Raw genomic sequence first — 111020 nt, forward strand, 5'->3', positions numbered from 1 at the left:
CAGAGTTGACCCGTCTCGTCACCGACTACGAAACAGCTATTTCCGATCTACTGAACGGCGCCAATGCAGACGAAGTGAACCAGCGTCTCGCAGCCATCCGTGCAGAAATCTCCGACCTCTGCGCCGCTCAGGGCAATGGTGATGTCACCTCCTGCCTCGCCGCCTTTGGCTTGGCACTGCCAGAAGTGCCTGGAATTGCCGCTCAACCTCCAGTGGAACAGCCTGTCGAACAGCCTGTAGTCGCGCCAGAAGTGCCAGTTGAACAGCCTACGCCTGTCGAGGAAACCACCTCTGATGGTCAGACTGCAGAACCGATCACGGAACTGCCAGCTGGCATCGAAGCCGAGCAAATCGCTCCGCTGCTCGATAGTGCCAAGGATGAGCCAATGGTGGCAGCGCCAGCCCCTGTTGACGGCCAACCAGCTGTGATTGCACCAGTCGAAATTGCTCCGGCAATCGTGACGGTCGAAACCCTGCCACAGACGGATGAAGCGGCACAGTCCGAAGAAATCCGCGCCATGGTCGAGGCGCCTCTCGCGAACGCAGAGGCAGGCACCGAAGTCGCTGCGACGAACAACACAACGGTCAACCAGACCGTGGTCAACAACTACGTGACCAATATCGTCAACAACGTCTCGAACGTCAACAACAGCGTCACCAACAACACCACCGTGAACGACACGGTGACGAATAACAACACCAACATCACGAACAATCAGAACACCACCAATATCGGGCAGCAGAACAACTACGTTCAGATAATTGAGGCCCCGGTACTGCAGCAAACCTCAACTGGCGATGCCATCGCACAGGTGATCCTGCAGGTTGGTACACAGCTGATTGTGAACTCCATCGGTCAGGACACCAACCGCTTCTACAATCCGCAGCAGGACGAGATTTACTACGAAAATCTCTCCAACGGCCGCACGCGTGAAGTGATTGTCCGTCCTGATGGCACGCAGGTCATCACCGTGCGCAACCGCAATGGCGACATCCTGCGTCGCACGCGCATCACCCCAGATGGTCAGGAATATATCCTCGCCTATTTCGATGATCGCTATGAGGAAAACCTCAACAACTGGCGCGATCCGGGTCTGGACCTGCCTCCGCTGCAGCTCAACATTCCAGCACGCGACTACGTTCTGGATGCCCGTTACGCCGATGACCGTCAGCTGACGACCTTCTTTGCTCAGCCTCCGGTTGAACAGGTTGCCCGTCTCTATTCGATCGACGAAGTGAAGCGCTCGGCTCGTGTTCGTGACAGTGTGCGTAAGCTCGAAGTGGGTAACCTCACTTTCGATACGGGTGCTGCCACCATCGGCCGTGATCAGGTCGGTTCGCTCCAGAGCGTTGCCAACGCAATGCTGGCTCTGCTGCGCACCAATCCGAATGAAACCTTCCTTATCGAAGGTCACACGGACGCGGTCGGTTCGGACATTTCCAATCTCCGCCTCTCGGATTCTCGTGCCGCCACAGTCGCCCGCGTTCTCTCGGACTTCTATGGCGTACCGCCTGAAAACCTTGCCACCCAGGGTTACGGCGAACGCTATCTCAAGATCCGCACCGAAGCTGGCGAACGTGAAAATCGTCGCGTCACCATCCGCCGCATTACGCCGCTGGTAACAGTGGCAAACCGCTAAAACCACCCTCAAGGTCGGCCTTCGGGCCGACCTTACTTTTTACCCTGCGGCGCAGAGACACTTGCGCGCCACAATCGTCTTGATAAGCCGGAGGCAATTGCCTTGGAGTTATCATGAAAAAACTCGAACTCTTTGTTGAAAGCATTATCCTGGCGTCGCGCTGGCTGCTGGTCGCTTTCTACATCGGCCTGGCCGCCGCGCTTGGCCTCTACGCCCTCTCCTTCTTCGGCAAGCTCTTTGACTTTGCCACGAAGTTCATGGAGCTGAGCGAAAACGATACCATCCTCAAGCTGCTCAGCCTGATTGATGCAGCCCTCATCGCCAGCCTAGTGGTTATGGTGATCATCTCGGGCTACGAAAACTTTGTCTCGCGTTTTGACGACGACAAGGACGTTCACTGGCTCGGCAAAATCGACGCAGGCTCGCTAAAAGTTAAGGTCGCTTCGACCATTGTCGCGATCTCTTCAATTCACTTGCTGCAGATTTTCCTCAACATCCCGAAGTACGAAAACAACGAGATCATGTGGTACACAATTCTGCATGTGACCTTCATTTTCTCGGCGCTCTTCTTGGCCTACATCGATAAAATTACAAAAAAAACGGGCAAGGACGACACCCCGGGGCTCTAACCCACAGAGCAAACTACTGTCAGTAGGGCGGAAATCGGCAAGATTTCCGCCCTCTTCACGTCTTTCGTCGTTTTGGAACCAGCGAATTAAAAACGCGTTGAATCGGGGACGTTGAAACAAAGGAAACCTAAAATGGCGACCCCAGAACGTGATCCAGTCTACACCCGCGACGAAAGCCGCACCGTTTACACTCGTGAGAGCAATGGTACCGGTTGGTTCGTCGGCATCATCGTAGCCCTAGCACTCCTCGCAATTGGCTATCTGGTTTTCTCCGCCAATACCGGGCCAGCGACCGTTGATACCACTGCGCCAGCGCCAGCTATCGAAAGCACCGCTCCAATGACTGAAGCGCCTGCGACAGACGTTGCGCCTCCAGCTGCGCCAGCAGCACCAGAAGCGACTACCCCAGCTCCAGCAGCTCCGGCCGCTCCAGTGACCCCAGCTGCTCCGGCTACTCCGGCTACTCCGGTTGTGCCAGCCAACTAATTGATTGCACAGCCACATTAAGCGCGTTTAGCAGACCCCGGCTTGCCGGGGTCTTGCTATTTTGACTTCATAGGACCGCTCCTATTGTAATCCCCGACCGCGCGCACCATGTGCAGTTTTTCACGGAGACGACATGTTCAACATCGACCAAATTCTAAAGACGCTGCAGTCCGACCCGAACCTCAAGAGCAAGGCTCTGACCGGTGCGGCTGGCATGGCTGCTGGTATGTTGCTCTCTGGCGGTAAGCCGCACAAACTTTTGGAAACCGGCCTCAAGGCTGGGGCTATCGCAGCCGTTGGTGGCCTTGCGTATAAGGCTTGGCAGAACCATCAGGCCAATCAGGCCGGTCAGGCCGCGCCAGTGCGCGAAGATGCCTTCATCCCACAGCCGAACACGCCAGCGCAGGAAGATTTGGGCAAAACCCTCGTCCGCGCCATGATCGCCGCATCCAAGGCCGATGGTCGCATCGACGCCGACGAAAAAGAAGCAATCTTCGCCAAGCTCAACACCATGCAGCTGTCCGGCGAGGAAAAGGCTTGGGTGTTTGACGAGCTCTCGTCCCCACTCGATATCAATGCTGTTGTCGCCCGCGCGGACACGCCTGAGCACGCCGCCGAAATCTATGCGGCCTCACTCGTCGCGATCACCGCTGATACCGCCGCAGAACAGGCTTATCTCGAAGCGCTGGCGGTCAAACTCAAGCTTGACCCAGCCCTCGTTGCTGAAATCCATCGTCAGGCCGGCGAAAAGCTGCCTCAGCCGAGCCAGCAGCCAATCGCCCCGCTCGCCTACACCCCACAGTGGCAGCGCTAATATCTCCGATCCAAGAAGGCCCTCTTCCCGAGGGCCTTTTCATTTCTGGCAACAAAAACCTACCGTAGTTACATTCATGTGCGCTCTTGCGTCATGCACCGGCTGCCTCCACTTCACGCGCTAAGGAGATACACCCATGGAACTCGGCCTATATTCCTTCGCGGAAAACACCCCAGACTTGCTCAACAATGGGCATTTGCAATCCCCGGCAGAACGCTTGCGGGATTTGATTGAAGAGATTGAGCTTGCCGATCAGCTCGGCCTTGCGTTCTACGGCTTGGGCGAACATCACCGCTCCGACTATGTCGCCTCGTCTCCGGTCACCATTCTGGCCTCCGCCGCCGCGCGCACCAAACAGATCAAGCTTTCGACCGCCGTCACCGTCCTCTCCTCAGAAGACCCTGTGCGCGTCTGGCAGCAGTTTTCAACGCTCGATCTTCTGTCCAATGGCCGCGCCGAAATCATGGCCGGTCGCGGCTCCTTCATCGAAAGCTTCCCGCTCTTCGGGCTCGATCTCAACGACTATGATGATCTCTTCGAGGAAAAGCTCGACATGCTCCTCGCTATCCGCAAGGGCGGGAAGGTCGCTTGGCCGGGCAGCCAGCATACAACCCCCATTCCGGGTCTGGAAATCTACCCCAAGCCCGCTCAGGAGCAGTTGCCGCTCTGGATCGCCGTTGGCGGCACCCCCAATTCCGTCGCGCGCGCCGCCTATCACGGCCTCAACCTGATGATTGCGATCATTGGTGGTCGTCCCCGTCAGTTCCAGCCGCTGACCGAGCTCTATCGCCAGACCGCCGAAAAGGTTGGCCATGATGTGACCAAGCTCAAACTCGGGGTCTCCGGCCATGGCTTCATCGCTGAAAACAGCCAAGATGCCCGCGACATAGCGTACCCGGCCCATAGCGCTGCCATGAATAAGATCGGCGCCGAACGCGGCTGGGGCCCAAGTTCACGCGCCCAGTTTGATGCCAACACCACGCTTGAAGGGGCCTATTACATGGGCTCGCCGCAAGAAGTGATCGACAAGATTTTGGCTCAGCACGAATGGTTTAAACATGACCGTTTTGGTCTGCAGCTCAGCGTTGGTACGCTTCCTCATGACAAGGTCATGAAGGCAATTGAGCTTTACGGCACGGTCGTAAAACCGGCGATTGATAAGGCATTAGCATAAGTGAGTACGTCTTAAGCGCAGGCCCGACTTAACCATCGGTTAAGCGGGCCACGCCTAGCTCACGCGCATGTGTTTTTCTTATCTCGTGCCTGAAAACTCAGCGAGCCGATCCAAGACGTCTCTCCTGAAAAACGCTGTCACTTGGCTCCCCGCAGTCGCTTTTGCGCTAGTCGGCGCCGGACTTCTTGCTGCCCCACAAGCGGCAGCAGACACCGGCGAGATGGCGGTGATCTTCCCCCCCTTCACCTCAGAAGCCACTGCTTGGGAACGCATCCACGAGGCTGGCGGCTTTGTTGTCGGTCCGACCCGCTTTTCCAACATTGTCGTCGTCTACGCCGACGATCCAGATTTCAAGTACCGCGCCAGCCAATTTGGCGCCCTTTGGTTCACCGCTGCCACTGGCCTATGTGCCGAGGCCTAAAGCTAGTTCAATGACACTTAACAATATTCGTTCTGTCGCGACCATTATGGTCACGGCCCTGACCCTGTTTATGGCGGCGACTGCTATCGTCGTAGAGCTGCTCATGCAGGGCAATTTTGGCACCACAGCGCTCATCGGCGCTGCCGGCATCGCAACGGTAGTAACCGGATTCTTGACCACAAGATCGAGCGCCGGCTTCCGTTATCTGCTGGTGACAGTGCTGATGGTCTCCATCTCTGCCATCATCGCTGCAACCAAGGGCACGCCTTGGCAGACCGACTTGCACATGGCTTTCTTCGCCTCGCTCGCTTTGAGCTCTTTGCTCTACGACGCGCGCGTCATTCTGGTGGGCACCATCGTTATCGCCATCCACCACCTTCTTCTGGGCATGACCCTGCCCGATCTGGTGTTTTATGGCGGCGGCGGCTTCCCCCGCGTCGTACTGCACGCTGTCATTCTGCTGGTCGAGGCCGCAGGCCTGATTTGGCTGCTCCGCAATACTTTCGCTTTCGTCTCGCTCGCTGATCAGAACGCAAATGATGCAAACGCCAATGCCGAGCGTGCCATTTCGCTCGCTCGTGACGTCGAGGAAAGCGAAGAAACACGCGTTGAAGACCGTCAGCGCACCCTGCAAGAGCTGCGCGATCAGTTCGGCACAGTCATCACGGCTACGCTCAATGGCGAATTTGGCCGCCGTGTGCCCGAGACCTTTGCAGAGCCCGACCTCAACAATCTGGCGCATGCCGTCAACGATCTCATTGCCAACCTTGAGACCGGGCTTGCGGAAACGTCATCCGTCATGGCGGCACTGTCGCAGAAGGACTTGAGCGCGCGCGTTACCGGCACCTATGCCCCCGTGTTTTCCGGCCTCAAGACCGACACAAACCTCGTTGCCGACCGCATGAGTGACGTCATCACCACGATCCGGACCGCCACAACCACGCTGGCGCACGCAACGGGCGAACTCCTCGACGGCGCGGAAGCGCTCGCCCGCCGCACCAACGAGCAGTCAGAGGCCGTGCGTGAAACCGCCGTCGCCCTGGAGCAGCTGAGCCGCAATGTGGACGAGACCGCCGAGCGTGCTTCCAAAGCCCGCGCAGCCACGGAGTCCGTTGCCACCACGGCCGATCGCGGTACCACGGTCATGACCAATGCAACCGCCGCCATGGAGCGGATTGCCGCCTCCTCCCAGCAGATCGCTGGCATTATCACCATGATCGACGACATCGCCTTCCAGACCAACCTGCTGGCGCTCAACGCCTCAGTTGAAGCGGCCCGTGCAGGCGATGCCGGTCGCGGCTTTGCTGTGGTCGCGGTCGAAGTGCGCCGTCTGGCGCAATCTGCCGCCTCCTCATCCGCTCAGATCAAAACCCTGATCGAACAGGCCACCAGCCAAGTTGGACAAGGTACGGTTCTGGTCAAGGATGCAGCGAGCGCCCTGAGCGAGATCACCCAGGCAGCCCATGTGAGCGACAGGCTCATGCATGACATTGCCGAGGCCACGTCCGAGCAGAACCACGCCTTGCGCGCGATCGACGAAGCAGTGCAGCACATCGACGTGCTCACCCAGCACAATGCGCAACTGGTTGAAACAACCCACAGTGCGGTTGCAGAAGCTCAGGGCGAAGCTGGAGCGCTCAATACGCTCGTCGGTGAGTTCCAGCTCGAAACCCGAGTTCCACTCGCCAAGAGCGCTTAAAAAAGAAATGGCGCCATCGCGGGATGGCGCCATTCATAGCAGCTTACGCTCGCACTGTTCCAAGATAGACCTTACTTACCCGAACGGCTCAGCGACTTGATAGCGAGTGGTGGCATGCCGGACTTTTCAGAAATCGCACGGTCCTGAGCTTCAATCTCAGCACGTGCAGGCTCATCGCCATCGAGGCCGCCGAGCAGGCCTGCATCAACCTTACGGTTCGAGCGCTGGGAGCCGTCTTCGTACACAACGTCAAACATCACGAATTCAGTGCGGGCAGTTGGCTTACGGGCCATCAGAGTTCTCCTTGCAAAAAACAACCGCGGGCCGATCGGCCCGCGGTCGTCAAAAAGTCAGTTATTCTGGGCTTAGCGGAAGATGTGCTCGCCCTGCTCATCGATGATCTGCCGACCCTTGCTCAGAGCTAGCATAACCAGATCTTCGCGCGAGCTCATGCGGTCGGCGCGAATAAAGCGGTAGGTTTTCACCTCGCCGCCAATTTCTTTTTCGATGGTGCCAGCGAGCTGGAGCTCTGAGCCGACCTTCATCTCAATGGCCTTGATCTTGAAGCCCTTGTAGTCTTCTTCGCCCAGCGACTTATCGCCAGCAGGCGCGGCTTCCGATTTCCCGCCACCAAATAGCTTCTTCAAGAACGACATGGGAGCTCCCCTCAATCTACCGTCGCCGCAGTGGTCTCGGATGTTCGAGTTCACCGCGTTTCTCCATCTCCTCCTGCAACCACGCAGGCGAGATATCAAAATAGTTGGGCCAGATCGGCTTGCCGTTGACCAGCTCGACCTTAGCGAAGAAATTCCGATCCCGCAGAGGCTCAGTCCCCTCCCCCCGCTCAGAGAGCATGGGGGCCGCGTTGAACGTACCATAAGTGGCGTCCGAGAACGTCACCACCAGCTTGAACGGCACAACGGCCTTCAAGCTGGTCACCTTCAGCCGAACCGGCTTTAGCGGAATGATCTCAGTTATCGAGGAAGCTCCGCAGCTTGCGCGAACGGCTCGGATGCTTGAGCTTACGCAGTGCCTTGGCCTCAATCTGACGAATACGTTCACGCGTAACCGAGAACTGCTGACCGACTTCTTCGAGCGTGTGGTCGGTGTTCATACCGATACCAAAACGCATACGCAGAACGCGTTCTTCACGCGGGGTGAGCGAAGCCAGAACGCGAGTGGTGGTTTCACGCAGGTTCGACTGGATCGCCGCATCAATCGGCTGGATCGCATTCGAGTCCTGGATGAAATCGCCCAGGTTCGAGTCTTCTTCGTCACCGATTGGCGTTTCGAGCGAGATTGGTTCCTTCGCGATCTTGAGGACCTTGCGGACCTTGTCGAGCGGCATCTGGAGCTTTTCGCTGAGCTCTTCCGGTGTCGGTTCGCGACCGATTTCGTGGAGCATCTGACGGCTGGTGCGAACGATCTTGTTGATCGTTTCGATCATGTGAACCGGAATACGGATCGTACGGGCCTGATCCGCGATCGAACGCGTGATCGCCTGACGGATCCACCAGGTCGCATAGGTCGAGAACTTGTAGCCGCGACGGTATTCGAACTTATCAACGGCCTTCATCAGACCGATGTTGCCTTCCTGAATAAGATCGAGGAACTGCAGACCGCGGTTGGTGTACTTCTTGGCAATCGAGATCACGAGGCGAAGGTTGGCTTCCACCATTTCCTTCTTGGCGATAGCCGCTTCGCGCTCACCCTTCTGAACCTTGTGCACGATACGGCGGTATTCAGCGATATCGAGACCGGTTTCAGTGGCCAGCGTAGCAATTTCCGTACGGATGTCGCCAATGGTACCAGCTTCACGGCGAGCGAACTCACCCCAGCCCTTACCGTCAAAGTTTTCGAGTTCCCATTCCCAGCTCGGATCGACTTCACGACCGTAGTACTTGTCGAGGAACTTCTCGCGCTTAACGCCATAGCTTTCAGCCAGACGCAGCAGGCGACCTTCCAAACGCACGAGACGCTTGTTGATGTCGTAAAGCTGTTCAACCAGGCTTTCGATACGGCTCGCGTTCAGCGACAGCGACTTAACGTCGGCAATCACTTCGCCGCGCAGCACGCCCAGCTTGGTGTTTTCGTCAGCGGAAACAGCAATGTTGCGGTCTTCGGCGTGCCGATCCTGCATCTCACGCATCGCGCCATAGGCTTCGGCGATACGGTTGAAGGTTTCCACGACCTGCGGCTTGAGTTCCGCTTCCATCGCCGAGAGCGACAGTGCGTTATCAAACTCATCGTCGTCGTCTTCGACTGGGTCCTGCGGAGCTTCTGGCTCTTCTGGCACGTAATCGTCGTCTTCGCCCGAACCGGCCGAGCGACGTGGCGCAGGCTTAGCAGCAGGCTTAGGAGCCTCAACCACAGGCTTAGCAACAATCTGCACTTCCGGTGCAGCCTGCTTGGCGTCTGGGCCAGCATAGGTGGCTTCCAGATCGATAATGTCGCGCAGCAGAATTTCGCCCTGAGCGAGCTGATCGCGCCAAATAATAATCGCCTGGAAAGTCAGCGGGCTTTCGCAAAGCCCTTCGATCATGGTTTCGCGGCCAGCTTCAATGCGCTTGGCGATGGCGATTTCGCCCTCGCGGCTCAGAAGCTCAACCGAACCCATTTCGCGCAGATACATACGCACCGGATCATCGGTGCGGTCAGAACCGGCCTTGGCGTTGGACGTGTTGGCAACAGCGGTGCCAGCAGATGTGGCGACTTCCGTGCCGGTGTCGTCTTCGTCCTTCTCCACCTCGGTTTCTTCAACTTCGTCTTCGTCGACGACGTTGATGCCCATTTCCGAGAACATGGACATGAAATCTTCGATCTGCTCCGAGCTGACTTCTTCCGAAGGCAGTACGGCATTCAGCTCTTCATACGTGACGTAGCCACGCTTCTTGGCGACCTTGATCAGCTTTTTAACAGCTGCATCGTTTTGATCGATTAGCGGGCTGTCGTTGGATGTTTCCGGAGCCGCGCCTTCGGGCTTCTCGGTATCCTTAGTATTTTTGTTCGCTGCCTTGGTGGCCATCTGCTACTCCTCGGGACCGTTGGGCACGGAGGTCCCGGCTTTGTCTTAGGTGGTGACAACTCAAGACAAGGTAAAGGTTTGGTCACCAGACCGTTAACGGGGTGCCATACGCTGGTCCGCTATGGAGCATAGCAACGAGTGATTCGCCACAACGCAAAATCGCGCAATTCGCCCGTAATTAGAGAATGACCTCTAAAAACTGCGACTTGCGCGTCCAGATAGCGAACCAAACCCTTCAATCAATGCTTCAGTGCCATCGACAGTGGTGATCTGGTTCTTGATGTCCCGCAGCCGTTCAAAGGTTTCTTCGCTCGGGTCTTCGCCCAGCGCCGCTTCTGCTGCTTTGAGCTCTCTATTTAGCTCAACTTTCTTTTTATGCAAGGCCAAGGCGTGACTCAAACCGATTTCCGCGTCCGTTGCCGCGACCTCGGTATCGACTTGCCAGACCCCCTGAATTTTTAAAATCTCATTCATCCGGTACAGTGCCGGACCATGACCACGCACACCCAAAGCGGCCCGCAAATCTTCTGCAGAAATGTCATGGTGGCGCACGACTAGCGCCAAAATGTCGCTCAAAACTTTCTGTGCAATAGTCGTCTCACAGTCGAATGCACCCAGCGCATCGAACTTATCCTCGACCAGCGAGGGGTGATTGACCAGCGTCAGAATAATAGTGGCTTCACGCGGAGTAGCATCGACAGCGGTCGCACCACTACGCACGAGGCGTGAATTGCGCAGCGTATCAGAGACCACGAGCTTAGGCGTACCGCGTGAGGGGAAACCATAGCCCCCGCTCTGACCATAGGCCGGCTTGCCACCGCCACTCCAATTTCCCTGCCGTCCCTGCTGCCGGATTGGCGCAAAGAACGCTTTCAGCTTTTCCTCAAACGCCTGCGCGTAGTGGAAGCTGACATTGGAGTCCTGAATGGATTTCGCCCGATCACGAAGTCGTGCCTGCAAGGCCGCGCGCTCTTCGGGCGCCTCTGGCACAATCCCGCCAGTCTCAATGCTCCAGATCGTGTCCGAAAGGCTGCGTGCCTTGTCGATCACATCAGCAAAAGCACCCCGCCCCTGCGCCTTGATCAAATCGTCCGGGTCTTGCCCTTCAGGCAAGGTCGCGATTTTGACCGTTTTTCCGGGCTGCAAATGCGGCAGAACGATTTCGGCAGCGCGCTGCGCCGCCTTTTGCCCAGCCTTATCGCCGTCAAAGCACAAAACCGGCGCATCGCTCATGCGCCAGAGCAATTGCACATGCTCTTCGGTCAGCGCCGTACCGAGCGGCGCAACCGTGCCCTCAAAACCCGCTGACACCGCTGCGATAACGTCGAGATACCCCTCAACCACCACGACCGTCGCGCCTTCATAGGCCGCGCGTTTTGCTGTCTGGCCGTTGTAGAGCGTTTGCCGCTTGGAAAAGAGCTGCGTCTCCGGCGAATTGAGATATTTCGCCGGCACATCTGCGCTCATCGCCCGGCCACCAAAGGCGATCACCCGCCCTTTGAAATCGGTGATTGGAAACATCACCCGGTTGCGAAACCGATCATAGGTCAGCGGGTCGCCGTCACGACTTGTCACGAGGCCAGTATCGATCATCGCCTGCGCCGAAACCCCGTTCGCCGCCAGATGTTCTTTCAAGCCATTGCGACTGTCGGGAGCAAAACCGATACGAAACCGGCTCTGGCTCGCGGCCGACACGCCGCGCTCAAACAGATACCCCCGCGCTCGCGCACCAATATTATGCGCCAGCGCCGCCTCGAAATACCGCGTCGCCAACTCCATCACATCGATCAACGAACGCTGTGCGGCCTCGCGACGCTCCGTGCGCTCGTCGCGCGCCGGCATCGCAACACCAGCCATGCTGGCCAGTTTTTCGACAGCCTCTGGGAAACTCATCCCTGTCTTTTCAGTGAGGAACCGGAAGTGGTCCCCACTCACGCCACAGCCAAAGCAGTGATAGATCCCGCGACGATCGTCCGCGTGAAAACTTGGGCTCTTTTCGCCGTGGAACGGACAACAGGCCCACATATCGCCCTTGCCGGGCTGCGATTTCCGCTTATCCCAAAGCACGTGCTCGCCCACCACCTGCGTTATCGGCAGGCGCTGACGAATTTCATCCAAGAAATGATCGGAAAAGCGCATATAGAGTACTTAGGGTCTAACCCTCCGAAAGTCACGGCTCAGGATTTTGATTATACATGCGACCAATCCGCAAAACGCCAAAGCCCATGCTTGCCGCTTTAATTATCGGCCCCGTGCTGTGTGTCGTGCTGACGCTGTGGTTCGTCTGGACGCTCATCCCGGCCTAGCAGGACAAGCGCCCATTGCTTCGCTTAAGCCTTGCTCGCCTTGTAGAGCCGCCAAGCCCAGCCAAATAGGCCAATAGCGAAGGCGATCAACAAGACACCGCCCAACATAACGCTCACCACCGCCGTCAGCATCGGGAACAGCAGGAAGACGAGCCCGAGAAGCACATAGGAAATCCCGGCCAACACCACAGGCCAAATTCGTGCGTAGCTATCGCGCTCGCGCACCACGACGACAATCTGCATCACCCCGACCACGATGGCGACCAAGCCCACCATGGTGGACATGAATGTCACGGTCAAAATCGTCGCCAACAGCGGGCTGATCAGAACGACAATACCCAGCACCAGCGACGCCGCATTGGCCACAACGTCAAACCAATAATTGCCGCTCTTGCCGCCCCCGAAGGTTAGGCTCCACAGGCCAAGCGCACCGTCGATCAACAACAGCGCCCCCCCAAACAGCACCAAAACAGTCAGCGCTTCGGCAGGCACCAGCAGGGCATAAACGCCCCCAACAAACATCAAGAGACCCCGCAGCGCTGTAATCAAAGCGAAGCGGCGTTTGGTTTCGGACGACACAGGCATCGACATTCCCCTCTTTGACGGCTCTCCTACCGTCACCCTAACTGCGTCGCCCACGTTACGCCCATTGTGCAAGGGCGCAAGTGCGCAAGCATCAGGGGTCACGGTCCACACCAGCGGCGATTTAGCCGTTGCCCTTTACCCCCGCACATGGGATGCAGCACCCCCCCCTCCCAAACCGGTCGCCCTTTTATGTCTGTGCCTCTCCTCGCGCTTTTCCTGACTGCTTTTGCTTTCGGCACAGCTGAATTCGTTATTGCCGGCCTTCTCCCCGAAGTCGCCCTCGGCCTGGATGTCTCCGTACCCGTCGCGGGCTATCTCATCTCCGGTTACGCCATCGGCATTGCCGTCCTTGGTCCGCTGCTGACGCTGGCGACCAAGAGGTTCAATCGCAAGACCACAGTTGTTGTGCTCGGCGCGCTCTTTGCCGTGGGTCAGGCGCTCTGCGCCATCGCGCCCAATTTTGAACTGCTCATGGCGGCCCGCGTCTTCGTCTCGGCGCTACACGGCGCATTCTTCGGCATGGCCTTCGTGATTTCTACCGGTCTGGTGCCGCCCGAGCGTCGCGGCTTCGCCGTTGCGCTTGTTCTCTCCGGCCTCACGGTGTCGAACGTCATCGGCGTGCCGCTGGGCACGGCCATTGGTCAGCTGTTCGATTGGCGCGCGACGTTCTGGGCTGTAGGTGCCCTCGGCCTTATCGCTTCAATCGTCATCGCCGTTTTCCTGCCCAAGACTGCGGGTTCTGAATCAACCCACTCTAGCTTTGCCCGCGAATTCAAGGCGCTCGGCCGTCAGCAGGTCTATCTGGGCCTCGCCATCGCGACCTTGGTGATGCTGGCCCAATACGCCGTCTTCACCTACATCGCTCCGCTTTATCTCGAAGTGACGCGCCTCGAGGAAGAAATGGTTCCGATCATGCTGCTGATCTACGGTGTCGGGGCCACCATCGGCGTGTTTCTGGGCGGGCGTTTGGCCGATTGGAACCTCGGCAAGTCCATTGTCCTCGTTCTTGCCGGCCAAGTGCTGCTGTTCGGGTCGCTCTATTTTGTGGCGCCCTACCCGCTCGCCATGGGCATCACCACCTTCATTTGGGGCGGCGTCAACTTTGCCTTTGGCTCGCCCTTGCAGTCGCGCATGCTCCTCTGGGCCAATGACGCGCCAAACCTGACCTCGTCGCTGATCCCAACGGGCTTTAACGTCGGCATTGCCGTGGGCGCGATCTTATCCGCCAATCTGCTTGAGCAAGGCATGGGCTATCACAACCTGCCTTGGGTCGGCACGGTCGTCATCACGATCGCGCTTCTGCTCGCCATCATTTCTGTGGTCTGGGAAGCCAAGAGCACCAATCGCCCCCCTACTGGCGATGCCGACACCATAATTGTTGCGCACTAACCACAAACACTGACGAGCAAACAATTTGTCAGTTTAAATTAACACATCGTACGGACTTCCTTCCTATCTAACTCCCCTAGGGGGGCCGTACGATGATCGACTTAGAGACGCTGCGCGTAGCGGTGGCCATTTCTAGCGCCTCATTGGCGATAGCTCTGGGAATTGGCTGGCACTACTCAAGAACGCAGACGTTCCTCGCCCATGGCGCACTCGGTGTCGCTGTCGTCGTCATCGGACTTACGGCTATGACGCTCATGGGTGGTCTCTACACCCCTTGGTACAATTTAACGCCCTTTTGCATCGTGCTTGTCGGCCTCAGCGGCATCTATTCGGCAACACGGCGTTTCCGCTCCGAGTCATCGAGCATCTTGCCACCCGTCGTAGCCGCAGTCAGCTCTGTGGCCCTCGCGCTTGCCCCTGCCATTGTGAACTTGTCAGGCGTCAGCGCCCTCATGCTCAACGGGGCTTCAGGGGTCATTCTTTTGCTCTGCGCATTTGAGAGTTGGCGCGCCCGCAAAGAATCAAGACTAGCGATCACCGCCAACGCCTTTATCTACACTCTCACCGGCATTTCGTTCCTCAGCTGCTCCTACGTAATTCTGATAGAGCAGAGCTGGTATCTAACCACTATCCCCAAAAACTGGGCAGAAGACTTCAACACGGTCATGTCGCTGATCGGGGCGACGACCATTGGCGCCCTTACTCTGACCCTGCACCATGCGCGTTCCGCTGCACTGCACAAGGACGAAGCGAATACCGATCCACTAACGGGTGTCCTCAATCGACGCGCCCTTTTTAGTCGCCTAGAGGCTGTGCCGTCCTGCGAAGGTCATGCGGTCATCATGTTTGACCTCGACCATTTTAAGCAGGTCAACGACCAATTCGGCCACGAATATGGTGACAGCGTCCTGCGCCAGTTCGCGCTCGTCCTCAAACAGCACCTTCGCAATGAAGACGCCATCGCGCGATTGGGTGGTGAAGAGTTCTGCGTCGTCGTCAAAATTGAGGGCAGAGATAACGTTCAGCAAATTGCCGACCGCATTCGGCGCGCATTCGTTGCGCTGCGCATTCCCGGTGGCCCACAAGGCAAATTCGCGACGGTCAGTATTGGCTTGGCGCTCGGTTCCCCAGAGGAAACTTTCCCTACCGCCCTCCGCCGCGCCGATGCAGCGCTATATGAAGCAAAGCGATCCGGACGCAATCAGGTCCAGATCGCTTCACTCAGATTGGTGGCGTGATTAAGCCGAAAGAGTCGAGCGAACCTGGCCGCTGACCTTACCAAAATCGATTCGGCCCGGATAATCGGCGCGCAACTGGGCGATAACTTTGCCCATGTCCTTTGGCCCTTCGGCCCCTACGGCAGAAATTGCTGCTGTAATTGCCGCAGCGACTTCTTCTTCTGTCAAAGGCTTAGGCAGGAACTCATTGAGAATATCAATTTCTTCCTTCTCCACGGTGGCGAGATCGGCGCGACCGGCGCCAACATAGATCGCGAAGCTCTCTTCGCGCTGCTTCACCATCTTCTGAATAATGCCCAAAACCTCGTCATTCGTGGCTGGACCCTTGCCATCACCGCGATTTGCAATGTCACGGTCTTGCACCGCCGCATTGATTGCGCGCAATGTTGCTGTGCGGCGCTGATCACGGGCTTTAAGAGCCTGTTTCAGACCCTCGCTGATGTCTTCGCGCATGTGGTTTTGGCTCCTTGCTATGCAAAATCTTGCCCCCATATAGGCATTAAAGCGCAGCTACGCCACTTGCGTTGATCGCTTTGGCCTTCTAAGGAAAGGCCTCAACCGACATCTTCACTGCGCGACCCGCTAGGCCCCAAGCTTAGGTCCTTGTCGCGCGACCGTATAAACCGAGCCTTGGAGACCCAAAGTGACCGGCTGGCAAAACACACCCGCGACCGCAGTTCTAATTCTGGCTGATGGCACGCGACTTGAAGGCCAGGGCATCGGCGCCGTCGGTCATTCGGCAGGCGAAGTTTGCTTCAACACCGCCATGACCGGCTATCAGGAAGTCCTCACCGACCCGTCCTACGCTGGCCAGATCATCACCTTCACCTTCCCGCACATCGGCAATGTCGGCACCAACGACGAAGACATTGAAACCGTTAACATGGCTGCCCTCTCCGGCATCCGTGGTGTCGTGCTCAAGGCTGACATCACCAATCCTTCGAACTATCGCGCAGCTGAAAAGCTCGACGCATGGCTCAAGAAGCGTAACATCGTCGGCATCACCGGCATCGACACCCGCGCCCTCACTGCGTTGATCCGTGAAAACGGCATGCCGAACGGCGTGATCGCGCACGAACCATCGGGCATTTTCGACGAAGCCTCGATCAAGGCTGAACTCAACGCCTTCCCGGGTCTTGAAGGTCTCGACCTTGCCAAGGAAGTCACCACGGCTCAGACCTATCATTGGGACGAAGCCAGCTGGGAATGGAATAAGGGCTACAGCGCCCTCGAAAACCCAGACTTCCACGTCGTCGCCATCGACTTCGGCGCCAAGCGCAATATCCTGCGCTGCCTCGTTGATCAGGGTGCCAAGGTCACTGTTGTTCCGGCCACTGCAACCGCAGCGGACGTGCTCGCCCACAATCCAGACGCAGTGTTCCTGTCGAACGGCCCCGGCGATCCGGCAGCGACTGGCGTTTACGCTGTTCCAACCATTCAGAAGCTGATGGAATCCGGCAAGCCAATGTTCGGCATCTGCCTGGGTCACCAGCTGCTCGGTCTGGCTCTTGGCGGCACCACCTCCAAGATGCATCAGGGCCACCACGGCGCGAACCATCCTGTGAAGGACCTCACCACTGGTAAGGTCGAAATCACCTCGATGAACCACGGCTTTGCTGTGGACGCCGAAAGCCTGCCTGCTGGCGTCACCCAGACCCACATCTCGCTGTTCGACAACACCAATGCTGGCCTTGCGGTTGATGGTAAGCCGATCTTCTCGGTTCAGTACCACCCAGAAGCCTCCCCAGGCCCACAGGACAGCCATTACCTCTTCACGCGCTTCCTCAACCATGTCCGCAAGCAAAAGGGCATGGCCGAGCTCCCTGAGCACCAAGCTCCTGGCGCAGCAGCGTAAGACACGAAAAAAGAAAAACCCGGCTCCGGCCGGGTTTTTTGTTTTTGGGCCTTTTGCATCCAGTTGAGCACAAAGCGCTGCTCTCACCTCTCCCCCACGGGGAGAGGTCGGCCTCCTTAGGCCGGGTGAGGGGGCCTTGGGTACCAGCACAAATCCCCCAAAAACTCGATCCAGTCCCTCCCCCTATCAGGGGTAGGTTAGGTGGGGGTATTTACGTAACCCTGATTACCGCCCCGTCACCGCAGTAACATTGGGCAGTGCTGCAACATCAAAGCCCGCATCACGCGCCGCAATCGCCAGCCCTGCCGCATCGCGATGGAACTTCACCGGCTCCACCGCAAACCGAACACCGGCTGCAATCACCTCGGCGCGCACGAACACGACATCAGCGCCAACAATCGTCACCGGCGCGATCTGGAGGGGACGCAAATCGACCAGCGGCAGACCTGAAGGTGAGGCCACGCGCGAGACGACGCCCCCCAATGCCCCGGCCCGATACAATCCCTTAAAGATCAAATCTGAATACAACAGCGTATCCTCATTGCGGCTCTCACCCGTCGGCGAAACCACATCGAGCGTCACAACGCCCTTATCCGCGCCCACAAGCGCCTCCACAGTGCCCGCAGCCAATTCCACCAGCCTGCCATCAAGGATCAGGCACTGCTTATTTCCCGCAGAGACCAACATCGCATTGTGCTGTTGAGCAGCGCCCTCGATTGCCGGGAACACTTCAAAGCCAAATCCGGCCGCTGCCAGCTTGGCGCTCACCGCGCCGATAACCTCTGGCGTGCCGCCAAACAGCCCAAAGCTCAGCTTTGCCCGATCATAAGTAATGGACGTCAAGACCGCCCCAATAGCGTCCCCGCCCTGCCCCAGATCGACCGCCACGAAAACCTCAGGCCAGTCGGTAAACCGAGCAAACTCTTGCTTATGGAAAATCCGACGCGCCGCCGTAAACTTCGTCTGTGCAATCTGCGGATTGGTCTGACGGCGCCACCACCATTGGATCTTGTTTGGCACCTTCCAGAATTCTGGGCCCTTATAGAAAAAGGGCATGAACCAGCTGTTGCGCCAGAGGTGCGAGACGAGCGTCGGCTTCCCCCGACCGATCACGGTGAACTCAGCTTCCACAGCGTCCGCATAAGCGTCCGACATTGGCGCGAACGTGCCATGCCCCGATTGGGGGCTCCACCGATCCGGCAGCAGCACATCTGGCCGCTCGTCCTTGGGCGCTCGCAGCGCCACCCCATTGACGAGACGCGGCCCCGTCGCATCCACCACGTCATTGCTGGCCGCACAGCGCGCCATCGCGTCCATGCAGCGTTCCCAGAACTTGTGCCCCGGCACCGAGCCCATAAACGCATTGCACAGCACAAACGGCATGCCGCGATACAGCCCGTCGTTCTCTTCGACATGGCGTTCTGGCTCCGCGCCGACGAAACACTCTGTCTCCTCGATCAGCTCATCAATCCGCGCCTTGGGCAGCACATCGAGATCGGCATAGATCCCGCCCTCATGATGCAGCACGAAAAAGCGCCACGCATCGGCGCGGAAAATCCCCGAGCGATAGCCATCATAAGTGGAGAGGTGTTCCGGATAATGCTCGGCAATCAGCGCCCGGCAATCCGCATCGTCCCAGAGCTTTAGCTCAAAATCGGGGTGCGTTCGCTGCCATTCATCCCAAGTGCGCTGCGCAAACTTCGTTAGAGTTTTGGTCTTCCACGTAAAGTGTACGACTTTAGGGATGCTCATAAGAAAAAGGCCCGGGCAAAAAACTATGCCCGGACCTATAAATCACAAACTTAGACGTTGCCAGTAAACGTATCGCAGGCGCCGGGATCGCCGGTTTCATATCCACGCTGGAACCAGTCTTTACGCTGCGCCGACGTGCCGTGGTTGAACGTCTTAGGCACGGCAAAGCCCTGCATCCGCTTTTGCAGCGTATCGTCGCCAATCTGATTGGCCGCGTTCAGTGCTTCGTCAATGTCCCCGCCCTCGAGCAGGTTTTGCTGCCCAGCGTGGTTCGCCCACACACCCGCATAGCAGTCTGCCTGCAACTCAACGCGCACCGAATAGGCATTGGCCTGTTCCTGGCTCATGCTGGCCCGGCGCTGGTTAAACTGAGGCAGAACGCCAGTTAGGTTCTGAACGTGGTGGCCCACTTCATGCGCCAACACATAGGCCTGCGCAAAGTCGCCGGGCGCACCGAACTTACGGTGCAGCTCGTCATAAAAACTGAGGTCAATGTAAACCTTGCTATCGGCGGGGCAATAAAACGGGCCAACCGAGGAGTCCGCTGCGCCACATCCCGTGCTCACCGCATTGGTGAACAGCACGACATTTGGCTCAGGATAGTCCTCGCCGATTTTGGCGAATTCAGCGTTCCAGAGGTCCTCGGTTTCCCGGACCACAACAGCGACGAAATCGGCAAGTTCATCTTCGCCCTCAGCCGGCAATTGGCGAGAACTCGATGCCGAAGGCGCGAAATTCGAACCTGCCCCGCTGCCGCCTGCGAGCATATCAAGCGGGTTCTGCCCCGTCGCAAACCAGATAATGCCCAGCACGACAACAATGCCGATCAGACCGGAAATCCCGCCTTTGCCACCGCCGCCGCCGCCGCCACCCATAGGGATGCGAAAGCCGCCACGCTGGCCTTGTCCAAAGCCACCGCCCAGTCCACCGCCGCCACGTTGACCGCGTAGGTCCTGCACATTGGAGCTGCGCTCCCTCCCACGCCACTTCATGTCGCGCCTCTCAAAAATTCTTTCAACACAGATGAAAAGTAAAAAAGCGCGGGTGAAGTTCCCGCGCCTTTCGCATTCGCTCTGCTTCTGTCGCTATTCCTGCGCCGACAGTTGATAATTGGCAACGGTTTCATGCGCCCCGTTTTGCCAGAAGCTCCACAATTGCTCGAGCACAGCGTTGCGGAACACCTCATTATCGATGAGATCAGTGCCGAAGATCGACTGGATGGACACCAGCCCGTTGAAATAGGCTTCCGGGTCCTCGCCCGCGTCTGCCGCAATGGCGAGCAGTTTCAGCGCCAACGGATCGCGCACGTCGATCTCATTGCCCTCTTCGTCGATCGCCATCACATAGCGCATCCACGCCGCGACGCCCAAAGCCAGACGATCAATGCTCTGCCCCGCCGCAAGGCGATCCCGGATCGTCCCCAGCAAGCGCTGCGGCAGCTTCTGCGAGCCGTCCATAGCAATCTGCCAAGTGCGATGCTTCAGCGCCGGATTGGCAAAACGCGCGAGCAACTGATCGCGATAGGCTTCCAGATCAACACCGGGCATGTCGAGGGTCGGTATGACTTCTTCCGTCATCAACCCATGCACCAGCTCACGGTAGTCTTCGTCGCCAACCACTTCAGCGATATACTCATACCCACCGAGATAACCGGCATAGGCCATGGTCGAGTGCGAGCCATTGAGCATGCGCAGTTTCATATGCTCGAACGGCTCAACGTCCTGCACCAGTTGCGCCCCGACCTCTTCAAACGCCGGACGGCCACTTGGGAAATTGTTTTCAATCACCCATTGGGTAAACGGCTCGGTCATGATCGGCCACGCGTCTTCCGCCCCGATCAGGCGCGCAACCTCTTCGCGATCCGCATCGGTGGTGGACGGCACAATGCGATCAACCATGGTCGATGGGAAAGCAACGCCCTTCACCCATTCGCCCAGTTCCGCATCGCGCTTGGCCGCAAATGCTGTGACGATGCGCTTGGCCGTCTGCCCATTGTTCGGCAGATTATCGCAGCTCATCACCGTAAAAGGCGCGATCCCTGCCGCCTTACGACGCGCCAGCGCTTCCACCAGCATCCCCGGCGCCGATTTCGGCACGCTCGGGTTGCTCAGATCGTGCTGGATATCGGCGTGATTCAGGTCCAGATCACCCGTCGAAGGCTCGTAGCAATAGCCCTTTTCTGTCACCGTCAGCGACACGATGCGAACCTCAGGGCTCGCCATCAGATCGAGCAGCGCGTCGCGCTCAGTATTGGCGTCCATCACCTTAAGAATCGAGCCGATCACGCGCGGATGTGTCCCCGAAGCATCGCGCACAGCAATCGTATAGAGCCCGTCTTGCGGCTCCAAAGCATCCTTGGTGTCAGGGCGACGCAAGCTCGCGCCGACAATGCCCCAACTCGGGTCCTTGCTCAGCAGATCGTCGACATAAACCGCCATATGCGCGCGATGGAACGCACCAATGCCCAGATGCACGATCCCAGCCGTCACCGCGCTGCGGTCATAATTCGGAACAGTAATGCCTGCCGCCAAAGTCGACACGGTCTTTAGATTGAGGCGTTGCTTGCTCAAATCGATCTCCTCATATCCATACCATCTTGTATGGAAGTTTGACGCAGGTTAGGAGCCTGTTTAATGATCCCATCTTGCTCGCGCAAGACCGCACCTGCATAAGCGAGCAAAGACATTTGGAGGGAATGGCAGTGTCGCAGCGTATCGTATCCATCGGTGAATGCATGATCGAGATGAGCGGCGGCGAAGATCGCAGCTATCGCCTTGGCTATGCAGGCGACACTCTCAACTCTGCTTGGTACCTGCGCGCCCTCCTCCCCGACGCTTGGAAGGTCGATTATGTCACCGCTCTGGGGGCAGACAAATACTCCGGCGACATTCGTAACTTCCTCCAAACCAACAACATCGGCACCGATCACATCCAGACCATCCCGGCCCGTCGCCCCGGTCTTTATATGATCCACCAGGAAGCAGGCGATCGTCACTTCACCTATTGGCGCGACATGTCTGCGGCCAAACTCCTTGCCGACGACAAATCCGCCCTCGCCGCTGCCGTTGAAGGCGCAGACCTCGTCTATTTCTCCGGCATCACCCTTGCCATTCTGGCCCCCAAGGCCCGCGGCCGCCTCCTCGGCGCTATCGTAAAAGCGCGCGACAATGGCGCCAAAATCGCTTTCGATACCAATCTGCGCCCCGCTCTCTGGTCGTCACCCCGCGTCATGGCCTCTGTGCTCACTGCTGCCGCCAGCCTTTGCGATATTGTCCTGCCCACCCACACCGACGAAGCCCCCCTCTTCGGCGACGCGACAGTGGACGACACCGCCAATCGCTATCTCGAGCTCGGCGTTGAAGAAGTCGTCGTCAAAGACGGCTCCAAAGAAGCCCTCATCGCCACCGCCACCGAACGCGTCCGCATGGCCCCGCCCCCTGCCGCATCCGTGGTCGACGCCACCGGCGCTGGCGACAGTTTTAACGGCGCCTATCTCGCCGCGCGCCTGCAAGGCAAATCCATCACCGAAGCCGCTCAGGCCGCCCACCGCACCGCAGGCATCGTCATCGGCCACAAAGGCGCCCTCGTCGATCCAGCTTTAGTGCGCTGACGAACCCATGCGGTCGCAACCTTGCAAAGGTAAGGAATTTCCATTACCTTTGCATTCCATGAAAGGTTGCGTGATGACATCGGTTCTTAAAGAAGAAAGCACCATCACCGCCAAGGGCCAAACCACGGTACCAAAATCGGTACGTCAGGCCTTGGGCGTCGATTACGGTGGCCGCATCACCTTCACCGTTGATGCGCAGCGCCGTGTCATTGTCGAAAAAGTTGAGGACGAAGCTGCAGACCCGGTCGTCGGCAGCTTCCTCAATTTCCTCGCTCAAGACATGGCGGCCAACCCCCAACGGTCCATCGTCCCACTGACGTCAGCATTGCTCTCTCGGGTTGCCGTGCTGGTCGAAGACCTTGAAAGCGATCCGGGCGAGACAATCGACGGCGAGACGGTGCTTTAGCATGCTCACCGTCAACGGTTGGACCCTGCTTGCCCATCCGCTGTTTCTTCAACAACTCGAAAAACTCACCGCGGCCGTTCAGGTCCTGAAGGCCAAAAAGTCCGACACCTACGCGCAAAACGCCAATACCAAGCTTCTCGCGGCGCTCAATCGGTTAGCCTTCGAAATCATTCCTTCTGATCCGACCGCCACCGTCTACAGGCAAGGGGCAACACAGGGACCGGACTACAAGCATTGGTTCCGCGCCAAGTTCGGTGGCGGACGGTTCCGACTGTTCTTCCGCTACGATACCGCGTCCAAGATAATCATCTACGCTTGGGTGAATGACGAGAATTCCTTGCGCACATACGGGTCCAAGACCGACGCCTATCACGTCTTTAAATCCATGCTAGACGGTGGCACCCCGCCCGATGATTGGCCCGCGCTTCTTTCTCAGGCGCAGCCAATCGACGTCGACGAAGCCTAGTCCAACTTTGCATTTCCGCGACAATTTCCGTTAGACTGACCAAGTACTATCCGAGGACCACCATGCTGCGCAGATTGACCACTCTTGCCTTTGCCTTGATCTGCGCTCCAGCCTACGCGGAAGTCCCTCTCTCGGGCACATTCACCGCCGCCGAAGCCTGCCCAGCATTGCAATCAATCAGCCGCGAAACCAATCCCGGCAACATCACCACTCAGGCTGGCACGCAGTATGAGCTGCTCGCAGGCAACCGCACCCCGCCGACCCATGTGCGTGTTCGCATTCCCGGAGCGCAGCCCGATTTGCGTTGGGTGAGCGTCGCATGCGGCTCCTCTCCTGCCCTCACTGGCGAAGCCCCCAGTCAGCCAACGCGCAATGCCGCATCAGCGCCCAAGCAACACTATATTCTCGCCGCCAACTGGCAGCCGGCCTTCTGCGAAACCGCACCGCGCAAAACCGAGTGCCGCAATCAGCGCCCCAATAGCTTTGAGGCGACAAATTTCACCCTGCACGGCCTCTGGCCACAGCCCAAAGATGCCGAATACTGCGACGTCTCCAATCGCGACCGCTACGCCAGCCAGGACGGTCGTTGGCGCGACTTGCCGCAACTTGACCTCACCATCGCCCAACGTCGGGAACTCGACGTCGTCATGCCCGGCAGTGCCTCAGGGCTTGATCGCCACGAATGGATCAAACACGGCACCTGCTATGATGGCAACCAGCGCGACTATATCGACGCTTCGCTCTTTCTTATGCAGGCCCTCAACGATTCCGAAGTCGCGCATCTCTTTTCGGAAAGCATTGGCCGCCGCGTCGCCATTGATCAGGTCCGTGCCACCTTCGACGCCAGCTTCGGCCGTGGTGCGGGCGACCGTGTCGCCATGGATTGCGAGACCGATGGCAACCGCACCATCATCACCGAACTGCGCATCGCGCTTGCGGGCGAGATCACCTCACCAGACGATTTCGCCGATCTCGTGCGCGCAGGTACGCCGCAACGCCACACCTGCCGCTCTGGCCACGTCGACGCGGTCGGACTGCAATAAGCACAGACCCGAGATTTGTGATCGCGCCGCCCCGTGGCGCGATCCAACCTGCTCTCCCGACGCCTCAACCCCCTGTCAGACCATAGTTTTTTCTCCATGGACGTGTATTAGGGCGTGTATTAGGCACACACTAAGGCATTGATTTTTCGCGCCAATTTTATCTCCTCATTTGCTTTGACCAAGCGATCAAAACCGTCCTACGCTCCTCACGTCGTCGTCATTGCCGTGTCACAGCACGCCGCCATGAAGAGACCACGCTAGGAAAACTGGCGCACAATGACCGGTCGAAAAGCCGGGTTCGGGAGCACGCCCCCGCACAAGCATTGGTCAGAGGAGAGGTAAGCATGAATTTCTTCCCGAGCATTTCCCGCCGTGCGTTTCTCGCCGGCTCCGCCAGTGTCGGGGCCGCAGTCGCCCTGCATCCCTTCGCGGTCTTTGCGCAGGCCAATCAGGCCCATCTGCGCATCATAGAAACCACCGATATTCACGTCGCCATCCTGCCCTATGACTATTACGCCGACGGCGCCAATGACACGATGGGCCTCGCCCGCACCGCGACAATCATCGAGAACATCCGCGCCGAAGCGGGCAATGCCGTGCTCTTTGACAATGGCGATCTGATCCAGGGCAATCCGATGGGCGATTACATGGCCTATGAAAAGGGCCTCAATCAGGGGGATATCCACCCCGCCATCAACGCCCTCAACACCTTAGGCTATGACGCTGCCACTCTGGGCAATCACGAATTCAATTACGGCCTCGAATACATGGACCGCGCTCTGGCGGGCGCAAAATTCCCCTTTGTTTCGGCCAATGTCGTGCGTGGCGTGGATCTGGGCGAAGACCCAACCGACGACGACACCTATATCGCGCCCTATAAAATCATCGAGAAAACCCTCCTTGATGGCTCGGGCGCTGAACACACGATCAAAATCGGCGTCATCGGTTTCGTCCCCCCGCAAATCCTCACTTGGGATTCAACCCATTTGACCGACAACGTTGTCGTCCGCGACATGGTCGAAACCGCCCAAGCTTGGGTGCCAAAAATCCGCGAAGAAGGCGCTGATATTGTCGTCGCCCTTGCGCACACCGGCATCGAATCTGGCCCCCATGTCCCCGGCATGGAAAACGCCGCGCTCCAACTGGCCGCTGTTGACGGCATCGACGTTGTCCTCACTGGCCACCACCACCGTGTCTTCCCCGGCAAGGACTATGAAGGCATCGACGGCGTCGACACCGTGGCAGGCACACTCAACGGCAAGCCCGCCGTCATGCCGGGCTTCTGGGGCAGCCACATGGGCCTTGTCGATCTGCTGCTCGAAGTGGATGCGAGTGGCAAATGGACCATCGCCTCGCACACGTCCGAAGCCCGTCCGATTGTCGAGCGCATCGACAATAAGAACGTCCCAACCGTCGTGTCTCTCCCGGCCGTTGAAGCTGCCGTCGCCACCGAACATCAGGAAACGCTGGACTATATCCGTCGTCCGGTTGGCGAAACCTCAGCCCCCCTCCATTCCTATTTCGCCCTCGTTGCCGACGATCCATCCATTCAAATCGTTACTCAGGCTCAGTCTTGGTATCTGACGCAAATGATGATCGGCACCGAATGGGAAATGCTGCCCATCCTCTCCGCCGGTGCGCCGTTCAAAGCCGGCGGCCGTGGCGGCCCCGACTACTACACCGACGTGCCCGTCGGCCCGGTGGCGATCAAAAACGTCGCCGACCTTTATCTCTATCCCAACACCATCCAAGCCGTTCTGATCACCGGTGCGGACGTAAAGAACTGGCTTGAACGCTCAGCGGGCATTTTCAACCAGATCGAGAAAGGCGCGACCGACGCCCAACTGATCAACCCCGCCTTCCCGTCCTATAATTATGACGTTATCGACGGGGTCACCTATAAGATTGATCTCACCCAGCCGTCGAAATATGCTGCTGATGGCGGTGCGCTCGAAAACCCCGACGCCAACCGTATCGTTGATCTGCAATTTGACGGTCAGCCCATCGATCCGGCGCAGCAATTCATCGTGGTCACCAATAACTATCGCGCTGGCGGCGGCGGCGGTTTCCCCGGCATTGGCCCGGACAAAATCATCTTCATCGGCCCCGATACCAATCGCGATATCATCGTGCGCTACATCATCGAGCAGGGCACCATCGACCCCAAGGCCGACAGCAATTGGTCCCTCGCCCCAATCGGCGACACCACCGTGCTCTTTGCCACTGGCCCAAAAGCCGCCGATAAAGTTGCCGATGTCACTGCCGTCAAAATCGAAGCGACCGGCGATACCGATGAGGCCGGTTTCGGCATCTATCGCATCGCGCTCTAAACGGTTCAGGGGGAGAGGTTCCGGCCTCTCTCCTACTTTTCTGCCAGCGCCGCATCCAAGCGCGCGCGCAAGGCCAGTAGCTCAGCGCGCATGGCCGAAATATCGTCCATCGCTAATCCTGTGCCCTTTGCCACGGCCAGCGGCACCACCAAAGCCTTAGCTTTCAGCCCCTGCCCCGCCTCGGTCAGCCCTATCCGCACCTGCCGCTCGTCGCCCGCATCACGCTTTCGCGTCACCAGCCCCCGCGCTTCGAGCCGCTTTAACAAGGGCGTTATTGTGCCACTATCGAGGAACAATCTCTCCCCGAGCGCTTTGACCGTGATGTCGTCCTTTTCCCAAAGCACCAGCAAAGCGAGGTACTGCGGATAGGTCAGTTCAAAGGCATCCAGCCGTGGCTTGTAAAACCGCGTAAAGGCATGCCCCGCCGCATAGACGGCGAAACACAGCATATTGTCGATCGTCGGCATGGTCTCGTCAGCCATCGCCCTACCCTCGCTAAGTTGCAAAAACAGCCTACATAAAAAATAGATTGCGCGCAATTTAATTGCGAACTATGAATTATCCATCTTCAAGGAGAACTGTCATGAGCATTAAATCTGCAGTCTACATCGCCCACGCCCACACCACTGGCGGCCGCACTGGCACCAGCAAGACCGACGATGGCCGCCTAGAAGTTACTCTCGACACGCCCAAGGCCATGGGCGGCAATGACGGCCCGGGCACCAATCCCGAACAGCTGTTCGCCGCTGGCTACTCCGCCTGCTTCCTCGGCGCGCTCAAGGCTGTTGCCCGCGCTGAAAAGGTGAAGATCCCAGACGAAACCACCATCGACGCGTCCGTCTCCTTCGGCGAAAATGCCAAGGGCATTGGCTACAATATCGCCGTCGCGCTCAAGGTCAGCATTCCCGGCTTTGATCACGCCGAGGCCGAAGCTCTCGTGGAAAAGGCCCACCAGGTCTGCCCTTATTCCAATGCCACCCGTGGCAATATCGACGTCACTCTGACGGTCGCCTAAAACAAAAAAGGCGGTGTCCACAGACACCGCCTTTTCTTTATGGCGTGAGGCCTACCGGAACCGGTGGCGCTTGGTGCAGTACGGTAATTCTCACCCGTTCATTGGCAGCCATATAAGGGTCATTGGGGAAGAATGGATCGTCCGTCGACCGGCCGATCACCGACTTCACCCGATCATCGCTCAAACCAAACTCGCTCAAGATCGAGCGCGTGACATTGGCGCGATCCGCCGACAATTCCCAAGGTCCATAGCGCGGGTTATCAAAACGACCACCAGCCGCCGTATGGCCGGACACAGACACCTGCGCATTGAGCCCCTGCAAAATCGGCGCCATCACCGAGATAGCCAGACGTGTTGGCTCCACCGGATACTTCGAGCCTTCCGGGAACATGCGCGCCCCCTGCTGCTCGACGATCTGGATGTCCAAGCCCTCTTCGGTCTCTTCAACCAGCAGATTGTCTGCAAATGGGGTCAGCTCCGGCAGAGACTGCCAGGCCTGCTTAATGCTCGCCGCAGCACTGTGGAACGAACGATCTTCCGTCGCCCGCATCGATTCCGCGCTTTCAGCAGTTTCGGCGTTTTCTTCGCCCTGGCTCCGATCGGGACCACCAGAATTCACGTCAGCGGTGTTCTGCGCCGAACCCGTTGGGCTCGACAGCGAACTCAGCGACACTTCTTCAACCGAACCCGACATCATATTGCCGTCGCGTGCCATCGCCGTGCCGCCCAGCACACCGCCGGCCCCGCTCATGGTTTCGCTGACAGAAGCGGGCGCGAAATAATTCGCCAGCCCTTCTTTCTGCTCAGGCGTAGTCATGCTGATCAGCCACATCAACAGGAAGAAGGCCATCATCGCCGTCACGAAGTCGGCATAAGCAATCTTCCAAGCGCCACCATGGTGGGCGTGTTTGTGTTTCTTGACCTTCTTAATGATGATCGGTCGTTCTAAGTCCGCCATTCTGGCTTCTCCTTTCCGCCGACCTTAGCTGGTCGCCGGCAGGTTAGCTGTGGACGCTTCAACTTCGTTGAAGGTCGGACGAACTTCACTCATCAGCGCCTTACGGGCAAATTCAATCGCCATCACTGGCGGCTGACCATTGATATGAGCCAGCATACCAACCTTGAGCGACAGGAAGTACTTGCCTTCCGACTCATAGGTCGCGCGCAGGGACTGGGTGAACGGTGCAAAGAAGCCATAAGCAACGAACACGCCGAAGAAGGTACCAACCAGCGCGCCGCCGATCAGGTGACCCAAAACTTCTGGCGGCTCGGTAATCGCGCCCATGGTCTTGATCACGCCCAAAACGGCCGCAACGATCCCGAGAGCTGGTGTACCATCGGCCAATGCCTGCATCGCAGTCACATTGCGCTCTTGTTCCTGATGGTGGGTTTCCAGTTCCTCATCCATCAACGCTTCAATTTCGTGCACATTGTTTGCGCCCATCGTCACCATGCGCATGTAGTCACACACGAACTGCACTGCGTGATGGTTCTTGGCAAAAGTTGGGAACGCGTTGAAAAGCGTGGAATTGTGCGGGTCTTCAATATGGGACTCGATACCCAAGATGCCCTTCTGCTGGACGATCTTAAACATGGCATACTGCATGCCGAGCAGTTCCAGATATGCGGTCTTGTCGTATTTTGGGCCCTTAAACAGCGAGCCAAACATGCCCGGCACGGCCTTCAATACAGGCGCGCCGTTAGCAATGATGAAGGCACCAAGCGCAGCACCCAGAATGATCACGAATTCCCAAGGTTGCCACAGAACCTCGACATGTCCACCCATCATATAATAGCTGCCCAAAACGCAGGCAAAAACGACGATGGTTCCCAAGATAAGACGCATGGAGGTGACCGACCTAATACATTACGACACGAGCGACAAAAAACGGCGCAACCGCTTAGCGCGTAAGGATATTGCCTCGTATTGACTTAACGGGGGGTGTACTTCTCGCCGCAACACGCCGCTAACGCCGCGGCAAATTGCAAAAAAATTGGTGCAAAAACACAAACTCGGCGTACTGCGTAAACGCTGTGCAAACAAAAACCCCCGCCGAAGCGAGGGTTCGATGACCTTGATATTCCAGTCGCGTTAGATTGTGCCGCGCTCTTTGCGGATAGCCAAAACGCGGTCAATGTCCGCTGCAGAGTGGCGCTCGGCCAGCATTTCATCTTCCGGACCCCAAGCAGTGTTCACGCAGCGCCCGCGCTTGACCGGCTCGCGTGCGTCGATCTCTTTGGCCCAGCGGATAACATTGGTGTAGATGCCCACATCCAAAAATTCGCCGGCATTGTAAGACCGGTTCAACACCATGCCGCCATACCAAGGGAAAATGGCGATGTCGGCGATCGAATAGTCCTCGCCCGCGATGAACTTGTTCTTGGCCAACTGCTTATCGAGCACGTCGAGCTGGCGCTTGGTTTCCATCGCATAGCGATTGATCGGATACTCAAGCTTTACCGGTGCATAGGCATAGAAATGCCCGAACCCGCCACCAACAAAAGGCGCACTGCCCATCTGCCACATCAGCCAGTTCATCACTTGCGCGCGTTTAGCTGGGTCCTTTGGGTAAAACGCCCCAAACTTTTCTGCCAGATGCACGAGGATAGACCCGCTCTCAAACAGAGCGATGGGCTCCGCGCCTGAGTAGTCCCACATCGCCGGGATCTTGCTGTTGGGGTTGACCTCAACAAAGCCCGAACCGAACTGATCACCCTTGCCGATATTAATCAGCCAGGCGTCATATTCCGCGTCATGCCCCGCCGCCAGCAGCTCTTCGAGCATGATAGAGACCTTCTGACCATTTGGCGTCGCGAGCGAGTGGAGCTGGAACTTGTGCTTCCCGCGCGGCAAGACAGCGTCATGGGTCGCGCCCGCCGTTGGGCGATTGGTGCTGGCAAAAGCCCCACCATTGCTTTGATCCCACTTCCAGACTTTTGGCGGCACATATTCTGCATCAGACATGGCGTAACTCGGCTAAAAGAACTGGCACAACTATATCGTCATTTGCCGATGAAGCAATGTCCCATTGCTCTTCGCCGCACTCCCCGGTAATTCACCAGCATGACCACCTCCCTCCTTGAAATCTATCTCGTCGCCACGCCGGGCCTTGAAGCCCCACTTGCTCAAGAAGCCGTGCAAGCGGGCTTTATTGACGCCAAAGTCACTGATGGCGGCGTTACTTTCATGGGGACGTGGGGCGATGTTTGGCGCGCCAATCTCACCCTGCGCGGCGCCACCCGCGTGCTGGTGCGCCTCACCAATTTCCGCGCCATGCACTTGGCGCAGCTCGATAAGCGTTCACGCAAACTCCCTTGGGCCGAATGGCTCCAGCCCAATGTTCCCATCACAGTTGAAGCCAGCTGCAAGCGTTCGCGGATTTATCACGCCGGGGCCGCCGCCCAACGCGTCGCCACCGCGATCACGGAAACCATCGGCACGCCCATCGCCGAAGAGGCAACTCTTCGCATCATGGTCCGCATCGAAGACGATCTTGTCACCATCAGCGTCGACACCACAGGCGAGTCCCTTCACAAGCGCGGCTTCAAGGAAGCGGTCAACAAAGCTCCTATGCGCGAAACCATGGCCGCCATGTTCCTGCGCCAATGTGGCTTCGACGGTTCCGAGCCAATCCTTGATCCCATGTGCGGCTCGGGCACCTTCCCGATTGAAGCCGCTGAAATCGCCGCTGGTCTCCTGCCCGGTCGCGCGCGTTCTTTCGCCTTCGAACAGCTCCCCGGTTTCAAGCCAAAGGCTTGGGCCGAGCTGCGCGCTGCCGTCCCGCCGAGCAAATCGACCGATATCCGCTTTTACGGCTCAGATCGTGATGCGGGCGCCATCCGTATGGCTGGGGAGAATGCGGAACGCTCCAGCGTTTCAGCCCTCACGATATTCGAGCAAAAGAACATCGAAGACCTCGCCCCACCGTGCGAGCAGCCAGGCCTCATCATCGTCAATCCGCCCTATGGCAGCCGCATTGGCCAAAAGGGCCCGCTGATCGCCGTCCACAAAACCCTCGGCACCGTGCTCAAGACCCGCTTCAAGGGCTGGCGCGTTGGCATTATCACCGCCGATAAGCAGCTCGCCCAGGCCACCGGTCTTAAATTTGAACCACAGTTGCCCACCGTGCTGCACGGCGGCATCCGCGTCGCCCTCTATCGCACCGCGCCACTAACATAAGCCAATACGCCGCCCCTACGGAACGCACGGCCCCCTCGTCCATTGGGCACCCATCGCAACTCTCTAAGGAGAATGAAGATGGACTGGAACCGTATCGAAGGTGGCTGGAAGCAGTTTGCTGGCAAGGCCAAGGAACAGTGGGGCAAGCTCACTGACGACGACATCGCCCAGATCAACGGCAACCGTGAACAGCTCGAAGGTAAGCTTCAAGAGCGTTACGGGAAAACCAAAGACGAACTCCGCAAGGAAGTCGATGATTGGTCCAGCCGCTTCTAAGCGCTCAAACCCCTCCCACCGGAGGGGTTTTCTTTTTGTGGGCAAGCACGGGGGTCAGCGAGCACCCCGCTCACTCCGTAAAATTTGAACCAAATGCTAACCATAATGGCAAGCTTGCCCGATCTCGGCGCAACCATCCTCCACCCAAGCCCTTGAATGCGCAGCGTCACCCTTCACCACCTAGGTCCTGACCCATGAGCCCACTCAAGCGCCTCCTCGTCGTCGAAGACGATGCCTTACTGCTTCTATTCCTGATCGACGATCTCGCCGAACGCGGCTTGGAAGCCGTTGCCGCCAGCAGTGCCCGCACGGGTGCCCGTCGCATGGCTGAAAACATCGACGCGCTCATCACTGATATCGAACTGGGCGATGGTCCCAATGGCTTGGCCTTGGCCCGCCTCGCGTCCCAATATCGCCCCGGCCTGCCCATCGTGATTGTCTCGGGTGGCGTCACGCCCAAGCCCGAGGACCTCCCCAAGGGCGCGATCTTTATTCCCAAACCCTACAGCATCGACCGGATACTCTCCGCTTTGGAAAAGCAGCGCGTCACCCGCGCCGCCTAAACACAGCAAAGTCAGAGCGCAGCACTATGGCCGCGCTCCGATCTGGCGGGCGTTAGTCGCCCTGGCTAATCCGCACGATTGTCGAGCCACCGCCCTCAGTCACTGCATAGATCGCCCCATCAGGCCCGACCTTCACATCGCGTACGCGCGCGCCGACAGGAATGCGCTCTTCGTGCTTCACCCGTTCGCCATCCATGTGCAGCACCACGACGGCCTTGCCCACAAGCCCGCCAACCAGAAATGCGCCATCCAGCTCGGGGAATTCATTGCCTTCATAATAGGCCATGCCTGAAGGCGCGATCACTGGGTCCCAATAGTAAACCGGCTGCTGGGTTTCCGCGTCCGCGGTCACACCCTGCCCAATGGCTTGCCCTGAATACTCGACGCCGTAAGCGACATCCGGCCAGCCGTAGTTAAGGCCAGCTTCGGGCAGGTTTAGCTCATCGCCACCGCGCGCGCCGTGCTCAACGACCCACAGCCGGCCCTCACCATCAAGCGTTGCCGCCTGCGCATTGCGATGCCCAAAGCTCCAGATTTCCGGCAATGCGCCCTCAACGTCAAGCAGCGGATTATCCGCCGCCGCCTTGCCCTCACCATCGATCTTGAACACCTTGCCCAGACCGCTGGCGAGTTCTTGCGCTTGCGGTCGCATCGGACGATCAGACCGCTCGCCAACCGTTACATAAAGCGCCCCATCAGCGGTTGGCACGATGCGCGAGCCGTAGTGCTTATCCCCGTCATAGCTTGGGGTTTGACGGAAGATAACGTTGACGTCTTCTAGCACTGCGCCGCCCTTGTCATCTGCCACCAAAACCGCCGAGGCGACACTGGTCCCGTTGCCATCGCTCCGCGGCTCGGCAAACGAGAAGAAAATCCGTCCCGAGGTTTCAAAGTCATAAGCCAGCGCCACGTCGAGCAATCCGCCCTGCCCGCGCGCATCAACCTCCGGCACGCCCGCAATCGGCGCGCTCACCGTCCCATCCGGCGCAACGATATGCATCGCGCCTTCTTTGGCCGTCACCAGCATGCGCCCATCGGGCAAAAATTCCATGGCCCAGAGATGCGGCAGCCCCTGCGCAATCACCGTGCTCTTGGTCTTGAGCAAGTTATCGGGTTGGGTCGCGCGCGTCTGGCCTTCAAACGCTGGCACCTGCCCGCGCCCATTTGCTTCACCGACCGGAACAGGTTCGCCCTGTGCCACCGCACCAGCAACCATCAAGGCCCAGACGGACGTTATCGCCACGATCTTCTGCACCATCTCGTACTCTCCTTAAGTGTTGTTCGATCAGTATAACTGATCTGTGCCCGCTTCGTTCAACCACGCGTCTGCAACGGGATCGCGACTGACGCGTTGACCTGCAAACACATTCGCCGAGAGCACGGGGCGCCCTTCTGCATGTCTGAAAATCGCTATCACGTCATTCTCAATGCCAATTCTGGCACCGCTCATTCCTTGGGTGTCACCAAGGAATCCCTCCAAGCCCTCTTTGAAAGCCACGGCCTCAACGCCGAAATCGACGCCGATTCCGACAAGGATTTTGACGATCGCATGAAAGCGGCTGTCGACAGCCCCGCCAATATTATCGTGGCCGCTGGCGGCGATGGCACCATCACCGGACTAGCAGACGTTATTATCGAGACCGACAAAGCGCTCGCCATTCTCCCGCTTGGCACCGTCAATGCCCTCGCCAAAGACCTCAATATTCCGCTCGATCTCGAGGAGGCCGTGGCCGCCCTGGCCACCGGCCATCCAATGCAAATCGACGTCGGCGAGGTGAATGGCAAAGCCTTCCTTCATAAGGTCGTTGTCGGCGTCATCCCCGGCATGGCCGCCGCGCGCGAGCACATCCGCGGCAGCGACGATCCAACCGCCAAAGTTGGCCTTATCCGCTATATGTTCCGCCGTATTCAGCGCGCCAAACGCATCGCTGTGGTCTTTGAACGCGCCGACGGCTCCCGCACGATCGAACGTTTGCACTCGCTGGCTGTCTCGTCCAACGCCTATGACCAGGGACTGGGACGCTTCTTCTCACGCTCCAAGCTCGATCAGGGTTTTTTGACCCTTTACACGCTGCGCCACTTCCGCACCTGGGACTTTTTCCGCCTCGTGTTCGGCATGATGTTTGGCAAGTGGCAGAGCGATCCGGAGCTAAATATCGAATCCATGCAATCGCTCACCGTCGACTTCCGTAAGCCGCAGATGCAGGTGATGTTTGATGGCGAAGTCATGCTGCTCGACACGCCCATGAAGTTCACCATCCGCCCCTTGGCCCTAACCGTCATCGTGCCTGAAACTGTATCGACTGAGATCGCCGCGTGAAAATCCTTCATATCTCTGACCTCCACTTCGGCAAGCATGACCCCGTTCTTGCCGAAGGCTTTGCCGACGACATCAACGCGCAAAACCCCGATCTGATTGTCGCCAGCGGTGACTTCACCCAGATCGGCACCAAAGAAGAATTCATTCAGGCGCGGGTCTTTCTCGACAAACTGAACGCGCCGATTTTCGCCGTTCCGGGCAATCATGACGTGCCCGCCGTCAATTTCGTGCGCCGCTTCCTTGATCCCTATGGCCTTTATAAGCGCTATATCTCGCGCCAGCTCGAGCCTTTCCTCGAAATGGATGGCGTCGCCATCCTTGGCATGCGCACCTCGCGCCGCTTCCGCCTCGAATGGAATTGGGGCCACGGCACCATCTCCCGAAACCAACTGGCAGATCTCGAAGCCCGCTTCTCCCGCGCGTCCCCGCATGCGGTCCGCGTGATTGTCGCCCACCACCCCCTGCTCTATCCCACCGAGCAAATGGCACAAAAAGAAGCGCGCACCGTCAAACGCGCCGACGACGCCCTCATGCGCTTTTCTGAGCTTGGGGTTCGCCTCGTCCTCTCCGGCCACTTTCATCTGTCGTATGTGCGCAAGCATGAACCAGCCTCGAAAAGCCGCGAAGGCGAACCGATCGGGGTCAGCAAATCCACCGCCGCGCCCATCCTAGTCGCGCAAGCGTCCTCGGCTATTTCCACCCGCCTGCGCGGTGAGCCCAACGCCTATAATCTGATCGACATCACACCCGATCAGATCACGGTCACCGTGCGTGAATGGCGCGACGGCTCCTGGATCACACGCGACAAGGCCTCCGAGCCTGTCTAGCCCGAACCAATATTGGTTCAATTTATAGAACTGAACTCATTTCAGTTCATTTTTCTATCTTGAACCATTTTAAGTTCACAGGCATGCTCCGCGGATGGATATTGCTCGCGCGCCAAATACCGCCGTTCTGATGGGCGACATCGTCAACAGCCGAGACCGGCACACACCGGCCCGGCTGCACGCCTTGTTCAATGATGCCGTCGCCGCTGCCAATCAAAACAATGGCGCCGACATTCTCTCCCCGCTTACCATCACCTTGGGGGATGAATTTCAGGGCATCACGACCTCATTGACGACAGCGGCCACCATCGCGCGCCAGCTGCGTCTGGACCTGCTCCAATCTGGGATCGATTGCCGCTTCGTCATCGGCCAGTTGCGGCTGCAAACCCCCATCAACACGAGCATAGCGTGGAACATGATGGGCGAAGGCTTGGCACGCGCCCGCTCCAAGCTGAACGACAAGCAAACTGGCCTCTTCTACCGCGTCGCCCTGTTCGATGATCCCACCCATGAGATCCTGTTCGACGCCCTATGCCTGAGCCTATCCACTATAGAAGAAGACTGGACCGACATTCAGGCCCAAACCGTCGCGCAAACTCTCGCGGGGAGCAGCGTTGAGGATATCGCCACACGTCGCGCGGTTACGTCACGCAACGTTTACAAGACCCTCAAAAGCGCTAAGCTCGACGTCTACACGACCCTATGGACCGCGCTACTGACCGGGTTCACCAAGATCGAGGAGCCATAATGGACACCACAAGGATTGCCATTTCGCTGGTTTCCCTCGGCACATTCCTTGTCATCCTCACCTTCTTCGGCAATCTCTTCTGCAAATGGGTGCTTGCCGTCACCCACGTTACGCCCCTCCCGCAGGGCGCTAGCGAGACTGGCGAGACCCAGCACAAGCGCAACACCGCCGGGCGGTGGATCGGCGCGGTTGAACGGCTAATCATTGCTTTTGGCATAGCGCTCTCAAGCACCGAGATCATTGCGGCCGTTGTCGCAATCAAGGCGATCTCGCGCTTTCAGCAAATGGACAATAAGGACTTCGCGGAATACGTCCTCTTGGGCAGCCTCTGCAGCGTTCTCTGGGCTATCGTCTGGACAGCCATCGTTCTGTCCATCGACGCAGCATGGGGCGCAAATCTGGTCGACCTCTGGCTCCACCAGATTACAGCGCCATAACGCCGCCGCATTGCGCCCCCAGCCTACCGCCTATGCGCCTACCGCTTACGCTCCTCGCCACGCTTCTGGTTCTGCCCATGCTCCCCGCATCAGCGCAGAGCCAAACCGAATCCATTGAAGCGCAGCTCTGCCGGAATCAGCTCGACCTCCTCCTCTCGCGTGAAAAGCTGACCCAAGATGAGGAGGCGGTGTTCAATGCCCAGTGCGATTGCCTTGAAGAGCAAGCAAAATCCAGTGATCCTGAGCGCCAAGCCTGCGCGCAGGCGCATGACTAGCCCTAGTGGCACCATCCTCCTGTCAGTCTTGATCTTTTTGCCCTTTACCCTCGTCCCCGGCGCGACATTTGCGCAGTCCGACTGGGGGAGGCAGAAATGCGAACTATACGAAAACGCTTGGGCCCGCGCCCTCTCCAGCACCCCCAACACCGACATCAATGACAGTTTCCGCGCGGCTAACGAGACCTTCATAGCCTCGGGCTGCACTGAGAAAATTGCCGCCTGCCCCCGCTCAAGCGATGAACGGGAACTGGCCAATATGCTCACCATCGCCATGCTCAATGAAGGCGCCGCCAGCACCTTCCTTCCCTTTGCCTGCGACGATGAATAAGTGCCGCTCCCTCTTCCCTTCTGCGCCCTCTTAAGTTAAACCGCCCACCTAACCACCATGTTCGGCCTTTATGCCCCGTGCCGCAGTGCTCAACTGCTGCGCGGGTTTCGCGCGGACGGGTGTGTCCGGGCGATTCTCCTCGCCCGCGTCCTGATAGAAACGACAGCAGAGCGAGTCCCATGCCGAAGCGTACCGACATTAAATCGATCCTCATCATCGGCGCGGGGCCAATCATCATCGGACAGGCGTGCGAGTTTGATTACTCCGGCACTCAGGCCTGTAAAGCGCTCAAGGAAGAGGGTTACCGGATTATTCTGGTCAACTCGAACCCAGCGACGATCATGACGGACCCAGATCTCGCCGACGCAACCTATGTTGAGCCGATCACCCCAGAAGTGGTCGCCAAAATCATCGAGAAAGAGCGCCCAGACGCGCTCCTGCCCACCATGGGCGGTCAGACAGCTCTGAACTGCGCACTCTCGCTGCGTAAGATGGGCGTTCTCGACAAGTACAATGTCGAAATGATTGGCGCGACTGCTGACGCCATCGACAAGGCAGAAGACCGCGAGCGTTTCCGCGATGCGATGAAGAAGATCGGGCTTGAAACCCCGCGCTCCATGCTCGCGCACAACACCATCGAAGCCCTTCAGGCTCTCGAAGTGATCGGCCTTCCAGCCATCATTCGTCCGTCCTTCACCATGGGCGGCACCGGCGGCGGCATTGCTTACAACCGCGAAGAATACCTCGCGATCTGCGAAAGCGGCATCGACGCTTCGCCGACCAACGAAGTTCTGGTTGAGGAAAGCGTCCTCGGCTGGAAGGAATACGAAATGGAAGTTGTCCGCGATAAGAAGGACAACTGCATCATCGTTTGCTCGATCGAAAACCTCGATCCAATGGGCGTGCACACCGGCGACTCCATCACCGTGGCTCCTGCCCTCACCCTCACCGACAAAGAATACCAGATCATGCGCGACGCCTCCTTGGCTGTTCTGCGCGAGATCGGTGTTGAAACCGGTGGTTCGAACGTTCAGTTCGGCGTGAACCCAGCTGATGGCCGTATGGTCGTCATCGAAATGAACCCACGCGTATCGCGTTCGTCTGCTCTGGCATCGAAGGCCACTGGCTTCCCGATTGCCAAGGTCGCAGCGCGCCTCGCCGTTGGCTACAGCCTCGACGAATTGGACAACGACATCACCGGCGGCATGACCCCGGCGTCGTTCGAACCAACCATCGACTACGTCGTCACCAAGATCCCACGCTTTGCCTTTGAAAAGTTCCCGGGCTCCGATCCACGCCTGACCACCGCGATGAAGTCGGTTGGTGAAGCCATGGCTATCGGCCGTACCTTCCAGGAATCGCTCCAGAAGGCTCTCCGTTCGCTCGAAACCGGTCTCACCGGTCTCAACGAAATCGGCATCCCAGGCATGGGTGAAGGCGAAGACAAGAACGCCATTAAGCAGGCGCTTGGCACCCCGACCCCAGATCGTCTCCTGCACGTGGCTGAAGCCATGCGCTTTGGCATGTCCAACGAAGACATCCATGAAGCGTGCAAGATCGATCCTTGGTTCCTCGAACAGATGCGCGGCATCGTCGATATGGAAAACAAGGTCCGTGAACTTGGCCTGCCATCGGACGCGGCAAACCTGCGCACCCTCAAGGGCATGGGCTTCTCGGACGCGCGCCTTGCCGAACTCGCAGGCACCAAGGCTGCCGACGTGCGCAAGCTCCGTCACGACCTTGCTGTTCGCCCGGCCTACAAGCGCATCGACACCTCGGCTGCCGAATTCGCTTCGCCAACCGCTTACATGTACTCGACCTACGAAACCCCGTTTAACGGCAAGGTCGAAGACGAAGCGCGTCCATCGGATCGCAAGAAGGTTGTCATCCTCGGCGGTGGCCCAAACCGTATCGGTCAGGGCATCGAGTTCGACTACTGCTGCTGCCATGCTGCCTTTGCGCTGGCTGACGCTGGCTATGAAACCATCATGGTCAACTGCAACCCAGAAACGGTTTCGACCGACTATGACACTTCGGACCGCCTCTACTTTGAGCCGCTGACCGAAGAAGACATCATCGAAATCCTGCTCACCGAAAAGCAGAACGGCACGCTGCACGGCGTTATCGTTCAGTTCGGTGGCCAGACCCCGCTGAACCTTGCAGAAGCCGTGAAGAAGGCCGGCGTTCCAATCTTGGGCACCCAGCCAGACGCGATCGACCTTGCCGAAGACCGCGATCTCTTCTCCAAGCTCCTCAACAAGCTTGAGCTGACCCAGCCAAAGAACGGCATTGCCTATAGCCTTGAGCAGTCCCGCCTCGTTGCGGAACGCCTTGGCTACCCACTGGTGATCCGCCCGTCCTACGTTCTCGGCGGCCGCGCTATGGCCATCGTCAACTCCTCGGCTGAGTTCGAACGCTACATTCAGGATACGCTCTCGGGCCTCGTCCCGCCTGACATCCTGCGCCGTTACCCGAACGACAAGACCGGCCAGATCAACTCTGTCCTCTCTGACAACCCACTGCTGTTCGACGCATACCTTCAGGGCGCGACCGAAATCGACGTGGATTGCCTCTGCGATGGCGAAGACGTCTTCGTCGCTGGCATCATGGAGCACATCGAGGAAGCCGGCATTCACTCCGGTGACAGTGCTTGCTCGCTGCCATCCCGCACGCTCTCGGAAGAAACCATTGCTGAACTCAAGCGCCAGACCCGCGCGCTCGCTCTTGAGCTCAAGGTCGGCGGCCTGATGAACGTTCAGTACGCCTACAAGGACGGCACGATCTATTTGATCGAAGTGAACCCACGCGCTTCGCGTACTGTTCCTTTCGTGGCCAAGGTCATCGGCGATCCAATCGTCAAGATCGCAGCCCGCATCATGGCTGGCGAAAAGCTTGCGTCCTTCGGCCTGCAAGAAAAGGTCCTCAAGCACGTCGCCGTTAAGGAAGCCGTGTTCCCGTTCAACCGCTTCGCTGGCGTTGACACGGTGCTTGGGCCTGAAATGAAGTCGACCGGTGAAGTAATCGGCCTCGACACCAACTTCGCGATGGCTTTTGCCAAGTCGCAGCTCGGTGCCGGCCAGAAGGTCCCAACCTCGGGCAAGGCGTTCATTTCGGTTCGCGATAGCGACAAGCAGTACATCGTTGATCTGGCCCGCCAGCTCGTCGAAAACGGCTTCGAAATCCTCGCCACCGGCGGCACGCAGTCCTACCTGGCTGAAAACAATGTTCCAGCCACCAAGGTCAACAAGGTCTTGGAAGGTCGCCCACACATCGTCGATGCGATGAAGAACGGTTCGGTTCATCTGGTGATCAACACCACCGATGGCGCCAAGGCAATCAGCGACGGCCGCGACATCCGCCGCACCGCGCTTCTGGCCAAGATCCCGTATTACACCACCATCGACGGCGCGATGGCCGCAGTTGAAGGCATCATCGCCTACTCCAAGGGCAACCTCACGGTCCGCCCACTGCAGGACTATTTCACCGCCTAATCCGCGCGAAACCCGAATCCGAAAAGGCCCGCCCCGCGCGGGCCTTTTTTTATGCTCTCAAAGACCACCGATACGCTCCCCAACACCGAACCAGCCTCCCTCCCCCTACCAGGGGGAGGCTTGGTGGGGGTCCCCATCCACAGTCCCCACAGCAACCCTCCCCCTCGTCTCCGCATTCATCTACGATACATCTTGGCTCCGCCATAAAGAGCGAAACCAAGCACACGAGGATTGCCCATGTTGCGTCGTACTGCCGTTACACTCAGCCTTCTTCTCGCCACCACGTCTCTTGCCGTCGCCCAATCGGACACCGACGAAGCCATCGCCCAGTTTACCGGGGCCAATGGCTTCTCGCTCGTCGACACCGAAACGCTTGAAGCAACTCTCGCCAGCTATTGGCTCGATACCAATGCCGCCACCCCAGACGGCACCGTCGGCCCTATCGAGAAAGCCCTGCTCATTGCCGATGACGCTATCGAGAGCACGCGCACCCGCACCGAGCTTTCTTATGGCGAAATGATCGACAGCGCAGAGGACGGATCTTCCGCCCCTGTGAGCTTTATCGAAGTCCGCCACTTCAACTTGGGCCCAACTATCCGCGCTGAACTGGCAGCGGACCTCGGGGAAGAAAACGTCGCCGACGCAGCCGAGTTCGGCACTGGCGAACACCGCGCTTGGCGCTTCGTCTTCACCCCGACCATGAACAATCAGGCGATCCTTCTCCAAGCCTCGACCAAGGAAATCTCGGCCAAAGAGGCGTCAAAGCAGGATTGCCAGGGCACCCCCTGCCTCGACAGCTATCGTGACTTCCAAGACATGGCGGATTGGACCGAAGTAGAGGGCGAGCAGCCCGATTGGCCCCTGCTCTATGCGGACGTCGCCGATGATGTGGCGATCCCTGCCTATGCCGCCGCGCGCCTCGCCACTCTGGGCTATTGGGCCAATGCCGAAAGCGGCGAGTATCAGTGGACCTATGGCGAGCACCCTGAAGGCGTGGAACGTTACGAAATGTACCGCTTCCTCTCCATGGACCGTAATCTCGGCAACGAAATCGGGCTGGACGCCGTCTGGCACGAAACCAAGCTCAACGACGATGCCGTCACCGATCTCTGGTATCGCTTCGCCGATGTCGCCGGCTTCCACACGGTCTTTACCGCCAGCGCAGGTCGCTAGAAACGCTGAAAAACCATCAATCCGGTCGCGCGCCAAAGGCCAATCGCCAGCGCGAGCGACCGGACTGCCATCGCAATTGCAGCCCCTGCCGCTGCGCCGATCAGCCCAAATTGAGGGGTGAGCGCCGCGATAAGCACCACGCTGGCCGTGACGCTGACAAGGTTGACGACGATCCCCGTCCTCTGTTTACCCAGCACGATCAGCGCCTCTTGGGCCTGACCGCTGAGCGATTTGGCCACCATGCCTGCCCCAAGCACCGCCACCAGCGGCCACCCGGCCTCATAGGCCTCGCCGAACGCGCGCAACAGCAGTGGCGCGGCGATAATCGTCACAGCGACGGCCGCCGTCGTAAGCCCCACCGTCAGCATTGTCCCGCGCGAAATACTGCGCTGAAGTTGGTCGTTCGATGCGCCAGCGAAATCGAGCGCATAGCGCCGCCCTGCAACCAGCGTCATCGCATAGGCGACAAATCCCCCCAGCGCCAAACACCGCGCCGCCGCAAAATAAACCGCCACCTCTTCCGGCCCAGCCAACAGCGCCAGCATCAGCACGTCGGCATAGCCGGTCAAATCCTCGAGCCCCGACAGAACCAACAGCGGCAACGAGGCCGTCAGCCAAACCCGCTTTTGTCGCGCGCTCACCGCGCCCGCCACGCCGAGCCTGCGCACCCGCTGTCCCACCACCAGCGCCAGCGAACCACTGATCACAGCCATAGCCGTGATGAAAACGCCGCCCACCACCGGCAGGGTCAATTCAACGCCGCGCCCGTGCAGCAGCAAAACCGCGCCTATAACCAGCAGTGGCCGAACCACATAAACAGGCACCGCTGCCAGGCGGAACCAGCCAAAGCTGCGCGCGACGCCTTCAATGAAATACTCAAGCGCAATAAAGGGCAGCCCCAACGCGACCAAGATTATGACGAGCCCAGCGCCCCCTTGCGGCCCCAAGCCCATGCCGAGGGCAACGCCGGCTACGCCGAGCGCCACGCTGACCCCGCCCACAAGGCGCAAGCCAAACCGCCAATAGCCGAACAGCTTCACCCGCTTATCGCGCAGCTGATACCGCGGCAAAAATCGCACACTGGATTCGGCAAAGCCCAGCGCCGCAAAGCTCCCGAGCGCGAGGATCCAGCTCCACAGCGTCACGAACCCGCCGTAGTAATCGGCGGGCATCAGCCGCGCTAAAACCACCTGCATGGCGAACACAAGGCCCGCCCCGGCAACGCGAATGGCTATGGCAATCGCCGCATCGGCAAAACTGCTTTGACCGTCAGACATACAGCAGCAAACACACGCTACCTTGTAGGAAGTTCGTCCATCTCTGCATCAGTACTGGCAGCCGTTCATAGTGCCGCTTCACAAACGGCCGAACGGTCGGCAACCAGTAACCGGTATAGACCCGGCCCTTCCACGATAGCGGCTTGGCCCGTGTCGCCACGGCATGCGCGCTATTGGTCCAGCTGTTTTTATAATCGGCCGGATTGACCAGCAGATCATATGCGCGCGCGCCCTGCTCGATCAGCCAGCCCACCGTCATTTCCATCTGCACCTTGCCCGGAGACAGCTCGCGCAAGCTCCAGTCAAAGCTGCCGATATAGGCGTAGTAATGCCGGTAATGCAGAAAACCGAGTTCAAGCGCCACGACCCTGTCGCCTACGCGCAGCACGGAAATACAGGCGCCAGAGCGCTGATCACTATCTCCAGGCAGTCGCTTGAGGAAGGCGGCATAGCCCTGGGCCGAAAACCCCACACTCCGCCGCCCTGTCTGCGCCAGCCATTCGCGCTTCCAGTTCACCGCCTGCTCAACGAGCCCATCAAAGCCCGCATCGTCTGGAAAGACCATCTCAAAAGACACGTCGCCCAATCGCGCCAGATGATTGCGCCGCCGATTGCGGTTCCGCTTCTGCAGTTTTCCCAAGCGCTCGAAGTAAGCATCAGCGCTCACATAGGGCGTCAGATCGAGGACCGAGCTCTGATTAGGTTCTTCGCGGACCCGAGCAATGGTTGCGATCATGCGATCAAGCGCCGACCCTTCGATGACACAACGCTGCACCCAAACGTCAGTCTTCGAGGCGCGCACGGCTAAGCGCAGCGCCTCAACGACCTCAGGGTCGCTCGTCGCGCCCGCCAAGGCCAGAGCACCACAATATTGCGCGTGTGCCTCGCCAAGCGTCACGAGCCGCGCGATCCCGCCCTTACGGGTCACCACCAGCGGCACGATGGCCAGCAAGACTTCGTCGCGCCACAGCGTAATCACATAGGGCTCGGTCGCTTCAGTGCAGAATTCCGCAACCCACGATCGGCACCAGTCAAACGATTGGAAATAGCTCATCGGGTCGGAGCATCGCAGCTCCAACGCCCGCCAGTGCTGTTCATTCGCATCAATATCGTGGAGCGACGCAAGAATTCGCGTTGTCACCCCGGATGTTACCGCCCGCAAAATGTGATCTCCCATCGTCACATTCGAACACAATGAAACGACCGACCGAATATGGAAACAGTAAAGTATTCTTACGGTAAATACTTATTAGTCTTTGAAAAACGTATCGACCGCCGAGATGGCATTTTCAATGTCATCATCGCCGATATCAATATGGGTGACCCAGCGATGCTCCCCATAGCCGCCGCCGAATGCAATACCCATGCTTTCCAGATGCTCTGTCAGCGCTCCAGAGACTTCACGCTCTGCCTTTGCCCAGACGATATTGGTGTCCGGCATGGTCACACTCAATTGCGGGTGCCGCGCCAGACCCTCGGCCAAACGCTTGGCGCGCTTATGATCGTCGGCAAGCCGTTCAACATTATGGTCCAGCGCATAGAGTGCCGCGGCCGCCAGAATGCCCGACTGACGCAATCCGCCACCCACCATTTTGCGATAGCGCCGGGCTTTGCCAATCAGCTCCCCGCGCCCAACAAGCACCGAGCCCACGGGCGCACCCAAGCCCTTAGAGAGGCAGATCGAAACCGTATCAAACCGTTTCCCCAGCGTCGCAATATCGATGCTCAATGCCAGCGCCGCGTTGAACCCGCGCGCCCCATCCAGATGCAGCCCCAGCCCATGGCGATCCGCCACATCAGCAACGGCATCCATATAGCCCATCGGCAGCGCCCGCCCGCCAAAAGTGTTTTCGAGCGCGATTAGCCGCGTCCGCGCATAATGACTGTCGTCAGGCTTAATGGCGTTTTCAATGTCATCGATGGCCATCGTTCCATCGGCCTGATGCGCAATAGGCTGCGGCTGGATCGACCCGAGCACTGCCGCGCCACCGGCCTCATGCGCATAGCAATGCGCGTCCTGCCCCGCGATATATTCGTCGCCACGCTCACAATGGGCTAGGAGAGCCAGAAGGTTAGACATTGTGCCGGAAGGCACAAACATCGCCGCCTCTTTGTCCATCATGCCGGCTATGCGCTGTTCCAGCAGGTTGACCGTCGGATCGTCGCCGTAAACATCGTCCCCCACCTCCGCCTCTGCCATTGCTGCCCGCATCCCATCGCTGGGACGCGTGACAGTGTCAGAGCGAAAATCGTGGCGGATGGTATTCATGGTCATCTCCAGAGCTATCGCACCTTTATGGCCAAGTTCGGCGAGCGCCGCTAGGCAGCGACGTCACCATCCATGCCGACATCATTGGCGGCCGTCATACTATGCTGCGGCTTTTGCGCCACCACCAAGATCCCGGTAATCGGAGCGCCGCGATCCATACGTAACTCGGCGGTTTCATAGCGCAAAATGCTGAACCCAGCGGCCACCAGCGCCGTGCGCGTCGCCTCAATGCCATGGGCATAGCGCAGGCTTGGGCGTAAAAACACCGCTTCAGGGCCGTCATGCGCTTCCAGCGAAAAGGCGACGAGCCCCCCCGGCTGCAAAGCGGGCATCATCGCGCTCAGAACTGGCTCTATTGCGCCGCAATAAATCAACACGTCTGCTGCCGTCAGCAGGTCCGTGTCGCGGTCGCACCGATTGAGTGCTTCAACCAGCTCGGCCTTTTCCAGTTTATCGTAAATGCCCTTGCGGGCCGTCTCTGCAATCATCGCGGCGGAAATATCAACGCCCTCAAGATGATCAACCTTGCCGCGCAAGCGCTGGCCCATCAAGCCTGTGCCACAGCCCAGATCAATCGCGCGGCCAAACCGCTCAATGCCAAGGCGTGCCATCTCTTGATTGACAATTTCGTCGAGCAGTTCAGGCACTTTATAGCCCAGTTTACCGACCAGCGATTGCTCGAACTTGGCAGCATATTGGTCAAAAAGGGCTTCGACATAGCCCACTGCCGTCCCCTGACCTGCAGCACCGGCATTATGCGCTGCCAGTTTTAATCTAGCCCCGAAAACACCGTGGTCATCGAGAGCTTCAAGCCGCCGCCAAGCGCCTATGGCCGCGGAAATATTGCCGGCTTTTTCGTGGTAGTTGCCGAGCAGGTCCCAACCGGCAGCCCATTCGGGGGCCAATTCCAGAGCCTGCTCCATCAGCTCTGAGGCTGCAGCGGGATCACCACTTTGGTCCAGCTGCCGCGCATAGTCGGCACGCCGATCGGCGAATACATCGCCGGAAGAATAAATCGCCTTGCTCAAGACGGTACGCTTTCGAGAGGACACGGCCATGCTGACCGCGACTGCGAATTAGCCGGAAAAACCGTACACGCGCAAGGAGAATACAGGGCACGATTGAGGCACCGACCCGCGTGAAAATTTCGCCCCAGATTCCGCCGAAATCGGCACGAATTTTCACGATAATGCACGCGAAGGGCAATTGCCTTTTCAGAAATTGCTTCCGGCAAACAACTGACCACTCACGAGAACTGTCGCTATTTATCGAAAGCACCCCCATCAACACACGAGATATTGATGCAATCGTTTTTTCAGGTTAGGTTCCGCCCATCGAATACTGCGGCCGACTGACCTAAAGACGCGAATTGCCATTCGCCATTGCTGTCATCATCTTCCGATAGTTCGATATCAACTAGGGGGCCTGATCAGGTGCATGATCAGAACCTCATTTAGCAGAGACGTCACGAGGGATAGCGCATTATGGCAACGGGCACCGTTAAGTGGTTCAACGGCCAAAAAGGTTATGGTTTCATCCAGCCAGACGAGGGTGGCGCAGATGTGTTCGTTCACATTTCTGCTGTCCAGCGTTCGGGCCTGAACGGCTTGGATGAAGGCCAAAAGGTGAACTACGAAATCGTCAAGGACAAGCGCACGGGTAAGTCCGCCGCTGACAATTTGACGACGTCGTAATCACGAACCTGGCTTAATGGATTGGGGCGTGCCCTAGGCGCGCCCTTTTCTCTTGCCCACGCTCTTTGCTACTTTTCAAGTGTCCTTGGGTGTGCGCTGCGCGGTTTGGCCTAGTTTCAACGGCTTGACCGCGAGCGAACCTCCGGGCAAGGTCAAATCTTCCCCAGATCCTTATTCGCGACGCATGAGCCGACCGACCGGCTGGGGTAAACTATTTGGGGCCAAGCTGGCTTCAAACCAGATCAACGACTAAGCAGCGCGGCCGGCAAATGTTGGCGGCGCGCTCATTACTATTTTGCCGAGCCGATTGGAGGCAGCAGGAATGGACAAGATCCCAATGACGGTGCAGGGCCAAAAGGCCCTTGCCGCAGAATTCGAGCACCGCACAAGCAATGAGCGCCGTCGTATCATCGACGCCATCGCGGAAGCGCGCGCTCACGGCGATCTGTCTGAAAATGCAGAATATTCCGCTGCCAAAGAACAACAGGCACTGAACGAGGGCCGGATCAAGGAACTCGAGACCATTCTCGCCTTGGCCGATGTCATCGACGTCAGCAAGCTCTCCGGCACGACGGTAAAGTTTGGCGCGACCGTCACCTTCATTGATGACGACACAGAAGTCGAAAAGACCTACCAGATCGTTGGCGATCCAGAAGCTGACGCTTCGGGCGGTCGCATCTCGATTTCGTCCCCGATTGCCCGCGCCATGATTGGCAAGGAAGAAGGCGATTCGTTCGAAGTCGCTGCTCCGGGCGGTTCGCGTGGCTACGAAATTCTCAAGATTCGCTATGTGTAATCCGCAAGTCTGCGGATAAATCCACAATAGCTGTGGTTTTCTGTATACTCCCGCGTGGTTTCACTGCGCGGGAGTTTCTTTGCCTTGAAACCACCCCGGTTCGCACCTTAACTAGGGGAAGAGGGAGCATTCCGTCTTTTAGGAGCGACATCGCGATGCACGCAAAAGTCATCATCATTGGCTCGGGTCCAGCTGGCTACAGCGCCGCGATCTATGCTGCACGCGCAATGCTCGAACCGGTCATGATCCAGGGCCTTCAGCCCGGCGGCCAGCTCACCATCACCACCGATGTGGAAAACTATCCCGGCTTTGCTGATGTCATTCAGGGTCCATGGCTCATGGACCAGATGAAGGCGCAGGCCGAGCACGTCGGCACGCGCATGGTCAACGACATCATCACCGATGTGAATTTTGACGTGCGCCCCTTCGTCCTCACCGGCGATAGCGGCGACGTCTACACCGCCGATTCCATCATCATCGCCACCGGTGCTCAGGCCAAATGGCTTGGCCTGCCGTCCGAGCAGAAGTTCCAAGGCTTTGGTGTCTCCGCTTGCGCCACCTGCGATGGCTTCTTCTATCGCGGCAAGGAAGTGCTCGTTGTCGGCGGCGGCAATACCGCTGTTGAAGAAGCCCTGTTCCTCACCAACTTCGCCGAAAAGGTGATCGTTATTCACCGCCGCGACGAATTCCGCGCCGAACGCATTCTTCAGGATCGCCTGTTCAAGAACCAGAAGATTGAAGTGCGCTGGAACACCGAAATTGTCGAAGTTGCTGGCTCCGAAATGCCACCTTCGGTCAATGCCGTCATGCTGCGCAATCGCGCCACCAACGAAGTTTATGAGCAGAAGATCGACGGCGTTTTCGTCGCCATTGGTCACGCTCCAGCCACCTCCATCTTCTCGGGCAAGCTCGACATGAAGGCTGGTGGCTATCTGCAAGTTAAGCCAGGCACCACGCAAACCAATGTTCCGGGCGTCTTCGCTGCGGGCGACGTCACCGACGACGTCTACCGTCAGGCGATCACTGCTGCTGGCATGGGCTGCATGGCCGCGCTCGATGCCGAGCGCTTCCTGGCAGAACACGAATTGGCCGAAGCGGCGGAATGAGGGTGACTGCCGTGAAACTCTTGCCTCACGCTAGAAGGAGCCGCCTCTGTCGGCTTTTCTGCAGCAGCAAGACAAGCGTTCGCCCCGGCTGATCAACATAGAAGGCGTCACGAGAAATGCTCGACTGGGACAAGCTCCGGATATTCCATACCGCCGCAGAGTCGGGCAGCTTCACGCATGCCGCCGAAAAACTAGGGATGAGCCAGTCGGCCGTGAGTCGGCAGATCTCCGCCCTAGAAGATGATCTGGGCTTTAAGCTCTTCATCCGCCACGCTCGTGGCCTCGTGCTCACCGAAGTCGGCGAGCAGCTCTTCCGCACAGCGCACCGCATGCATTGGGAACTCCAGCAAGTGGAGACCCAGATGTCGGAAAGCCAAGACGTGCCAACCGGCCCGCTGGTGGTCACCACCACCGTGGGCATTGGCTCCACCTGGCTCTCCTCGCGCCTCGACGAGTTCCTCAAACTCTATCCGCTGATCCAGCTCGAAATCCGCCTCAACGACGCTGAGCTCGATCTGGCCATGCGCGAAGCCGACGTCGCCATCCGTCTGCACCGCCCTAACCAGTCGGAAATGATCCAGCGCAAGCTGTTCACGGTGCACAACCACTTCTATGCCTCGGATGCCTACATCTCCGAATACGGCATGCCCAAGTCGCCCGAAGATTTGGACAATCACCGCATTATCAGCTTCGGCGAACCTGTCCCCTCCTATCTTGGCGACATCAACTATCTCGAACGCATGGGCCGCCCAGACTCCAGCCCGCGCCGCGCCGTACTCAAGGTCAACGCCATCTATGGCATGATGAACGCGGCCCGCGCTGGCATCGGCATCGCCATGCTCCCCGCCTATGTGGTCGAGAAGGCCGACGGCCTGGTGCAGGTGCTGCCCGAAGTCGAGCTGCCAGCCTATGAGGCCTACTTCGTTTATCCACCCGCTCTGAAGAATTCAAAGCGCGTTGGCGTCTTCCGTGACTTCCTCGTCTCCAAAGCCCGCGAGTGGAGTTTTTAGGCGCCTAACCGACCGAAGGCCAATCGCCCCTATTCTTTCTTACCTCGCCCCTACGGGGAGAGGTCGGCACGCAGTGCCGGGTAAGGGGGCCCTACTTGCAATAGGCACATCCGCAGCCCCTGCTCGGCCACGCTCAAAAGCCCCCAAATGCCCCTCGTGCGCCCTTGCTGCGGCCCATAAGTGCCAGCAAGATGCCACATAAATGCCCCTGAACGCCCCGCCGAGGTGAACCATGGCTCGCATCACCACCATCGCCCTCGATGCTGACGATACCCTCTGGGAGAACGAGCAGTTTTTCCGCCTCACAGAGGAGCGTTTCACCACGCTTTTACGCGACCACACCGATAGCGCAGATCTCAACGATCGCCTGATCAGCGCCACCATGCGCAATTTGGCTTTCTATGGTTTTGGCGCCAAAGGCTTCACCCTCTCGATGATTGAAACGGCCCTCGAGCTCACCGAACACCGCGTTCCCGGCCCCGTCATCGCTGAAATTTTGGCCGCCGGTCGCGAGCTACTCACCTATCCGGTCGAGACCCTGCCCTATGTTGATGAAGCGCTCCAAGCGCTTGAAAAGAAATATCGTTTGATCCTCATCACCAAGGGCGATGTGATCGACCAAGAGCGCAAGCTTGCCGCCTCGGGCCTCGCTGAATATTTTGCGGCTGTGGAAATCGTCCAGGATAAAACCACTGCGGTCTACGAGCGCATTTTCGCTCAGCACACCGAAGGCGCGGGCCACACGGTCATGGTCGGCAACTCAATGAAGTCTGATATCTTGCCCGCGCTTGAGGCCGGAGCCTTCGCCGTCTACGTCCCCCATCGCTTAACATGGGTTTATGAACAGGCTGATGAGCCAATAAATCATCCACGATGGGCAAAAATAGAGCATCTCGGTCAGCTCCTGCCCGTCCTCGACACCTTCGCCACCCAGGCATCCCACCCGTAAAAAACCGAACGTTTCCGGGCGATTCCGTACGGGGACTTCTGCGCCAACCGTTGATGTGAACGTTTTTTGGCGACTACATGCGTACGGCGCATGGCTGACATGCCCATTAACCAGTTCCTCATCTTCGAGGATCACCCTATATACCGCGACATCACAGCGGGTGTTTCTCCTCCCTCCCTTGCGCCCGCTGCGTTCCCTCCTTAGTGAGCCGTCAGGCTTACTACTCCTTAGGCTCCGCTCTCCCCTCGAGCGGGGCCTTTCTTTTGTCTGCAATTCTGTGGACCGATGCATAAATGCATGGCTGACATGTGTTTTCCGGGATTGCCTACTAAACCAGTAGAGTACATAAAGGCCTCGTTGCTGAGGCGCGCTCCGATCTCCTCCTCCCTTCGGACCGTGTATCGCAACACTGAGCTGCGGATCGTAACCTCCTCCCTCGATCCAATGTTCTGGCAGAGCAGCATACTCCTCCTCCCTTGCTCCTCTGCCTTTCACTTTCGATTTGGCCTCAGGCCCAGTCATCGGCCCCATCTTCGGATGGGGCCTTTTTTTTCTGCCCACTGCAACCCGGTGAGCCACCCTCCCCACGCACGCAGTTCGACCTCCCTCACCTTGAAGGGGAGGGATTGAGGATGGGGGGACGAAGCGCAGAACCAGCAATCCTCTCACGCCAGCCCGCCGGCCATCTCCCACTGAAACACAAGCCCCACCAGCCACTTGCCACGCTGCCGCGCCGCTTCATCCATACAAGCTGCACATTAAATGGACAGTTTGTCGCTGTGCCTAATGCATAGCTGGCATGACGAAGCATGCATTGTTGTGGGGGCCAGAAACGCCTAGGTTGTGTGTGTCGACGGGACGCCGCTCCGTATCCTCCTCCCACGGACCCGCGTTGTCGACACCCGGATTGGAACCGTTTCCTCCTCCCTCGGTTCTGGTCCACATGGTCTGACGCATATCCTCCTCCCATGCGCTCAGACCAACACTTTCGATTTGGCTTCGGCCCTATCATCAGGCTCCAACTTCGGTTGGAGCCTCTTTTTTTGCCCGCACAAGACTGCAGCAAGGTGACGCGTAGATTTTGCATGGCAGCATTACGCAATTGGCGCTTTTCTAGGCACTGCCGCCGATTGATAATGTCCTCAACGCAGCGCTCGTGGTGACGCTGCCCTCCAAGGTCTACGGTCCGCCGTGACCCTTAAGACCCTGCCCCTCCCCTCGGGCAGGGTCTTTTTTTAGGCAATCAAACGTCGGGCAATTCGCGCAGTGGCGTATCATCGTGAAGCGGCACGGTCTGGCGCTCGATCATGCGATGTACCCTCGGCGGTTCTGCCAACTGGTGCAGGGCCCGCAAGGCCAGCGTATTTTCCGCATCAGCCTTTGTCCGGCGCATGTTGTGCCGCAAATAATCATCCCAGGTGGGCACGTGGTAGCTTTCCACCCACAGATCGGGTTCCTGCAAATCGCGCAGCACCGCCCATTGCCGCGCCCCGTCACGAATGCGGATACGGCGACGATCAGCCATCAGTTCCAAAAACTTAGGGATGTCGTTCTGCGCGATACGATAGTCGATCATCACGAGGATCGGCCCAGAGCGTGGCCGCAGATCGAGCCGCAAAGCGGGCTCATTAAACGTGTCGAGCGGGTTGAGGTCGCGCGAGCTAAAGGCCGGCAACGGCAAGCGTAGTCCCACAGCGCCGCAAAACACCAAGACGAGAGCCGCGCACAACAGGGCCAGCTGCGGCCCGCCAATATCCGCGAACAGGCCCCAAACCCAGCTGCCCAAGGCCATGCCGCCAAATGTAGCGGTCTGGTAGAGCGCCAACGCCCGGCCAACCACCCAACGCGGGGTCGAGAGCTGCACCGACACATTGAACAGCGAAAGCGCGAGCACCCAGCAAGCCCCAGCCGGGATCAACACAGCATGGCTCAGCCACACCTCGCGACTGAGCCCTAAGCCAACACAGCACAAAGCGAAAATGGCACAGGCGATCCGCACGATCACCTCATTGCTGAAGCGCTCCCGCACGCGACCATTGAGGAATGCGCCACCGATAGCGCCGAATCCGAAGCAGCCGAGCAATGTGCCATACACAAAGGCCCCACCACCCACATAGTCATTGGCCACCGATGGCAGCAGCGCCAGAATGACCACAGCCGCTAGGCCAAAGAGAAAGCCGCGGAACAACACCGTCGTTAAATGCGGCGACAGCGACACATATCTGATGCCCGCATACATGGCCGAGCCGAATTTTTCGCGCGGCAACTGGCTTTTGACCCGCACCGGCTTCCACCGCCAAAGCGCAAAGATCAGGGCGATATAGGACACCGCATTGAGCGCAAATGCAGCAGCGGCACCGGCTGTCGCCACAATCAGCCCACCAACCGCAGGGCCAACGCTGCGCATGAGGTTGAAACCCATAGAGTTGAGCGTCACCGCACCGGGCAGGTCTTCGCGCGGCACCACATCGCCCATCGAGGCCTGCCAGCTTGGATTAAACAGCGCCGTGCCGCACCCGATGAGGAAGGTGAAGCCGAGCAGTAGCCAAGGCGTCAACAGGCCAAAAACTGTCAGTATCGCCAGAAGGATAGAGACCACCATCAGACCGATCTGAGCGACCAGCATGACGATACGTCGATCGAAATTGTCAGCGAGAGCCCCGGCCGCGAGCGAAAACAGCATGATGGGAAGCGTCGTAGATGCCTGCACCAGCGCCACCATATTGTGGGAGCTCGACAGCGTGGTCATCATCCACCCGGCACCCACCGATTGCACCAATCCTCCCAGATTGGAAAACAGCGTTGCCAGCCACAGCATTCGGAATGTCTCATGCCGAAAGGGGGCCAACATCGATTTACGCTCAGACATTACAGCTCCGAAGTATAGCACGGCGCAAAAGTGACGCGCCGCGCTCCCCTACGATAGGCCGAGTTGGTTCACGCCGTCCTACCGATTCTCACTCTGGACCCAACGAAACTACAAAGTCTCGAGTTCACACCCGACAGACCAGAATAAGTTCTTGCCCGGCAGTTTTTACCGCCACCCCGAGTTGCTCCCAATGCGCGTCTGATTTCATTCAAAAATATCCGGCACGCCCATTGCATGGCTTATGGCAGAAGCTCGGGAGACACCCACATGGTCACCGTTACAGCGACTACCCCCTACTCGGCCTATCGCGATTACCGCGCCAGTACTGAACAGCCAGCCACCGCCGCGACAGAGCGTCAAGAAGCCGAAAGCACTGTCGATCGGCCTGCCACGACGATTACCTTATCTGCCGAGGCGCAGGCCGCCTTAGCGGAGCGCGACTACGCCACCATCGTCAAAGACGCCGAGAGTAAACTCCTCACCCTCCTCACCGAGGCTCGCCGCTCCTCTCCCCTTCAAAACGGCAGTCTCGCGCTCGACTTATCCTCGCTCGATAATCGAGAGTTATTCTCCATGGCCAATGACGACCCGTTCAACTCTGAGGAGAAGCAAGCGGCAGGTTTGGAGATGGAGCGGCGCTTTCGGGCCGCACTGGCAGGTCCTGCTGCCATTGCCAAGGTAACGGGCAGTTATCTGGCGCTTTATCAAACCGCTGCCAACTATCTATCCTCTCTAGGCACAGAAGAGAAAAGCTCCGCAGATTGGCAAGCGGGGCGCGATGCTGTCCTCAAAGGCATTGAGAGCCTAAAGCTCACGCCCGGCACGCTCCCTGCGCCTGATAGTGCCGATCCGGTGCGCGCCTATCTTGCCCTCAGCGAAACGCCTGAGACCACCACAACGCCGATTGCCAACCTCGCTTCTAACGCCCGCGCAGCGCTTGATCAGCTCTACGCCCAGGCCGACGCCAATGGCAAATTTCCGAGCTTTAATCGCCAGACTAAAATCGGCCAATATATTGATGTATCAGCGTTTTCTAGCCGAACACTGTCGTCAATGGTCATCAATAAGGATGCGCTTTCTACGTCTGAAGAGGCATTCGCCGCTAAAACTGTGCTGGCCGCACGGAGCGGCGCGACGCTCTCCGAGAGCTTTTCGAGTGCCAGCAGCTCTGGCGACCCTACCGCCTTCAGCCGCAATATTATTGCCGCTTACTCATCATTGAGCGCCGAAGAGCGGCTGGCAGTCGGCTGGAGCGACAAGCTCTATCAGGCCGCGGTACAAAGCTATGCCTCAACCACAAAGATCATGAACACTTTAAACCAAACGGCCGGCTCTACCGCTTCCGATAGGCCGACCGTTTTGTCATTCTTGGGCCGCTAGTGGCTTATTTGATACCAGCGCAGAAGGTCTGAATACGGCTGACCGCATCGGCCAGCTGCTCGTCGCTTGCGGCATAGGACAGGCGGAAATGCCCGGCGAGGCCAAAGGCCGAGCCATGCACCAACGCCACGCCGGTTTCATCAAGCAGCGCCATGACGAAATCTTCGTCTGTATTCAACACAGTACCGCCCGCCGAGGTCTTGCCCAGGAGACGCGCGCAGGATGGGAACACGTAGAACGCGCCTTCTGGCGTCAGGCAATCGAGCCCGGTGTTGGCGTTGAGCCCAGCGACAACCATGTCACGGCGCTTTTGGAAAACCGCGCGCCATTCAGACAAAAATTCCTGCGGACCATTGAGCGCTTCCACGGCAGCCCACTGCGAAATCGACGACGGGTTCGTGGTCGACTGCCCCTGCAGCTTGGTCATCGCCGCCAAAAGCGGTTTTGGGCCAGTGCAATAGCCAATGCGCCAGCCGGTCATAGCGTGCGACTTGGACACGCCATTCATGGTCAGCGTCCGCGCCTGCAGTGCCGGTTCAACCTGCGCGATCGTCGCAAAGGTCTTGCCGTCATAGACCAGCACTTCATAGATATCGTCGGTCAGAATATGCACATGCGGGTGGCGCAGCAGTACGTCAGCCAAGCCGCGCAATTCTTCTGCCGTATAGGCCGCGCCGGTCGGGTTCGATGGCGTATTGAGCAGCAGCCACTTGGTCTTAGGCGAGATCGCCTTTTCCAAAACCTCCGGCGACAGCTTGAAACCTGTTGTGGCATCGGCCACCGCAAACACCGGTTCAGCGCCGCACAAACGCACGATTTCCGGGTAGCTCACCCAATAGGGTACTGGCACCACAACTTCGTCGCCGGGGTTGAGTGTCGCCATCAGCGCGTTGAAGATGATCTGCTTGCCGCCCGAGGACACAAAGCAATCGGCTGCCGTAACATCGAGCCCATTGTCGCGCTTGAACTTGGCCGCAACGGCTTGTTTCAGCTCAATAATGCCGTCGACATTGGTGTAACGGGTCTGGCCTTCGTCCATGGCGCGCTTTGCAGCGTCGCGCACGTTTTCCGGCGTGTTGAAATCCGGCTCACCCGCAGAAAGCGCGATGATGTCGCGGCCTTCCTGCGCCAGAACACGCGCCTTCTGACTGATAGCAACGGTCGCCGACGGCGCAACACGAGAGAGCGCGTCTGACAGAAAACCCATTTGAACCTCCAAGCTTAGCCGCACCCTCTTTAGCGCAGCCCCGTGTTCCTGAGAACCACGACCAAGCGCCAATGCGTCAGATTACGCTGCTGCCAAAGCCATTTTTGTCTAGAGCACCCGCTCGCGTTCACGACTTCGTTCTCGCCTTTGCCACAGTTTCGCCCCCAACAAATCGCCACTTGCCCCAATCACCCCCTACTCACACCGCAATCTCATGGTGAATTGAGTACAGTTCAGTAAAGTGTAAGACGTCGATCCCATGCAAAAGTCCGCGTCCCCCAAGTCGAAGAACCGTCGTGTTTTCACGCTTGCCGGCATCTCCTTGCTCTCCTTAGCTGCTATCGCAGCCGTCACAGTCTCGGGTGTCTCACCCGCCAACTTGGCCCAACAGGCAGACACTCAGATCGCTGTGTTCCTCATTCCAGTCGCGCTTCTCATGGCCGTGATGCTTTATGAAGCAGCTCGCTTCGTCATGGCCGGCCCCCTTCCAGCGCGCGTCACGGCCCCCAAGCGTCCAGCGCGACGCACCAATTGGGCCGATAGCGACCGCTAACCCTCCCCCTGACCTCCCAAGACTTCAAGGACGGCCCCCCGGCCTTTTTTTTTATTTGAGTGCGATCAAACCAAGCTGCACCTGCGCGATTGCCATTTGCACCAACGCCTGCCCGGCCCCACACTCAACCGTAACGCCCTGCGTCTCCCTCCCCCTTGCGGGGAGGGATTAAGGGTGGGGGTCCGTAAAGAAACACAGTTCTCCCCGCCCCACCACTCAGCGAGACCGCCGAATGGGGGCCTATTGCATTTGTATGGCAGTCAACTACCGTCGTCTCACCTCTCACGAACGACATAACTATGACCCAACTGCCACTCGATCCTGCCCGCGTCCGCGCGTTGTTCCCCGCCTTCTCCGAGCCTAGCTTGCAAGGTCAGGCCTTCTTTGAAAACGCAGGCGGTTCCTACACCGCCAAGCACACGCTGGATCTGCTGGATCGCTACTATCGCCAAACCAAGGTGCAGCCCTATGGCACCAGCCCGGCGTCAATCGCCGCGGGCAAGGCCATGGACCATGCCTATGAGCGGATCGCACAAGCGCTCAATGTTTCCGCCGATTGGATCCATTTCGGTCCATCCACCTCGGCCAACACCTATGTGCTCGGCAATACCTTTGGGCAGTTTCTCAATCCCGGCGATGCCATCATCGTCACCAATCAGGACCACGAAGCCAATACCGGCGCATGGCGTCGCCTTGAGACGCTCGGCATCGAAGTGCGCGAATGGGCCGTCGACGAAACCGGTCGCCTCAACCTCTCCGACCTCGACGCGCTACTCGACGGAAAAGTAAAACTCGTCGCCGCGCCGCACTGCTCCAACATTGTTGCGCACATCAATCCGGTCGCAGAGATCGCCGCGCGCGCCCACGCGGTTGGCGCGTATTGCGCCATTGACGGCGTCAGCTACACCCCACACGGCCTACCCGATCTCGTCGCCCTGGGCGCAGACATCTATCTGTTCTCAGCGTACAAGGTTTATGGCCCCCATCAGGGCATCATGGCCATTCGCCCGGCTCTCGCCGAAAAGCTTCCCAATCAGGGCCATTTCTTCAACGATATCAAACCGCGCTATCGCCTGACCCCTGCCGGTCCCGATCACGCTCAAATCGCCGCCTGCGCGGGCGTTGCCGACTACCTCGAAGAAGTCGGCAATATGGTCTCCGGCACAATTGCTGGCGAAAACGCCTTCAGCCGCGCCCATACGGCCATGCGCAATCAGGAAATCGCTCTCGCCGCGCCGCTCCTCGAATATCTGCGCTCGCGCAATGACATTCGCCTTCTCGGTCCTGACGATCCGGTCGAGCGCGCGCCAACCATCGCCTTCGCCCACGCCGACGCTGCCGTCGCCGTCGCCCAGCGTCTCACCAAACACGGCCTCATGGTCGGCGGCAGCCATTTCTACAGCTACCGCCTTCTTAAAGCCTTGGGCATTGATCCCGATCATGGTGTTGTGCGTCTCTCCTTCGTCCACTACACCACGCCCGACGAAATCCAGCAGGCCATCAAAGCGCTCGACGCCGAGCTCTAGGCCGCTGCCGTATGCCCCCTTCTAAAAGGGCCATCACTGGCCCTTTTTCTTTGCGAGTAATCATGTCCCGCCCCATCGCTACCTTGATGCTTCTCATCTGCACCATGTTCTGGGGCTTCGCCTTTATTGCGCAAAAGTCGGCCATGGACATGATGGGGCCGCTGACCTTCGCAGGCGTGCGCTACATTTTGGGCGGTCTGCTCATCCTGCCGCTGGCGATCTGGGAATATCGCCGCAAAGCCCCAAAGCTCACCGCCAAACACTGGATGTTCATCCTGACCATGAGCTGCGCCTTCTTCTTCGGCTCATGGCTCCAACAGGCCGGTTTGAGAACCACGACCGCCACCAACGGCGGCTTCCTCACCGGGCTCTACGTTTTCTTCGTGCCGATCTTGGTCTTCGTCCTGTTCCGTACGAAACCCCACCCGATCCTCTATGCCGCTGTTCCGACAGCACTTATCGGCATCTACTTCCTGAACGGTGGCGGCCTCGACAGCTTTAATTCAGGCGATTGGACAATTGTAGGCAGCGCAGTGTTCTGGGCGGTACATGTGATCCTTCTGGGTCACTGCGCTCGCATCACGGGCCTACCCATCTTTGTTTCGGCCGTCAGCTTCCTCTTCGCGGGCGTCATCGCCTCTGGTATTGCACTGGGCACAGAAGCTCCTTCCCTCCAGGCGATCAGTGCTGGCTGGGTCGAAATCGCCTATGCCGCCATTTGCTCGACAGCCATTGGCTTCACCTTCCAGGCCATCGGCCAGCAGCACGTGCCACCGGCCAATGCTGCAATCATTCTCTCGGCTGAAAGTCTGTTCGCGGCCTTGGGCGGCGCACTACTCTTGGGCGAGCGCCTGCCGACAGTAGGCTACTTCGGCGCCGCCTTGCTCTTCGCCGCGATCATTCTAGTTGAAGCACTGCCCCCGCTCTGGAACCGGCGCAAGGCGCACATCGAGCGGACGACCAACTAGGCTGCATTCGCTCTCGCTGAACGACCTCCCTCCCCTTGAAAGGGGAGGGATTGAGGGTGGGGTGCCTCATAAAGAACAAGACCCTACCCGTTATAGCGATACATCTCGTAAGACTTGCAAAACACCGCCAGCACACAGCCTTGCAGCGTGATCTGGTTCTCGTTCACCTGCGTGATCGTGCCTGCCGCCTTGTGGCCATAGAGGTTGAGTTGCCCCTTCCATTCGCCCGGACGCGTTTGCGTGGCCTCGTTGATAATCAGCTGGTTGAGATAGGGGATATTCTCCGGCTGCTGTTCAGCACCATTACCCAGCCAGATCAATCGAACACAGAGTTGAGTGCCATCGCCACACATCGTCGCCTCATAGCGACTGTCGCGCATTTCAATTTCCCACGTGCCGACCGGCGACGCAAAAGCAGCGGTGGCCGCAGCAAGCGCAAGGCCAGCACCCAAGGCGTATCGAGCAAATCGGTTCATCTCACACTCCAAAATCGTTGGCTTAGCTCTAGTGCGCCACGGCTGAACTGAAACTGAACATCTGGGAAATTGATCTCGTTCCCCTCAGCCCGCTACTCACTTGGCCGGTCCAGCCCCATGGTGATCGTCACACAGGGCGAGCCCAACTCGCTACCCGGCTCATTGTAGAGCTCGACCCAGCCGCGACGGAGATAGAATTGACGCGCCCTGTCGTTAAATTCGCGCACTTCCAGCCGACGCGCCCCACGCCGTTCGGCATCTGACATCATCAGCCGCCCCACTCCGGTCCCCAGATGGTTGACCGCAACATGGATGGCATGGAGAAACCCGTCTTCAAGGTGATACACGCCAACAAGCGCCCCGTCCCGCTCCGCCACGGTGAACTTGGTCCAATACTGGCGAGCATAGCTATCCCCCGGACGTCCAAGCAAAAACGTCTGGCGCGAGGTCACACTCACATGCGGCCCCCAGTGGGCGATCCACGAGCGGAAGAATAATTTGTACAAGTCCGGAAGGTCATCCTCCCGCGCCGCCCGTAAAATCAGCCTCTCCATCGCTCTCCCATTCACCTGTTGAAGCCAGCACTCTTAGGCTTTCGCCCAGCCGCCCTGAGGTCTATCGCTATCCCAATCAGGGCCGCAGCAGGACTCGAAACATGGCTAAGCTTTATTTCTCCTATGCGGCGATGAATGCGGGCAAGTCTACCCTCCTCTTGCAGGCGGCGTATAACTACCGTGAACGCGGCATGAATCCGCTGCTCTACACATCCGCACTTTATGCCGATGGCGGCGAAGGCTTGATCTCGTCCCGCATCGGCATTTCCGAACCTGCTCAGCTCTACGCTGCGCAGGACGATGTCTACCAATCGGTCAAAGATCAGCACGAAGCGGCCAAAGTCGATTGCGTCTTCGTCGATGAAGCGCAATTCCTGACCCGCGATCAAGTTTGGCAGTTGGCGCGGGTCTCGGACCGGCTGAAAATCCCGGTCATGTGCTATGGCCTGCGCACCGATTTCCAAGGCAAGCTTTTCCCCGGCTCGATGGAGCTGCTCGCCATCGCCGATATCCTGCGCGAAATCCGCACCATTTGCACCTGCGGCGCCAAGGCGACCATGGTCGTGCGCCAGGACATGTCCGGCCGCGTCCTCACCGCAGGCGACCAAGTGTCTATTGAAAAATCTGTCTATCTCTCCTTATGTCGTAAGCATTGGGAGGAAGCCGTCGGCCGTTGGCCGCCTAAAGGTCCTTAAGAATATGAATGACTCTGCCACTCAGCCTACGGGAACGCTCACAATCCGCACTTTGGCCATGCCAGCGGATACTAATCCTGCTGGCGATATTTTCGGCGGATGGGTCATGAGCCAAATGGACATTGCCGGTGCTATCGCCGCGGTCGAGCGGGTCCGCGGACGCGTCGTGACTGTTGCTGTCGAAGCGATGACATTTATTGCGCCAATCAAGGTCGGCGATGTCCTGTGCGTCTACTCCACAGTCGAACGCGTTGGCCGCACCTCGATCACAATCGCGCTGGAAGCATGGGTGCGCCGCGAACGCCACGAAGACCGCCAGAAGGTCACCGAAGCGCGCTTTGTCTATGTCGCACTCGATGAAAATGGCGAGAAGCGCGCCATTCCTGCTGAATAATCAAAGCCATGAAACGCTGCGAAAGTGCCGTTTCACGGTTTCTGGCTTGCGGGCTGGGTTCTGATGGAATGAAACCCATCTCAACCCGGCTCGCTGGCATCCTTCCCGCTTTTCTACTCACGCTGCTCGCAAACAGCGCCAATGCAGCAGAGATGGTCGCCGTGCATTCCGGCCCGGGCCGAAACCACACTATTCTTGAGTTCATCAGCACCAGCGACCGCATAGATGGTCTTCAATGCACCCAGCAATGGTGCGCTGTCCACATCGGCTCACGTGCGGGCTGGATTTATGAACCAGACCTTCCGGCTCTCTCCAACATACTGAACAATAAAGGCAATCCCGGCGCTCCGCCGGCGCGCATCCCCGCGCCTCACCCGTTGGACCGTCCGACTGCGCCTGAACCTCACGTGCTCGAGGCCCCACCGGAACGGCTGTAAGGCGCTTCTCGCCAACAGAGGTTTGTCTTTGACGATTCTTGCCGGTCTCTCGAAAAATTCGAGAATTGCTAAGTAAAAATAATAAAGATCTGAATTACGGTGAAACCGCAAAGTTGAACACAGCGTTCAGCTGGCGTTCAGACGCATTACTGTTATCTGTTCCACATAACGAGTCTCCGCAGACTTCGTCACAGCAGTCACAAAATCGTCGGAACCCTCCGAAGGCCGATCCGTTTGGTGACCAAACAATATTAAGCAAAGCCGGACCAATGGGCTTTGTAAGGGGATAGTCACGATGCACAGCAAGACTCGTAAGAGCCTCCTCAACTTCGTCACGGGCATCGCTATTGCCGCCGCAGCCGTCGTTGTCTTCATGCCTGATGCCCAGGCAGCCCCCGGCACTGTCACAACCAATGTGAACGTGCGCAGCGGTCCAGGCACAAATTACGGTGTGGTTGCCGTGGCAGTTCAGGGCCAGCGCGTGGATGTGCAACAGTGTGAACGCTCGTGGTGCTACATCAATACCGGCCGCACCTCTGGTTGGGTCTCTGCCCAATATTTGCAGCCAACAGGCGGCGGCAACACGCCAAACCGCCCGAATAACAATAACCAGCCAGGCTTTAATTTCGACATCACCATTCCTGGCGGTCCATCGATCAGCATTGGCAATGGTAATCAGCGGCCACAGCCGCCGGTCGTTCGCCCGGAACCGCCGCGCCCAATGCCGGTGCCTCCGCCGCGTCCTCCACGCCCACAGACGATGCCACAGCCGGTCGCTGACGACATCTGCTTCTTTGATCGTACGCAGTTCCGTGGCGACAGCTTCTGTCTGCAACCGGGTGATGCGCAGCGCGATTTGCGTGGCTGGACCGATCGAATTTCCTCGATCGACAATCCGGGCCGCTACACGATTGAAGTCTGTTCGGAACGCAATTTCCGGGGCTGCCGCACATACACCACCAGCGCCTCTTCTCTCGGCGATTTCGACGACTACATCGCCTCAATCCGGATCCGCTGATTTTCCAAATCAAACGCCGTCCCTCGGGGCGGCGTTTCCCTTTTCAGACCAATCGTTTCCAGATAAGGTGACGAAAATCAATCCGGATCGATAGTCCTAATGCGCTCTGTTTACGCTGTTGCATTTGCTGTTTTCGCGACCTTGCTTGCGGCCACCCCAAGCTTTGCCCACTCACTTTCGGGTAGCCATGCGTGGAGTAAATCAACGCTGGAGCTGCGTACTGGTCCGGGCACGAAATACGCCATCACTGGAGAGATTGCCGGCTTCGCGCCGATCAAGGTTCTCCGCTGCCAAAAACATTGGTGCGTAGTCGATGGCCCGAATGGGCGTGGCTGGACCAATATCGGCGAGATCGATTTCGGCACGACCACACGCGATGTGGCACTCAATGTTCCCGTCAAGGATCTATCGAACGGCGAGATGTGCTTTTACGAAGGTGCCAATTATACCGGCGCCTATTTCTGCTTGTCATCGGGCAATACTGTGCGCGATCTCGGCCTCTCGGGTTGGGACAATCGGGTGACCTCCGTTCGCGTCACCGTACCAACCAGCGCCGCGCTGTGCCGGGACCGCACATTCCAATCCTATTGTGAGCGCATCACCGAGAGCCAACCGCGTCTTAGCCGCTATCTGGCCCGCAACCTCTCCTCGCTCCGCGTCTATTAAGTGCCTCGTTCAGAACCAAACCGATGAGCGCGCCGAGGGCGCGCTTTTTTCTGACCTGAGTGCCCAGCCAAGCCAAAATATCTCCCCTCCCGTCGTTACCATTTCTAGGGTGGAGCGTTCTGTCCTTACCGCCTTCGCAACTTTTACGTCGCGAAGGCCAAACAACACGGAGGATTACGATGGGTTTCTTTGACGCCATTAAAGAGAAGATTTTTGGTGCCCCTAAGACAGAGCAGACCAGCGCGCCGCAGGGCCTGGACCCGAAGGCCACGCATCACGGTAGCGTCGTCGGCACCACAGATTCCACACCTGTAGCGCCAACACCAACCCGCGAAAATCTTGCAGCAGGCACCGCCCACGCGAACGCAGCGCCACCAGCATCAAGTGCATCCGCACCGGCCTCCGGCGCAGCTCCGCAGGCCAACGTTGATGTTGCCGCTATTCTCGACGCGGCAGTGGCTAAGTCTGGCCAGCAGCTGAATTGGAAGACGTCCATCGTCGACCTCATGAAGGCCCTTGGCATTGATAGCTCGCTGACCGCTCGTAAGGAGCTTGCCGACGAGCTTGGCTACACCGGCGACAAGTCCGACAGCGCCACCATGAACATCTGGCTCCACAAGCAGGTGATCAGCCAGCTCAAGGCCAATGGCGGTACAGTCCCAGCCAACTTGCTGGATTAATCTCCCCATAGGATGCCTGCTACGGCAGGCATTCTCCCAATACCAATCCAGAAATATCCGTATATCCCAGCCCTTTGCGCCGCACTACGCTTGCGCGGCGACGCACCGAACAATCGGGCGTGCACAGGGAGGATATAAATTGCCGTTGGTATCTCAGCATTACTTCCGCATAGCCGTCATATTTCTCATCATTGGCATCTGCTTTGGCCTTTATATGTCGATCAGCACCGACCATCGCTTCACCGGCGCCCACGCGCACTTGAACTTGGTGGGCTGGGTCACTTCAGCGCTATTCGGCATCTATTTTGCGCTCAATCCGAGCAAAGCCACTGGCCAACTGGTGCGCGCTCAATTCTGGATCTTCGTCGTCGGCGTCGTGATCATGACGTTGGCGCTCGCCCTTTTGCTGGCCGGCAATGCGGCCATGGTGCCATTCGTCGCGGGCGGATCAATGATCACCTTCGTCGGCGTGCTGTTATTCTCCTACATCGTCTGGAGGAACTGACGGCGCCAGGACGGTTCGACCAATAGAAAACGGGTACCGATCATTGATCGGTACCCGTTGAAGCTTCTCATTATTGGCGATTAGAACTGCGCTTTAATCTTAGCTGACGCTCCGACGCCACGGGCCCCAGCCGCAGTTGCGTTGCCATCTAGGCCGAGCACCACTTTGAAGCCCCCATCGCTAACCAGTTCGGTGCCAATCCCGCCCTGGATCATCTGGCTCCACGCACCGTTGGTTCCAACCATGCCCAGATCGAGACTTACATGCGGGGTCAGAACCCAATTTTCGCCCGCGTCAAAGCTGTGCTCAATCCGGCCACCGGCACTCGCGGTCAACTGTTGCTGCACGTTTGCATCGACGTTCTGGGTGGTGCCTGCGCCGTTTGAAACGGTGTAACCAGCAATATTCTCGCGCATATAGAACAGCGTAGTGTTCGGACGGAAGCGCGTGCCCTCACCCAATTCGACATTGCCACGAAGTTCGGCTCGGGCAAGCACACGGTCCGTCGAAAAGTCACCGGTGAAATCATCGAATTTGAGCGTGTTCCAGCTCTTCCCATAGAGCGCCGCTACGTCAAAAAAGACGTTTGGCGTAACTTCAGCAGAAGCATAAGGGCCCACGAGGAAGCCGGCCCCTGTCGTGTTCTGGCTATCGGATTTGTCGTGCATCCAATCGCCGTAGAGCACGCTGCCAACGAGCAGGTTCTTGTCGACCAAAACGTCAACACCGGCCCCAACAAGGCCAGCCTGGCCCCACTGCAACCCGCCGCCATTGTCGCGGGCATAAACATTCATATCCCCGTCGATCCAGAAGTTCGCACCCTGATCGTCAACAACGACAGTCTGACCCAACTCAGTCACCGCCTGCGACGCAGCAGTCATAGCCAGTGTGCTGGCGGCAAAATTCATCGCCACACCACTGCCCGCCGGATTGATGGAAATCGTACCGGGCGTACGCGCTGCCGACATCTGCCGACGCTGCTGCAGCATCCCGCTGAACAGCCCTGCGTGGAGCTGACGACCACGGGCCTGCACCAAGTCTGAACTGATCTGCTCAGCTGTGCTGACCTGCTCAGTATTTTCTGGCGGGCTTACAGGGCGCTCGATTACCGTAACAGTTACAAACTCGGTACCATAATCGCCGTGATAAATTTCTAGTTCATAGTCGCCCGGCGTAGCAAACGTCAGATTGAATGTGATTTGGTTCCCGACACTCTCGGCTTCATCCCACGCGAGTTCATTGTAGAGGTCCTGCCCGATATAGTACCAATTTGCGTCCACAAAACTGCTATGAGTAAAAGTAACCGAACTGTTTCCTGTATAAACGGGATCTGGAGAATAGGTTACGGTCGCATACGCCACGCTCGGCACCACTGATACGGCGCCAAACACCATCCCTCCCAGCACCACACGCGCTAGACTATGTGCGAATGCGCGAACGATCTTGTTCGCGCGGCGACAGTACGGTTGGAACTGCGGCATGGGTAAAATCGCTCCCTTCAGCTGCAAAAATGACAAGCTCCAGCCGAGTTCTCGAGTTCCGGTGACTTAAATCGTTGCAGTGAAATGTTTTTCTCTCCCCTTTAAACGTCGCCACCAACCAATTCAGGCGCGGGAAAATCCAATATCAACAGCGCCTCGTGCCCCCAAAGCCCTCAACCGCTCCATTCACGTCTGCGCCAAAAGTACCTGCCTCGCTCCCGTGTCGCTTCCGCCTTCACCAATATTCAAGCACCGCGCCTGCTTGGTCTCGCCAGCCCCGAAGGCACGCCAAACCGCCACGCTCTCCCCGTCTCCAGCGATTTTAGCGATGCGGTAAACCTCGCCACCCGCCTCTATAATGATTTGGGTTTTGATGCTGTCGACAACAGCCCACTGTTCCAATCTTGGCGTGTCGGCCCCGGCCAACCCGCCTGGGAAGCCCACGCTCATCAAACGCGCACCGAACTGATAGCCAACATTGCCCGCGCCCAAAAATCCGCAAAGCGCTAACACACTGGGGGTGGCCACTCGCCACCTCTCACGCCATCGACGAGACGCGGCAACCCCTTCCTGACACGCCCTGTCAGCAGCACGGTTCCCTCTCGGTTCGTTCGCAGCTACACTGACAAGTAATATTGAAGTTGCTGGCGACATCTCCCATATCAGTGCCATCGCATCATCGGTGAAAAACTCAGAATCGCCGCCCGCTCCGGCAGCGCCTCTGCGCCACGTTCAGTTTAGGGTTTCCTATGGCTCCGAAATCTCCTCGCCCCGGTAAAGCTGAATTCTCCATCGATGAGTTTTTCGCCGAGATCGAAAAGGCCGAAGACATTGCCGCCAGCAAGCCGCTTTATGCCGAGCGCATGAAGAACAAGGTCCGCATGGACCGTGAGGCTTTGGCTGAGGCCGACAAAAAGGACGCTGCAGCTAAGGCCGCTGCCAAGGAAGCCGAAAAGGCCGAAAAAGCCGCCGCCAAAAAGCTCACTGCCCTCGAAAAGCGCCGCACCACCAAGGCCAGCCACGACACCGCTACCGGCATGTCGAAAAAGACGTCTAAGACGAAGATCAACGCCGTTGATCGTGTCGATTTTTCGGGGCTTGGGGAAGCCGCACAGGCGGGCTTCAATCACATGCCCGCCAACATGCCGGCGAATGAGGAAGCGCAAGAAAATATCCGCGCTCAGCTCAACGCCTCGGTCAAAAAGAACAAGGCCCGCAACAACGAAGACGTCTCCAATGCGACCACCGTCGGCGTCACCGCAACGGTGAAGGCGCTGGAGCAGATCATTCTGCATGGCCGTAAAGAAGTGGAAGGCTCGGCCCCCTGGATGCCGCATCGGCCCGAGCGTCCGGCCAAACGCGGCGCCTCCCTGCCCTTCCGCCTCGACACCACTTACACACCCTCCGGCGACCAGCCCACGGCGATTGCCGAGCTGGTGGAAGGCATTGAGAACGGCGAAACCGATCAGGTTCTGCTCGGCGTTACCGGCTCGGGCAAAACCTTCACGGCTGCTCAGGTCATCGCCCGCACCCAGCGTCCCGCGCTGATCCTTGCGCCCAACAAGACCTTGGCCGCCCAGCTCTATTCCGAGTTCAAAGGCTTCTTCCCGGACAACGCCGTCGAGTATTTCGTCTCCTACTACGACTACTACCAGCCCGAAGCCTACGTCCCGCGCACCGACACCTATATCGAAAAAGAGTCGACCATTAACGAGCAGATCGACCGCATGCGCCACTCGGCCACCCGCGCGATCCTCGAACGCGATGACGTGATCATCGTCGCCTCGGTCTCCTGCATCTACGGTATTGGCTCGGTGGAAGACTACACCGCCATGACCATCGACGTGCAGAAGGGCGAAAACATCGACCAGCGCCAGCTGCTCGCCAAGCTCGTCGCCCTGCAATATAAGCGCGGCGATACCGGCTTCGTCCGCGGCACGTTTCGCGTGCGCGGCGATACGGTCGAAATCTTCCCGGCCCACTATGAAGCTGCCGCCTGGCGCGTCTCTCTCTTCGGCAATGAGGTCGAGGCGATCACCGAGTTCGACCCACTGACCGGCAAAAAGTCCGCCGACCTGACCTTCATCCGCGTCTACGCCAATTCTCACCACGTCACCCCGCGCACGACGATGAACATGGCTATCAAGCAGATCAAAGCCGATCTCGCCGCGCGCCTGCAGGAACTCAACGGCGCTGGTCGCTTCCTCGAAGCCCAACGCCTCGAACAGCGCTCCCTCTTCGATCTCGAAATGATGGAAGCCACTGGCTCCTGCGCAGGCATTGAAAACTATTCTCGCTACTTCTCCGGCCGCAAGCCGGGCGAACCGCCACCGACTCTCTTCGAGTACCTGCCCGACAATTCCCTCGTGTTCGTCGACGAAAGCCACGTCACCATCGGCCAGCTCGGCGCCATGTATCGTGGCGACTTGCGCCGCAAGGCGACCCTTGCCGAATACGGCTTCCGCCTGCCCTCCTGCATGGACAATCGCCCGCTCCGCTTCGAGGAGTGGAACGCCATGCGCCCGCAGTCGGTCTATGTTTCGGCCACGCCCGGCTCATGGGAAATGGACCAGACTGGTGGCGTTTTCGCCGAACAGGTCATTCGCCCGACGGGCCTCATCGATCCCCCAGTGGAAATCCGCCCGGCCACCCATCAGGTCGACGATGTCATCGACGAAATCCGCACAACCATCAAAACCGGCTACCGCACACTCTGTACGGTTCTCACCAAGAAGATGGCGGAAGACCTCACCGAGTACATGCACGAGCAGGGGATTCGCGTCCGCTATATGCACTCGGACGTCGACACCATCGAGCGCATTGAAATCATTCGCGATCTCCGCCTTGGTGCCTTTGACGTTCTGGTAGGGATCAACCTGCTCCGCGAAGGTCTCGACATTCCCGAATGCGGTCTCGTCGCCATTCTCGACGCCGATAAGGAAGGCTTCCTCCGCTCGGAAACCTCGCTGATCCAGACCATCGGCCGCGCCGCGCGTAACGTCGATGGCCGCGTGGTTCTCTACGCGGACAAGGTGACCGGTTCAATGGAAAGGGCCTTGGCCGAAACCAATCGCCGTCGCGAAAAGCAGGTCGCCTACAACCTCGCCAACGGCATCACGCCGCAATCGGTCAAGGCACGCATCAACGACATCACCGACAGCGTCGCCGACCGCGACCACGTCACGATCTCGATTGGCAAGACCAAGGACGGCAAGAAAAAGATCGTCACCGGCGACAATCTCGCGACGGTCATCAAAGACCTCGAAAAAGAAATGCGCGAAGCCGCCACCAATCTCGAATTCGAGAAGGCAGCAAGATTGCGCGACGAAGTCAAACGGCTCAAGGAGATGGAACTGGACACGCTGGACGGCGTGGACCCCATGGACGCCTAGGTGGAAGATGGTCTTTCGATGGGCGGGGCGCGATTTAAAGCCAATGGAACTACGGGCAGATGGTATGTCCATTGTGCAGGCTCCCAGTGGCGCCTCGTTCATAGCAACACCCGATATTCGCGTCGCCTTGCCAGTACCGGTCGCTTAGAAGCAATTCCATCGCAGTAGAGGAAGCTAGATGGTTACGTGTGCGCACCAAGAAAGCATTAATTTTACCACCACTCTGGCTCCAGTTCACCCCACAAAAAAAACAATTAAAATAAACCCCCAACCGCGCATCAACAAAACATTGCGCCAGCGTCATCAACTAATAATATACTTCTGTTCACTTGGGGGAAAGAGGAACTGACGATTGGCAAGTTATCAACGTGTGGCGCTTTACATACTTTTCGATTCTCTAGAGCGCGATTTGAGCGCGAAGATCGCTTCCGTAGCAGCTCAGCTAGAAGACAGCGTCCTTTCACCGGAAGAGGCCAGCAAGGCCATTGCCAGAATTGACATCTCCACAAGAGCAGCAAACCTGCACAACCACGCGGACCTTATCAACAATCTCGATCTTGGCGATAAGTTAGCTGAAGACCCGCAAGAACTGGCTCGCTGAGCCTGCGGCTGCGATTGTGGTCGTCTGATTTCCGTGTTTGAGCAGATTTGGCGCGGCGTTTGGCGATCGGCGGTGCCCATTGACGGCGTTTCCCGGTCATCCGGGCAGACTCATGGCGCGGTTGCGCGCTTTTCGTGGAAGACGAGGCGGTCGAAGTTGTAGGCCAGATTGGCCAAGGTGAGTTTGGCCTCGGCCCGTGCAATGCCGATGGTGCGGATGAACAGACCGAACCGGTTCTTCTGATGAGCGAAGACATGCTCGACCCTGGCACGTATCGCGGACTTGGCCGCATTGGCCCGTGCGGTCGCGATCGGCATCGGCTTGCCCTTGGGCTTGCGTCGATGAATGCGGCTGGTCAGCATACGATCAGCCAGCCAGGCCTCATTGCTCTGTGATCTGTAGGCGCTGTCGGCCCAGACCTCGCTGCCGGTGTTTTCCCGATCGATCACATGGCGCAGCATCCGGCCGTCAGGATGGGAGGCGGAGGTCACCGCTGCAGCCCGGATGAAGCCATAGCGCCGGTCGATGCTGATGTGACTTTTATAGCCGAACACCGGAGTGGCGATCATGGGCAGGGGCGAGCCGTCTGGCCGGTAGCGCACCTTGCCGCCGATCTTGAGCGTCCAGCGGGCGTCGGTATCCTTCTGTGCGGCTTTAGCCGGCTCGTTCGGCCAGATCTCGTCAGCCGACTGGCCTGCCTTGATGGCCTCCCGCTCGCCATCGGTATTGCGCTGTTTGGGTGCCGGCACCAGCGAAGCATCCACGATCTGCCCCGACATCGGGATGTAACCCTTCTTGTGCAGTTGCCAGTCGAACGCCTTCATCACCCGCTTGAGCGTGCCGGTCTGGGTCATGCGGTTGCGGAAATGGCGGATCGTGTTCTCATCGGGCGTGCGATCGCCGAGCGAGAACCCCAGGAAGCGCATCCAACTCAGGCGGTCCCGGATCATGAACTCTGTGCGGGCATCGGACAGGTTGTGCTGTGCCTGCAGGATCAGGATCTTGAACATGGCCACCGGATCGAACGGCGGCCGACCGCCTTTGCTGCCGTCACTGTAGCCAAGCCCCTCCACCAGCCAGGACCGGAAATACTCGAAATCCACCGTCCGCTCCAAAACCTCGAGCGGATCGCCGTGTTGGCTCAAGGCTTCGAGGTGATCGTTCAGGCTGAAAAGCGAATGCGGGTCCATGATGACGCTCCATGATCGGGCGACATCAATGAATCATGACTGCATCAAAGCCGCCAAGGGTTTTTGCGGACGTCCAGCTCGTTTTGACTTCTCGTGTGCCTCTTGGGTCTGACCTAACCGTTCAGGTTGAAGGCTTTTCGAGGGACAACGCGTTGAAGTGTAAGCGGTGTTCTGCGGCCACTTAGGTTCAGGGTCGCGGGAACTGCACGACGTTGTTGCCGCGCATAAAGGCGCCGGCTCCCTCGCTGTTCAGTGCGTTCAAGGCAGCGTCAAGCGCCTCGCTGTCGGTCTGGAACTGATTGTCCCAGACGTGGCTGTCGTTGTGGTGGTCCACGACCTCGAGGGTCCAGGTATCGTCCGTTTCGAGCCGATGGATATTGATCAAGAAGGCATAACCTTCGACCACTACCCGCTGGCTTTTTCCTGATGTGACCAGGTTAGGGTGGTCTTGATCGTTCATGGGAGGGGCCTCGTTGCTGGTGGTTTTCTGACTATGCCGCCAGAGCCAACAGCGTCAATCACCCACGATGGCAGGATAGTTCCACGGGAGCAGTTCGTTAATGCGGCTCTGCCTATGTCTGGTGACGATGGCGTGGAGTGTCGCGGCCAGCCAGGCGTTGGGATCGACGCTGTTGAGCTTGCAGGTTTCGATCAGCGAGGCGATGACGGCCCAGTTCTCAGCACCGGTATCATGACCGGCAAAGAGCGCGTTCTTCCGATTCAGTGCGATGGGACGGATGGTCCGCTCGACAGCATTGTTGTCGAGCTCAATGCGCCCATCGGTCAGGAACAACTCGAGCCCAGCCCAGTATTTGGCGATATAGCTCAATGCTTCCCCGAGCGGCGCTTTTGGCGAGACGCGCCTGCGATGGTGATCATGCCAATCTTTTATCCGCGCCAGGGCTGGAGCTGACCGCTCCCGGCGCACGGCGAGGCGGTCATCCGGGCCCCGGCCTCGGATATCGGCCTCAATGGCGTAGAGTTCGCGGATGAGCCGCACCCCCTCTTGGGCGATCGGCGCAGGACCAGTGCGGGTGATATCAATCAGCTTGCGGCGCGCATGGGCCCAGCAATAGGCGAGCTGGATACCCGCGCCGACACGGCTGGGCGAGACCAGCCGGTTGTAGCCGGCATAGCCATCCACCTGCAGGATGCCGCCGAAGCCCTGCAATATCTGTTCGGCATGAAGACCACCTCGGCCAGGGGCATAGGTGAAGGCAACACCGGGTGGTGCGGTGCCATTCCAGGGACGCTCGTCTCTGGCCAGGGCCCAGAAGTATCCGGTTTTGGTCTTTCTGGCTCCAGGATCAAGCACCGGAGCGCGGGTTTCGTCCATGAACAGCTTTGAGGACCGTTTGAGGTCCGCCAGCAGGGCGTCATAGACCGGACGCAGCTCGAAGGCGGCCCGACCGACCCAATCGGCCAGTGTTGAGCGGTCCAGATCAATACCCTGGCGGCTGTAAATCTGCGCTTGGCGATAGAGCGGAAGGTGGTCGGCGTATTTGCTGACCAGAACATGGGCGACCATGGCCTCAGTTGGGAGCCCGCCAGGGATTAGTCGAACGGGCGCCGGCGCCTGCACCACACCGTCCGTGCAGGATCGGCAGGCATATTTGGGGCGACGGGTCACGATCACCCGGAACTGGGCCGGGATCACATCGAGCTTCTCGGAGACGTCCTCGCCAATGCAGTGCAGACCGCCGCCGCAGCCACAGATCAGGCTATCGGGCTCAATGATCTCCTCGATCCGCGGCAGGTGCTTGGGGAGCGAACCACGATTGGTGCTGCGCGGTTTGGCCGACCGCCGGGCCGCGCGATCCTCTGCATCTTCCTCGGCGTGGACTGCCGCGATGGCTGTTTCCAGATCCTCCAGCGCCAGCTCGAACTGGTCCGGATCGCTCTTTTCCGACCTGCGCCCGAAGGCCGCTTGCCTGAACGCTGCGACCAGCTTTTCCAGCTGTGCGATCCGCTCATCCTTGCGCTGATTGCGCGCCTCCGCCGCGACGAGCATCGCCTTGAGGGCGGTAACATCGTCGGGAAGTTCGGCGGTCTCGAGCATGACCAGAACCCTAGCAGATCAGGCGCCGGCATGCCCGCAAAAAGACAAGCCCTGAGTCATCCTGCCGCAGTCATTCCACGGCTTCTGGAGCCCTGGCTGCAACGGCCCGAACCCGCCGCCAGTCGAGTCCGGAGAACAGGGCCTCGAACTGCGCGTGGCTGAGTGTCATCAGTCCGTCCTTAACCGCAGGCCAAGTGAAGCTGTGCTCTTCCAGTCGCTTGTAGGCCATAACCAGTCCGGTGCCATCCCAGTAGAGCAGCTTCAATCGGTCGGTCTTTTTGGCACGGAACACAAAGACCGTTCCCGTGAACGGGTCCTTGTGCAGCTCGTTCTTCACCAAAGCGGCCAGGCTGTCGTGGCCTTTGCGGAAGTCGATGGGTTTGGTCGCCACCACGATCCGCACCCGGTTCGAAGGAAAGATCATGAGGTCGCCATCAGGGCGTGTACAACCGAGGCAATCCGGCTCGCCGGAGCACCCGGCTCCAAGCGGATGGACACCGCCCCCAACACAATCTCTGGCCCAGCCGACGCCGACGGCTCCTCGGCCGTCACCTCCTCAACCGGAGCGACCATTAGACTCGCAAACTCAACAGGGCCTTCCGGAGCCGGCAGCACCAGCTTCCCATTCCGGGCGAGGGTCCGCCACGACGACAGATGGTTGGCCTTCAGCCCATGTCGCTGCGCAACTTGACCGACAGTCGCCCCTGGCCGAAGCGTTTCGGCGACAATCCGCGCCTTCACCTCATCGGGCCATTGCCGGTTGCGACGCCGTCCCGCGCTGTTTGTGAGAAGCTCCATTGGAGCGTCCATGGAGAAACTCCCGCACTGACATCAATCAGTGCGCAATCTCATGGCCGACACCAGCATGGAAGGTGGAGGTAGGACACCGCTTACGTTAAAGTACTACTACCGAATGGCAGATGTACTCTCTAACAGCGCCCTCAAGCGCTTACCAAAAGAAAAGCTGGAGATACATTTTCAGAAACTAGGCAACAAACCACTTTTGATTAAATGGTTCGCCTTAGGGATAGATAGCGGCCTTTCCGCGGAAAGTATCACGTCAAATCCAACAATAGCTCTAAAGTTCTGTATGGAGAATGTGCTGGACAGGCTCAGTGATGATGCAAAATACATCGCATCGATTTTAACACTTTTAGTCCAGAGTCTCTCGATAACTGTTTTAGAATTTATAGGTCGATTGAACGCAATCCAAGCCGAGAACGCCATCTCTGAGCTGGACGTCCGCAAAAACCCTTGGCGGCTTTGATGCAGTCATGATTCATTGATGTCGCCCGATCATGGAGCGTCATCATGGACCCGCATTCGCTTTTCAGCCTGAACGATCACCTCGAAGCCTTGAGCCAACACGGCGATCCGCTCGAGGTTTTGGAGCGGACGGTGGATTTCGAGTATTTCCGGTCCTGGCTGGTGGAGGGGCTTGGCTACAGTGACGGCAGCAAAGGCGGTCGGCCGCCGTTCGATCCGGTGGCCATGTTCAAGATCCTGATCCTGCAGGCACAGCACAACCTGTCCGATGCCCGCACAGAGTTCATGATCCGGGACCGCCTGAGTTGGATGCGCTTCCTGGGGTTCTCGCTCGGCGATCGCACGCCCGATGAGAACACGATCCGCCATTTCCGCAACCGCATGACCCAGACCGGCACGCTCAAGCGGGTGATGAAGGCGTTCGACTGGCAACTGCACAAGAAGGGTTACATCCCGATGTCGGGGCAGATCGTGGATGCTTCGCTGGTGCCGGCACCCAAACAGCGCAATACCGATGGCGAGCGGGAGGCCATCAAGGCAGGCCAGTCGGCTGACGAGATCTGGCCGAACGAGCCGGCTAAAGCCGCACAGAAGGATACCGACGCCCGCTGGACGCTCAAGATCGGCGGCAAGGTGCGCTACCGGCCAGACGGCTCGCCCCTGCCCATGATCGCCACTCCGGTGTTCGGCTATAAAAGTCACATCAGCATCGACCGGCGCTATGGCTTCATCCGGGCTGCAGCGGTGACCTCCGCCTCCCATCCTGACGGCCGGATGCTGCGCCATGTGATCGATCGGGAAAACACCGGCAGCGAGGTCTGGGCCGACAGCGCCTACAGATCACAGAGCAATGAGGCCTGGCTGGCTGATCGTATGCTGACCAGCCGCATTCATCGACGCAAGCCCAAGGGCAAGCCGATGCCGATCGCGACCGCACGGGCCAATGCGGCCAAGTCCGCGATACGTGCCAGGGTCGAGCATGTCTTCGCTCATCAGAAGAACCGGTTCGGTCTGTTCATCCGCACCATCGGCATTGCACGGGCCGAGGCCAAACTCACCTTGGCCAATCTGGCCTACAACTTCGACCGCCTCGTCTTCCACGAAAAGCGCGCAACCGCGCCATGAGTCTGCCCGGATGACCGGGAAACGCCGTCAATGGGCACCGCCGATCGCCAAACGCCGCGCCAAATCTGCTCAAACACGGAAATCAGACGACCACAATCGCAGCCGCAGGCTCAGCGAGCCAGTTCTTGCGGGTCTTCAGCTGAGCAGATTTGGCATCGTAGAATTTGACGATAGTGAAGCGGGCGATCGTCGATACAGGGTCAAACCCTTCGCGAAGGCATATATCTCTAAAGCCATTCCCTTTGATGAAAGCGTAGCAAAGTCGGTAATGGCAAAGTTTCGGCAAGTCTCCGCAGCATATCAATATGAAAGCGCGGGCAGGCTAAGAGACAGATACAATCCGCGCAATTTTGTTGTCACTTCCCCTAGCCAAGCTATTGCAGCTCGCAAACTCCGACACGCTGTCACGCTTGTTCACAGTGGCGATATCGACGCGGCGGAGGAATATTAGCAGACACCAAAGTGACATTCCCGACCTACTTTGAAGTACACCGCGTAGAGGCGTACATATCTCAGCGCTCTGGAGATATTAGCAGAGCGAGAACGGCATTCGAGACTGCGCTGGCAGTCGATGAAAAACAACCACAGTTACATTTTTTCTACGCCCAATTCCTAACAATAATATATTCCGATTTCTCTTCAGCAGTTAAGCATTTCGATATTGCTCACAGCCTCGACCCAAGCAGTAGCGAGATTTTATTAGAGGCGGCACGTGTCAGCTTCTTCAACCATGAGTTCGACAACGCAGATACATACTTACGACTAACACGCGAGATTCCGCAGGTAAGTGAAAAAGGAAGAATCAAGCTACTTGATCTGAACGCTCAGTATTTCGTCAGACGCGCCGAATTTGAATTTTCGAAAGGGGCTTTGAGTGAAGCCGAGCGCCTTTTGAGTGAATTGGGGCAGTTCCTAGAGAGTTCAGACATCGTCGAATTTGATAGCTTATTCGTTCGACACCTTAAGAAAGCTGAGGTTTTCATCGAGTCGATTGAAAAATTATCATCGTCTAACTCTGACGGCGGACTTTCGCGATTGCAAAAGTACATCAGCAATCTTCCGAATCGATCTGGCCATGAAAATGAAGATAGAGGGCTAACAGAGCGACGATATTACGTGGGCAAGATCAAGCCGAACTCCCTCCACGACACGTACCTGTTCCTCAAAGACTACTTTGGCGATGAAACTTATTTATCCAAAACAACTGTGAGCCAGCATTTGTGGATGAGATATCTGGAGGCTGTTCGGTGATGTATGAAGTCACTCACGATCAATCACTAAGGAAGTCCGCAGTAAATATAACTGTTGTATAGCGCCCCTCCGAAGATTGTACAAAAAATCCCGAATAGCACTCTGCCCCCACCCAACCTCCCCCGCAAGCGAGGGAGGGGCTCGTCCTGTGGTCGCCACCGCTATCGCAACGCCCCCGATGCCATCCCTCCCCCTCCCAGGGGGAGGTTAGGTGGGGGTACCAAGCCCCCTGCATAACGCGTCGAAAACACCTTCAGGGCTCTCATAGAGATCAACATTGCTGAAGCGGAGAATAGTGAAACCTTGATATTTGAGGTAGGCCGTTCGCGCCGCGTCGTGCGCAAGTTCAGCGTCGGTTGCATGGGTATCGCCGTCGATCTCAACAACCAGCTTCATCCGCTTACAGCAGAAATCGACTACATATGGGCCAATAGGCGCCTGCCGCCGCCAGTGCATGTCCTGCGCGCGCCATGGGTGAAGCAACGCCCAAAACTGGCGTTCAGCGTAGGTTTGATTGCGCCTTAGGGTCTGCGCAAACTTGATCTGGTCACGCATGGGCTCCCCCCCAACCTCCCCCGCAAGCGAGGGAGGGGCGCTCCTGCTTTCGTAACGGCGACCGCGACAACGGCGATGCACCCCCTCACCGTAACATGGGGGGTAATTCGCCCTCCCCACTGCCCGAGAATACGAACAGATCACGCACCCAAAGTAAGTCAGACTACGTCTGTCACCCCTCCCTTAAAACTTGAGCCATTTGCCGCGTCAGCGCGGCGATATCCGTCGGCCAGGTGGTGCTAAAAATCGCATTGAGCTGTTCGGTCACCCAATCAGGGCGATAGCGCAACTGATCATGGCTGAAGCGGACCACGCGATAGCCGCGCGCCGCGAGCCGGGCGTTGCGGGCACTGTCGTCAGCACCGGCATTCGCCTCCCCATCGGAAGCACCGACAATGTCGAACACCACCTTGCCGCGCTTACACACGACGTCAGCCACAAATGGCCCGACCGTGCCCTGACAGCGAAAGTGCCAGCCACTCACCCGCCAGGGATACAGCAGCGCCCAAAAGCGCCGCTCGGCCATTGTTTGATAGCGCCTCACGCCCTGTGCAGGCTTGCCCCCATCACTCATGTCGCCCCCCTGCAACATTGCCCGCCTACCCTCTGCCGTTTCCAAAGATCCGACAAGACAGATTTTTCCGGACAGGCAACGCGGTGTCCGCCCTGCCTTCCCCGCGTGTGGGGGCGGCGTGCAACCGCAGGAGCACCGAACCGTTGCCCCCTCCTAACGAGGAGATACACATGGTCAAAGAACACCACGACAACGAGAAAACCCCTCAGGAAGTCGCTGACCGCATTTGGGAACTGGCAGGCAAGATTGACATCTGCATGTTCACCACTTGGGACGGTGAACGCCAGCGCTCGCGCCCGCTTTCCGCCCGCGTTAAACGCGAGGAAGATGCGATTTATTTCCTCGTCGATGTGAGCGGCGAGAAGAACCACCAGATCGAAAAATACCCTTTTGTGTCGCTGGCTTGGGCCGATAATGGCGGCCATCGCTATGCGGTGATGTCTGGCAAAGCCTCGGTGAGCAATGATCGCGCCAAAATCACCGATCTGTGGAGCGATTGGGATAAGGCTTGGTGGGAAGATGCCAATGATCCAAGCATTCGTTTGATCACCGTATCGCCCGAAGATGGCGAGCTCTGGGATAGCCCCAATGCCGCTGTGGCGCTGGTCAAAATGGCGGCCGCTGCCGTCACCGGAAAAGCGCCAGACATGGGTGAAAACCAAAAGGTTGAACTCTAACCCGCGTGGAAGCGTTGATTGACCAGCAAAGGGGAAAGCCAATCTTTTCCCCGCCACAATCTGCGCGCAGAGACTGGATTTTCTGCGCGCCAGACGGAGTTTGAGAGATGAAGCGGACTATTGTTGGTGTGGCAGCAGCCGTATTGGCGAGCGCCACTTTGATCGCCCCGACTTTCGCCCTGACCATTACCGCCCGCGTCTCGGGCGGCAATATCGCAGTCTACGATCAACCCCGCGAAGGCGCGCGGATCGTTGCGCGCCTGATGGATGGACAGGAAATCCCGGTCGACGAATGCACCCAGAACGATAGCGATAGCTATTGGGGCTCATTTGGCGATGCCGGTCACCGACTGCGCGGCAAGTTTGCGCGTCAGTACTGTCACATTCCTGAACTGGGTTGGGTCGACCGCAGCTGGATCGTCGGCAAGGGCCTCGTCAACGTGACACCGCCCGATTTCCACGGCGCCGGCTGGTAGTTCGGCCTTCAAATCTAGCCAACAAAAAACCCTCCCAGCCTAGGCTGAGAGGGTTTTAATTTGTCTGGCGCTAGGCTTAGAGCCAGCCCATCAATTCGCGGCGAACCATCGCCTCGATCATGACCATGCCTTCATCCGAAGCATTCAGACATGGGATATAGGCATAGTTCTCGCCGCCAGCTTCAAGGAAGGTTTCCTTGCCGCCAATAGCGATTTCCTCAAGGGTCTCGATACAGTCCGCCGAAAAGGCTGGCGCTAGGATCGCGACCTTCTTGATGCCCTTCTTGGGCAGTTCTTCCAGTGTCGTGTCGGTGTAAGGCTGCAGCCATTCCGTCGGCCCAAATCGGCTCTGGAACGTCACCATCAGCTTCTCTTTCGACCAGCCGAGATATTCGCGCACCAAACGCGTCGTCTTGAAACACTGGCAGTGGTACGGGTCGCCCTTCTGGAGATATTCGACCGGCATGCCGTGATAGGACGTGATCACCAGATCCGGTTCGAAATCGAGCTTAGCAACGCCATCGCGGATCGAGTTACCGAGTGTCTCGATATACTTCTGATCGTCGAAATAGGCTGGTGCTGTCCGAACAGCTGGCTGCCAGCGCATGGTCTTGAGCGCGTCGAAAGCCTTGTCGTTTGCAGTCGCGGTCGTCGTTGCAGAATACTGCGGGTACAGCGGCACCAGAAGGATCTTCTGGCAACCAGCGGCCTGCATCTTTTCCAGGACAGACTTGGTCGACGGATTGCCATAGCGCATGGCGTATTCAACCATAACGCCGTCGCCAGCCATACGCTCGGCCAGCGCTTCGCTCTGGGCACGCGTGATCACGCGCAGAGGGCTCTCATTGCGCTCCTTGTCCCAAACCATATCATACGCATGCCCGGCCTTTTGCGGGCGGAAGCTGAGGATGACCAGGTTGAGGATCGGCCACCACTTCCACTTCGGCGTTTCGATAACGCGCGGATCGGACAAAAATTCCTTCAGATAACGTCGAACGCTCCAATAATCGGTAGCGTCGGGCGTCCCGAGGTTCAGCAACAGAACCCCAATCTTCTGCTGGGGAACGGTCGGGTGATCTTTGGGCAAAACTTGGGACATGAGAGCCAGTTTAGAAGGGTTCCACTTTTGGACGGAACATAAGGGTTTAATTCAACCTCGCAAGGCGGCGATGGGTCGCGCTTCGATCAAATACTCGCAACCAACAACAATATACCAAATACGAGCACAAAAACGGCCCCCAACAGTTCAGCCCACCACAGCAACGCCACAGCCAACCGACTGTCAGCGCCGCCGATCTTGCCAGCGAAACTCTTGGCCGTCACGGCCAAAGCAGCCAGCGTGCTCACGGTGATTGCCGTACCTGCTGCCATCAAGAGCACAGAAAAAATACCGGCCGCCAGCAAGCCCTGCGATAAGGCAAAAACCATCACCACCAAAGCACCAGAACAGGGGCGAAGTCCGACAGCCAAAACCACACTGAGTTTTTCTGTCCACGACGCGTTCAATTTCTGCGGGCCGACAGCGTGGTGCATGTGCTCTGAATGACTGTGGTCATGGTGGTGGTGATCGTGTGAATGACTATGGTCATGATGACCGTGGTCATGTGCATGATCGTGCTGATGGTCGTCCTCAGCGTCATCCCAGCGGATTTTCTGCCTCGGCTGCTGCGCAGCGCCGTGGTGATGGTGATGGTGATGGTGCCCCCAGCCAAACACTTTGCGCGCCACGAGCCACAGGCCGAGCAATGCCACCAGCCCGTAAGACACAACGCCAACCCAGTGAGCCGCATCGGACAAAGCCGTGCTCGTGAAATTCAATATCCCTGCCAGCACCAAAACAAAGGCGATCGCGACCACCGCCTGCATCAGGGCCGAAATCGTGCTCAGGAAAATGCCTTGCCGCAGCTGCTGTTCGTTGGCCAGCATGTAAGACGAGATGACGACCTTGCCATGCCCCGGCCCCGCAGCGTGAAACACGCCGTAGAGGAAGCTCAGCCCTCCAAGAACCCAGAAAGCGGTCCAGTCGGTACGCATGCTGTCGAGCGCCGCAGTCATCGCACCATAAAAATCGCGCTGGGTATTCTGCAGCCAGCCGAAAAATCCTGTGCGCGGCAGATTAAGACCAACCTCGGCAGGCGGTCCGGCAAACGGAACCGTCGCGCGCGGCTCGGCCATCTGCTCGGTCGCATCCAGCGCCGTTTCAGTCACCGGAATTACGCCGCCACTGCACGATACAATGGTCACACCTTGAGTGCCGCGCATCGCGGCAGCCAAGTCCGGCGGCAGCTCCAGCACTTCCGGTCCCAGCGCATAAATCCGCTCTTCAATGTCGCGCGACATTGCCTTGGGCGGCTCCACCCGCGCTGTGCAACTCGCTGGCGCATTCGAGAGTGTGACGTCCGCCACCGAAGCCGTGGTGATGGCAACGTAATACTCAGGATCGTAGACGCCCAGCTCAAAATTGGGGCCCGGCACCTGCGGGCGAACGGCGGCCAACGTATAATCGAGCGTCACTCGATTATCCTCATAGCGCATGGCTTGGTCCCCTGCCGGAACCCACTCCATGCCCTCCCCTGCAACCGTATAAAAACCGAACTCAGCGAGCCCGATCATGTTCTCGTCGGCCAGCTCTTGCAGCTCAGCGCTGGTAGTCACCCCATCACCATCGGTGTCGAGCCCCTGCACCATCCACACGGAAAATGCGCTGTCGAAGGTCCAGCTATGCTTGAGAGTAGCAATGCGCCCCGCCGCATCAAAACCAATGTCGACTTTGGCATCGATGAAGATATGCGGATGCGCCAGTGCCCCATGCGTTAGGCCAAACAAACCGAGTGCTGCACCAAACAGCGGGGCACGCCAATGTTTCAAGAGTTCGTCCTAGTGGATGGGGTGAACGGCGAACCAGTCCACCAGATGGTCGATCAAGGCGCGAACCTTGCCAGCAAGGTGTCGACGATGCGGATACACAGCCTGCAAAGTCTGCCCAGTGGGCAAAAACTCAGCCAACACCGGCACCAGCTCGCCAGTCGCACAACTTGGCTCTGCCAAATAAGAGGGCAATACGACAAAACCGAGACCAGCCTTGGCCGCGCTCATCGCCGCTAGAGGAGAATTCACACGAACGGGGCCATTGACCGGCACTGATATGGTTTTACCGTCTTCGGTAAAGCGCCAGTTCGATTGCCCCTGCAGATTAACGTCCACAATACAGGGCAGATGGCGCAAATCTTCTGGATGCTTCGGCACGCCATGGGCGGCGATAAACTCGGGAGCAGCGCCCACCACCACATGCATATCGGCAATCTTACGGGCGATCAGCGAGCTATCGGCCAAAGTCGAAATGCGCAGGGCAACGTCGATACCTTCGTCGATCAGATCGACATAACGGTCCTCAAGGCGCAGATCGAGCTGCACCTTTGGGTGTTGTAGCAGGAAATCAAAAATCGCGGGCGCGAGCGTAGTCTCCCCGAAATTGCGGGGCGCCGAGACGCGCAACAACCCACGGGGTTCGGTCGTCTGTTCGGCAATCGTTGCGTCCAGATCGTCCAATTGCAGCAAGAGGCTCGAGGCTTCGCGATAATAGGCCTCGCCCGCCTCTGTCAGACTCAACTTGCGCGTCGTCCGGTTCATCAAACGAACCCCAAGGTAGTCCTCAAGATCGGTGACATACTTCGATAGCAACGCTTTGGATCGCCCGTGCTGACGGGCTGCGGCAGAAAATCCACCCGCGTCGAACACTTGGACGAATGCACGTATGCGGGCAAGATCCTGCGTCATAGCAACCGTTCCATCCGTTTCCGGGTTAAAGCCCACGCATAGCTCATCCGCTGTGAGTGAACAATAAGACCCCTTGGTCGTCTGTAGATTAACGATAGAATGCAAGGTGCATCGACCAAAGAAGGAGTTCGGATTATTTTCCCGCTCATGTCCAAACCTTCTTCCCGTTCAACGCTGTATAAACTCATCGAGGCCGGTCAGCTCGCTCACAAGGCGCTGGTTGTCCCCCTCTATGAAAAAGGCCTCGAAGCGGGAGATGACGCCGTTCTGTTCGCTCTCGGCAAAAAAGGCTCCACTGAGACCAGTATTGCCAATGATTTTGGTATAACCACCGAGATGCTCCAGCCCCGCCTGCAGCGTCTGGTCGACCGCGATATTATCGCGCGCCAGGCTGTCGGACCCCATTTAGAGCCAGGGATTGTGCTTACGGATCGCGGTCTTCGCCTCCGCAACAGTCTCGCGGATAATTGGGCTCAACTGGAAGAAGCGCTCATGGGTGAGCTCAAGCCAAAGCACCGCAAAAGGCTCGGCGACGCCCTCACCCGCTTTATCAATCTCCTGCGTCTCTAGCGGGCTTTTTGAACGCGAAAAACTTCCTAAACGCACCATTCAGCTTGGGTTCATCCGGAATGGTGTTTGTTGTGATCACAGGCTGCAAAGCCGCCGCAACACACAGGGAGTGTCAAATGACCTTCAAAAAGAAACTGCTCACAGCCGGTATGGCCGCACTGGCCATCTTCGCCACTGCCGGAGCTGCGTCGGCAGCCTCCGCAGTCGCCACCGCAAACGTAAACGTCCGCACCGGTCCGGGTACTGGCTATGGCGTGATCGGGACCCTCTTCCAGGGCGAACGCGTCAATGTCGATCAGTGCCGAGGGTCTTGGTGCTACATTGAACGTCGTGGTCGCGAAGGCTGGGTGTCCTCCAGCTATCTGAGCACCCGCTCAGGCTGGGACAATGGTTGGGATAACGGATGGGAACGCCCACGTCCTCCGCGCCCGCCACAGTGGAACCCGGCACCGCGCCCGCCACACTGGAATCCAGGCCCACCACCACGTCCGCCCCATTGGAACCCACGTCCACCGCGTCCAGAACCGATCTACCCGATCAATCCCCGTGGTCCGAACGCAAGCTTCTGCTTTAACGGCCCGAATGGCTACTTCTGCGCCGGAAGCTAAACTCAAATAACAAACGCCGCCCTCAGGGGCGGCGTTTTCGTTACATCACTTGCAATCGATCCACATCGATCCCGCGCTTTTCGAGCGGCGCCTTGGCCGTACGACTGAGGTAAACACTCGTGCCATAGCCGACGAGCGCGCCTACCGCACCACTTGCCAAAAAAGCAACCCAGCCTTCTTGGCTCCCGAGAGCCGCCGCAATTATCACGGTCACAAGACCAATGCCGGTCACAGCCAGATTGCGACGCTGCTCGGCAACTTTGAGGTTCGTTGCCCCGGCGTGCAGTAGGTCCCGCAACTCACTGTCGCTCATGGCCGCCAGCTCGGCGTTTTTCCGCTCACGACGAATGGTTTCGATATAGGCGTCCACACGCCGCAAGGTCAGCGCCTCACGCTTGGCATTGCGCTTATTGCGATTGAGATAGGTCCAGCCGCCGCCGACCACCAAAAGCACAATGGCGATTTCGATCAAAATCAGCATGTGGCTAGCCCTCCTAATTCAGAACACATGTAGAGCGTGAGCCCCAAGGTCAAGACCGCTTCATGCTCTCACGCGCCATCACCACCAGTCCGGCCCCCACAACTATGGCCGCGCCGACGAGGGTCAACGGATCAATGTGCTCGCCAAAAACGAAATATCCAATGCAGATCGCCCACGGGATCGCCAGATAATTGAACGGCTGAATGACACTCGCCGGAGCCAGCTTGAGCGCATAGGTCATCAGCCCGTGCCCGGCGATCGTCGTGCCCATGATCGTCACGATAATGGCCAGATGCCACCATCCCATCGGTTGCCAAAAAAACACCCCGACGGCACTCGATAGCACCAAGCCAACCACCGCTGTGTAAAGCATAGAGGTCGACGCACTATCGACGCGCGTCACCTTGCGGGTGATGACGATATACACCGCATAGAGCGCGGCACTGGCCAAGAGGAACATCGTACCCGTGCCGACCGGAACCATGCCCGGACGCACAATGATCAAAGTCCCAATCAACCCCGCGCCCACGGCGAAAAAGCGGAATGGACCAACTTTTTCACCCAAAACCGGGATCGCAATCAGCGTCACCAGCAGCGGGTATATGGACGCAATCGCCTGCGCTTCGGCAATCCCAACGGAAACCAACCCGAACGCAAAGCACCAGATATCGGCGATAAGAAACACGCCGCGCGCAATCTGCCATTTCGGCGTTTTCGATTGGAAAGCTTTGCGCAGCGGCGCCTGCCGCGACACCAGCCACAGCGCAAATAAGGCAAAGCCCCAATAGCGCATCATAGCCACTTGGAAGGGCGAATAGTCCTGCACCATCAGCTTGAAGAGCGCGTCTTGAACCCCAAAAACCAAAACGCAGAAGATCGTCAGGAAGATGCCGCGCCCGATCTGATCGGTACGCGAAAAGTCTGCAGAAATGGTCATAGTCTGTACGCTCAAGAAAAAGCGTTCTGCCCCGGTCTACCGCAGAACGCTAAACATCATTATCTCAAGCAAGTGACGCAGACCACAGACGAAACCAACTGCCACACGTTGACACACCTTCTCACTATGCACCTGATGCGTTGAACTGAATCGCCGATCCGACCTATTGTGCCGTTGATGTCAAACACACCCGCTGCTTCGCTCTCGCAAAATCCCGTCGCCTTGGTCACCGGTGCCAATGATCGCATTGGCGCGTGTCTGGCCAAAACACTCGCCGCGTCAGGCTATGCCGTCATCGTGCATTACCGTTCTGATCCGGAGGGAGCCAATCGAGTTAAGTCGGAGATTGTCGCCGCCGGCGGTCGTGCCGAAGTTCTGCAGGCCAATCTCGCCGATCGCGCTCAGCGCAGCCATGTGATCGCCAAGGCAGGCGAACCCTTTGGCCCGCTGACCTTGCTCATCAACAACGCATCGATTTTCGAACGCGATAGTATTTTCGACGTGTCTGAAGAGCTTTGGGACAAGCATTTCGCCATCCACGCCGAAGTGCCCGTCTTTCTCTCGCGCGACTTTGCCGCCCAACTGCCCGCCGGGACATCGGGCAATATCATCAACATTCTTGATGAGCGCGTGCTCCACCCGACCCCGGGCTATTTCAGCTATTACCTCTCCAAAGCGGTTCTCTGGACGGCCACGCAGACCATGGCGCAAAGCTTGGCTCCCGCCATTCGCGTCAACGCCATCGGCCCCGGCCCCGTCCTCCCTAATGCCCGCCAGACACAAGCCGAGTTTGAAGAATCGCTCTTGCGCCTTCCCCTTCACACCAGCGCTGGCCCCCAAGAAATCGCTGAAGGGGTGCTCGCGATCCTCTCGATGCGCTCCTACACCGGTCAAATGCTGGCTCTCGATGGCGGCGAACACTTAAGCTACCTGCCCGAAAGTGGGCTCACGCGACGCAAATGAGCACCGACCAGACACCTCAGGCGGGCCCGGAAGTCATCAAGGCTTTCGTGCGCACGCTACCTTCTGCACCCGGCGTCTATCGCATGCTCGATGCCGAAGGCGCCGTCATGTATGTGGGCAAAGCGCGCTCGCTAAAGTCGCGCGTCACCAATTACACGCGGCCTGAGGCCCTGCCCGTTCGTCTGCAGCGCATGATCGCCGCGACCGTCAGCATGGAGTTCGTCCGCACCGAAACCGAGTCTGAGGCCCTTCTGCTTGAAGCCAATATGGTCAAGCGCCTGCGCCCTCGGTACAACGTGCTGCTGCGCGACGATAAAAGCTTCCCCTACATCATGATCGCCACCGATCACGAAGCGCCCGAGCTCACCAAACACCGCGGGGCCAGACGCCGGAAGGGGCACTACTTTGGCCCATTTGCCTCGGCCAGCGCTGTTAACCGCACCATAGCCAGTCTTCAGCGCGCCTTTTTGCTGCGCAATTGCTCTGACAGTTTTTACGCCGGGCGCACACGTCCGTGCCTGCAATACCAAATCAAGCGCTGCGCCGGTCCCTGCACTCGTGAAATCAGCCTTGAGGGCTATGCCGGCCTCGTTGAGGACGCGCGCCTTTTTCTCACCGGCAAGTCACGCGCCGTGCAGGACCACTTGCAAAAAGACATGGCGCAAGCCGCCGAAGACCTCGATTTTGAGCGCGCCGCCGTCATCCGCGACCGCTTATCGGCCTTGGCCCTTATCCAGTCGCAGGGCGACTCGACGGCGCAATCGGTCGAAGAAGCTGACGTCTTTGCCATCCACCATGAAGGTGGCCAGTTCTGCGTGCAGGTGTTCTTCTTCCGCGCATTCCAAAACTGGGGCAATTATCCTTACCGCCCCAAGGCCGACATCACCCTCACGGACGAGGAAGTGTTGGAGAGCTTCCTCATCCAATTCTACGAGGACCGCCCGCCGCCGCGACTGATCCTGCTCAGCCACAATTTGGCCGAAACAGAACTGCTCGAAGAAGCTCTCGCCACGCGTGCGGGCCGCAAGGTTCGTATCGAAGTGCCGCAGCGCGGCGAGAAAAAAGATCTCGTCAATCACGCGCTGCAAAACGCCAAGGAAGCCCTCAGCCGTCAACTTGCCGAGGGTGCCTCAAACCGCAGCCTGCTCGAAGGCGTGGCTGAAGCCTTTGGTCTTGAGCGCGTGCCTCGCCGCATCGAAACCTATGACAATTCCCATATTTCGGGCACCAATCAGGTGGGTGCTATGGTGGTTGCGGGTGAAGACGGCTTTTCCAAAAAGCACTATCGCACCTTCAACATCAAATCCGACATCGCGCCGGGCGACGACTTTGGCATGATGCGCGAAGTGCTCACCCGCCGCTTCTCTCGGCTCGCTGTTGAAAGTGAAACAGACGCTGAAGACGATGCCACTGGCATGCCAGATTGGCCCGATGTGGTCTTCATCGACGGTGGTGCAGGCCAGCTGAACGCCGTCAAGGAAGTGATCGCTACGCTCAACCTGCCCAAGGAAGTGACCTTCATTGGCATCGCCAAGGGCGAAGACCGCGACGCCGGGCGCGAAAAATTCCACATGGAAGGTCGCGAGGCTTTCATGCTGCCCCACCGCGATCCGGTCCTCTACTATGTGCAGCGTATCCGCGACGAAGCCCACCGCTTCGCCATCGGGACTCACCGCGCCAAGCGCAAGAAAGATCAGATCAAAAATCCGCTCGACGAAATCGACGGAATTGGTCCCACCCGCAAGCGTGCCTTGCTCAATCATTTCGGCTCGGCCAAGGCAGTTTCCCGCGCATCGCTTGCAGATTTACAAGCCGTTCCAACGATTTCTGCCGCCATCGCCCAGCTGGTTTACGACCATTTCAACCAGGCCTAGGCCTTATACCAAAGCCGTAATCAGGCGCGGCGTTTAGGACTCGACAAACCCGCCGCGCCTCATCTACAAATTGTGCCATGATCAACGCAGCAACCTTTTACTGGTACTTTAGCTATCCGCTCCCGGCGGAGGCTATCGCGCGCGCATCCTGATCAGACAAAATCAGTAAGCAAATCGCAAGCCAGCCGCCCGAACCCGAGGCGGCTTTTTTCTTGGCCGCCTTGATACAAAATCAAGAGACGCCAAATGCTTAAATCGACTGACGACCTTCGCATCACCAATATCCAGCCGCTGACCACCCCAATTGAGGTTATGCGCCAGCATCCGCGCACCGACGCGGCCACGCGCACCGTTCTCGCGGCCCGTCACGACTTCCACAACATCCTGACCGGTCAAGACGACCGTTTGGCTGTTGTTGTTGGCCCCTGCTCGATCCATGATCCCAAGGCCGCGATTGAATACGCAAAGCTGCTCGCTCCTCTGCGTGAGAAGCTCGGCGATCGTCTCGAAATCATCATGCGTGTCTATTTCGAAAAGCCGCGTACCACTGTGGGCTGGAAGGGTCTGATCAACGATCCAGACCTCGACGGTAGCTTCAACATCAATCAGGGCCTGCACACCGCCCGCGCGCTGCTTCTCGAAGTAAACAACCTCGGCCTGCCCGCCGCTTGCGAATTCCTCGACATGACCACCCCGCAATACATTGCGGACCTGGTGTCCTGGGCTGCAATCGGTGCACGCACCACAGAAAGCCAGATCCACCGCGAACTGTCGTCCGGCCTCTCCTGCCCCGTCGGCTTCAAGAACGGCACCGATGGTAACGTCAAGATCGCGCTCGACGCTGTGCTCTCCGCCTCCCAGCCACACCATTTCCTGGCCGTGACCAAGGACGGCCGTTCCGCCATCGCAGCAACTGCTGGCAACGAAGACTGCCACATCATTCTACGCGGCGGCAAAACCACCAATTACGATGCTGACAGCGTCAACGCTGCCGCAGAGCTGGCTAAGAAGAACGGCGTCAACCCGGCGATCATGATCGACGCGAGCCACGCCAATTCCTCTAAGAAGCCAGAAAACCAGCCACTGGTTCTCGGCGAGATCGGCACGCAGGTCGCCTCCGGCGACAAGCGCATCATCGGTGTGATGATCGAGTCCAACCTCGTCGCTGGCCGTCAGGATTTGGTTGAAGGTCAGGACCTCGTCTACGGCCAGTCGATCACCGACGGCTGCATTGATTGGGCAACCACCGTCACCACCCTCGAAGCACTGGCCGAATCCGTCACCCAGCGCCGCGCCATCAACTCCCAAGCCGTGGCATAAGCGCCTCGTAGAGGCCCCCTCACCCCAAAAACGCGATCCCATCCCTCCCCCTACCAGGGGGAGGCTAGGTGGGGGTGGCGCAACAGCCCCAACCTCCCCCACATCCCAGTGCCCAAACGCACCTCTCCCCTTGACCCCCGACGCCGAACCCTGTTCTCTCGCGCCATGGCACAGAACCCGCTCTTCCTCGTCCCCAACATCATCACCATTGCCCGCATTCTGGCGATCATTCCCATTGTTGCGCTGGTGATGAGCGGCGACCCGACGCTCCGCTGGGTGGCCCTTGTCCTTTATGTCGTTGCCGCCGCCAGCGATTGGCTGGACGGCTATCTGGCCCGCGCGTGGAACCAGTATTCCGACCTTGGCCGCATGCTCGACCCCATTGCCGACAAGCTCTTGGTCAATATCCTCATTGCAGCTCTGGCATGGGACGGCAGCCTCAGCGGCCTCGACATGATCCCGGCCATTGCCATCATTTTCCGCGAAACCTTCATTCCGGGTCTGCGCGAGTTCTTGGGCAATACCGCCGTCGTCCTGCCCGTCAGCCAGCTCGCCAAATGGAAAACGACGATACAGCTCGTCGCCCTCGCAGCCGTTCTGTTCGCAGGAAACGTTCCGCAAGCTGAAATCGTCGCCAGCCTTCTCCTCTGGGCCGCAGGCGTCATCACGCTCCTCACCGGCTGGAATTATCTGCGCGCCTCCTGGCCGCATCTTTCCGGCATCGGCAGAAAATGAAAATTCTCTACTTTGCTTGGCTGCGCGAGCGCCTCAATCGCGCCAGCGATGAGGTGTCTCCGCCTGCAGAGGTGGTGACACTCAACGATCTCATCGCTTGGCTCCGCGCCAATGACGAAGTGCTCGACCACGCTATGCAAAATACCAAAATTTTCAAACTCGCCCGCGATGCCAAAATAGCGGCTTGGGATACACCCATCGGCGATGCCAAAGAAATCGCCATCCTCCCGCCCATGACAGGCGGCTAAAGCATGATCCGCGTCACCACCGAAGCCTTCGATCAAGGCGCAGAGGCAAATGCCTTCATTGGCCGACACACTGAGGCGGGCGCACTCGTCACCTTCACCGGCCTTGTTCGCTCTCTGCCGTCAGACCCGATCTCGGCCCTGATCCTAGAGTGCTACGAGGAACTGGCCCTCAACCAACTTACCGCCATTCGTGACGCAGCGATCACTCGCTTCGCCCTCACCGACGCGGCCATCATCCATCGCTACGGACGCCTGGTTCCGGGCGAAACCATCATGATGGTCATGACGCTCGCGCCCCACCGTCAGGCCGCCTTCGATGGCGCGCAATTTTTGATGGACTACCTCAAAACCGACGCGCCCTTTTGGAAACAGGAAGAAACCGCGTCGGGCCTGCGCTGGGTCGACGCCAAATCAACCGACGACACCGCGCGCGATCGCTGGCAGGGCTAAAGCCCCCTTCCCGCCAAACAAAAACGCCCACCTTGCGGCGGGCGTTTTCAATTTCATTCAGCGCTACTTATTCAGCAGCAGCAGCCTTGGCCGGGTGGCTAGCAGCAGTGTAGAGCTCGATCAGCTCACGGCAGCCATTGCCCGGGGTAAAGCGATATTCGCCAACTTCCGAAACCGGGGTCACTTCTGCAGCCGTACCGGTGAGGAAGCACTCGTCAAACTCAGCCAGTTCTTCCGGCTGCATATGACGTTCGGTGACAGTGTAACCTGCGTCCTTGGCGAGCTGGATAACGGTCTGACGTGTAATGCCGTTCAGAATGCAATCCGGTGTCGGGGTGACGATGTTCTTGCCCTTGATGAAGAACACGTTCGCGCCGGTCGCTTCAGCGACATAACCGCGATAGTCCAGCATCAGCGCGTCAGCATAACCATTGGCCATGGCCGCATCCTTCGAGAGGGTGCAGATCATGTAGAGGCCAGCGGCCTTAGCCGTGTGTGGAATGGTTGCGGGATCAGGACGGCGCCACTTCGACCACTCAAGGCGAATGCCCTTGAGCTTTTCTTCGGTCGAGAAATAGCTCGGCCAAACCCAAGCCGCGATTGCGACGTGGACCTTGTTGTTGCGCGCTGGAACCGAAAGTTCCTCAGAGCCGCGCCAGACAACTGGACGCAGATACGCGTCGGTCAGGCCGTTCTTGTCAAGAACGAGGCGCTTAGCTGCTTCAATTTCTTCTGCCGAGTATGGCAGCTGCATATCGAGCGTTGCTGCCGAACGGATAAGACGCTCAGTATGCTCTGCAGACTTGAAGATTTCGCCGCCGTAGCAACGCTCGCCTTCAAACACCGAGCTCGCGTAATGAAGCCCGTGCGTCAGCACGTGAATCTTTGCGTCCTTCCAAGGCTTGAGTTCGCCGTCAAACCAGATCCAGCCTTCGCGCTGGTCCATTGGCACGCCTGCCATAGTTCCTACTCCGCAGATTTATGAGCAGCCATCCTCTTGGGTGGCCATTGCCGCCGATCATGCATAAGGGACATGCCCTTGGCAAACCCGAACACCTTTGGGATAAGACCAAGTGGAAGGCGACAGTGGAGAAACTATGCCTGCGGACGCAAACAATGTCAACAAGGCTGACATAAATTCAGCAACGCTGGAGCATGCTGACCTGCCGCTCGACATCATGGGGCTTTTCTTTTTTGCCTACAGGGACTTCACTGCCGACGCGGATGCGGTCTTGGAGCGTCAGGAATTCGGCCGCGCTCACCACCGCGTGCTTTATTTTGTAAATTTACGTCCAGGCATGTCGGTAGCCGATCTTCTCGACATCTTGAAAATCACCAAGCAGAGTCTCGCCCGCGTGCTGCGACAACTGGTGGATAACGGTTATATCGAGCAACGCACCGGACAATCGGATCGTCGCCAACGCCTGCTTTACGCCACGGACAAGGGCCGCGAGTTTTTCGCAGTGCTGTCTTCGACTCAGGCGAGCCGCATTAAATCCTCTATCGCGGCCCTCCCCCCTGACGCTGCCGACATCGTCCGTAAGTTTCTCGTTGGCATGGTCGACACCGAAGATCACCGTAAGCTCGACCAGCTCAGCCTCACGACAAAACTCAAGTAAAATGGCCCCCAAGCACTGTGCTTGGAGGCCATCGCTTATCTCTGTCTCTCGCTGGTTGCGGGCTTAGCCGCGGCCCAGCTCTTCGCTGCGCAGCTTTGCCGCTCCCACGGCCCGCTCCATCAGCGGCGTCAGACCGTCGTCGGCCATCAGCACATTGAGCGCCGCAAAAGTGGTGCCGTTCGGCGAGGTCACGTTCTGGCGCAACACGCTGGCCGGTGCCGGGTCGGCCTCCATCAACGCTGCCGAACCAATCACCGTCTGGCGCGCCAGTTTCATGGCGATGTGCTCAGGAAGCCCCTGCGCCACACCAGCTGCCGCCATAGCCTCAACCATATTGAACACATAGGCCGGGCCTGAACCCGAAACCGCGGTAACGATGTCGAGGTCGCCTTCCTTGTCGAACCACAGGACCATGCCTGCAGCCGCCAACAGCGCATCAGCCGCAGCGCGATCCTCAACGGAAGCGCCCGACCCTGCGACTGCGCCCGTCACACCCTTGCCCAACTGAGCCGGGGTATTGGGCATAGTGCGCACCACACGGTCTGTCCCCAAACCCGCCGACAGCTTTTCAATCGAAATACCGGCGGCAATGGAGAGAACCAGCGTATGTGAACCAATCACGGGCGCGAGGCTGTCCATCACGGGCCCGATCACTTGCGGTTTAACCGCCAGAACCAACACATTTGGCTGAAGACCAAAGGCTTCTTTATTGACGACAATGCCATTGTCCGCCGCCAAAGCCAGCGCTTGCTCGCTGGGGTTGGGATCAACCAACACCAGGTTCGACGCCGGAAATCCAGCCCCGAGCCAGCCTTCCGCCAGTGCCAAGCCCATCTTGCCGGCACCAACCAGCATGACCGGACCCAAATTTTGCAAATTCGTCATCAGGCTTCGCCTACCGTCTCAAACATCACATGGCTCAGAGCGTCTGCGGCTGATTTGCCAGCCCACACGACGAACTGGAACGCCTGATAATACAGATCGCAGGATTCGCTGGCCGAACGAAGCAGCGCTTCACACTGCTGGGGCGACACATCCGCGCCACCGGTGAGCAGGTGCGAATTCCGGAACAAGACGACGCCTTCCTTGTGCCAAGCGTCGAAGTGGCCAATCCAAAGTTGTTCGTTGATGAGGCTGATCAGTTGTTTGATTTCAGCGCGCCGCGCTTCGGGAACTTTCAAGTCAAAGGCACAGGCAATGTGCAGACTTTCCAGATCCTGCATCCAGTTGAACGACACATGATAGTCGCTCCACCCTCCGCGTACTGAAATAGAAATCTCGTCCGCGTCCTGACGTTCAAACGTCCAGTCGTTGATCGAAGCGATGTGCTCGACTAGGTCCACCGGGTGGGACATCCGATCGGGCTCGAATTCAATCAGAGACATGAAGTTCCGTCCTCACAAAGGGCGTTGTCATGGCGCAGCATTTGCTGCGCGTTCTGGATGCGCGTGAAGGAACTTGATCGCCGCAACCGCGACTTACGAATCGTCCTCCTAAGCAAACCCTACACTGAGCATTTGATTCAGGGCACGCGGGCCAACCGCCGAACGCCAATCTCTTGTGGATGATCCTTGGTCTTTAAGTATTAACGAGGGTTTAACAGAAATTGTGCACACCGTTTCATAATGGTGCACTTTCATCGCCCAGGAACAATTCCCAATAAAAAAGGCGCCACGTTACCGCAGCGCCTTCGCATGATCATCAATCCGCTATTGTTAAGCGGACTTACCGCGCAACTCAGCCAGTTCCTTGCGCAGAGCGTCAATTTCTTCGCCCTGCACCTGAACCAGCTCGCGCAGCGCGTCGAAATCTTCGCGCTTCACCAGGTCCATATCATTGACGATGCGCTGAGCTTGGGTCTTCACCACGGTTTCGACCTCGCGGCGAACGCCGTCAGCGACGCCAGCAGCTTCGTTCATCACACGACCCAGCCCGTCGAATAGCTTGTTGTTCTGGTTCATACTGTGTCCGTTCCCATTGGGGCATTGTTTGCATTTACTTAAGCCACCTAGGACCTAAAAACCAGAGTACCCAAGCAAAGCCCTTTGACGTGCTCAACGTCACAGGGATTGAATGGCTCCAACCGACGCGCTACCTCAGGCACTCTATTGCCACGATTGCTTGGCAAGTTTCGGTCGAACCTCGGAGAACCATCGGTGCCCTTCCCCAATATCGACCCGATCGCCATTGCTATCGGCCCTATCGCTATCCGTTGGTATGCACTGGCCTATCTCTTTGGTGTTTTCCTAGGCGCGGCCTATGGCTATTCCCTGCTCAAGAACACGCGGCTCTGGCACCGCGGCAATCCCCCCTTTGAAGCCAAAGACATTTGGGATTTCGCCTTCTGGGCCATGCTGTCCATCGTTATCGGCGGCCGCGTTGGTTATGTGCTGTTCTACAACTGGGGATATTACAGCCAGAACCCGCTGGAGATGATCAACACGCTCGATGGCGGCATGTCCTACCACGGCGGCATGGCAGGCCTGATGATCGCTGCCATCTTCTTCACGCGCTCCAAAGGCGGCAATTGGCTGTCGAGCCTTGATCTCCTCGGCGCAGTGGCCACCATTGGTATTTTCCTTGGCCGCGTCTCCAACTTCATCAATTCCGAGCTTTATGGCGCACCCACCAATTTGCCCTGGGGCGTGGTCTTCCCGACCGACCCGATGCAAGTGCCCCGTCACCCAAGCCAGCTTTATGAAGCCCTGCTCGAAGGCCTCCTGCTCTTCATCATCATCCGCATCGTCACCCATATCTTTTATGGGCTGCGCAAGCCGGGCCTCGTCGCTGGCATTTTCGCCATTGGCTATGCGCTGGCGCGCTCCTTTGTCGAATTCATCCGCCTGCCGGATGCGCAATTGGGCTATCTCAACGGCGAATGGCTCACCATGGGCCAGCTTCTCAGCCTTCCCATTCTCCTCGGCGGCATCGCTCTGGTGGTCTACGCGCTGACCCGGCGCCAAGACCCCATCCGCCCATAATCCTCTTTCTCTAGTGCAAGTGAGACGTTCAACGTGAACCAAGCCCCCACGCTTGAGCAGCAGATCGAATTCCAGATCCGCACCTCCGGTCCCATGTCGGTCGCGACTTACATGGGGCTTTGCCTCACGCACCCGAGCAAAGGCTATTACAAAAACCATGACCCATTCGGCGCCAAAGGTGACTTCATCACCGCGCCGGAAATCTCGCAGATGTTCGGCGAGTTGATCGGCTTCTGGGTGGTCAATCTCTGGCAGCAGATGAACGAGCCCAAGACGTTCACCCTGCTCGAACTCGGCCCCGGTCGCGGCACGCTGATGAGCGACGTCTTGCGCGTTGCCTGCCGCGCCCCCGGTTTCCGAGATGCGCTCGACCTGCGCCTTTTTGAAACCAGCCCTGCCCTTGTGGCCGAGCAAAAAGCGCGCCTCGAAGCTTACGATCCCAAATGGCTCGAGAACTTTGAAAATGTCGGTTCCGGCCCGATCATCATTCTTGCGAACGAATTTTTTGACGCCTTGCCGATCCGTCAGTTCGTCCGCAAAGAAAACGGCTGGCATGAGCGTCAAATCGGGCTTGATGGCGACAAGCGCGTCTTCGGCCTCTCGCCCACACCCATTCCGCCCATGTCCATGCCGCCCGGCGTGGCCGACGCCGCGATCGATGAAATCCTCGAATTCTGCTTCGGTGGCGCGCAACTCATGAGCCGCTTGAGCCAGCTGGTGAGCCGTCAGGGCGGCGCTATGCTCGCCATCGATTATGGCTACGCCCGCACCCAAACTGGTGAAACCCTGCAAGGCGTACGTCGCCATGCCTATGCCGACGTGCTTGAAGCACCCGGCGAAGTCGACCTCTCGGCTCACGTCGATTTCGAGGCGCTGGCCAGCGTTGCGCGCCAGTCTGGCCTCGCGGTCCAACCGCTCCAGACCCAAGGCGGCTTCCTCACCGACATGGGCATTAGCCACCGTGCGACGGCCCTTGCCGGGGCCAACCCCAATCTGGCGCAAGACATTCGCGCCGCCGAGCAGCGCCTCATCGGTGCCGATCAAATGGGTGAGTTGTTCAAAGTTCTTTGCGCCCACAGCCCCGGCCTGCAACCGTCAGGTTTCGGCGCATGACCCTGTCGGCAGAACACTCTCCGTCCCTTGCGTCCATGGATTGGCTCCGTCACGGCTTTTTCGGTCGCAAGGGCGGCGTCTCAACCGCCCCTTACGACAGCCTAAACGTCGGCCTCGCCGTTGACGACAATGAAGCCAGTGTTCTGGCCAACCGCCAAGCTATCGCGGTTTCATTGGGTGGTGCTCCGCTGATCGTTCTCAAGCAGACTCACTCTACGCATGTCGAGACCATCACCGCGCCCCTAACGGGCGTGGTCGAGGGCGACGCCATGGTCACCGCCACCCCCGGATTGCTTCTCGGCATTCAAACCGCCGACTGCACGCCGATCCTTTTCGCCGACCGCCAAGCGCACATCATCGGCGCCGCTCACGCTGGTTGGCGCGGTGCCGTTGAGGGCATTATCGGCAATACCATCGCTGCTATGGTTAAGCTTGGTGCGGATCCTGAGCACATTGTTGCGGCATACGGCCCCACCATTTGGGCGCAAAACTACGAGGTTGGCGACCAATTCCAGACCGATTTCCTAGCTCTGCATCCCACTGGCGACGACCTGTTTTTCACCCCAACTGGCGGAAAAGCCCACTTCGACCTACCCGGATTTGTGCAGGCACAACTAAGGGATGCAAGGGTTTCCACCATCGAGCAAGTGGGCGGCTGTACCTACGACAACCCAGACCGCTATTTCTCCCATCGCCTCGCGACCCATCAATCGCGCAAGACCGGTCGGCAAATGTCCGTAATTAGCATCTCTCTGCGATAATTTAACGACACTGGCCAAAAGTGTAGTTGTGAGTCCGAAGTTCTGCCGCTAAAGCTGCCCACGAAACTGGTTGGCCCCTGCTCCCGTGGGGCCGGTTGAGACAGGATCGCACCTCATGAAACTGGTGACTGGCAATTCCAATCGTCCATTAGCGGAAGCTGTGGCGAGCTACCTTGAGCTGCCGCTGACCGATTGCACGGTCAAGCGCTTTGCCGACAAGGAAGTCTATGTAGAAGTGCATGAGAATGTGCGCGGTGAAGACGTCTTCATCCTACAGTCGACAAGCTACCCGACCAATGACAACTTGATGGAACTGCTGATCGTGATCGATGCTCTGCGTCGCTCGTCAGCCCGTCGTATCACCGCCGTTATCCCTTATTACGGCTACGCCCGTCAGGACCGTAAATCAGCACCACGCACGCCGATTTCGGCAAAGCTGGTTGCCAACCTCATCACCGAGGCTGGTGCAAACCGCGTCCTAACGCTCGACCTGCATGCCTCGCAGATTCAGGGCTTCTTCGATATCCCAACCGACAACCTCACCGCAGCTCCGGTGATGGTGCGCGATATCAAGGATCACTACGACGTCAGCAATGTCATGATCGTGTCGCCAGACGTTGGCGGCGTGGTTCGTGCACGCAATGTGGCGAGCCGCATTGGCGTCAACCTCGCCATTGTCGACAAGCGCCGTCCCCGCGCTGGCGTGTCCGAAGTGATGAACATCATCGGCGACGTATCGGGCAAGACCTGCATTCTCATCGACGATATCGTCGATTCTGGCGGCACGCTGGTAAATGCTGCTGAAGCTCTGCTCAATGCGGGCGCCAAGGAAGTCTCCGCCTACATCACACACGGCGTATTGTCCGGCGAAGCTGACAAGCGTATCGCCGCTTCCAAGCTCAAAGAACTGGTCATCACCGACTCGATCTTTGACCCGCAAAACAGCAAGGCCGCGGCCAATATTCGCCGCATGAACATCGCTCCGCTCCTCGGCGAGGCGATTGCCCGCACCGCCAGCGAACAGTCGGTTTCGAGCCTGTTCGACTAAGATTCGAGACCTTTTCGGTCTCTATAAAGCCTTCAGACCACCAGCATGGTCTGAAGGCTTTTTCTTGCGCTCTTACGAGTTACGCAGCTCGATCGTTCCCGCTTTGGCAGCCGCACGACAATCGGCCGCGTCGTGCATGATGTCGTCCTGAATCAAAGCTGTTTCGGTCATGCCGCTGCCGCTAAAGCGCATGTCATCGCACTCACCGTCATTGGCGAACTCGCCCTCGTCGTCGCCAAAATCAATCTTGCCGTCTTCCGCGACGCCCAGAAGTGAAATCTTGCCGGCGTCATACGCGCTCTGACAGTCGGTGGCATCGGCCAGCAGATCCTCGCTGAGCAGATCGGTTGCCGTCATGCCAGCGCCAGTGAATCGTGGATCGTCGCACTCGCCATCATTAGCGTAGCTGCCACTGTCATCGCCGAAGTCGACTTGGCTCTGCGCCATCGCCGGAGTGACAGCCGCGCAAAGAACCACAGCGCACGCCAAAACTATTGATTTCCATTGAACAATCCCGAGATAAATACAAACAGGGCAGACCCTATCTTCGGGATGCGAACCTATCAAATCACTTATGCCGCCCCCGTGCGTTTTCACCCGGCCAAGAGGCCCGCAAAACCACTATATTTCTTGCTCCCCGCCCCCCTTTGCGCTATAGCCGCCCCCATGAAGCGCTCGTCACCCCTGGAGGACGGGCGCGTATGGTGTTGTGTAACACCGTACACCAACCGGAATGGATGATTTCCATGGCCAATAAAGTGCTCAAGGCACAGGCGCGCGACGGAGTGGGCAAGGGGGCAGCTCGCGAAGCACGTCGTCAGGGACTTGTTCCTGCAGTTATCTACGGTGACAAGAAGGCTCCTGTCACTGTGTCCGTCTCGTTCAAGGACGCCTACAAGGCGATCTACGCAGGCGGCTTCAAGTCCCACATCCTCGACCTCGACGTTGACGGCACCATCCACCAGGTAATCCCACGCGATTACCAGCTGGACGTTGTCCGCGATATGCCACTGCATATCGACTTCCTGCGCGTTTCGGCTAAGTCGCTGATCACCGTAGAAGTTGCTGTTAAGTTCATCAACGAAGAAAAGGCTCCTGGCCTTAAGAAGGGCGGCACTCTGAACGTCGTTCGTCACGCTGTTGAACTGACCGTTCTCGCTCACAAGATCCCGGAAGAAATCACCGTTGATCTGACCGGCGCAGAAATCGGCGATTCGATCCACATCTCGGCAGTAACCCTGCCAGCTGGTGCGGTTCCGACCATCACCGACCGCGACTTCACTATCGCGACCATCGTCGCTCCTTCCGCACTGAAGTCGGAAGAAGCTGCTGCTGAATAATTTCAGTTTCTAGCTCGATGCTTTCTGAGGCGGCCTTGCGGCCGCCTCAGTCATTTGTAAGGTTTGGTTTCATGAAACTGCTCGTTGGTCTGGGCAACCCCGGCGCTCAATACTCTGGCAACCGCCACAATATCGGCTTCATGGCGATTGACGCCATTGCCCGCGCCTATGGCATTTCCGCGTGGAAAACCAAGCACTCGGGCCAGTATGCCGAAGGCAATGTCGGCGGCGAGCGCGTGCTCCTCCTCAAGCCTCAAACCTTCATGAATAAGTCCGGCGACAGCGTGCAGCAGATCGCCAAATTCTTCAAAATTCCCGTCAGCGAGGTCTACGTCTTCTATGACGAGCTCGATCTCGCGCCGGGCAAAGTCCGCGTCAAAACCGGTGGCGGAAATGGCGGCCACAACGGCCTGCGCTCCATCGACCCGCAAATCGGCCTCGACTACAAGCGCATCCGTCTCGGTATCGGCCATCCCGGCAAGGAGAACGTCACGCACCACGTTCTCGGCGACTTCGCCAAGGCTGACAAAATCTGGCTTGAGCCGCTGCTCGATGAGCTGGCCCGTCAGACCCCGCTTCTCCTCAACGGCGACGACGCTGGCTTCATGAACAAGCTCGCCCTCGCGCTCAAGCCCGAAGAACCAGCCAAAGAAGCCAAGCCGAAGAAACCTTCGCCAGAAGCGTCTGAAGCACCCAAAGGCCAAAGCCACATCCGCCAAGCCCGCCCAGCGGCGTCCAAGGTCGAGCTCCCCAAATCCGGCCCCATGGCCGACATGCTCAAAAAGCTTTTAGGCGGCGAGTAACCGCCCCACACTTCCCCATGAACAGGGGGAGGAGCTGCATCGAGTGGAATGTGACAAACCACTTCAGTCGCAACCCTAACCCCAAACACCGCACTGCCTCCCTCCCCCTTGAGGGGAGGGATTGAGGGTGGGGGTCTTCAGTTCGGTGCGTACTCAGCCCAAATCTCCCCACACACCCGATGCCATCCCTCCCCCGGTTCCGGGGGAGGCTAGGTGGGGGCAACGCTGAGCCTTACCCCCGCGCCCACTCCGGCAACATGTCCCCGTGCGCCTTGAGCAGATCATCCACCAGCGACCAGATCTGATCGAGGTCGAGTTCCGCCGCCGTGTGTGGATCAAGCATCGCCGCGTGATAGATATGCTCGCGCTTCTCTTCGATCAGCGCCCGCACGGTGAGCTCCTGCACGTTGATATTGGTGCGCATCAGCGCCGCCAGCTGTGGCGGCAATTCACCGATATAGGTTGGCTGAATGCCGTTGCTATCGACCAGACACGGCACTTCCACTGCGGCCTGGTTTGGCAGCGAGGTGATCACCCCATTGTTGCGCAGATTGCCGTAGATCACCGAGGGCTCACCGGTCCAAACCGAATTGACGATGGAAGACGCATATTCATGCGAAGCCTTCACGCTGATCGTGTCGGCATTGCGATACTGCTCGGACGTCTTCTTCCAATTCTCGATCTGCTCAATGCAGCGCTTTGGATATTCATCCAGCGGAATGCCGAATTTTTCGATCAGATCGTCGCGCCCGTCCTTGATGAAATACGGGGTGTATTCGGCAAAGTGCTCGGAGCTTTCGGTGACGAAGTAGCCGAGGCGCTTCATCATCTCATAGCGCACCTTATTCGGGCAACGCGGGTTCCAACCGGGCTTAGGCGCACGACCCTCAGCATAGGCGCGGTGCAGCTCCGGATAGAGGTCCTTATACGACCCATCCGGCTGACGATGCTCAAACTTGAGATAGAAGGCCATGTGGTTGATACCGGCCGAGCGGTAGCGGATTTCCTCGTATGGAATGTCGAGGTCATGGGCCAGCTCATGCGCCGTGCCCTGCACCGAATGGCACAGGCCAACCTGCTTGATCTTGGGAAATTTCTCCGCAATCGCCCAGGTGTTGATCGCCATCGGGTTCACATATTGCAGCATCACCGCCTCAGGCGCGACCTGCATCATGTCTTCGCAAATGCTCCAGAGATGCGGCACCGTACGAATGCCGCGCATGATCCCGCCAACGCCCAGGGTGTCAGCAATCGTGTGGCGCAGGCCATATTTCTTGGGCACATCAAAATCGATCACCGTCGATGGCTCAAAGCCACCGATCTGGAAGCAGACGACGACGAAATTGGTCCCCGTCAACGCCTCGCGCTGGTTCGAGTAGGTCGTCACACTCGCTGGCACACCCAGCGTTTTGACCAGCTTCCCGGCGATAATCGCGCTTTCCTCAAGACGCGTCGGATTAATGTCCATCAAGCGAATTTGCGCACCGGCAAGGGCCGGACGCTGCAAAATATCGCCAACGATATTCTTCATGAACACGGACGAGCCAGCGCCGATGAACGTGATGATAGGATTAGCCATTTAGAAAATGCTCCGATAGCGGCCAGGCCGGCCCGCGGCTCCTCCCGCCGCTTTAGTCCATGCTAGCGTGACCGCATCGACTTGCAATCCGGGATTAAAAGCGAATATTCCGGCTTTCTAAGCTTTACCCATGAGACGCAAAAAAGGCGGGATCGCTCCCGCCCTTCAGATTTTATCCAACGACCTCAACAATGCCCATCATGCCGTGGTCTTCGTGGAAGAGCAGATGGCAATGGTAGACATACTTGCCGGTAAAATCGAGGAAGCGATGACGAATGGTCAGCGACCCGTTCGGCGGAATGCCGCGCGTATCTTCCCACGAGAGAACCTCGTCAACGGGCTCGCCATTCACCGCCACGACTTGGAAGTCGTTGGTGTGAATGTGGAACGGATGCCATTCGGGCGAGTCGTTGACCAACTCCCACTCCTCGAAGGCCCCGAGCGGAACCGTCTGGTCCACGCGGTTCATATCCACCTGCTGGCCGTCGATCACAAAGCGTGTGCCGCCCGGCTCGCCGCGGATCACGTCAAAGCGAATTGTCCGCTTCCGATCGACTTCTTTCCCACGCAGGTCTTCCGATAGCGGCAGCAGCACTTCTGGGATCTGGTGATCGGTGACAGCATCACCCTCTTCAACCACAAGCGTTGCCAGCAGCTCATCCGGCTCATACTGGCGCGGCGAACCCAGCCACAATGTCTTGCGCAATTCAAAAGCGCCACGGAACATGTGCCCCTGCACCAGCACATCGGCGCGCGTGCCCGGTTCGATCAGCAGTTGATCATGCTTGACCACACGGGTCATCGCATTACCGTCCTTGGAAATCTGATAGAGCGGATGCCCTTCCAGCCCGATCATGAGATAGGTTTCCGAGGCCGCGTTGACGAACCGCCACCGCTGCACTTCGCCCGAGCGAATGCGCAGCGTCGGATTGATCTGCCCATTCACCGTACGGGTCTGGCGATGCATGTCCTGATCATCCGATGGGATGATGGAGTTGTTTTCGTCAAACTGGGTCGACTGGATGACGAGCAGCTGATCGACACGATCTTTGATCCCCTCAACCTCATCAAGCCCGCCCTCGATAATCAGTGCGCCGGCCAATCCGCCCGACACCTGCGAATAGGTCACCCCATGCACATGCGGGTGATACCAATATGTCCCCGCCATATGGTCGGCCGGAATCTTAATCTCGTAGTCGAATGTTTCACCCGGCTGGATTACGAGCATAACGTTGTCGCTATTGCCCGATGGTGACACATGCAGACCGTGCGTATGGAGGTTCGTCACATCATCGAGATCATTGATCAACTTGATCTTGATGGTATCGCCCGGCTTGGCCATGAGCGTTGGGCCTGGATACTGCCCGTCAAAGCTCATCACCGTGGCTGTCTCGCCATCCACATCGGCTGGCCCATAGGCAAGACGTAAAGTGGTCTCCAGCACGCCATTCACCGACCGGCGCACTTCAGGGAAACGGATATCGTCACCCGTGGCCAGCGCCACAGCGCGGCTCAGAGGCTTTTCGGTCACCCGCACCTCACCGCCATGATGGTGGGCGTGTTGTGCCAAGGCAGGAGCGGCAACACCGGAAGCCGCAAGCGCGCTTCCAGAAACAAGCAACTTTCGACGGCTGATCGAGACAGACATAACGGCTCCGGAAAAGATCTTACTCTGAGCACGTTAGCATAGAGCCCAGATTCGACGGCAATAGTGTTTGCAATCTAAAATCGACCCGGATGTTGCTCTCCAAAACCACCAACAAAAAAGGGGCCGCCGCAGCGACCCCTTCTCAATCTTGCAAAAATCCAAAACCCTTAGGTGTTGAACTTAAACAGCATCACGTCGCCGTCCTTGACGACATATTCCTTGCCTTCGTCGCGCGCCTTGCCCGCTTCCTTGGCACCAGATTCACCGCCGAGTGCGATGTAGTCTTCATAGCCAATGGTCTGCGCGCGGATGAAGCCGCGTTCAAAGTCAGAGTGAATAACGCCAGCCGCAGCCGGAGCCTTGTCACCCTTATGGATGGTCCAGGCGCGCGTTTCCTTCGGACCTACGGTGAAGTAGGTCTGCAGACCCAAAAGGTCATAGGCTTCACGGATCAAACGGTTCAGACCAGCTTCCGACAGGCCGAGGCCTTCAAGATATTCTGCCTGCTCTTCGTCTGGAAGCTGCGCCAACTGGCTTTCGATTTCAGCCGAGATGATGACGACGCCTGCGCCATTGGCAGCAGCATAGTCTTCAACCAGCTTGCTCATCGCATTGCCCTTGTCGGCCGAACCTTCGTCTACGTTACACACGTAGAGAACGGGCTTGGACGTCAGCAGCTGCAGCTCCTGGAAAGCCTTTTCTTCTTCAGCATCGCGCTTAACAAAGCGAGCCGACTTGCCTTCGCGCAGAACAACCAGAGCGCGATCGATCAGATCGAGCGTGACCTTGGCGTCCTTGTCATTGCCCTTGGCCTTCTTTTCCACGCCAGCGCGGCGCTTCTCAAGGCTTTCAAGGTCAGCGAGCATCAACTCGGTCTCGACAACTTCGGCGTCCGCTAGCGGATCAACCTTATTGGCGACGTGGATGATGTTGCCGTCTTCAAAGCAACGCAGCACATAGGCAATCGCGTCACATTCACGAATGTTCGCGAGGAACTGGTTGCCCAGCCCTTCACCCTTGGATGCACCCTTCACGAGGCCCGCGATATCCACGAAGCTCATGCGTGCTGGCAATACATTGATGGACTTGCCGATTTCGGCAAGCTTGTGCAGACGCACGTCCGGAACCGGCACATCACCGACGTTCGGCTCGATCGTGCAGAAAGGGAAGTTTGCAGCAGCTGCTGCGGCGGTGCGCGTAAGCGCGTTAAACAGCGTCGACTTGCCCACATTCGGCAGACCGACGATACCCATTTTGAAGCCCATTGGGATCTCCGGAAATCATTGGGTTCCAATTGGGTCGGATTGCCCCAGAAGTCAATGCGTCGGGGTGTACTCCCTGCCTCCCAAGGCCCATCACGGTGCTGAAAATGATCTCAGTGAAGCAAGACCATCCCCAAACACCTTGCCCGTGCCCCGCACCCTATGGCAGAAGAAAACAATTGACGTATAGGGAAAGCAAATGACCAATCCAGTCATAGCTAATCGTCTCCATTTTGAAGACCTGCGCCTCGGCGAAACTATTGCGCTCGCCCCCTCGACGCTGACACGCGAGATGATCACGACTTTCGCCGCAGAGTTTGATCCTCTGCCTTTCCATTTGGATGAAGAAGCAGCTCGCCAGAGCCTACTCGGAGGCCTCGCCTCCAGCGGCTGGCAGACGGGCGCTTTGAGCCTTCGCGCCCTCGTCGATGCGTTCCTCTCCAAAATCGCGTCGGCTGGCGGCCTCGGCTTTTCCGATCTGAAGTGGAAGGCCCCGGTCATGGTCAATGACACTATCTCAGGCACTGTCACGATAGCCGAGCTCCGCCGCTCGCAGTCACACCCCCATTGGGGCATTGTCACCCTTGATTTCGACATTCGAAATCAAAAGAACAAGCAGGTCATGACCATGCGCCTCGCCAATCTGGTTGAGTGCCGCAATCCGGAGGTCGCGGCATGACGCGCTGGTTTGAAGAGATCAATCTGAACGAAGACTTCCCGATGGGAAGCCACACATTCACTCAAGACGAGATCGTGCGGTTCGCATCGCTCTACGATCCGCAGTATTTCCATACCGACGCCGAAGAGGCCAAGCACAGCCATTTCGGCGGCATCATCGCCTCCGGCTGGCACACTGCATCCGTCGGCCAGCGGCTCATGGTCGATGCGCTCTTTGCCGAAGAAAAGCGCCTGCTCGATGCCGGCCAGTCGCCGGGTGTCTCGGGTCCCTCACCCGGCATTAGTTCTATGCAATACACCACGCCGGTTCGCCCCGGAGACACCATCACCTATTCGATGTACGTCAAATCCAAGCGCGTCTCCAATTCGCTCCCGGGCTGGGGCGTGCTCATCACCCATGTGTCGAGCACCAACCAGAATGGCGAAGCCGTCTATTCGGCAGAACTCGTCAGCTTCTCGAAATTGCGCGACTACAAGATGCCCCTCAAGCTCAAATTGCTCCTTGGCCTTGCCAAAGTTCCTCTGCTCAAGAGTTTGATCAAGCGCGGGTCTTGAAAGACAGAGGTCGGGTCGGCACTGTGCACTTATGCGCCGATTCGCCCTTGCACTTGCTGTCACCGCCGTAACCGCAATCCCTGCCTTCGCTCAGGCCTATGAAGGCAATTGGAGCTGCAGAGACGAGACCACTGAACGCGTGGGCATTCTCACCATGTATGGTGGTGTCTATGGTTGGGCCGGCCGAACCATGGGCGACACACGCTCCGGCACAGGCACGATTACTGCCTATCAGGACGGCGTCGGCTTCAACGATGGCAATCTGCTGGCCAATGGGTCGGTGCAAGCGGGCCGCATTACCAGCGACGAAAATTTCAATATCGCCCTGCAGCTGGAAACAGCTGAAGCCGTCGTGATGTTCTGCACCGTCCGCTAATCCCGTCTGACGCCCCACAAAAGACCTCAACGGCCCCGCTGCCGCGCGTTCTCACGCCAATTGGGCACAGCATAATTCTGTGCTTTGCGGGCTGCCTCGCGGCAGCACCTTGAAACTTTCCCGTTTCTGGCGCATTTTATACGAGCAGCGCCGGGCCCCTCTGGTCGTAGCTCTTGCTACGGCGATGTCGGAGCTGCTCCACCACGTTACATGGAGAAGGTCCGGCACATGGATATGTTGCTGTCCGCTTTTTCGGGCGAGTTCCTCGGCACCCCCGTTTACTTCTGGGTCGCGTTTATCGCGATCGTTCTTGCTCTGCTTGTCTTCGACCTTGGCATCCTTCACAAGGATGAACACGAGATCGAAGCCAAAGAGAGCCTTATGCTCTATGGCTTCTACGTCATCATCGCGCTTGCGTTTGGTGCTTGGGTCTGGTTCCAGCGCGGCTCTCAGGCCGGGCTTGAGTTCTACACCGGCTATTTGATCGAGCAGTCTCTGGCGATGGACAATATGTTCGTCATCGCCACGATCTTCGGCTTCCTTGGCATCCCACGTCTCTACCAGCACCGCGTGCTGTTCTGGGGCATCTTGGGTGTAATCCTGTTCCGCGCTGTTCTCATCGGCGTTGGCGCTGCTCTGGTTCACCAGTTCAGCTGGATTCTGGCCATCTTCGGTGCCTTCCTCATCTTCACCGGCTTGAAAATGTTCAAGCACGAAGACGAAGAGCCGAACATGGAAGACAACAAGATCTACAAGTTCTTGTCGTCCCGTTTCCGCGTCACCAAGGAACTGCATGGCCGTAACTTCACCGTTAAGGCTCCAGATCTGAAGACCGGTAAGCTCGTCACCTGGCTGACCCCGCTGGCCATCGCGCTGATCATGGTTGAAATCGTCGACCTGATCTTTGCGGTCGACTCGGTTCCAGCTGTGTTCGCGGTCACCCAAGACACCTTTATCGTCTACACCTCGAACATCTTCGCGATCCTTGGCCTGCGCGCGCTCTACTTCGCTCTGGCAGCCGCAATGAACCGCTTCCGTTACCTGCAGGTATCGCTGGCCGTCATTCTGGTTCTCATCGGTATCAAGATCTGTCTGGTGCCATTCGGCATCCATATCGACACCCTGCTCTCGCTGGGCGTCACGATCTCGATCCTTGCTGCTGGCGTCTTCTACTCCCTGTGGAAGACCCGCAACGAGCCAAACATCAGCGCCGAAGACCATCCGGAAACCGGCAAGCTCGAGCCTTAATTCGCTCAGCTCTGAACACGAAAGAGGCCCTTCGGGGCCTCTTTTTTTGGGTTCACCCGCCGTAAGCCAGCCTTCACAATTGCGTCGGCAAGCCCCGACCTCGCCCTATTCTGTTCAAGCTCTGGCCCCATTCTGCCGTTAACCCTTCGGTAAAGAATGAGGAGAAGCGCCATGGGCGTCATCAATCAAATCGTTTTTGACTGCGAGCACCCTGCCGCTCTGGCAAGGTTTTGGGCCAACGCATTAGATGGCTACGCCCTGCGCGAATACGACCAGCTTGAGTTGGTTCGGCTGGCCGTCTTTGGCCTCACCCCAGAAACCGACCCAACGGTCATGGTCGATGGCCCCGGCCCGAGCCTCTGCTTCCAAAACGTCGATGGACAGCGCCACGATAACAATCGCGTCCACCTCGATGTGGAAGTGGCCAATCGGCAGCCGGAGGTGGATCGCCTGAGAGAGCTTGGCGCCAGCATTGATCGGGTCCTGCCCACCTATACGGTGATGCGCGATCCTGAAGGCAATCAACTCTGTCTCGTCGACAAGCGTGAGGCCATGGCTGCCTGAGCCTACTGACAAGCTCTGTCAAAACCAATGGTTAGCACTCTCTCATAACGAGGAGACTAACCATGGCTTTGACCGCGTCTTGCCACTGCGGCGCTATAAAATTCGAGATTGCCTCTGCCCCAAGCGAGGCACACACCTGCAACTGCAGCTATTGCCAGCGGTCGGGAGCCGTTTGGACCGGTGTAAAGCCTGAGGATTTCAAGCTGCTCTCCAATAGCGCTGAAGGCACCTACAACCCGACAGGGCTCAACGTGCATCACTTCTGCGCCGCGTGCGGCATGCAGACTTGGGGCGACAGTCCCGATTGGAGCGCGATCTACAACGACGACGGTACGCTTAAGCCGGGCGCGACCGAGGGCGTCCCCGAAACCCGCTCCATGTATTTCAATCTCAATTTGGTCGATGATTTCGACCGCACCTGCATTCCAATCACCGCCATGGATGGCCGCAACAACTGGTAGAAACGACAAAGGGGCCGAGCTAGGCTCGCCCCCTTCACATTCAGCTTAAACCGGCTCAGTGGCCCTCAAAAGCCATCAGCGCGCTGACTTCAACGTTCTGTGCCGCCAACTTCGCCGCGCCGCCGAGATCAGGCAGATCAATGGCAAAGGCTGCATGGTCACACGTTGCACCCGTGCTGCGCACAAGGCTGACTGCAGCAATAGCAGTGCCGCCCGTGGCGATCAGATCGTCGACGATCAGAACCTTGTGCCCAGCGTTGAGCACGTCAGCATGGATTTCAATCGTGTCGACGCCATACTCAAGCACATAGTTCTGGCCGATAGTTGCGCCCGGCAGCTTGCCGCGCTTACGGACCGGCACAAAGCCCACGCCCATCGCGATAGCAACGCCAGCGCCAAAAATGAAACCACGCGCTTCAATACCAGCGACATGGGTAAAGCCCTGATCGCGATATTGAGCCGCGATCTGTTCAACGCTTTGACGGAACCCTTCCGGATGCTCGATCAGGGTGGTGATGTCCCGAAACAGAATCCCTTCCTTGGGATAATTCGGAATCGTACGGACGAGCGACTTCAGGTCGAGCGACATCTGCGGCCTTGAGGCTAGAATTTAAGAATTAGGTTTTGTTGCGGCCCAAAAGATGCCGCGCCAGAACGCCAGCACTATAGGCGACATTCCGGGATGTGTTGATTGCGACTTCGCGCGTTTTCGGGTTCTGAGCCACTGCCTGAATCCCCGCGCGAACCGCTGGGTGGCGGCTGACGGTGATAGCAGTAGTAACGACCGTAACGGCCAGACGTACAGCGGACATCTCAGTCCTTCTCTCAACACAGCGACTTC

General features: G+C 58.2%; 118 protein-coding genes and 1 pseudogene (1 of these 119 only partly in view). 72 read left to right on the forward strand and 47 right to left on the reverse strand.

The genetic code is table 11. The features are described from left to right. From H4N61_RS12325 to H4N61_RS12355, 7 genes are all read left to right on the forward strand, one after another. On the forward strand, positions 1-1640 hold the 3' portion of the coding sequence (locus H4N61_RS12325) for an OmpA family protein (protein ID WP_182394122.1). 787 nt of this gene lie to the left of the window's left edge; the window shows 1640 of its 2427 coding nt (coding positions 788-2427); its start codon lies beyond the left edge, outside the window; its stop codon occupies positions 1638-1640. A gap of 113 nt (positions 1641-1753) precedes the next feature. Further along, a complete protein-coding gene (locus H4N61_RS12330) occupies positions 1754-2269 on the forward strand; it encodes a TIGR00645 family protein (protein ID WP_169196439.1) in 516 nt (171 codons plus the stop codon). A 132-nt stretch (positions 2270-2401) separates the two neighbouring features. Next, positions 2402-2755, forward strand: a complete 354-nt coding sequence (locus H4N61_RS12335; protein WP_182394123.1) for a hypothetical protein — start codon at positions 2402-2404, stop codon at positions 2753-2755. A gap of 133 nt (positions 2756-2888) precedes the next feature. After that, entirely contained in the window at positions 2889-3569 is a 681-nt protein-coding gene (locus H4N61_RS12340) for a tellurite resistance TerB family protein (RefSeq protein WP_169196441.1), read from the forward strand. Between the two features lie 136 nt (positions 3570-3705). Beyond that, complete coding sequence (locus H4N61_RS12345) at positions 3706-4743, forward strand: LLM class flavin-dependent oxidoreductase (protein WP_169196442.1); 1038 nt, start codon at positions 3706-3708, stop codon at positions 4741-4743. A gap of 67 nt (positions 4744-4810) precedes the next feature. Further along, the gene (locus H4N61_RS12350) at positions 4811-5164 is read left to right on the forward strand and encodes a hypothetical protein (protein WP_169196443.1); all 354 of its coding nucleotides are present in this window, start codon (positions 4811-4813) and stop codon (positions 5162-5164) included. 10 nt (positions 5165-5174) lie between these two features. Then, positions 5175-6863: a methyl-accepting chemotaxis protein gene (locus H4N61_RS12355; protein WP_182394124.1), complete on the forward strand. Its 1689-nt coding sequence runs from the start codon at positions 5175-5177 to the stop codon at positions 6861-6863. A 71-nt stretch (positions 6864-6934) separates the two neighbouring features. Here H4N61_RS12355 and H4N61_RS12360 read toward each other — a convergent pair whose 3' ends face one another. From H4N61_RS12360 to H4N61_RS12385, 6 genes are all read right to left on the reverse strand, one after another. Beyond that, complete coding sequence (locus H4N61_RS12360; protein WP_169196445.1) at positions 6935-7156, reverse strand: hypothetical protein; 222 nt, start codon at positions 7154-7156, stop codon at positions 6935-6937. A gap of 72 nt (positions 7157-7228) precedes the next feature. Further along, a complete protein-coding gene (locus H4N61_RS12365; protein WP_169196446.1) occupies positions 7229-7519 on the reverse strand; it encodes an HlyU family transcriptional regulator in 291 nt (96 codons plus the stop codon). A gap of 16 nt (positions 7520-7535) precedes the next feature. Next, positions 7536-7802 (reverse strand): DUF2442 domain-containing protein, encoded by a 267-nt coding sequence (locus H4N61_RS12370; protein ID WP_169196447.1) that lies wholly within the window; start codon positions 7800-7802, stop codon positions 7536-7538. A 31-nt stretch (positions 7803-7833) separates the two neighbouring features. Continuing rightward, complete coding sequence (gene rpoD / locus H4N61_RS12375; protein WP_169196448.1) at positions 7834-9888, reverse strand: RNA polymerase sigma factor RpoD; 2055 nt, start codon at positions 9886-9888, stop codon at positions 7834-7836. Between the two features lie 192 nt (positions 9889-10080). Then, positions 10081-12027: a DNA primase gene (dnaG, locus tag H4N61_RS12380; protein WP_182394125.1), complete on the reverse strand. Its 1947-nt coding sequence runs from the start codon at positions 12025-12027 to the stop codon at positions 10081-10083. A gap of 191 nt (positions 12028-12218) precedes the next feature. Next, a complete protein-coding gene (locus tag H4N61_RS12385) occupies positions 12219-12779 on the reverse strand; it encodes a DUF308 domain-containing protein (RefSeq protein ID WP_182394126.1) in 561 nt (186 codons plus the stop codon). A gap of 189 nt (positions 12780-12968) precedes the next feature. On the opposite strand from H4N61_RS12385, the gene H4N61_RS12390 reads away from it, so the two are divergent. Together H4N61_RS12390 and H4N61_RS12395 are read left to right on the forward strand one after the other, a co-directional pair. Beyond that, positions 12969-14168, forward strand: coding sequence for an MFS transporter (locus H4N61_RS12390; protein ID WP_182394127.1), 1200 nt, complete (start codon positions 12969-12971; stop codon positions 14166-14168). 92 nt (positions 14169-14260) lie between these two features. After that, positions 14261-15406 carry a GGDEF domain-containing protein gene (locus tag H4N61_RS12395; protein WP_182394128.1) on the forward strand — a complete coding sequence of 382 codons (1146 nt, stop codon included), beginning with the start codon at positions 14261-14263 and terminating at the stop codon, positions 15404-15406. Here the strand turns inward: H4N61_RS12395 and H4N61_RS12400 are convergent, their stop codons facing one another. Next, positions 15407-15859, reverse strand: a complete 453-nt coding sequence (locus tag H4N61_RS12400; protein ID WP_169196453.1) for a GatB/YqeY domain-containing protein — start codon at positions 15857-15859, stop codon at positions 15407-15409. Between the two features lie 190 nt (positions 15860-16049). Between H4N61_RS12400 and carA the strand changes: the two genes are divergently transcribed. Continuing rightward, positions 16050-17261 (forward strand): glutamine-hydrolyzing carbamoyl-phosphate synthase small subunit, encoded by a 1212-nt coding sequence (gene carA / locus H4N61_RS12405; protein ID WP_182394129.1) that lies wholly within the window; start codon positions 16050-16052, stop codon positions 17259-17261. A gap of 225 nt (positions 17262-17486) precedes the next feature. Here the strand turns inward: carA and H4N61_RS12410 are convergent, their stop codons facing one another. The 3 genes from H4N61_RS12410 to H4N61_RS12420 form a co-directional block, all read right to left on the reverse strand. Further along, positions 17487-19013, reverse strand: a complete 1527-nt coding sequence (locus H4N61_RS12410; RefSeq protein ID WP_182394130.1) for a glycosyltransferase — start codon at positions 19011-19013, stop codon at positions 17487-17489. A 50-nt stretch (positions 19014-19063) separates the two neighbouring features. Continuing rightward, entirely contained in the window at positions 19064-20005 is a 942-nt protein-coding gene (locus tag H4N61_RS12415) for a neutral zinc metallopeptidase (RefSeq protein WP_182394131.1), read from the reverse strand. A gap of 93 nt (positions 20006-20098) precedes the next feature. Further along, on the reverse strand, positions 20099-21583 hold the full coding sequence (locus tag H4N61_RS12420; RefSeq protein ID WP_182394132.1) for a mannitol dehydrogenase family protein: 1485 nt from the start codon (positions 21581-21583) through the stop codon (positions 20099-20101). Positions 21584-21714: 131 nt separating this feature from the next. Here H4N61_RS12420 and H4N61_RS12425 point away from each other — a divergent pair, with 131 nt between their 5' ends. The 5 genes from H4N61_RS12425 to H4N61_RS12445 all read left to right on the forward strand — a co-directional run bounded on the left by H4N61_RS12425 (position 21715) and on the right by H4N61_RS12445 (position 26868). Continuing rightward, positions 21715-22623 carry a sugar kinase gene (locus H4N61_RS12425; RefSeq protein ID WP_248306517.1) on the forward strand — a complete coding sequence of 303 codons (909 nt, stop codon included), beginning with the start codon at positions 21715-21717 and terminating at the stop codon, positions 22621-22623. Positions 22624-22696: 73 nt separating this feature from the next. Next, on the forward strand, positions 22697-23029 hold the full coding sequence (locus H4N61_RS12430; protein ID WP_182394134.1) for a type II toxin-antitoxin system PrlF family antitoxin: 333 nt from the start codon (positions 22697-22699) through the stop codon (positions 23027-23029). A gap of 1 nt (position 23030) precedes the next feature. Further along, entirely contained in the window at positions 23031-23495 is a 465-nt protein-coding gene (locus tag H4N61_RS12435; protein ID WP_182394135.1) for a type II toxin-antitoxin system YhaV family toxin, read from the forward strand. 62 nt (positions 23496-23557) lie between these two features. Then, positions 23558-24538 carry a ribonuclease gene (locus H4N61_RS12440; protein WP_182394136.1) on the forward strand — a complete coding sequence of 327 codons (981 nt, stop codon included), beginning with the start codon at positions 23558-23560 and terminating at the stop codon, positions 24536-24538. Between the two features lie 344 nt (positions 24539-24882). Beyond that, a complete protein-coding gene (locus H4N61_RS12445; RefSeq protein ID WP_182394137.1) occupies positions 24883-26868 on the forward strand; it encodes a bifunctional 2',3'-cyclic-nucleotide 2'-phosphodiesterase/3'-nucleotidase in 1986 nt (661 codons plus the stop codon). 32 nt (positions 26869-26900) lie between these two features. Here the strand turns inward: H4N61_RS12445 and H4N61_RS12450 are convergent, their stop codons facing one another. Next, positions 26901-27350, reverse strand: a complete 450-nt coding sequence (locus tag H4N61_RS12450) for a MarR family transcriptional regulator (RefSeq protein WP_182394138.1) — start codon at positions 27348-27350, stop codon at positions 26901-26903. Positions 27351-27451: 101 nt separating this feature from the next. Here H4N61_RS12450 and H4N61_RS12455 point away from each other — a divergent pair, with 101 nt between their 5' ends. Then, the gene (locus tag H4N61_RS12455) at positions 27452-27883 is read left to right on the forward strand and encodes an organic hydroperoxide resistance protein (RefSeq protein WP_182394139.1); all 432 of its coding nucleotides are present in this window, start codon (positions 27452-27454) and stop codon (positions 27881-27883) included. A gap of 37 nt (positions 27884-27920) precedes the next feature. Here the strand turns inward: H4N61_RS12455 and H4N61_RS12460 are convergent, their stop codons facing one another. The 3 genes from H4N61_RS12460 to yghU form a co-directional block, all read right to left on the reverse strand. Further along, on the reverse strand, positions 27921-28841 hold the full coding sequence (locus tag H4N61_RS12460; RefSeq protein WP_169196465.1) for a flagellar motor protein MotB: 921 nt from the start codon (positions 28839-28841) through the stop codon (positions 27921-27923). 24 nt (positions 28842-28865) lie between these two features. Further along, positions 28866-29729, reverse strand: a complete 864-nt coding sequence (gene motA / locus H4N61_RS12465) for a flagellar motor stator protein MotA (protein WP_169196466.1) — start codon at positions 29727-29729, stop codon at positions 28866-28868. Between the two features lie 246 nt (positions 29730-29975). Continuing rightward, positions 29976-30848 (reverse strand): glutathione-dependent disulfide-bond oxidoreductase, encoded by an 873-nt coding sequence (gene yghU / locus H4N61_RS12470; protein WP_182394140.1) that lies wholly within the window; start codon positions 30846-30848, stop codon positions 29976-29978. Positions 30849-30947: 99 nt separating this feature from the next. Between yghU and H4N61_RS12475 the strand changes: the two genes are divergently transcribed. The 3 genes from H4N61_RS12475 to H4N61_RS12485 all read left to right on the forward strand — a co-directional run bounded on the left by H4N61_RS12475 (position 30948) and on the right by H4N61_RS12485 (position 32902). Then, positions 30948-32063 carry a class I SAM-dependent RNA methyltransferase gene (locus H4N61_RS12475; protein ID WP_169196468.1) on the forward strand — a complete coding sequence of 372 codons (1116 nt, stop codon included), beginning with the start codon at positions 30948-30950 and terminating at the stop codon, positions 32061-32063. Between the two features lie 78 nt (positions 32064-32141). Then, a complete protein-coding gene (locus H4N61_RS12480; protein ID WP_169196469.1) occupies positions 32142-32339 on the forward strand; it encodes a CsbD family protein in 198 nt (65 codons plus the stop codon). Positions 32340-32533: 194 nt separating this feature from the next. Then, positions 32534-32902 carry a response regulator gene (locus H4N61_RS12485; protein WP_169196470.1) on the forward strand — a complete coding sequence of 123 codons (369 nt, stop codon included), beginning with the start codon at positions 32534-32536 and terminating at the stop codon, positions 32900-32902. Positions 32903-32954: 52 nt separating this feature from the next. On the opposite strand, the gene H4N61_RS12490 is transcribed toward H4N61_RS12485, so the two are convergent. After that, positions 32955-34160 (reverse strand): PQQ-dependent sugar dehydrogenase, encoded by a 1206-nt coding sequence (locus H4N61_RS12490; protein WP_169196471.1) that lies wholly within the window; start codon positions 34158-34160, stop codon positions 32955-32957. Positions 34161-34298: 138 nt separating this feature from the next. On the opposite strand from H4N61_RS12490, the gene H4N61_RS12495 reads away from it, so the two are divergent. From H4N61_RS12495 to H4N61_RS12530, 8 genes are all read left to right on the forward strand, one after another. Next, entirely contained in the window at positions 34299-35222 is a 924-nt protein-coding gene (locus H4N61_RS12495; protein ID WP_182394141.1) for a diacylglycerol kinase family protein, read from the forward strand. After that, positions 35219-36049, forward strand: a complete 831-nt coding sequence (locus tag H4N61_RS12500) for a metallophosphoesterase (RefSeq protein ID WP_169196473.1) — start codon at positions 35219-35221, stop codon at positions 36047-36049. The genes H4N61_RS12495 and H4N61_RS12500 overlap by 4 nt, the downstream gene beginning before the upstream one ends. 94 nt (positions 36050-36143) lie before the next feature. Further along, the gene (locus tag H4N61_RS12505) at positions 36144-36797 is read left to right on the forward strand and encodes a SatD family protein (RefSeq protein ID WP_182394142.1); all 654 of its coding nucleotides are present in this window, start codon (positions 36144-36146) and stop codon (positions 36795-36797) included. Further along, a complete protein-coding gene (locus H4N61_RS12510) occupies positions 36797-37234 on the forward strand; it encodes a hypothetical protein (RefSeq protein WP_169196475.1) in 438 nt (145 codons plus the stop codon). The genes H4N61_RS12505 and H4N61_RS12510 overlap by 1 nt, the downstream gene beginning before the upstream one ends. A gap of 32 nt (positions 37235-37266) precedes the next feature. Then, positions 37267-37509, forward strand: a complete 243-nt coding sequence (locus tag H4N61_RS12515) for a hypothetical protein (RefSeq protein WP_169196476.1) — start codon at positions 37267-37269, stop codon at positions 37507-37509. Continuing rightward, positions 37502-37840 carry a hypothetical protein gene (locus H4N61_RS12520; protein WP_182394143.1) on the forward strand — a complete coding sequence of 113 codons (339 nt, stop codon included), beginning with the start codon at positions 37502-37504 and terminating at the stop codon, positions 37838-37840. The genes H4N61_RS12515 and H4N61_RS12520 overlap by 8 nt, the downstream gene beginning before the upstream one ends. Positions 37841-38019: 179 nt before the next feature. Beyond that, positions 38020-41331: a carbamoyl-phosphate synthase large subunit gene (gene carB, locus H4N61_RS12525; RefSeq protein WP_169196477.1), complete on the forward strand. Its 3312-nt coding sequence runs from the start codon at positions 38020-38022 to the stop codon at positions 41329-41331. Positions 41332-41568: 237 nt separating this feature from the next. Then, positions 41569-42504: a hypothetical protein gene (locus H4N61_RS12530; protein ID WP_182394144.1), complete on the forward strand. Its 936-nt coding sequence runs from the start codon at positions 41569-41571 to the stop codon at positions 42502-42504. On the opposite strand, the gene H4N61_RS12535 is transcribed toward H4N61_RS12530, so the two are convergent. From H4N61_RS12535 to H4N61_RS12550, 4 genes are all read right to left on the reverse strand, one after another. After that, the gene (locus H4N61_RS12535; protein ID WP_182394145.1) at positions 42501-43781 is read right to left on the reverse strand and encodes an oligosaccharide flippase family protein; all 1281 of its coding nucleotides are present in this window, start codon (positions 43779-43781) and stop codon (positions 42501-42503) included. The two genes, H4N61_RS12530 and H4N61_RS12535, sit on opposite strands and share 4 nt — an antisense overlap. Next, positions 43774-44835 carry a GNAT family N-acetyltransferase gene (locus H4N61_RS12540; protein ID WP_169196480.1) on the reverse strand — a complete coding sequence of 354 codons (1062 nt, stop codon included), beginning with the start codon at positions 44833-44835 and terminating at the stop codon, positions 43774-43776. The genes H4N61_RS12535 and H4N61_RS12540 overlap by 8 nt, the downstream gene beginning before the upstream one ends. Positions 44836-45030: 195 nt before the next feature. After that, positions 45031-46050, reverse strand: a complete 1020-nt coding sequence (gene ltaE, locus H4N61_RS12545) for a low-specificity L-threonine aldolase (protein WP_182394146.1) — start codon at positions 46048-46050, stop codon at positions 45031-45033. A gap of 50 nt (positions 46051-46100) precedes the next feature. Beyond that, entirely contained in the window at positions 46101-47078 is a 978-nt protein-coding gene (locus tag H4N61_RS12550; protein WP_182394147.1) for a methyltransferase, read from the reverse strand. 456 nt (positions 47079-47534) lie between these two features. Between H4N61_RS12550 and H4N61_RS12555 the strand changes: the two genes are divergently transcribed. The 5 genes from H4N61_RS12555 to H4N61_RS12575 all read left to right on the forward strand — a co-directional run bounded on the left by H4N61_RS12555 (position 47535) and on the right by H4N61_RS12575 (position 51605). Next, a complete protein-coding gene (locus H4N61_RS12555) occupies positions 47535-47744 on the forward strand; it encodes a cold-shock protein (protein WP_169196483.1) in 210 nt (69 codons plus the stop codon). Positions 47745-48066: 322 nt separating this feature from the next. Further along, a complete protein-coding gene (gene greA, locus H4N61_RS12560; RefSeq protein WP_169196484.1) occupies positions 48067-48540 on the forward strand; it encodes a transcription elongation factor GreA in 474 nt (157 codons plus the stop codon). 155 nt (positions 48541-48695) lie between these two features. Then, entirely contained in the window at positions 48696-49646 is a 951-nt protein-coding gene (gene trxB, locus H4N61_RS12565; protein ID WP_182394148.1) for a thioredoxin-disulfide reductase, read from the forward strand. Between the two features lie 116 nt (positions 49647-49762). Then, positions 49763-50656 (forward strand): LysR family transcriptional regulator, encoded by an 894-nt coding sequence (locus H4N61_RS12570; protein WP_169196486.1) that lies wholly within the window; start codon positions 49763-49765, stop codon positions 50654-50656. A 232-nt stretch (positions 50657-50888) separates the two neighbouring features. Then, entirely contained in the window at positions 50889-51605 is a 717-nt protein-coding gene (locus tag H4N61_RS12575) for an HAD family hydrolase (RefSeq protein WP_182394149.1), read from the forward strand. Between the two features lie 1243 nt (positions 51606-52848). Here the strand turns inward: H4N61_RS12575 and H4N61_RS12580 are convergent. Further along, positions 52849-54474 (reverse strand): MFS transporter, encoded by a 1626-nt coding sequence (locus H4N61_RS12580; protein ID WP_182394150.1) that lies wholly within the window; start codon positions 54472-54474, stop codon positions 52849-52851. A gap of 267 nt (positions 54475-54741) precedes the next feature. Between H4N61_RS12580 and H4N61_RS12585 the strand changes: the two genes are divergently transcribed. Further along, entirely contained in the window at positions 54742-55854 is a 1113-nt protein-coding gene (locus tag H4N61_RS12585) for a hypothetical protein (protein WP_182394151.1), read from the forward strand. Positions 55855-55858: 4 nt separating this feature from the next. On the opposite strand, the gene H4N61_RS12590 is transcribed toward H4N61_RS12585, so the two are convergent. Further along, positions 55859-57061 (reverse strand): pyridoxal phosphate-dependent aminotransferase, encoded by a 1203-nt coding sequence (locus tag H4N61_RS12590; RefSeq protein WP_182394152.1) that lies wholly within the window; start codon positions 57059-57061, stop codon positions 55859-55861. Between the two features lie 259 nt (positions 57062-57320). Between H4N61_RS12590 and H4N61_RS12595 the strand changes: the two genes are divergently transcribed. From H4N61_RS12595 to H4N61_RS12605, 3 genes are all read left to right on the forward strand, one after another. Further along, positions 57321-57614, forward strand: coding sequence for a hypothetical protein (locus tag H4N61_RS12595; protein ID WP_182394153.1), 294 nt, complete (start codon positions 57321-57323; stop codon positions 57612-57614). A gap of 299 nt (positions 57615-57913) precedes the next feature. Further along, entirely contained in the window at positions 57914-59140 is a 1227-nt protein-coding gene (locus tag H4N61_RS12600) for an aminotransferase class V-fold PLP-dependent enzyme (RefSeq protein WP_182394154.1), read from the forward strand. Positions 59141-59202: 62 nt separating this feature from the next. After that, positions 59203-60108, forward strand: a complete 906-nt coding sequence (locus tag H4N61_RS12605; protein ID WP_182394155.1) for a DMT family transporter — start codon at positions 59203-59205, stop codon at positions 60106-60108. A gap of 83 nt (positions 60109-60191) precedes the next feature. Here H4N61_RS12605 and H4N61_RS12610 read toward each other — a convergent pair whose 3' ends face one another. Further along, positions 60192-60584, reverse strand: a complete 393-nt coding sequence (locus H4N61_RS12610; protein WP_182394156.1) for a hypothetical protein — start codon at positions 60582-60584, stop codon at positions 60192-60194. A 92-nt stretch (positions 60585-60676) separates the two neighbouring features. Next, positions 60677-61090: a GNAT family N-acetyltransferase gene (locus H4N61_RS12615; protein WP_182394157.1), complete on the reverse strand. Its 414-nt coding sequence runs from the start codon at positions 61088-61090 to the stop codon at positions 60677-60679. A 149-nt stretch (positions 61091-61239) separates the two neighbouring features. Here H4N61_RS12615 and H4N61_RS12620 point away from each other — a divergent pair, with 149 nt between their 5' ends. The 7 genes from H4N61_RS12620 (at position 61240) to H4N61_RS12650 (ending at position 65533) form a co-directional block, all read left to right on the forward strand. Then, positions 61240-61833 (forward strand): thymidine kinase, encoded by a 594-nt coding sequence (locus tag H4N61_RS12620; protein WP_182394158.1) that lies wholly within the window; start codon positions 61240-61242, stop codon positions 61831-61833. 4 nt (positions 61834-61837) lie between these two features. After that, a complete protein-coding gene (locus H4N61_RS12625; RefSeq protein WP_169196498.1) occupies positions 61838-62227 on the forward strand; it encodes an acyl-CoA thioesterase in 390 nt (129 codons plus the stop codon). 68 nt (positions 62228-62295) lie between these two features. Continuing rightward, positions 62296-62664: a hypothetical protein gene (locus H4N61_RS12630; RefSeq protein ID WP_182394159.1), complete on the forward strand. Its 369-nt coding sequence runs from the start codon at positions 62296-62298 to the stop codon at positions 62662-62664. Between the two features lie 295 nt (positions 62665-62959). Beyond that, entirely contained in the window at positions 62960-63682 is a 723-nt protein-coding gene (locus H4N61_RS12635; RefSeq protein ID WP_182394160.1) for an SH3 domain-containing protein, read from the forward strand. 99 nt (positions 63683-63781) lie between these two features. Further along, the gene (locus H4N61_RS12640) at positions 63782-64348 is read left to right on the forward strand and encodes a peptidase inhibitor family I36 protein (protein ID WP_182394161.1); all 567 of its coding nucleotides are present in this window, start codon (positions 63782-63784) and stop codon (positions 64346-64348) included. Positions 64349-64527: 179 nt separating this feature from the next. Further along, positions 64528-65028, forward strand: a complete 501-nt coding sequence (locus tag H4N61_RS12645; RefSeq protein ID WP_182394162.1) for a DUF3597 domain-containing protein — start codon at positions 64528-64530, stop codon at positions 65026-65028. A 139-nt stretch (positions 65029-65167) separates the two neighbouring features. Continuing rightward, a complete protein-coding gene (locus H4N61_RS12650; RefSeq protein WP_182394163.1) occupies positions 65168-65533 on the forward strand; it encodes a hypothetical protein in 366 nt (121 codons plus the stop codon). Between the two features lie 80 nt (positions 65534-65613). On the opposite strand, the gene H4N61_RS12655 is transcribed toward H4N61_RS12650, so the two are convergent. Together H4N61_RS12655 and H4N61_RS12660 are read right to left on the reverse strand one after the other, a co-directional pair. Next, positions 65614-67014, reverse strand: a complete 1401-nt coding sequence (locus H4N61_RS12655; RefSeq protein WP_182394164.1) for an autotransporter outer membrane beta-barrel domain-containing protein — start codon at positions 67012-67014, stop codon at positions 65614-65616. Between the two features lie 186 nt (positions 67015-67200). Then, positions 67201-67542: a hypothetical protein gene (locus H4N61_RS12660; protein ID WP_182394165.1), complete on the reverse strand. Its 342-nt coding sequence runs from the start codon at positions 67540-67542 to the stop codon at positions 67201-67203. A gap of 353 nt (positions 67543-67895) precedes the next feature. On the opposite strand from H4N61_RS12660, the pseudogene uvrB reads away from it, so the two are divergent. Both uvrB and H4N61_RS12670 read left to right on the forward strand, forming a co-directional pair. Next, positions 67896-70370 (forward strand): annotated as a pseudogene (uvrB, locus tag H4N61_RS12665) (excinuclease ABC subunit UvrB); the annotation flags it as partial. Positions 70371-70758: 388 nt separating this feature from the next. Next, complete coding sequence (locus H4N61_RS12670) at positions 70759-71007, forward strand: hypothetical protein (RefSeq protein ID WP_182394167.1); 249 nt, start codon at positions 70759-70761, stop codon at positions 71005-71007. Between the two features lie 110 nt (positions 71008-71117). On the opposite strand, the gene H4N61_RS12675 is transcribed toward H4N61_RS12670, so the two are convergent. The 5 genes from H4N61_RS12675 to H4N61_RS12695 all read right to left on the reverse strand — a co-directional run bounded on the left by H4N61_RS12675 (position 71118) and on the right by H4N61_RS12695 (position 75066). Further along, positions 71118-72197, reverse strand: coding sequence for a transposase (locus H4N61_RS12675; protein ID WP_182394168.1), 1080 nt, complete (start codon positions 72195-72197; stop codon positions 71118-71120). A 187-nt stretch (positions 72198-72384) separates the two neighbouring features. After that, positions 72385-72657 (reverse strand): hypothetical protein, encoded by a 273-nt coding sequence (locus H4N61_RS12680; RefSeq protein WP_169196902.1) that lies wholly within the window; start codon positions 72655-72657, stop codon positions 72385-72387. Between the two features lie 54 nt (positions 72658-72711). Beyond that, positions 72712-74256, reverse strand: a complete 1545-nt coding sequence (locus H4N61_RS12685) for an IS66 family transposase (protein ID WP_116655200.1) — start codon at positions 74254-74256, stop codon at positions 72712-72714. Between the two features lie 70 nt (positions 74257-74326). Beyond that, a complete protein-coding gene (gene tnpB / locus H4N61_RS12690) occupies positions 74327-74680 on the reverse strand; it encodes an IS66 family insertion sequence element accessory protein TnpB (RefSeq protein WP_116655199.1) in 354 nt (117 codons plus the stop codon). After that, a complete protein-coding gene (locus H4N61_RS12695) occupies positions 74677-75066 on the reverse strand; it encodes a transposase (protein ID WP_116655198.1) in 390 nt (129 codons plus the stop codon). The genes tnpB and H4N61_RS12695 overlap by 4 nt, the downstream gene beginning before the upstream one ends. Before the next feature lie 40 nt (positions 75067-75106). Between H4N61_RS12695 and H4N61_RS12700 the strand changes: the two genes are divergently transcribed. From H4N61_RS12700 to H4N61_RS12715, 4 genes are read left to right on the forward strand one after another with little or no spacing between them, the layout of a single operon-like run. Continuing rightward, complete coding sequence (locus tag H4N61_RS12700; protein WP_182394169.1) at positions 75107-75523, forward strand: hypothetical protein; 417 nt, start codon at positions 75107-75109, stop codon at positions 75521-75523. A gap of 44 nt (positions 75524-75567) precedes the next feature. Further along, positions 75568-76647 carry a transposase gene (locus tag H4N61_RS12705; RefSeq protein ID WP_182394168.1) on the forward strand — a complete coding sequence of 360 codons (1080 nt, stop codon included), beginning with the start codon at positions 75568-75570 and terminating at the stop codon, positions 76645-76647. Between the two features lie 10 nt (positions 76648-76657). Beyond that, positions 76658-77098: a hypothetical protein gene (locus H4N61_RS12710; protein ID WP_182394170.1), complete on the forward strand. Its 441-nt coding sequence runs from the start codon at positions 76658-76660 to the stop codon at positions 77096-77098. A gap of 11 nt (positions 77099-77109) precedes the next feature. Further along, positions 77110-77898 carry a hypothetical protein gene (locus H4N61_RS12715; RefSeq protein ID WP_182394171.1) on the forward strand — a complete coding sequence of 263 codons (789 nt, stop codon included), beginning with the start codon at positions 77110-77112 and terminating at the stop codon, positions 77896-77898. A 207-nt stretch (positions 77899-78105) separates the two neighbouring features. On the opposite strand, the gene H4N61_RS12720 is transcribed toward H4N61_RS12715, so the two are convergent. Then, positions 78106-78453, reverse strand: a complete 348-nt coding sequence (locus tag H4N61_RS12720) for a DUF559 domain-containing protein (protein ID WP_182394172.1) — start codon at positions 78451-78453, stop codon at positions 78106-78108. 172 nt (positions 78454-78625) lie between these two features. After that, a complete protein-coding gene (locus tag H4N61_RS12725) occupies positions 78626-79027 on the reverse strand; it encodes a DUF559 domain-containing protein (protein ID WP_182394173.1) in 402 nt (133 codons plus the stop codon). 170 nt (positions 79028-79197) lie between these two features. Here H4N61_RS12725 and H4N61_RS12730 point away from each other — a divergent pair, with 170 nt between their 5' ends. Both H4N61_RS12730 and H4N61_RS12735 read left to right on the forward strand, forming a co-directional pair. Further along, positions 79198-79704, forward strand: a complete 507-nt coding sequence (locus tag H4N61_RS12730) for a pyridoxamine 5'-phosphate oxidase family protein (protein ID WP_169195630.1) — start codon at positions 79198-79200, stop codon at positions 79702-79704. Positions 79705-79811: 107 nt separating this feature from the next. Beyond that, positions 79812-80180 (forward strand): hypothetical protein, encoded by a 369-nt coding sequence (locus tag H4N61_RS12735; protein ID WP_169195631.1) that lies wholly within the window; start codon positions 79812-79814, stop codon positions 80178-80180. Positions 80181-80256: 76 nt separating this feature from the next. Here the strand turns inward: H4N61_RS12735 and hemH are convergent, their stop codons facing one another. The 3 genes from hemH to H4N61_RS12750 all read right to left on the reverse strand — a co-directional run bounded on the left by hemH (position 80257) and on the right by H4N61_RS12750 (position 83957). Then, positions 80257-81279, reverse strand: a complete 1023-nt coding sequence (hemH, locus tag H4N61_RS12740; protein ID WP_182394174.1) for a ferrochelatase — start codon at positions 81277-81279, stop codon at positions 80257-80259. Between the two features lie 86 nt (positions 81280-81365). Next, positions 81366-83048, reverse strand: a complete 1683-nt coding sequence (locus H4N61_RS12745; protein WP_182394175.1) for a DUF1007 family protein — start codon at positions 83046-83048, stop codon at positions 81366-81368. A gap of 9 nt (positions 83049-83057) precedes the next feature. Beyond that, entirely contained in the window at positions 83058-83957 is a 900-nt protein-coding gene (locus H4N61_RS12750) for a LysR family transcriptional regulator (RefSeq protein ID WP_169195634.1), read from the reverse strand. A gap of 147 nt (positions 83958-84104) precedes the next feature. Here H4N61_RS12750 and H4N61_RS12755 point away from each other — a divergent pair, with 147 nt between their 5' ends. Beyond that, positions 84105-84527: a hypothetical protein gene (locus tag H4N61_RS12755; protein WP_182394176.1), complete on the forward strand. Its 423-nt coding sequence runs from the start codon at positions 84105-84107 to the stop codon at positions 84525-84527. A 116-nt stretch (positions 84528-84643) separates the two neighbouring features. Then, complete coding sequence (locus H4N61_RS12760) at positions 84644-85135, forward strand: SH3 domain-containing protein (protein WP_182394177.1); 492 nt, start codon at positions 84644-84646, stop codon at positions 85133-85135. A gap of 40 nt (positions 85136-85175) precedes the next feature. Here the strand turns inward: H4N61_RS12760 and H4N61_RS12765 are convergent, their stop codons facing one another. Beyond that, positions 85176-85616, reverse strand: coding sequence for a hypothetical protein (locus H4N61_RS12765; protein ID WP_169195637.1), 441 nt, complete (start codon positions 85614-85616; stop codon positions 85176-85178). 49 nt (positions 85617-85665) lie between these two features. Continuing rightward, positions 85666-86553, reverse strand: a complete 888-nt coding sequence (locus H4N61_RS12770) for a DMT family transporter (RefSeq protein ID WP_169195638.1) — start codon at positions 86551-86553, stop codon at positions 85666-85668. 177 nt (positions 86554-86730) lie between these two features. Between H4N61_RS12770 and H4N61_RS12775 the strand changes: the two genes are divergently transcribed. The 6 genes from H4N61_RS12775 (at position 86731) to H4N61_RS12800 (ending at position 92143) form a co-directional block, all read left to right on the forward strand. Continuing rightward, the gene (locus H4N61_RS12775) at positions 86731-87516 is read left to right on the forward strand and encodes an SDR family oxidoreductase (RefSeq protein WP_169195639.1); all 786 of its coding nucleotides are present in this window, start codon (positions 86731-86733) and stop codon (positions 87514-87516) included. Further along, on the forward strand, positions 87513-89390 hold the full coding sequence (gene uvrC, locus H4N61_RS12780) for an excinuclease ABC subunit UvrC (protein ID WP_169195640.1): 1878 nt from the start codon (positions 87513-87515) through the stop codon (positions 89388-89390). Before H4N61_RS12775 ends, uvrC begins: the two co-directional genes overlap by 4 nt. A 246-nt stretch (positions 89391-89636) precedes the next feature. After that, positions 89637-90710, forward strand: a complete 1074-nt coding sequence (locus H4N61_RS12785; RefSeq protein WP_169195641.1) for a 3-deoxy-7-phosphoheptulonate synthase — start codon at positions 89637-89639, stop codon at positions 90708-90710. Positions 90711-90875: 165 nt separating this feature from the next. After that, positions 90876-91445, forward strand: coding sequence for a CDP-diacylglycerol--glycerol-3-phosphate 3-phosphatidyltransferase (gene pgsA / locus H4N61_RS12790; RefSeq protein WP_169195642.1), 570 nt, complete (start codon positions 90876-90878; stop codon positions 91443-91445). Continuing rightward, positions 91442-91693 (forward strand): MoaD/ThiS family protein, encoded by a 252-nt coding sequence (locus tag H4N61_RS12795; protein WP_169195643.1) that lies wholly within the window; start codon positions 91442-91444, stop codon positions 91691-91693. Before pgsA ends, H4N61_RS12795 begins: the two co-directional genes overlap by 4 nt. A gap of 3 nt (positions 91694-91696) precedes the next feature. Then, on the forward strand, positions 91697-92143 hold the full coding sequence (locus tag H4N61_RS12800) for a molybdenum cofactor biosynthesis protein MoaE (RefSeq protein WP_169195644.1): 447 nt from the start codon (positions 91697-91699) through the stop codon (positions 92141-92143). A 67-nt stretch (positions 92144-92210) separates the two neighbouring features. Here H4N61_RS12800 and H4N61_RS12805 read toward each other — a convergent pair whose 3' ends face one another. Beyond that, a complete protein-coding gene (locus tag H4N61_RS12805; protein WP_169195645.1) occupies positions 92211-93104 on the reverse strand; it encodes a branched-chain amino acid aminotransferase in 894 nt (297 codons plus the stop codon). Positions 93105-93240: 136 nt separating this feature from the next. On the opposite strand from H4N61_RS12805, the gene H4N61_RS12810 reads away from it, so the two are divergent. Beyond that, positions 93241-93762, forward strand: coding sequence for a MarR family transcriptional regulator (locus H4N61_RS12810; protein ID WP_248306518.1), 522 nt, complete (start codon positions 93241-93243; stop codon positions 93760-93762). A 63-nt stretch (positions 93763-93825) separates the two neighbouring features. Here the strand turns inward: H4N61_RS12810 and proC are convergent, their stop codons facing one another. The 3 genes from proC to H4N61_RS12825 form a co-directional block, all read right to left on the reverse strand. Further along, positions 93826-94647, reverse strand: a complete 822-nt coding sequence (gene proC / locus H4N61_RS12815; RefSeq protein WP_169195646.1) for a pyrroline-5-carboxylate reductase — start codon at positions 94645-94647, stop codon at positions 93826-93828. Further along, entirely contained in the window at positions 94647-95147 is a 501-nt protein-coding gene (locus H4N61_RS12820) for a YbjN domain-containing protein (protein WP_169195647.1), read from the reverse strand. Before H4N61_RS12820 ends, proC begins: the two co-directional genes overlap by 1 nt. A gap of 330 nt (positions 95148-95477) precedes the next feature. Then, positions 95478-95723 (reverse strand): accessory factor UbiK family protein, encoded by a 246-nt coding sequence (locus H4N61_RS12825; protein ID WP_169195648.1) that lies wholly within the window; start codon positions 95721-95723, stop codon positions 95478-95480. Between the two features lie 195 nt (positions 95724-95918). On the opposite strand from H4N61_RS12825, the gene lgt reads away from it, so the two are divergent. The 4 genes from lgt (at position 95919) to H4N61_RS12845 (ending at position 99665) form a co-directional block, all read left to right on the forward strand. After that, complete coding sequence (lgt, locus tag H4N61_RS12830; RefSeq protein WP_169195649.1) at positions 95919-96743, forward strand: prolipoprotein diacylglyceryl transferase; 825 nt, start codon at positions 95919-95921, stop codon at positions 96741-96743. Between the two features lie 33 nt (positions 96744-96776). Further along, positions 96777-97856: an SAM-dependent methyltransferase gene (locus H4N61_RS12835; RefSeq protein WP_248306519.1), complete on the forward strand. Its 1080-nt coding sequence runs from the start codon at positions 96777-96779 to the stop codon at positions 97854-97856. Beyond that, positions 97853-98617, forward strand: coding sequence for a peptidoglycan editing factor PgeF (pgeF, locus tag H4N61_RS12840; protein ID WP_199368528.1), 765 nt, complete (start codon positions 97853-97855; stop codon positions 98615-98617). Before H4N61_RS12835 ends, pgeF begins: the two co-directional genes overlap by 4 nt. A gap of 115 nt (positions 98618-98732) precedes the next feature. Continuing rightward, a complete protein-coding gene (locus tag H4N61_RS12845) occupies positions 98733-99665 on the forward strand; it encodes a ribose-phosphate pyrophosphokinase (RefSeq protein ID WP_169195650.1) in 933 nt (310 codons plus the stop codon). Positions 99666-99737: 72 nt separating this feature from the next. On the opposite strand, the gene H4N61_RS12850 is transcribed toward H4N61_RS12845, so the two are convergent. Further along, the gene (locus H4N61_RS12850; protein WP_182394178.1) at positions 99738-100142 is read right to left on the reverse strand and encodes a hypothetical protein; all 405 of its coding nucleotides are present in this window, start codon (positions 100140-100142) and stop codon (positions 99738-99740) included. 269 nt (positions 100143-100411) lie between these two features. On the opposite strand from H4N61_RS12850, the gene H4N61_RS12855 reads away from it, so the two are divergent. Together H4N61_RS12855 and pth are read left to right on the forward strand one after the other, a co-directional pair. Beyond that, positions 100412-101005 (forward strand): 50S ribosomal protein L25/general stress protein Ctc, encoded by a 594-nt coding sequence (locus H4N61_RS12855; protein WP_169195652.1) that lies wholly within the window; start codon positions 100412-100414, stop codon positions 101003-101005. Between the two features lie 71 nt (positions 101006-101076). Beyond that, positions 101077-101808: an aminoacyl-tRNA hydrolase gene (gene pth / locus H4N61_RS12860; protein ID WP_182394179.1), complete on the forward strand. Its 732-nt coding sequence runs from the start codon at positions 101077-101079 to the stop codon at positions 101806-101808. Positions 101809-102040: 232 nt separating this feature from the next. Here the strand turns inward: pth and H4N61_RS12865 are convergent, their stop codons facing one another. The 3 genes from H4N61_RS12865 to ychF form a co-directional block, all read right to left on the reverse strand. Continuing rightward, entirely contained in the window at positions 102041-103387 is a 1347-nt protein-coding gene (locus tag H4N61_RS12865) for an alpha-glucosidase/alpha-galactosidase (RefSeq protein WP_182394180.1), read from the reverse strand. Positions 103388-103559: 172 nt separating this feature from the next. After that, on the reverse strand, positions 103560-105035 hold the full coding sequence (locus tag H4N61_RS12870) for a multicopper oxidase family protein (protein ID WP_182394181.1): 1476 nt from the start codon (positions 105033-105035) through the stop codon (positions 103560-103562). Between the two features lie 167 nt (positions 105036-105202). Next, on the reverse strand, positions 105203-106300 hold the full coding sequence (ychF, locus tag H4N61_RS12875; RefSeq protein ID WP_169195656.1) for a redox-regulated ATPase YchF: 1098 nt from the start codon (positions 106298-106300) through the stop codon (positions 105203-105205). A gap of 196 nt (positions 106301-106496) precedes the next feature. On the opposite strand from ychF, the gene H4N61_RS12880 reads away from it, so the two are divergent. The 6 genes from H4N61_RS12880 to H4N61_RS12905 all read left to right on the forward strand — a co-directional run bounded on the left by H4N61_RS12880 (position 106497) and on the right by H4N61_RS12905 (position 110179). Beyond that, positions 106497-106976: a MaoC family dehydratase gene (locus tag H4N61_RS12880; protein WP_182394182.1), complete on the forward strand. Its 480-nt coding sequence runs from the start codon at positions 106497-106499 to the stop codon at positions 106974-106976. Further along, on the forward strand, positions 106973-107530 hold the full coding sequence (locus H4N61_RS12885) for a MaoC family dehydratase (protein ID WP_182394183.1): 558 nt from the start codon (positions 106973-106975) through the stop codon (positions 107528-107530). The genes H4N61_RS12880 and H4N61_RS12885 overlap by 4 nt, the downstream gene beginning before the upstream one ends. Before the next feature lie 31 nt (positions 107531-107561). After that, complete coding sequence (locus H4N61_RS12890; RefSeq protein WP_182394184.1) at positions 107562-107906, forward strand: hypothetical protein; 345 nt, start codon at positions 107562-107564, stop codon at positions 107904-107906. A gap of 228 nt (positions 107907-108134) precedes the next feature. Then, positions 108135-109154: a TerC family protein gene (locus tag H4N61_RS12895; protein WP_182394185.1), complete on the forward strand. Its 1020-nt coding sequence runs from the start codon at positions 108135-108137 to the stop codon at positions 109152-109154. Between the two features lie 171 nt (positions 109155-109325). Then, positions 109326-109718: a VOC family protein gene (locus H4N61_RS12900; RefSeq protein WP_182394186.1), complete on the forward strand. Its 393-nt coding sequence runs from the start codon at positions 109326-109328 to the stop codon at positions 109716-109718. A gap of 62 nt (positions 109719-109780) precedes the next feature. Then, on the forward strand, positions 109781-110179 hold the full coding sequence (locus H4N61_RS12905; protein WP_182394187.1) for a GFA family protein: 399 nt from the start codon (positions 109781-109783) through the stop codon (positions 110177-110179). 55 nt (positions 110180-110234) lie between these two features. Here H4N61_RS12905 and H4N61_RS12910 read toward each other — a convergent pair whose 3' ends face one another. After that, positions 110235-110768 (reverse strand): adenine phosphoribosyltransferase, encoded by a 534-nt coding sequence (locus H4N61_RS12910; protein WP_169195663.1) that lies wholly within the window; start codon positions 110766-110768, stop codon positions 110235-110237. A gap of 28 nt (positions 110769-110796) precedes the next feature. Next, the gene (locus H4N61_RS12915) at positions 110797-110991 is read right to left on the reverse strand and encodes a hypothetical protein (RefSeq protein WP_169195664.1); all 195 of its coding nucleotides are present in this window, start codon (positions 110989-110991) and stop codon (positions 110797-110799) included. Positions 110992-111020 lie beyond the last annotated feature (29 nt).

Origin of the sequence: Devosia sp. MC521 (assembly GCF_014127105.1) — a bacterium.
GTDB lineage: Bacteria > Pseudomonadota > Alphaproteobacteria > Rhizobiales > Devosiaceae > Devosia.

What these genes read in the sequence shown, in the direction of transcription:
- H4N61_RS12330 (WP_169196439.1), top strand. Translation starts at nt 1,754, where the DNA reads ATGAAAAAACTCGAACTCTTTGTTGAAAGCATTATCCTGGCGTCGCGC.
- H4N61_RS12335 (WP_182394123.1), top strand. Translation starts at nt 2,402, where the DNA reads ATGGCGACCCCAGAACGTGATCCAGTCTACACCCGCGACGAAAGCCGC.
- H4N61_RS12340 (WP_169196441.1), top strand. Translation starts at nt 2,889, where the DNA reads ATGTTCAACATCGACCAAATTCTAAAGACGCTGCAGTCCGACCCGAAC.
- H4N61_RS12345 (WP_169196442.1), top strand. Translation starts at nt 3,706, where the DNA reads ATGGAACTCGGCCTATATTCCTTCGCGGAAAACACCCCAGACTTGCTC.
- H4N61_RS12350 (WP_169196443.1), top strand. Translation starts at nt 4,811, where the DNA reads ATGTGTTTTTCTTATCTCGTGCCTGAAAACTCAGCGAGCCGATCCAAG.
- H4N61_RS12355 (WP_182394124.1), top strand. Translation starts at nt 5,175, where the DNA reads ATGACACTTAACAATATTCGTTCTGTCGCGACCATTATGGTCACGGCC.
- H4N61_RS12360 (WP_169196445.1), bottom strand. Translation starts at nt 7,156, where the DNA reads ATGGCCCGTAAGCCAACTGCCCGCACTGAATTCGTGATGTTTGACGTT.
- H4N61_RS12365 (WP_169196446.1), bottom strand. Translation starts at nt 7,519, where the DNA reads ATGTCGTTCTTGAAGAAGCTATTTGGTGGCGGGAAATCGGAAGCCGCG.
- rpoD (WP_169196448.1), bottom strand. Translation starts at nt 9,888, where the DNA reads ATGGCCACCAAGGCAGCGAACAAAAATACTAAGGATACCGAGAAGCCC.
- dnaG (WP_182394125.1), bottom strand. Translation starts at nt 12,027, where the DNA reads ATGCGCTTTTCCGATCATTTCTTGGATGAAATTCGTCAGCGCCTGCCG.
- H4N61_RS12385 (WP_182394126.1), bottom strand. Translation starts at nt 12,779, where the DNA reads ATGCCTGTGTCGTCCGAAACCAAACGCCGCTTCGCTTTGATTACAGCG.
- H4N61_RS12390 (WP_182394127.1), top strand. Translation starts at nt 12,969, where the DNA reads ATGTCTGTGCCTCTCCTCGCGCTTTTCCTGACTGCTTTTGCTTTCGGC.
- H4N61_RS12395 (WP_182394128.1), top strand. Translation starts at nt 14,261, where the DNA reads ATGATCGACTTAGAGACGCTGCGCGTAGCGGTGGCCATTTCTAGCGCC.
- H4N61_RS12400 (WP_169196453.1), bottom strand. Translation starts at nt 15,859, where the DNA reads ATGCGCGAAGACATCAGCGAGGGTCTGAAACAGGCTCTTAAAGCCCGT.
- H4N61_RS12410 (WP_182394130.1), bottom strand. Translation starts at nt 19,013, where the DNA reads ATGAGCATCCCTAAAGTCGTACACTTTACGTGGAAGACCAAAACTCTA.
- H4N61_RS12415 (WP_182394131.1), bottom strand. Translation starts at nt 20,005, where the DNA reads ATGAAGTGGCGTGGGAGGGAGCGCAGCTCCAATGTGCAGGACCTACGC.
- H4N61_RS12430 (WP_182394134.1), top strand. Translation starts at nt 22,697, where the DNA reads ATGACATCGGTTCTTAAAGAAGAAAGCACCATCACCGCCAAGGGCCAA.
- H4N61_RS12435 (WP_182394135.1), top strand. Translation starts at nt 23,031, where the DNA reads ATGCTCACCGTCAACGGTTGGACCCTGCTTGCCCATCCGCTGTTTCTT.
- H4N61_RS12440 (WP_182394136.1), top strand. Translation starts at nt 23,558, where the DNA reads ATGCTGCGCAGATTGACCACTCTTGCCTTTGCCTTGATCTGCGCTCCA.
- H4N61_RS12445 (WP_182394137.1), top strand. Translation starts at nt 24,883, where the DNA reads ATGAATTTCTTCCCGAGCATTTCCCGCCGTGCGTTTCTCGCCGGCTCC.
- H4N61_RS12450 (WP_182394138.1), bottom strand. Translation starts at nt 27,350, where the DNA reads ATGGCTGACGAGACCATGCCGACGATCGACAATATGCTGTGTTTCGCC.
- H4N61_RS12455 (WP_182394139.1), top strand. Translation starts at nt 27,452, where the DNA reads ATGAGCATTAAATCTGCAGTCTACATCGCCCACGCCCACACCACTGGC.
- H4N61_RS12460 (WP_169196465.1), bottom strand. Translation starts at nt 28,841, where the DNA reads ATGGCGGACTTAGAACGACCGATCATCATTAAGAAGGTCAAGAAACAC.
- motA (WP_169196466.1), bottom strand. Translation starts at nt 29,729, where the DNA reads ATGCGTCTTATCTTGGGAACCATCGTCGTTTTTGCCTGCGTTTTGGGC.
- yghU (WP_182394140.1), bottom strand. Translation starts at nt 30,848, where the DNA reads ATGTCTGATGCAGAATATGTGCCGCCAAAAGTCTGGAAGTGGGATCAA.
- H4N61_RS12475 (WP_169196468.1), top strand. Translation starts at nt 30,948, where the DNA reads ATGACCACCTCCCTCCTTGAAATCTATCTCGTCGCCACGCCGGGCCTT.
- H4N61_RS12480 (WP_169196469.1), top strand. Translation starts at nt 32,142, where the DNA reads ATGGACTGGAACCGTATCGAAGGTGGCTGGAAGCAGTTTGCTGGCAAG.
- H4N61_RS12485 (WP_169196470.1), top strand. Translation starts at nt 32,534, where the DNA reads ATGAGCCCACTCAAGCGCCTCCTCGTCGTCGAAGACGATGCCTTACTG.
- H4N61_RS12490 (WP_169196471.1), bottom strand. Translation starts at nt 34,160, where the DNA reads ATGGTGCAGAAGATCGTGGCGATAACGTCCGTCTGGGCCTTGATGGTT.
- H4N61_RS12495 (WP_182394141.1), top strand. Translation starts at nt 34,299, where the DNA reads ATGTCTGAAAATCGCTATCACGTCATTCTCAATGCCAATTCTGGCACC.
- H4N61_RS12505 (WP_182394142.1), top strand. Translation starts at nt 36,144, where the DNA reads ATGGATATTGCTCGCGCGCCAAATACCGCCGTTCTGATGGGCGACATC.
- H4N61_RS12510 (WP_169196475.1), top strand. Translation starts at nt 36,797, where the DNA reads ATGGACACCACAAGGATTGCCATTTCGCTGGTTTCCCTCGGCACATTC.
- H4N61_RS12515 (WP_169196476.1), top strand. Translation starts at nt 37,267, where the DNA reads ATGCGCCTACCGCTTACGCTCCTCGCCACGCTTCTGGTTCTGCCCATG.
- H4N61_RS12520 (WP_182394143.1), top strand. Translation starts at nt 37,502, where the DNA reads ATGACTAGCCCTAGTGGCACCATCCTCCTGTCAGTCTTGATCTTTTTG.
- carB (WP_169196477.1), top strand. Translation starts at nt 38,020, where the DNA reads ATGCCGAAGCGTACCGACATTAAATCGATCCTCATCATCGGCGCGGGG.
- H4N61_RS12530 (WP_182394144.1), top strand. Translation starts at nt 41,569, where the DNA reads ATGTTGCGTCGTACTGCCGTTACACTCAGCCTTCTTCTCGCCACCACG.
- H4N61_RS12535 (WP_182394145.1), bottom strand. Translation starts at nt 43,781, where the DNA reads ATGTCTGACGGTCAAAGCAGTTTTGCCGATGCGGCGATTGCCATAGCC.
- H4N61_RS12540 (WP_169196480.1), bottom strand. Translation starts at nt 44,835, where the DNA reads ATGAGCTATTTCCAATCGTTTGACTGGTGCCGATCGTGGGTTGCGGAA.
- ltaE (WP_182394146.1), bottom strand. Translation starts at nt 46,050, where the DNA reads ATGAATACCATCCGCCACGATTTTCGCTCTGACACTGTCACGCGTCCC.
- H4N61_RS12555 (WP_169196483.1), top strand. Translation starts at nt 47,535, where the DNA reads ATGGCAACGGGCACCGTTAAGTGGTTCAACGGCCAAAAAGGTTATGGT.
- greA (WP_169196484.1), top strand. Translation starts at nt 48,067, where the DNA reads ATGGACAAGATCCCAATGACGGTGCAGGGCCAAAAGGCCCTTGCCGCA.
- trxB (WP_182394148.1), top strand. Translation starts at nt 48,696, where the DNA reads ATGCACGCAAAAGTCATCATCATTGGCTCGGGTCCAGCTGGCTACAGC.
- H4N61_RS12570 (WP_169196486.1), top strand. Translation starts at nt 49,763, where the DNA reads ATGCTCGACTGGGACAAGCTCCGGATATTCCATACCGCCGCAGAGTCG.
- H4N61_RS12575 (WP_182394149.1), top strand. Translation starts at nt 50,889, where the DNA reads ATGGCTCGCATCACCACCATCGCCCTCGATGCTGACGATACCCTCTGG.
- H4N61_RS12580 (WP_182394150.1), bottom strand. Translation starts at nt 54,474, where the DNA reads ATGTCTGAGCGTAAATCGATGTTGGCCCCCTTTCGGCATGAGACATTC.
- H4N61_RS12585 (WP_182394151.1), top strand. Translation starts at nt 54,742, where the DNA reads ATGGTCACCGTTACAGCGACTACCCCCTACTCGGCCTATCGCGATTAC.
- H4N61_RS12590 (WP_182394152.1), bottom strand. Translation starts at nt 57,061, where the DNA reads ATGGGTTTTCTGTCAGACGCGCTCTCTCGTGTTGCGCCGTCGGCGACC.
- H4N61_RS12595 (WP_182394153.1), top strand. Translation starts at nt 57,321, where the DNA reads ATGCAAAAGTCCGCGTCCCCCAAGTCGAAGAACCGTCGTGTTTTCACG.
- H4N61_RS12600 (WP_182394154.1), top strand. Translation starts at nt 57,914, where the DNA reads ATGACCCAACTGCCACTCGATCCTGCCCGCGTCCGCGCGTTGTTCCCC.
- H4N61_RS12605 (WP_182394155.1), top strand. Translation starts at nt 59,203, where the DNA reads ATGTCCCGCCCCATCGCTACCTTGATGCTTCTCATCTGCACCATGTTC.
- H4N61_RS12610 (WP_182394156.1), bottom strand. Translation starts at nt 60,584, where the DNA reads ATGAACCGATTTGCTCGATACGCCTTGGGTGCTGGCCTTGCGCTTGCT.
- H4N61_RS12620 (WP_182394158.1), top strand. Translation starts at nt 61,240, where the DNA reads ATGGCTAAGCTTTATTTCTCCTATGCGGCGATGAATGCGGGCAAGTCT.
- H4N61_RS12625 (WP_169196498.1), top strand. Translation starts at nt 61,838, where the DNA reads ATGAATGACTCTGCCACTCAGCCTACGGGAACGCTCACAATCCGCACT.
- H4N61_RS12630 (WP_182394159.1), top strand. Translation starts at nt 62,296, where the DNA reads ATGAAACCCATCTCAACCCGGCTCGCTGGCATCCTTCCCGCTTTTCTA.
- H4N61_RS12635 (WP_182394160.1), top strand. Translation starts at nt 62,960, where the DNA reads ATGCACAGCAAGACTCGTAAGAGCCTCCTCAACTTCGTCACGGGCATC.
- H4N61_RS12640 (WP_182394161.1), top strand. Translation starts at nt 63,782, where the DNA reads ATGCGCTCTGTTTACGCTGTTGCATTTGCTGTTTTCGCGACCTTGCTT.
- H4N61_RS12645 (WP_182394162.1), top strand. Translation starts at nt 64,528, where the DNA reads ATGGGTTTCTTTGACGCCATTAAAGAGAAGATTTTTGGTGCCCCTAAG.
- H4N61_RS12655 (WP_182394164.1), bottom strand. Translation starts at nt 67,014, where the DNA reads ATGCCGCAGTTCCAACCGTACTGTCGCCGCGCGAACAAGATCGTTCGC.
- H4N61_RS12675 (WP_182394168.1), bottom strand. Translation starts at nt 72,197, where the DNA reads ATGGACCCGCATTCGCTTTTCAGCCTGAACGATCACCTCGAAGCCTTG.
- H4N61_RS12680 (WP_169196902.1), bottom strand. Translation starts at nt 72,657, where the DNA reads ATGAACGATCAAGACCACCCTAACCTGGTCACATCAGGAAAAAGCCAG.
- H4N61_RS12685 (WP_116655200.1), bottom strand. Translation starts at nt 74,256, where the DNA reads ATGCTCGAGACCGCCGAACTTCCCGACGATGTTACCGCCCTCAAGGCG.
- tnpB (WP_116655199.1), bottom strand. Translation starts at nt 74,680, where the DNA reads ATGATCTTTCCTTCGAACCGGGTGCGGATCGTGGTGGCGACCAAACCC.
- H4N61_RS12695 (WP_116655198.1), bottom strand. Translation starts at nt 75,066, where the DNA reads ATGGACGCTCCAATGGAGCTTCTCACAAACAGCGCGGGACGGCGTCGC.
- H4N61_RS12700 (WP_182394169.1), top strand. Translation starts at nt 75,107, where the DNA reads ATGGCCGACACCAGCATGGAAGGTGGAGGTAGGACACCGCTTACGTTA.
- H4N61_RS12705 (WP_182394168.1), top strand. Translation starts at nt 75,568, where the DNA reads ATGGACCCGCATTCGCTTTTCAGCCTGAACGATCACCTCGAAGCCTTG.
- H4N61_RS12710 (WP_182394170.1), top strand. Translation starts at nt 76,658, where the DNA reads ATGACCGGGAAACGCCGTCAATGGGCACCGCCGATCGCCAAACGCCGC.
- H4N61_RS12720 (WP_182394172.1), bottom strand. Translation starts at nt 78,453, where the DNA reads ATGCGTGACCAGATCAAGTTTGCGCAGACCCTAAGGCGCAATCAAACC.
- H4N61_RS12725 (WP_182394173.1), bottom strand. Translation starts at nt 79,027, where the DNA reads ATGAGTGATGGGGGCAAGCCTGCACAGGGCGTGAGGCGCTATCAAACA.
- H4N61_RS12730 (WP_169195630.1), top strand. Translation starts at nt 79,198, where the DNA reads ATGGTCAAAGAACACCACGACAACGAGAAAACCCCTCAGGAAGTCGCT.
- H4N61_RS12735 (WP_169195631.1), top strand. Translation starts at nt 79,812, where the DNA reads ATGAAGCGGACTATTGTTGGTGTGGCAGCAGCCGTATTGGCGAGCGCC.
- hemH (WP_182394174.1), bottom strand. Translation starts at nt 81,279, where the DNA reads ATGTCCCAAGTTTTGCCCAAAGATCACCCGACCGTTCCCCAGCAGAAG.
- H4N61_RS12750 (WP_169195634.1), bottom strand. Translation starts at nt 83,957, where the DNA reads ATGACGCAGGATCTTGCCCGCATACGTGCATTCGTCCAAGTGTTCGAC.
- H4N61_RS12755 (WP_182394176.1), top strand. Translation starts at nt 84,105, where the DNA reads ATGTCCAAACCTTCTTCCCGTTCAACGCTGTATAAACTCATCGAGGCC.
- H4N61_RS12760 (WP_182394177.1), top strand. Translation starts at nt 84,644, where the DNA reads ATGACCTTCAAAAAGAAACTGCTCACAGCCGGTATGGCCGCACTGGCC.
- H4N61_RS12765 (WP_169195637.1), bottom strand. Translation starts at nt 85,616, where the DNA reads ATGCTGATTTTGATCGAAATCGCCATTGTGCTTTTGGTGGTCGGCGGC.
- H4N61_RS12770 (WP_169195638.1), bottom strand. Translation starts at nt 86,553, where the DNA reads ATGACCATTTCTGCAGACTTTTCGCGTACCGATCAGATCGGGCGCGGC.
- H4N61_RS12775 (WP_169195639.1), top strand. Translation starts at nt 86,731, where the DNA reads ATGTCAAACACACCCGCTGCTTCGCTCTCGCAAAATCCCGTCGCCTTG.
- uvrC (WP_169195640.1), top strand. Translation starts at nt 87,513, where the DNA reads ATGAGCACCGACCAGACACCTCAGGCGGGCCCGGAAGTCATCAAGGCT.
- H4N61_RS12785 (WP_169195641.1), top strand. Translation starts at nt 89,637, where the DNA reads ATGCTTAAATCGACTGACGACCTTCGCATCACCAATATCCAGCCGCTG.
- pgsA (WP_169195642.1), top strand. Translation starts at nt 90,876, where the DNA reads ATGGCACAGAACCCGCTCTTCCTCGTCCCCAACATCATCACCATTGCC.
- H4N61_RS12795 (WP_169195643.1), top strand. Translation starts at nt 91,442, where the DNA reads ATGAAAATTCTCTACTTTGCTTGGCTGCGCGAGCGCCTCAATCGCGCC.
- H4N61_RS12800 (WP_169195644.1), top strand. Translation starts at nt 91,697, where the DNA reads ATGATCCGCGTCACCACCGAAGCCTTCGATCAAGGCGCAGAGGCAAAT.
- H4N61_RS12805 (WP_169195645.1), bottom strand. Translation starts at nt 93,104, where the DNA reads ATGGCAGGCGTGCCAATGGACCAGCGCGAAGGCTGGATCTGGTTTGAC.
- H4N61_RS12810 (WP_248306518.1), top strand. Translation starts at nt 93,241, where the DNA reads ATGCCTGCGGACGCAAACAATGTCAACAAGGCTGACATAAATTCAGCA.
- proC (WP_169195646.1), bottom strand. Translation starts at nt 94,647, where the DNA reads ATGACGAATTTGCAAAATTTGGGTCCGGTCATGCTGGTTGGTGCCGGC.
- H4N61_RS12820 (WP_169195647.1), bottom strand. Translation starts at nt 95,147, where the DNA reads ATGTCTCTGATTGAATTCGAGCCCGATCGGATGTCCCACCCGGTGGAC.
- H4N61_RS12825 (WP_169195648.1), bottom strand. Translation starts at nt 95,723, where the DNA reads ATGAACCAGAACAACAAGCTATTCGACGGGCTGGGTCGTGTGATGAAC.
- pgeF (WP_199368528.1), top strand. Translation starts at nt 97,853, where the DNA reads ATGACCCTGTCGGCAGAACACTCTCCGTCCCTTGCGTCCATGGATTGG.
- H4N61_RS12845 (WP_169195650.1), top strand. Translation starts at nt 98,733, where the DNA reads ATGAAACTGGTGACTGGCAATTCCAATCGTCCATTAGCGGAAGCTGTG.
- H4N61_RS12855 (WP_169195652.1), top strand. Translation starts at nt 100,412, where the DNA reads ATGGCCAATAAAGTGCTCAAGGCACAGGCGCGCGACGGAGTGGGCAAG.
- pth (WP_182394179.1), top strand. Translation starts at nt 101,077, where the DNA reads ATGAAACTGCTCGTTGGTCTGGGCAACCCCGGCGCTCAATACTCTGGC.
- H4N61_RS12865 (WP_182394180.1), bottom strand. Translation starts at nt 103,387, where the DNA reads ATGGCTAATCCTATCATCACGTTCATCGGCGCTGGCTCGTCCGTGTTC.
- H4N61_RS12870 (WP_182394181.1), bottom strand. Translation starts at nt 105,035, where the DNA reads ATGTCTGTCTCGATCAGCCGTCGAAAGTTGCTTGTTTCTGGAAGCGCG.
- ychF (WP_169195656.1), bottom strand. Translation starts at nt 106,300, where the DNA reads ATGGGCTTCAAAATGGGTATCGTCGGTCTGCCGAATGTGGGCAAGTCG.
- H4N61_RS12880 (WP_182394182.1), top strand. Translation starts at nt 106,497, where the DNA reads ATGACCAATCCAGTCATAGCTAATCGTCTCCATTTTGAAGACCTGCGC.
- H4N61_RS12885 (WP_182394183.1), top strand. Translation starts at nt 106,973, where the DNA reads ATGACGCGCTGGTTTGAAGAGATCAATCTGAACGAAGACTTCCCGATG.
- H4N61_RS12890 (WP_182394184.1), top strand. Translation starts at nt 107,562, where the DNA reads ATGCGCCGATTCGCCCTTGCACTTGCTGTCACCGCCGTAACCGCAATC.
- H4N61_RS12895 (WP_182394185.1), top strand. Translation starts at nt 108,135, where the DNA reads ATGGATATGTTGCTGTCCGCTTTTTCGGGCGAGTTCCTCGGCACCCCC.
- H4N61_RS12900 (WP_182394186.1), top strand. Translation starts at nt 109,326, where the DNA reads ATGGGCGTCATCAATCAAATCGTTTTTGACTGCGAGCACCCTGCCGCT.
- H4N61_RS12905 (WP_182394187.1), top strand. Translation starts at nt 109,781, where the DNA reads ATGGCTTTGACCGCGTCTTGCCACTGCGGCGCTATAAAATTCGAGATT.
- H4N61_RS12910 (WP_169195663.1), bottom strand. Translation starts at nt 110,768, where the DNA reads ATGTCGCTCGACCTGAAGTCGCTCGTCCGTACGATTCCGAATTATCCC.
- H4N61_RS12915 (WP_169195664.1), bottom strand. Translation starts at nt 110,991, where the DNA reads ATGTCCGCTGTACGTCTGGCCGTTACGGTCGTTACTACTGCTATCACC.